107 protein-coding genes and 1 pseudogene (2 of these 108 running past the window's edge) are annotated in these 111,057 nt (G+C 72.9%); 23 read left to right on the top strand and 85 right to left on the bottom strand.

Going from position 1 to position 111,057, the window contains the following annotated elements; genetic code table 11:
• Positions 1-749: the 5' portion of a hypothetical protein gene (locus tag ABZW10_RS02555; protein WP_355358584.1), read on the bottom strand. 82 nt of this gene lie to the left of the window's left edge; the window shows 749 of its 831 coding nt (coding positions 1-749); it begins with the start codon at positions 747-749; the stop codon falls past the left edge of the window.
• 223 nt (positions 750-972) lie between these two features.
• On the opposite strand from ABZW10_RS02555, the gene sdhC reads away from it, so the two are divergent.
• From sdhC to ABZW10_RS02535, 4 genes are read left to right on the top strand one after another with little or no spacing between them, the layout of a single operon-like run.
• Positions 973-1,353: a succinate dehydrogenase, cytochrome b556 subunit gene (sdhC, locus tag ABZW10_RS02550; protein ID WP_093861779.1), complete on the top strand. Its 381-nt coding sequence runs from the start codon at positions 973-975 to the stop codon at positions 1,351-1,353.
• A gap of 8 nt (positions 1,354-1,361) precedes the next feature.
• A complete protein-coding gene (locus tag ABZW10_RS02545; protein WP_355358581.1) occupies positions 1,362-1,853 on the top strand; it encodes a succinate dehydrogenase hydrophobic membrane anchor subunit in 492 nt (163 codons plus the stop codon).
• A gap of 38 nt (positions 1,854-1,891) precedes the next feature.
• A complete protein-coding gene (gene sdhA / locus ABZW10_RS02540) occupies positions 1,892-3,634 on the top strand; it encodes a succinate dehydrogenase flavoprotein subunit (RefSeq protein ID WP_355358578.1) in 1,743 nt (580 codons plus the stop codon).
• Positions 3,634-4,407 carry a succinate dehydrogenase iron-sulfur subunit gene (locus ABZW10_RS02535; protein ID WP_344343381.1) on the top strand — a complete coding sequence of 258 codons (774 nt, stop codon included), beginning with the start codon at positions 3,634-3,636 and terminating at the stop codon, positions 4,405-4,407. Before sdhA ends, ABZW10_RS02535 begins: the two co-directional genes overlap by 1 nt.
• 94 nt (positions 4,408-4,501) lie before the next feature.
• On the opposite strand, the gene ABZW10_RS02530 is transcribed toward ABZW10_RS02535, so the two are convergent.
• Entirely contained in the window at positions 4,502-4,759 is a 258-nt protein-coding gene (locus ABZW10_RS02530; protein ID WP_355358575.1) for a hypothetical protein, read from the bottom strand.
• Positions 4,760-4,967: 208 nt separating this feature from the next.
• Here ABZW10_RS02530 and ABZW10_RS02525 point away from each other — a divergent pair, with 208 nt between their 5' ends.
• Positions 4,968-6,116 carry a D-alanyl-D-alanine carboxypeptidase gene (locus ABZW10_RS02525; protein WP_355358939.1) on the top strand — a complete coding sequence of 383 codons (1,149 nt, stop codon included), beginning with the start codon at positions 4,968-4,970 and terminating at the stop codon, positions 6,114-6,116.
• Positions 6,117-6,141: 25 nt separating this feature from the next.
• On the opposite strand, the gene ABZW10_RS02520 is transcribed toward ABZW10_RS02525, so the two are convergent.
• Together ABZW10_RS02520 and ABZW10_RS02515 are read right to left on the bottom strand one after the other, a co-directional pair.
• Positions 6,142-7,110, bottom strand: a complete 969-nt coding sequence (locus tag ABZW10_RS02520; protein WP_355358572.1) for a YihY/virulence factor BrkB family protein — start codon at positions 7,108-7,110, stop codon at positions 6,142-6,144.
• A gap of 204 nt (positions 7,111-7,314) precedes the next feature.
• A pseudogene (locus tag ABZW10_RS02515) lies at positions 7,315-8,169 on the bottom strand (glycosyltransferase); the annotation flags it as partial.
• Positions 8,170-8,319: 150 nt separating this feature from the next.
• On the opposite strand from ABZW10_RS02515, the gene ABZW10_RS02510 reads away from it, so the two are divergent.
• The gene (locus ABZW10_RS02510) at positions 8,320-11,895 is read left to right on the top strand and encodes a CDP-glycerol glycerophosphotransferase family protein (RefSeq protein ID WP_355358569.1); all 3,576 of its coding nucleotides are present in this window, start codon (positions 8,320-8,322) and stop codon (positions 11,893-11,895) included.
• 200 nt (positions 11,896-12,095) lie between these two features.
• Complete coding sequence (locus ABZW10_RS02505; protein WP_355358566.1) at positions 12,096-14,633, top strand: CDP-glycerol glycerophosphotransferase family protein; 2,538 nt, start codon at positions 12,096-12,098, stop codon at positions 14,631-14,633.
• On the opposite strand, the gene ABZW10_RS02500 is transcribed toward ABZW10_RS02505, so the two are convergent.
• The 6 genes from ABZW10_RS02500 to ABZW10_RS02475 form a co-directional block, all read right to left on the bottom strand.
• A complete protein-coding gene (locus ABZW10_RS02500; protein ID WP_355358563.1) occupies positions 14,621-15,112 on the bottom strand; it encodes a 2'-5' RNA ligase family protein in 492 nt (163 codons plus the stop codon). The two genes, ABZW10_RS02505 and ABZW10_RS02500, sit on opposite strands and share 13 nt — an antisense overlap.
• A 56-nt stretch (positions 15,113-15,168) precedes the next feature.
• The gene (gene trpS / locus ABZW10_RS02495; RefSeq protein WP_355358560.1) at positions 15,169-16,209 is read right to left on the bottom strand and encodes a tryptophan--tRNA ligase; all 1,041 of its coding nucleotides are present in this window, start codon (positions 16,207-16,209) and stop codon (positions 15,169-15,171) included.
• 30 nt (positions 16,210-16,239) lie between these two features.
• Positions 16,240-17,565: a hemolysin family protein gene (locus ABZW10_RS02490; RefSeq protein ID WP_355358557.1), complete on the bottom strand. Its 1,326-nt coding sequence runs from the start codon at positions 17,563-17,565 to the stop codon at positions 16,240-16,242.
• Between the two features lie 77 nt (positions 17,566-17,642).
• Positions 17,643-18,635, bottom strand: coding sequence for a malate dehydrogenase (locus tag ABZW10_RS02485; protein WP_355358554.1), 993 nt, complete (start codon positions 18,633-18,635; stop codon positions 17,643-17,645).
• 203 nt (positions 18,636-18,838) lie between these two features.
• Complete coding sequence (locus tag ABZW10_RS02480) at positions 18,839-19,258, bottom strand: DUF3017 domain-containing protein (protein ID WP_355358551.1); 420 nt, start codon at positions 19,256-19,258, stop codon at positions 18,839-18,841.
• Between the two features lie 43 nt (positions 19,259-19,301).
• Positions 19,302-20,156 carry a bifunctional methylenetetrahydrofolate dehydrogenase/methenyltetrahydrofolate cyclohydrolase gene (locus ABZW10_RS02475; RefSeq protein ID WP_355358548.1) on the bottom strand — a complete coding sequence of 285 codons (855 nt, stop codon included), beginning with the start codon at positions 20,154-20,156 and terminating at the stop codon, positions 19,302-19,304.
• A gap of 618 nt (positions 20,157-20,774) precedes the next feature.
• Between ABZW10_RS02475 and ABZW10_RS02470 the strand changes: the two genes are divergently transcribed.
• Positions 20,775-21,542 (top strand): RDD family protein, encoded by a 768-nt coding sequence (locus tag ABZW10_RS02470; protein ID WP_355358545.1) that lies wholly within the window; start codon positions 20,775-20,777, stop codon positions 21,540-21,542.
• 105 nt (positions 21,543-21,647) lie between these two features.
• Here ABZW10_RS02470 and purH read toward each other — a convergent pair whose 3' ends face one another.
• Positions 21,648-23,228, bottom strand: coding sequence for a bifunctional phosphoribosylaminoimidazolecarboxamide formyltransferase/IMP cyclohydrolase (gene purH / locus ABZW10_RS02465; protein WP_355358542.1), 1,581 nt, complete (start codon positions 23,226-23,228; stop codon positions 21,648-21,650).
• Positions 23,225-23,884, bottom strand: a complete 660-nt coding sequence (gene purN, locus ABZW10_RS02460) for a phosphoribosylglycinamide formyltransferase (RefSeq protein ID WP_355358539.1) — start codon at positions 23,882-23,884, stop codon at positions 23,225-23,227. Before purN ends, purH begins: the two co-directional genes overlap by 4 nt.
• Before the next feature lie 390 nt (positions 23,885-24,274).
• Here purN and ABZW10_RS02455 point away from each other — a divergent pair, with 390 nt between their 5' ends.
• The gene (locus tag ABZW10_RS02455; protein ID WP_355358536.1) at positions 24,275-24,937 is read left to right on the top strand and encodes a hypothetical protein; all 663 of its coding nucleotides are present in this window, start codon (positions 24,275-24,277) and stop codon (positions 24,935-24,937) included.
• Between the two features lie 6 nt (positions 24,938-24,943).
• Here ABZW10_RS02455 and ABZW10_RS02450 read toward each other — a convergent pair whose 3' ends face one another.
• Positions 24,944-26,413, bottom strand: coding sequence for a DUF6350 family protein (locus ABZW10_RS02450; protein ID WP_355358533.1), 1,470 nt, complete (start codon positions 26,411-26,413; stop codon positions 24,944-24,946).
• Between the two features lie 135 nt (positions 26,414-26,548).
• On the opposite strand from ABZW10_RS02450, the gene ABZW10_RS02445 reads away from it, so the two are divergent.
• Positions 26,549-28,735 carry a LuxR C-terminal-related transcriptional regulator gene (locus ABZW10_RS02445; protein ID WP_355358530.1) on the top strand — a complete coding sequence of 729 codons (2,187 nt, stop codon included), beginning with the start codon at positions 26,549-26,551 and terminating at the stop codon, positions 28,733-28,735.
• Positions 28,736-28,818: 83 nt separating this feature from the next.
• On the opposite strand, the gene sucD is transcribed toward ABZW10_RS02445, so the two are convergent.
• The 5 genes from sucD to ABZW10_RS02420 all read right to left on the bottom strand — a co-directional run bounded on the left by sucD (position 28,819) and on the right by ABZW10_RS02420 (position 36,011).
• Entirely contained in the window at positions 28,819-29,703 is an 885-nt protein-coding gene (sucD, locus tag ABZW10_RS02440) for a succinate--CoA ligase subunit alpha (protein WP_355358528.1), read from the bottom strand.
• A gap of 19 nt (positions 29,704-29,722) precedes the next feature.
• Positions 29,723-30,895 (bottom strand): ADP-forming succinate--CoA ligase subunit beta, encoded by a 1,173-nt coding sequence (sucC, locus tag ABZW10_RS02435; protein WP_355358525.1) that lies wholly within the window; start codon positions 30,893-30,895, stop codon positions 29,723-29,725.
• Positions 30,896-31,249: 354 nt separating this feature from the next.
• A complete protein-coding gene (locus ABZW10_RS02430) occupies positions 31,250-32,455 on the bottom strand; it encodes a VWA domain-containing protein (RefSeq protein WP_355358522.1) in 1,206 nt (401 codons plus the stop codon).
• A gap of 48 nt (positions 32,456-32,503) precedes the next feature.
• The gene (locus ABZW10_RS02425; RefSeq protein ID WP_355358519.1) at positions 32,504-34,843 is read right to left on the bottom strand and encodes a DUF5682 family protein; all 2,340 of its coding nucleotides are present in this window, start codon (positions 34,841-34,843) and stop codon (positions 32,504-32,506) included.
• Between the two features lie 73 nt (positions 34,844-34,916).
• Positions 34,917-36,011, bottom strand: a complete 1,095-nt coding sequence (locus tag ABZW10_RS02420) for an AAA family ATPase (protein WP_355358516.1) — start codon at positions 36,009-36,011, stop codon at positions 34,917-34,919.
• 189 nt (positions 36,012-36,200) lie between these two features.
• On the opposite strand from ABZW10_RS02420, the gene ABZW10_RS02415 reads away from it, so the two are divergent.
• Complete coding sequence (locus ABZW10_RS02415; protein WP_355358513.1) at positions 36,201-37,526, top strand: SWIM zinc finger family protein; 1,326 nt, start codon at positions 36,201-36,203, stop codon at positions 37,524-37,526.
• A 111-nt stretch (positions 37,527-37,637) separates the two neighbouring features.
• Complete coding sequence (locus ABZW10_RS02410; protein WP_355358510.1) at positions 37,638-39,254, top strand: DUF5691 domain-containing protein; 1,617 nt, start codon at positions 37,638-37,640, stop codon at positions 39,252-39,254.
• A gap of 114 nt (positions 39,255-39,368) precedes the next feature.
• Here ABZW10_RS02410 and ABZW10_RS02405 read toward each other — a convergent pair whose 3' ends face one another.
• A complete protein-coding gene (locus ABZW10_RS02405) occupies positions 39,369-39,776 on the bottom strand; it encodes a cobalamin B12-binding domain-containing protein (protein ID WP_355358936.1) in 408 nt (135 codons plus the stop codon).
• 302 nt (positions 39,777-40,078) lie between these two features.
• On the opposite strand from ABZW10_RS02405, the gene ABZW10_RS02400 reads away from it, so the two are divergent.
• The gene (locus tag ABZW10_RS02400) at positions 40,079-40,951 is read left to right on the top strand and encodes a M23 family metallopeptidase (RefSeq protein ID WP_355358507.1); all 873 of its coding nucleotides are present in this window, start codon (positions 40,079-40,081) and stop codon (positions 40,949-40,951) included.
• 34 nt (positions 40,952-40,985) lie between these two features.
• On the opposite strand, the gene pcrA is transcribed toward ABZW10_RS02400, so the two are convergent.
• The 3 genes from pcrA to ABZW10_RS02385 form a co-directional block, all read right to left on the bottom strand.
• On the bottom strand, positions 40,986-43,691 hold the full coding sequence (gene pcrA, locus ABZW10_RS02395; RefSeq protein ID WP_355358504.1) for a DNA helicase PcrA: 2,706 nt from the start codon (positions 43,689-43,691) through the stop codon (positions 40,986-40,988).
• An 81-nt stretch (positions 43,692-43,772) separates the two neighbouring features.
• On the bottom strand, positions 43,773-44,450 hold the full coding sequence (locus ABZW10_RS02390) for a response regulator transcription factor (RefSeq protein ID WP_355358501.1): 678 nt from the start codon (positions 44,448-44,450) through the stop codon (positions 43,773-43,775).
• Positions 44,443-45,807, bottom strand: coding sequence for a PspC domain-containing protein (locus ABZW10_RS02385; protein ID WP_355358933.1), 1,365 nt, complete (start codon positions 45,805-45,807; stop codon positions 44,443-44,445). The genes ABZW10_RS02390 and ABZW10_RS02385 overlap by 8 nt, the downstream gene beginning before the upstream one ends.
• A 249-nt stretch (positions 45,808-46,056) precedes the next feature.
• On the opposite strand from ABZW10_RS02385, the gene ABZW10_RS02380 reads away from it, so the two are divergent.
• Both ABZW10_RS02380 and ABZW10_RS02375 read left to right on the top strand, forming a co-directional pair.
• On the top strand, positions 46,057-47,601 hold the full coding sequence (locus ABZW10_RS02380) for a PspC domain-containing protein (protein WP_355358498.1): 1,545 nt from the start codon (positions 46,057-46,059) through the stop codon (positions 47,599-47,601).
• Positions 47,598-47,822 (top strand): hypothetical protein, encoded by a 225-nt coding sequence (locus ABZW10_RS02375; RefSeq protein ID WP_355358495.1) that lies wholly within the window; start codon positions 47,598-47,600, stop codon positions 47,820-47,822. The genes ABZW10_RS02380 and ABZW10_RS02375 overlap by 4 nt, the downstream gene beginning before the upstream one ends.
• On the opposite strand, the gene ABZW10_RS02370 is transcribed toward ABZW10_RS02375, so the two are convergent.
• The 7 genes from ABZW10_RS02370 to ABZW10_RS02340 form a co-directional block, all read right to left on the bottom strand.
• A complete protein-coding gene (locus ABZW10_RS02370) occupies positions 47,819-48,880 on the bottom strand; it encodes a Rieske 2Fe-2S domain-containing protein (protein WP_355358492.1) in 1,062 nt (353 codons plus the stop codon). The two genes, ABZW10_RS02375 and ABZW10_RS02370, sit on opposite strands and share 4 nt — an antisense overlap.
• Positions 48,881-49,088: 208 nt before the next feature.
• Positions 49,089-50,684: a glutamine-hydrolyzing GMP synthase gene (gene guaA / locus ABZW10_RS02365; protein WP_355358489.1), complete on the bottom strand. Its 1,596-nt coding sequence runs from the start codon at positions 50,682-50,684 to the stop codon at positions 49,089-49,091.
• Between the two features lie 1,030 nt (positions 50,685-51,714).
• Positions 51,715-53,148, bottom strand: coding sequence for a hypothetical protein (locus ABZW10_RS02360; protein WP_355358486.1), 1,434 nt, complete (start codon positions 53,146-53,148; stop codon positions 51,715-51,717).
• A 410-nt stretch (positions 53,149-53,558) separates the two neighbouring features.
• Positions 53,559-55,358: a GMC family oxidoreductase gene (locus tag ABZW10_RS02355; RefSeq protein WP_355358483.1), complete on the bottom strand. Its 1,800-nt coding sequence runs from the start codon at positions 55,356-55,358 to the stop codon at positions 53,559-53,561.
• A gap of 60 nt (positions 55,359-55,418) precedes the next feature.
• A complete protein-coding gene (locus tag ABZW10_RS02350; protein WP_355358480.1) occupies positions 55,419-57,062 on the bottom strand; it encodes a succinic semialdehyde dehydrogenase in 1,644 nt (547 codons plus the stop codon).
• Positions 57,063-57,157: 95 nt separating this feature from the next.
• Positions 57,158-58,960, bottom strand: a complete 1,803-nt coding sequence (locus tag ABZW10_RS02345) for a protein kinase (RefSeq protein ID WP_355358477.1) — start codon at positions 58,958-58,960, stop codon at positions 57,158-57,160.
• A gap of 173 nt (positions 58,961-59,133) precedes the next feature.
• Positions 59,134-60,237, bottom strand: a complete 1,104-nt coding sequence (locus tag ABZW10_RS02340; RefSeq protein ID WP_355358474.1) for a protein kinase — start codon at positions 60,235-60,237, stop codon at positions 59,134-59,136.
• Positions 60,238-60,323: 86 nt separating this feature from the next.
• Here ABZW10_RS02340 and ABZW10_RS02335 point away from each other — a divergent pair, with 86 nt between their 5' ends.
• On the top strand, positions 60,324-60,860 hold the full coding sequence (locus ABZW10_RS02335) for an SHOCT domain-containing protein (RefSeq protein ID WP_355358471.1): 537 nt from the start codon (positions 60,324-60,326) through the stop codon (positions 60,858-60,860).
• Positions 60,861-60,892: 32 nt separating this feature from the next.
• Here ABZW10_RS02335 and ABZW10_RS02330 read toward each other — a convergent pair whose 3' ends face one another.
• Positions 60,893-62,779 (bottom strand): serine/threonine-protein kinase, encoded by a 1,887-nt coding sequence (locus tag ABZW10_RS02330; RefSeq protein WP_355358468.1) that lies wholly within the window; start codon positions 62,777-62,779, stop codon positions 60,893-60,895.
• A gap of 253 nt (positions 62,780-63,032) precedes the next feature.
• Between ABZW10_RS02330 and ABZW10_RS02325 the strand changes: the two genes are divergently transcribed.
• Positions 63,033-63,644, top strand: a complete 612-nt coding sequence (locus ABZW10_RS02325) for a hypothetical protein (protein ID WP_355358466.1) — start codon at positions 63,033-63,035, stop codon at positions 63,642-63,644.
• A 64-nt stretch (positions 63,645-63,708) separates the two neighbouring features.
• Here ABZW10_RS02325 and ABZW10_RS02320 read toward each other — a convergent pair whose 3' ends face one another.
• The 4 genes from ABZW10_RS02320 to ABZW10_RS02305 form a co-directional block, all read right to left on the bottom strand.
• Positions 63,709-64,836 carry a GuaB3 family IMP dehydrogenase-related protein gene (locus ABZW10_RS02320; RefSeq protein WP_355358463.1) on the bottom strand — a complete coding sequence of 376 codons (1,128 nt, stop codon included), beginning with the start codon at positions 64,834-64,836 and terminating at the stop codon, positions 63,709-63,711.
• Between the two features lie 182 nt (positions 64,837-65,018).
• The gene (gene guaB / locus ABZW10_RS02315; RefSeq protein WP_355358460.1) at positions 65,019-66,524 is read right to left on the bottom strand and encodes an IMP dehydrogenase; all 1,506 of its coding nucleotides are present in this window, start codon (positions 66,522-66,524) and stop codon (positions 65,019-65,021) included.
• A 249-nt stretch (positions 66,525-66,773) separates the two neighbouring features.
• Positions 66,774-67,442: an RNA polymerase sigma factor ShbA gene (gene shbA / locus ABZW10_RS02310; protein ID WP_355358457.1), complete on the bottom strand. Its 669-nt coding sequence runs from the start codon at positions 67,440-67,442 to the stop codon at positions 66,774-66,776.
• Positions 67,443-67,759: 317 nt separating this feature from the next.
• Complete coding sequence (locus ABZW10_RS02305; protein WP_014136228.1) at positions 67,760-68,371, bottom strand: response regulator transcription factor; 612 nt, start codon at positions 68,369-68,371, stop codon at positions 67,760-67,762.
• 570 nt (positions 68,372-68,941) lie between these two features.
• Here ABZW10_RS02305 and ABZW10_RS02300 point away from each other — a divergent pair.
• Complete coding sequence (locus ABZW10_RS02300) at positions 68,942-69,268, top strand: WhiB family transcriptional regulator (protein ID WP_355358454.1); 327 nt, start codon at positions 68,942-68,944, stop codon at positions 69,266-69,268.
• A gap of 98 nt (positions 69,269-69,366) precedes the next feature.
• On the opposite strand, the gene ABZW10_RS02295 is transcribed toward ABZW10_RS02300, so the two are convergent.
• The 3 genes from ABZW10_RS02295 to groES form a co-directional block, all read right to left on the bottom strand.
• Positions 69,367-70,386, bottom strand: a complete 1,020-nt coding sequence (locus ABZW10_RS02295; RefSeq protein WP_355358451.1) for a LysR family transcriptional regulator — start codon at positions 70,384-70,386, stop codon at positions 69,367-69,369.
• 167 nt (positions 70,387-70,553) lie between these two features.
• On the bottom strand, positions 70,554-72,182 hold the full coding sequence (groL, locus tag ABZW10_RS02290; RefSeq protein ID WP_355358448.1) for a chaperonin GroEL: 1,629 nt from the start codon (positions 72,180-72,182) through the stop codon (positions 70,554-70,556).
• A 116-nt stretch (positions 72,183-72,298) separates the two neighbouring features.
• Positions 72,299-72,604, bottom strand: coding sequence for a co-chaperone GroES (gene groES, locus ABZW10_RS02285; protein ID WP_014136232.1), 306 nt, complete (start codon positions 72,602-72,604; stop codon positions 72,299-72,301).
• A gap of 259 nt (positions 72,605-72,863) precedes the next feature.
• Between groES and ABZW10_RS02280 the strand changes: the two genes are divergently transcribed.
• Together ABZW10_RS02280 and ABZW10_RS02275 are read left to right on the top strand one after the other, a co-directional pair.
• On the top strand, positions 72,864-73,181 hold the full coding sequence (locus ABZW10_RS02280; RefSeq protein ID WP_355358445.1) for a hypothetical protein: 318 nt from the start codon (positions 72,864-72,866) through the stop codon (positions 73,179-73,181).
• 17 nt (positions 73,182-73,198) lie between these two features.
• On the top strand, positions 73,199-74,407 hold the full coding sequence (locus ABZW10_RS02275; protein WP_355358442.1) for a class I SAM-dependent methyltransferase: 1,209 nt from the start codon (positions 73,199-73,201) through the stop codon (positions 74,405-74,407).
• On the opposite strand, the gene ABZW10_RS02270 is transcribed toward ABZW10_RS02275, so the two are convergent.
• The 5 genes from ABZW10_RS02270 to tsaB form a co-directional block, all read right to left on the bottom strand.
• The gene (locus ABZW10_RS02270) at positions 74,383-75,303 is read right to left on the bottom strand and encodes a polysaccharide deacetylase family protein (RefSeq protein ID WP_355358439.1); all 921 of its coding nucleotides are present in this window, start codon (positions 75,301-75,303) and stop codon (positions 74,383-74,385) included. The two genes, ABZW10_RS02275 and ABZW10_RS02270, sit on opposite strands and share 25 nt — an antisense overlap.
• A 106-nt stretch (positions 75,304-75,409) precedes the next feature.
• Complete coding sequence (locus tag ABZW10_RS02265; RefSeq protein WP_355358930.1) at positions 75,410-75,655, bottom strand: hypothetical protein; 246 nt, start codon at positions 75,653-75,655, stop codon at positions 75,410-75,412.
• Between the two features lie 14 nt (positions 75,656-75,669).
• Entirely contained in the window at positions 75,670-76,758 is a 1,089-nt protein-coding gene (gene tsaD, locus ABZW10_RS02260; RefSeq protein WP_355358436.1) for a tRNA (adenosine(37)-N6)-threonylcarbamoyltransferase complex transferase subunit TsaD, read from the bottom strand.
• Positions 76,751-77,284: a ribosomal protein S18-alanine N-acetyltransferase gene (gene rimI / locus ABZW10_RS02255; RefSeq protein WP_355358927.1), complete on the bottom strand. Its 534-nt coding sequence runs from the start codon at positions 77,282-77,284 to the stop codon at positions 76,751-76,753. Before rimI ends, tsaD begins: the two co-directional genes overlap by 8 nt.
• Positions 77,285-77,343: 59 nt before the next feature.
• Positions 77,344-78,000, bottom strand: coding sequence for a tRNA (adenosine(37)-N6)-threonylcarbamoyltransferase complex dimerization subunit type 1 TsaB (tsaB, locus tag ABZW10_RS02250; RefSeq protein WP_355358433.1), 657 nt, complete (start codon positions 77,998-78,000; stop codon positions 77,344-77,346).
• Positions 78,001-78,227: 227 nt separating this feature from the next.
• On the opposite strand from tsaB, the gene ABZW10_RS02245 reads away from it, so the two are divergent.
• On the top strand, positions 78,228-78,872 hold the full coding sequence (locus tag ABZW10_RS02245; protein ID WP_355358924.1) for a hypothetical protein: 645 nt from the start codon (positions 78,228-78,230) through the stop codon (positions 78,870-78,872).
• Between the two features lie 53 nt (positions 78,873-78,925).
• Here ABZW10_RS02245 and ABZW10_RS02240 read toward each other — a convergent pair whose 3' ends face one another.
• The 5 genes from ABZW10_RS02240 to ABZW10_RS02220 form a co-directional block, all read right to left on the bottom strand.
• Positions 78,926-79,144, bottom strand: coding sequence for a hypothetical protein (locus ABZW10_RS02240; protein WP_355358430.1), 219 nt, complete (start codon positions 79,142-79,144; stop codon positions 78,926-78,928).
• A 117-nt stretch (positions 79,145-79,261) separates the two neighbouring features.
• A complete protein-coding gene (gene tsaE / locus ABZW10_RS02235; protein WP_355358427.1) occupies positions 79,262-79,759 on the bottom strand; it encodes a tRNA (adenosine(37)-N6)-threonylcarbamoyltransferase complex ATPase subunit type 1 TsaE in 498 nt (165 codons plus the stop codon).
• 143 nt (positions 79,760-79,902) lie between these two features.
• The gene (locus ABZW10_RS02230) at positions 79,903-81,102 is read right to left on the bottom strand and encodes an alpha/beta hydrolase (RefSeq protein WP_355358424.1); all 1,200 of its coding nucleotides are present in this window, start codon (positions 81,100-81,102) and stop codon (positions 79,903-79,905) included.
• The gene (alr, locus tag ABZW10_RS02225; RefSeq protein WP_355358421.1) at positions 81,099-82,295 is read right to left on the bottom strand and encodes an alanine racemase; all 1,197 of its coding nucleotides are present in this window, start codon (positions 82,293-82,295) and stop codon (positions 81,099-81,101) included. The genes ABZW10_RS02230 and alr overlap by 4 nt, the downstream gene beginning before the upstream one ends.
• 151 nt (positions 82,296-82,446) lie before the next feature.
• Complete coding sequence (locus tag ABZW10_RS02220) at positions 82,447-84,021, bottom strand: NAD(P)H-hydrate dehydratase (protein WP_355358418.1); 1,575 nt, start codon at positions 84,019-84,021, stop codon at positions 82,447-82,449.
• A 172-nt stretch (positions 84,022-84,193) separates the two neighbouring features.
• On the opposite strand from ABZW10_RS02220, the gene ABZW10_RS02215 reads away from it, so the two are divergent.
• Positions 84,194-84,751, top strand: a complete 558-nt coding sequence (locus tag ABZW10_RS02215; RefSeq protein ID WP_355358415.1) for a Uma2 family endonuclease — start codon at positions 84,194-84,196, stop codon at positions 84,749-84,751.
• A 30-nt stretch (positions 84,752-84,781) separates the two neighbouring features.
• On the opposite strand, the gene glmS is transcribed toward ABZW10_RS02215, so the two are convergent.
• Entirely contained in the window at positions 84,782-86,638 is a 1,857-nt protein-coding gene (gene glmS / locus ABZW10_RS02210; protein ID WP_355358412.1) for a glutamine--fructose-6-phosphate transaminase (isomerizing), read from the bottom strand.
• Positions 86,639-86,737: 99 nt separating this feature from the next.
• On the opposite strand from glmS, the gene coaA reads away from it, so the two are divergent.
• Complete coding sequence (gene coaA / locus ABZW10_RS02205; protein ID WP_355358409.1) at positions 86,738-87,733, top strand: type I pantothenate kinase; 996 nt, start codon at positions 86,738-86,740, stop codon at positions 87,731-87,733.
• 72 nt (positions 87,734-87,805) lie between these two features.
• Here coaA and glmM read toward each other — a convergent pair whose 3' ends face one another.
• The 37 genes from glmM to ABZW10_RS02020 all read right to left on the bottom strand — a co-directional run.
• Positions 87,806-89,170, bottom strand: a complete 1,365-nt coding sequence (gene glmM / locus ABZW10_RS02200) for a phosphoglucosamine mutase (RefSeq protein ID WP_355358406.1) — start codon at positions 89,168-89,170, stop codon at positions 87,806-87,808.
• 173 nt (positions 89,171-89,343) lie between these two features.
• Entirely contained in the window at positions 89,344-89,847 is a 504-nt protein-coding gene (gene rpsI, locus ABZW10_RS02195) for a 30S ribosomal protein S9 (RefSeq protein WP_350542287.1), read from the bottom strand.
• Between the two features lie 46 nt (positions 89,848-89,893).
• Positions 89,894-90,337 carry a 50S ribosomal protein L13 gene (gene rplM / locus ABZW10_RS02190; protein ID WP_030055846.1) on the bottom strand — a complete coding sequence of 148 codons (444 nt, stop codon included), beginning with the start codon at positions 90,335-90,337 and terminating at the stop codon, positions 89,894-89,896.
• A 248-nt stretch (positions 90,338-90,585) separates the two neighbouring features.
• Positions 90,586-92,262: an ATP-binding cassette domain-containing protein gene (locus ABZW10_RS02185; RefSeq protein ID WP_355358401.1), complete on the bottom strand. Its 1,677-nt coding sequence runs from the start codon at positions 92,260-92,262 to the stop codon at positions 90,586-90,588.
• A gap of 41 nt (positions 92,263-92,303) precedes the next feature.
• Positions 92,304-93,239, bottom strand: a complete 936-nt coding sequence (truA, locus tag ABZW10_RS02180; protein ID WP_355358398.1) for a tRNA pseudouridine(38-40) synthase TruA — start codon at positions 93,237-93,239, stop codon at positions 92,304-92,306.
• Positions 93,240-93,320: 81 nt separating this feature from the next.
• Positions 93,321-93,803 carry a 50S ribosomal protein L17 gene (gene rplQ / locus ABZW10_RS02175; RefSeq protein ID WP_344338005.1) on the bottom strand — a complete coding sequence of 161 codons (483 nt, stop codon included), beginning with the start codon at positions 93,801-93,803 and terminating at the stop codon, positions 93,321-93,323.
• A 127-nt stretch (positions 93,804-93,930) separates the two neighbouring features.
• On the bottom strand, positions 93,931-94,953 hold the full coding sequence (locus ABZW10_RS02170; RefSeq protein ID WP_030055844.1) for a DNA-directed RNA polymerase subunit alpha: 1,023 nt from the start codon (positions 94,951-94,953) through the stop codon (positions 93,931-93,933).
• 152 nt (positions 94,954-95,105) lie between these two features.
• Entirely contained in the window at positions 95,106-95,513 is a 408-nt protein-coding gene (gene rpsK, locus ABZW10_RS02165; protein ID WP_014136257.1) for a 30S ribosomal protein S11, read from the bottom strand.
• Between the two features lie 72 nt (positions 95,514-95,585).
• Positions 95,586-95,966: a 30S ribosomal protein S13 gene (gene rpsM / locus ABZW10_RS02160; RefSeq protein ID WP_030393312.1), complete on the bottom strand. Its 381-nt coding sequence runs from the start codon at positions 95,964-95,966 to the stop codon at positions 95,586-95,588.
• Between the two features lie 173 nt (positions 95,967-96,139).
• A complete protein-coding gene (rpmJ, locus tag ABZW10_RS02155) occupies positions 96,140-96,253 on the bottom strand; it encodes a 50S ribosomal protein L36 (protein WP_003956441.1) in 114 nt (37 codons plus the stop codon).
• Positions 96,254-96,285: 32 nt separating this feature from the next.
• The gene (gene infA / locus ABZW10_RS02150) at positions 96,286-96,507 is read right to left on the bottom strand and encodes a translation initiation factor IF-1 (protein WP_003956442.1); all 222 of its coding nucleotides are present in this window, start codon (positions 96,505-96,507) and stop codon (positions 96,286-96,288) included.
• Between the two features lie 172 nt (positions 96,508-96,679).
• Entirely contained in the window at positions 96,680-97,105 is a 426-nt protein-coding gene (mscL, locus tag ABZW10_RS02145) for a large conductance mechanosensitive channel protein MscL (RefSeq protein ID WP_355358394.1), read from the bottom strand.
• A gap of 131 nt (positions 97,106-97,236) precedes the next feature.
• Entirely contained in the window at positions 97,237-98,076 is an 840-nt protein-coding gene (map, locus tag ABZW10_RS02140) for a type I methionyl aminopeptidase (protein ID WP_355358391.1), read from the bottom strand.
• Between the two features lie 130 nt (positions 98,077-98,206).
• Positions 98,207-98,860, bottom strand: a complete 654-nt coding sequence (locus tag ABZW10_RS02135) for an adenylate kinase (protein WP_355358388.1) — start codon at positions 98,858-98,860, stop codon at positions 98,207-98,209.
• The gene (gene secY / locus ABZW10_RS02130; RefSeq protein WP_355358385.1) at positions 98,860-100,170 is read right to left on the bottom strand and encodes a preprotein translocase subunit SecY; all 1,311 of its coding nucleotides are present in this window, start codon (positions 100,168-100,170) and stop codon (positions 98,860-98,862) included. The genes ABZW10_RS02135 and secY overlap by 1 nt, the downstream gene beginning before the upstream one ends.
• A gap of 325 nt (positions 100,171-100,495) precedes the next feature.
• A complete protein-coding gene (gene rplO, locus ABZW10_RS02125; protein ID WP_355358921.1) occupies positions 100,496-100,951 on the bottom strand; it encodes a 50S ribosomal protein L15 in 456 nt (151 codons plus the stop codon).
• Positions 100,951-101,133 carry a 50S ribosomal protein L30 gene (gene rpmD / locus ABZW10_RS02120; RefSeq protein ID WP_030251557.1) on the bottom strand — a complete coding sequence of 61 codons (183 nt, stop codon included), beginning with the start codon at positions 101,131-101,133 and terminating at the stop codon, positions 100,951-100,953. The genes rplO and rpmD overlap by 1 nt, the downstream gene beginning before the upstream one ends.
• Positions 101,133-101,756 (bottom strand): 30S ribosomal protein S5, encoded by a 624-nt coding sequence (gene rpsE / locus ABZW10_RS02115; protein ID WP_344338017.1) that lies wholly within the window; start codon positions 101,754-101,756, stop codon positions 101,133-101,135. The genes rpmD and rpsE overlap by 1 nt, the downstream gene beginning before the upstream one ends.
• A 48-nt stretch (positions 101,757-101,804) precedes the next feature.
• Positions 101,805-102,188: a 50S ribosomal protein L18 gene (gene rplR, locus ABZW10_RS02110; protein WP_344338019.1), complete on the bottom strand. Its 384-nt coding sequence runs from the start codon at positions 102,186-102,188 to the stop codon at positions 101,805-101,807.
• A gap of 3 nt (positions 102,189-102,191) precedes the next feature.
• Positions 102,192-102,731, bottom strand: coding sequence for a 50S ribosomal protein L6 (rplF, locus tag ABZW10_RS02105; protein WP_030393304.1), 540 nt, complete (start codon positions 102,729-102,731; stop codon positions 102,192-102,194).
• Between the two features lie 22 nt (positions 102,732-102,753).
• Positions 102,754-103,161: a 30S ribosomal protein S8 gene (gene rpsH, locus ABZW10_RS02100; RefSeq protein ID WP_355358379.1), complete on the bottom strand. Its 408-nt coding sequence runs from the start codon at positions 103,159-103,161 to the stop codon at positions 102,754-102,756.
• 268 nt (positions 103,162-103,429) lie between these two features.
• Positions 103,430-103,615 carry a type Z 30S ribosomal protein S14 gene (locus ABZW10_RS02095; RefSeq protein WP_030393303.1) on the bottom strand — a complete coding sequence of 62 codons (186 nt, stop codon included), beginning with the start codon at positions 103,613-103,615 and terminating at the stop codon, positions 103,430-103,432.
• 4 nt (positions 103,616-103,619) lie between these two features.
• On the bottom strand, positions 103,620-104,189 hold the full coding sequence (gene rplE / locus ABZW10_RS02090) for a 50S ribosomal protein L5 (RefSeq protein ID WP_030300393.1): 570 nt from the start codon (positions 104,187-104,189) through the stop codon (positions 103,620-103,622).
• Entirely contained in the window at positions 104,189-104,500 is a 312-nt protein-coding gene (rplX, locus tag ABZW10_RS02085; RefSeq protein ID WP_100892787.1) for a 50S ribosomal protein L24, read from the bottom strand. The genes rplE and rplX overlap by 1 nt, the downstream gene beginning before the upstream one ends.
• A 15-nt stretch (positions 104,501-104,515) precedes the next feature.
• Complete coding sequence (rplN, locus tag ABZW10_RS02080) at positions 104,516-104,887, bottom strand: 50S ribosomal protein L14 (protein ID WP_030393301.1); 372 nt, start codon at positions 104,885-104,887, stop codon at positions 104,516-104,518.
• A 102-nt stretch (positions 104,888-104,989) separates the two neighbouring features.
• Positions 104,990-105,262 (bottom strand): 30S ribosomal protein S17, encoded by a 273-nt coding sequence (gene rpsQ, locus ABZW10_RS02075; RefSeq protein ID WP_030055826.1) that lies wholly within the window; start codon positions 105,260-105,262, stop codon positions 104,990-104,992.
• Positions 105,262-105,486 (bottom strand): 50S ribosomal protein L29, encoded by a 225-nt coding sequence (gene rpmC, locus ABZW10_RS02070; RefSeq protein WP_030300387.1) that lies wholly within the window; start codon positions 105,484-105,486, stop codon positions 105,262-105,264. Before rpmC ends, rpsQ begins: the two co-directional genes overlap by 1 nt.
• Complete coding sequence (gene rplP / locus ABZW10_RS02065; RefSeq protein ID WP_030300385.1) at positions 105,486-105,905, bottom strand: 50S ribosomal protein L16; 420 nt, start codon at positions 105,903-105,905, stop codon at positions 105,486-105,488. The genes rpmC and rplP overlap by 1 nt, the downstream gene beginning before the upstream one ends.
• Before the next feature lie 5 nt (positions 105,906-105,910).
• On the bottom strand, positions 105,911-106,735 hold the full coding sequence (gene rpsC / locus ABZW10_RS02060) for a 30S ribosomal protein S3 (protein WP_030232473.1): 825 nt from the start codon (positions 106,733-106,735) through the stop codon (positions 105,911-105,913).
• Positions 106,735-107,082 (bottom strand): 50S ribosomal protein L22, encoded by a 348-nt coding sequence (rplV, locus tag ABZW10_RS02055; RefSeq protein WP_045304593.1) that lies wholly within the window; start codon positions 107,080-107,082, stop codon positions 106,735-106,737. Before rplV ends, rpsC begins: the two co-directional genes overlap by 1 nt.
• A 50-nt stretch (positions 107,083-107,132) precedes the next feature.
• On the bottom strand, positions 107,133-107,414 hold the full coding sequence (gene rpsS / locus ABZW10_RS02050; RefSeq protein WP_030055821.1) for a 30S ribosomal protein S19: 282 nt from the start codon (positions 107,412-107,414) through the stop codon (positions 107,133-107,135).
• Between the two features lie 11 nt (positions 107,415-107,425).
• The gene (gene rplB, locus ABZW10_RS02045; RefSeq protein WP_355358370.1) at positions 107,426-108,262 is read right to left on the bottom strand and encodes a 50S ribosomal protein L2; all 837 of its coding nucleotides are present in this window, start codon (positions 108,260-108,262) and stop codon (positions 107,426-107,428) included.
• Positions 108,263-108,298: 36 nt separating this feature from the next.
• The gene (gene rplW, locus ABZW10_RS02040; RefSeq protein WP_355358367.1) at positions 108,299-108,616 is read right to left on the bottom strand and encodes a 50S ribosomal protein L23; all 318 of its coding nucleotides are present in this window, start codon (positions 108,614-108,616) and stop codon (positions 108,299-108,301) included.
• Positions 108,616-109,293, bottom strand: coding sequence for a 50S ribosomal protein L4 (gene rplD / locus ABZW10_RS02035; RefSeq protein WP_344338031.1), 678 nt, complete (start codon positions 109,291-109,293; stop codon positions 108,616-108,618). The genes rplW and rplD overlap by 1 nt, the downstream gene beginning before the upstream one ends.
• Positions 109,294-109,298: 5 nt before the next feature.
• Positions 109,299-109,946 (bottom strand): 50S ribosomal protein L3, encoded by a 648-nt coding sequence (rplC, locus tag ABZW10_RS02030; protein ID WP_189916064.1) that lies wholly within the window; start codon positions 109,944-109,946, stop codon positions 109,299-109,301.
• Between the two features lie 14 nt (positions 109,947-109,960).
• Positions 109,961-110,269: a 30S ribosomal protein S10 gene (gene rpsJ, locus ABZW10_RS02025; protein WP_012785157.1), complete on the bottom strand. Its 309-nt coding sequence runs from the start codon at positions 110,267-110,269 to the stop codon at positions 109,961-109,963.
• Positions 110,270-110,658: 389 nt separating this feature from the next.
• A protein-coding gene (locus tag ABZW10_RS02020) for a hypothetical protein (protein ID WP_355358363.1) crosses the window boundary here: on the bottom strand, positions 110,659-111,057 show its final stretch. Its footprint extends 1,407 nt past the window's final position; the window shows 399 of its 1,806 coding nt (coding positions 1,408-1,806); its start codon lies beyond the right edge, outside the window — the gene reads right to left on this strand; its stop codon occupies positions 110,659-110,661.

The raw sequence follows: 111,057 nt of genomic DNA, 5'->3' as shown, positions 1-111,057 counted from the left end.
ACGCCCACCGTGCTGAACACCACCAGGGCCGGTCCGACCCTCGCCAGGACGGCACGCTGAGCGAGCACCACCGAGCCCGATTCATTCGTCAGGGTGAAACCCGTCGCCGCGTCGGCTCCCTCGGGCGTGGGCGTGTCGTTCCGGCTCAGCCGGTGCACGGTGCGGGTCGCGCCCCGGCCCTTCTCCGCCGGCGGCGGCGGCGCCGTCGAGGCGAACTCCGCGCACGGACCGAACAGCCCCTCCAGCTCCGCGTGCAGCCGGGCCGCCCGGTCGCCCGGGTAGCCGAGCAGCGCCCCGTAGAGGCTGCCCGCCGGATCGCCGGCCAGGGCCACGCTCAGATCGGTCTCGGCGGACGGCACCGCCGACACCGGCGGGGCAGAGGCCGACGCGCCCGCCCGGCCGGCGGCCGGCGCCGGGGCCACCGAGTCCAGCAGCGGCTGGCAGGCCGGCTTGTCGGCGGCCTCCCGGCCGCCGTCCGGGCCGGTCGCGCCACGGCCGGGGGTGATGACCGTCACGGTGAAGCCGGGACCGAGGTCCGCCTCGGTCACCGCGGCGGCGCGCAGCTCGGCGGCGGACAGCTCGCGGGGCGGGGCGGTGGAGGACGCCCGGTCGGCCGATTCGCCGGCGGGGGCGGCGCAGCCCGCCGCGAGCAGCAGGGCGGCGGCGAGGAACAGGGGGCGGGGCGGACGCGGAGCGGGGTGCGGCACGGGGGCCTCGTCGGGGGTGTCGGCGCGGACGGGGCCGCCCACCGTAGCGCGACCTTGTGCGACACATCGGTCACCCAGCGTCGCAAATCGCTCCTCGGTTCCCACCCAGCTAGGCCAGAAGTGCCTCTTTGATCACACCGAGGGCCCCCGGAGGCGGTTCCCGACAAGGCGTCGATAGGATGCTCGCGGCCGGTGGACCGTACCCGGCCGGGCTGACCGACACCGAAGCCGGCCGAGCCCCCAATCGCTTCCGGAGGGTTTTTCCGTGCCGGCTGGAACGCTGTACCGCGGCCGGGAAGGCATGTGGAGCTGGGTGGCTCATCGAGTCACCGGCGTCCTCATCTTCTTCTTCCTGTTCGCCCATGTCCTGGACACCGCCCTGGTGCGGGTGTCTCCCGAGGCGTACGACACCGTCATCCAGACGTACAAGACGCCGCTCGTGAACCTGATGGAGTACGGCCTGGTGGCCGCCATCCTGTTCCACGCCCTGAACGGCCTGCGCGTCGTCGCCGTCGACTTCTGGTCGAAGGGCCCGAAGTACCAGAAGCAGATGCTCTGGTCCGTGGTCGGAGTCTGGGTCGTCCTCATGGCCGGCGCCTTCTACCCGATCCTGCAGCACACGCTGACCTCCTGGTTCGGGAAGTGATCTGAGACATGTCCACGGAAATCTCCGACGCTGTGGTGGTCCCCTCCGCGCAGGCGCACACCGGCAAGGGTCTCGGCACGGGCAACCCCGCCGACGCCTTCGTGGTCGAGCCGGCCCGCCAGCGGACCAAGAAGACCCCGCGCCGCACCCGTACCAACTTCGAGATGCTGGCCTGGCTGTTCATGCGCCTGTCCGGCATCGTCCTCGTGGTGCTGATCCTCGGCCACCTGCTGATCATGCTGGTGCTCGACGGCGGCGTCTCCAAGATCGGCTTCGCCTTCGTGGCCGGCCGCTGGGCCTCGCCGTTCTGGCAGGTCTGGGACCTCACCATGCTCTGGCTGGCCATGCTGCACGGCGCCAACGGCATGCGCCAGGTCATCAACGACTACGCCGAGAAGGACTCCACCCGGCTCTGGCTGAAGGGCCTCATGGGTACCGCCACGGTCTTCACCGTGCTGCTCGGAACCCTGGTGATCTTCACCTTCGACCCGAACATCTAATCGGAAATCGGCAGAGGCCAGAGGCGAGTTAAACCCCCATGCAGATTCACCAGTACGACACCGTCATCGTCGGCGCCGGCGGCGCCGGCATGCGCGCCGCCATCGAGTCGACGCAGCGCAGCCGCACCGCCGTCCTGACCAAGCTCTACCCCACCCGGTCCCACACCGGCGCGGCCCAGGGCGGCATGTGCGCCGCCCTCGCCAACGTCGAGGAGGACAACTGGGAGTGGCACACCTTCGACACGGTCAAGGGTGGTGACTACCTGGTCGACCAGGACGCCGCCGAGATCATGTGCAAGGAGGCCATCGACGCCGTCCTCGACCTGGAGAAGATGGGCCTGCCCTTCTCCCGCACCGAGCAGGGCCGGATCGACCAGCGCCGCTTCGGCGGCCACTCCCGCAACCACGGCGAGGCCCCGGTCCGCCGTTCCTGCTACGCGGCCGACCGCACCGGCCACATGATCCTGCAGACGCTGTTCCAGAACTGCGTCAAGCACGGCGTCGAGTTCTTCAACGAGTTCTACGTCCTCGACCTGCTGATCAACGAGGGCCGCACGGCCGGCGTCGTCGCCTACGAGCTGGCCACCGGCGAGATCCACGTCTTCCAGGCCAAGGCGGTCGTGTTCGCCTCCGGCGGCACCGGCAAGATGTTCAAGGTCTCCTCGAACGCCCACACCCTCACCGGTGACGGCCAGGCGGTGGCCTACCGCCGCGGCCTGCCGCTGGAGGACATGGAGTTCTTCCAGTTCCACCCGACGGGCATCTGGCGCATGGGCATCCTGCTCACCGAGGGCGCCCGCGGCGAGGGCGGCATCCTGCGCAACAAGGACGGCGAGCGCTTCATGGAGCGCTACGCCCCCGTCATGAAGGACCTCGCGTCCCGTGACGTCTGCTCCCGCGCGATCTACACCGAGATCCGCGAGGGCCGCGGCTGCGGTCCGGACGGCGACCACGTCTACCTGGACCTGACCCACCTGCCGCCGGAGCAGCTGGACGCCAAGCTCCCGGACATCACCGAGTTCGCCCGCACCTACCTCGGCATCGAGCCCTACACGGACCCGATCCCGATCCAGCCCACCGCGCACTACGCCATGGGCGGCATCCCGACCAACGTCGAGGGTGAGGTGCTGCGCAACAACACCGAGGTCGTCCCGGGCCTGTACGCGGCCGGCGAGGTCGCCTGCGTGTCCGTGCACGGCGCCAACCGCCTGGGCACCAACTCGCTGCTGGACATCAACGTGTTCGGCCGCCGGGCCGGCATCGCCGCCGCCGAGTTCGCCGAGGCGAACGAGTTCGTGCCGCTGCCGGAGAACCCGGAGCAGCTGGTCCAGGACCTGGTCGACGGCCTGCGCGAGGCCACCGGCACCGAGTCCGTGGCGCAGATCCGCAAGGAGCTGCAGGAGTCCATGGACACCAACGCGATGGTGTACCGCACCGGTGCGACCCTGAAGCAGGCCGTCGAGGACATCGCCGCGCTGAAGGTCCGCTACAAGAACGTCGCCATCCAGGACAAGGGCTTCCGTTACAACACGGACCTGCTGGAGGCCATCGAGCTGGGCAACCTGCTCGACCTGGCCGAGGTCCTGGCGGTCTCCGCGCTCGCCCGCGAGGAGTCGCGCGGCGGTCACTACCGCGAGGACTTCCCGACCCGTGACGACGTGAAGTTCATGCAGCACACCATGGCGTACCAGGAGGTCGCCGAGGACGGCAGCACCTCCATCCGCCTTGACTACAAGCCGGTCGTGCAGACCCGCTACCAGCCGATGGAGCGTAAGTACTGATGAGCACTCCGACCGTGGAGAAGCACTCGGCCGCTCTGGACGCGGTCGAGGCCGGTGGCACCAAGCTGATCACCGTCACCTTCCGGATCCGCCGGTTCAACCCGGAGGAGCACCCGGAGCCGGTGTGGGTCGACTACCAGCTGGAGATGGACCCGAAGGAGCGCGTCCTGGACGCGCTCAACACGATCAAGTGGGAGCAGGACGGCACCCTCACCTACCGCCGTTCCTGCGCGCACGGCATCTGCGGCTCCGACGCGATGCGGATCAACGGCCGCAACCGGCTGGCGTGCAAGACCCTGATCAAGGACGTCAACCCGGAGAAGCCGATCACGATCGAGGCCATCAAGGGCCTGACGGTCCTCAAGGACCTGGTCGTGGACATGGACCCGTTCTTCCAGGCGTACAAGGACGTCATGCCGTTCCTCATCACCAAGGGGAACGACCCGACCCGCGAGCGCCTGCAGTCCGCCGAGGACCGCGAGCGGTTCGACGACACCACCAAGTGCATCCTGTGCGCCGCGTGCACGTCGTCCTGCCCGGTGTTCTGGAACGACGGCCAGTACTTCGGCCCGGCCGCGATCGTCAACGCGCACCGCTTCATCTTCGACTCGCGCGACGAGGGTGCGGAGCAGCGCCTGGAGATCCTGAACGACCGTGAGGGCGTCTGGCGCTGCCGGACCACCTTCAACTGCTCGGAGGCCTGCCCCCGTGGCATCGAGGTCACCAAGGCGATCCAGGAAGTGAAGCGGGCCCTGGTCACCCGCCGCTTCTGATCCCGGAGCACCCCGCAGCGCGCGAAGGCCCCCGTCCACGTGGACGGGGGCCTTCGCGCTGCCCCGGCCCGGCGCGGGACGCCGGGCTCGCGGGTCAGCCGGCGGCGGTTTCGCGCCGGGTGGCGCGCAGGCCGCGGACGCCGACGGCGCCGACGGCGATGCCGAGGGCGAAGGAGGTGACGGCGAGCAGGAGGTGGACCCAGAAGAAGGCGGTGGGCTGGGAGTGGTCGCCGTTGGTGAAGGCCTGGCCGCCGGAGTCCTTCCAGAGGTTCTTGACGAAGGTGGTCCAGATGATCATCGACCAGACGCCGAAGGCGGTCAGGAACCAGGAGGTGCGACGGCTGAGCTTCATGGGGGTGGTCCTCGGTGCGGCGGGGAGGTGAAGACGGTGTGCCCTCCCAGTATGCTCGGCGTCCGTTCGGCGTACGGTGGGGGCCTCCTTGCGGTCCGGAGGGGCAAGGGGGCGGACGGCGGGGGCCCGGACTGGGTACCGTCTGGTGGTGCCCACTCGCTCGAAGCTCGCACGCCTGCTCGCCGCGCCCGTCGCGGCGCTCCCGCTCCTGATCGCCGCCCCGCCGGCCGTCGCCGCCCCCGGTGAGCCGCCGCCCCCGCCGGTCGCGGTCGGCGGGGAGCGGCTGGGGCTCCCCGGGGTCCAGGTGAACCCGCTGCCCGGCGCCCCCGCGCTGCCCGGGGACCTCACCGGGCAGTCCTGGATCGTCGCCGACGCCTCCTCGGGGGAGGTCCTGGCGACCAGCAACCCGCATCTGCGCCTCGCCCCCGCGTCCACCCTGAAGATCCTCTTCGCCGACACCGTGCTGCCCAAGTTCGACCGCAACGCGGTGCACAAGGTGGAGGACGCGGAGATCCAGGGGATCGGGCCGGGCAGCAGCCTGGTCGGCATCAAGGAGGACCTGGAGTACAAGGTCGAGGACCTCTGGCGCGGGGTGTTCCTGAGCTCGGGGAACGACGCGGTGCACGTGCTCGCGCACATGAACGGCGGGGTGCAGCGCACCGTCGCCGAGATGCAGGCGCGAGCGGAGGCACTGCAGGCCCGGGACACCCGGGTGGTCTCGCCGGACGGCTACGACTCGGACGGCCAGGTCTCCTCGGCGTACGACCTCACGCTGTTCGCCCGGGCGGGGCTGCGCAACCCGGACTTCCGGGCGTACTGCGCGACCCGCGACGCGATGTTCCCGGGCGCGGTGGACAAGAACACCGGCCAGCGCGGCAGCTTCGGCATCGCCAACACCGACCGGCTGCTCGGCAAGTACCCGGGGCTGATCGGGGTGAAGAACGGTTTCACCACCAACGCCGGCTCCACCTTCGTCGGCGCCGCCGAACGCGGCGGGCGCACCCTGCTGGTGACGGTCATGCACCCCTCCAGCTACCAGAAGGTCTACGACGAGACGGCCGCCCTGCTGGACTGGGGCTTCGCGGCGGCCGGCAAGGTCACCCCGGTCGGGAAGCTGGTCGAGGAGGGCGAGTCCGTCGCGCCGACGCCGACCGGTCAGGCCGGCGGCGCGGCCGGGGCGCCCGCCCCGCCGCCGCACCCCACGCCGAGCGACTCCGCCCCGGCCGCCGCGGCGACCGCGCGGGTGGACGGGGGCGAGGGGCTCGGCGCGGCCGGCTGGGTCGCCGTCGGGCTGGCCCTGGCGGCCGGCGGCGGGGGTGTCCTGCTGCTGTTCCGGCGGCGCGCCGTCGGCGGGTGATCCACCGGCACGTCCGGGCCCGGTCTCAGTCCTCCTGGGGCCGGGCCCGCGCCGTGTCCCGGGCCGGCCCGCCGGTGCCCGCCCCGGCGGCCTGCTCGTCGGCGGCCTCGACCATCGCCCGGGCGCGCTCCCGGACCCGCTCGCGGGCGGCCGCCGGGTCCGCGGTGGCGGTCCAGGCCACGCAGAACATCAGCAGCCGGCAGACGAAGTTGATCCAGAGCAGCAGCGCCACCGGCACGCCGAAGGCGCCGTAGAGGCTCCGTCCGGCGACCGAGCCGAGGTACGAGGAGAGCAGGATCTTCAGCAGCTCGAAGCCCACCGCCCCGATCAGCGCGGCCTGCAGGACGTCCCGGCGGCGCTGGTCGCCGATCCGCGGGAACGGCGCCAGCAGGTAGGCGAAGAGCAGCATGTCCGAGGCCACCGCGATCAGCAGCCCGGCCGCGGTGAGCAGGTAGCCGCCGGCGCCCAGGCCGATCCAGTCGGCGATCCGGCCCGCCAGCGTGGTGCCGGCCGCCGAGGCGCCGAGCGAGACCAGCGAGACCAGGCCCAGACCGCCGAGCACCACGAAGTCCCAGGCCTTGCGCAGCAGCGGGTTGCCCTCCTCGGCGGGCAGCTGCCACAGGTCCCGGATCGAGGTCCGCATGGTGTCCACCCACCCGAGCCCGGACAGCACCAACAGCACCCCGCCGACCAGGCCGACCGCGCCCGCGTTGGCCACCAGCGAGGGCAGGTTCAGCGCGTCGGAGATGCCGGGCAGCTGGTCGGAGATGCGGTGTTCGAGATCCTCGACCCGGCTGTCGCTGAGGGTCGCGACGGCGATCGCCAGCGCGACCGTCAGCAGCGGGAAGAGGGCGAGGAAACCGAAGAAGGTGACCGCGCCGGCCAGCCGGTTGCCGCGCAGCTCCGTGAAGTGCTCGTAGGCGCGGTACGGGCGGCTGCGCAGCACCCGGGCGACGAGCGGGCCGATCACCGGAATACGGGTCAGGAAGTCCACCGTCCGGTTATACCCGGATGTCCCCCGAACGGCCGTCAGGCCCGGCCGCCCGTCCGGGCCTCAGCCGCGGACCATCCGCCGGGCCCGGGCCAGCGCCCGGACCGCCTGGTACGCGGTGTACCGGCCGTGGCCGAGCAGTTCGGTGCGCAGCCCGGCCACCCCGCCGGGCGCGCGGTAGCCGGCCGGGCGCAGCCGGGCGCAGTGCTCGGCTGCGCGGCGGAAGAACTCCCGGCGGTCGCCGGGCGGGACCCGGCCCGGGCGGGAGACCACGGTGTTGAGGTGGTGCAGCATCCGGCCGTAGACCACCGGGCGCCAGCGGTCCAGGTCGGGGCGGCCGTCCAGGAACGCGAAGACCAGGTCGTACTGGCCGAAGACGTCGAAGTGCTTGCGGCTGGCGGTGGCCAGGATGTTGCCGCCCTCCTGGCGCTGGCGGTAGTGCACGCCGATCCGGTCGAGCAGGGTGATGCTCCGGGCCGCGAGCAGCGCCGGGTAGGTCCAGGGGGTGTCCTCGTAGTAGCCGGCCGGGAAGGTCAGGCCCTGGGCGGTGACGAAGTCGCGGCGGTAGGCCTTGTTCCAGACCACCTGGAGCAGTTCGAGCAGCTCGGGGCGGTCGGCGAGGCCGAAGACGTCCCGGGAGGGGGCGCCGAAGACCTTGGCGGAGGCGGCCCGGACGACCCGGCCGTCGGCGTAGGTGCGGGCGTAGTCGTAGACCAGGACGTCCGGGTCTCCGCCGGAGGCGAGCCGGTCGTGCACCGCCTTGAGCAGACCGGGGGTCAGGGTGTCGTCGCTGTCCAGGAAGAGCACGTAGTCGCCGGTGGCGACCTCCAGGCCGGCGTTGCGGGCCCGGCCGAGGCCGACGTTCTCCGGCAGGTGGAGCACCCGCACCCGGGGGTCGCGGGCGGCGGCCTCGTCGAGCAGGGCGCCGCAGCCGTCCGGCGAGCGGTCGTCCACCGCGATCAGCTCGAAGTCCGGGCCGTCCTGGCCGAGCACCGAGGCGAGGCACTCGGGGAGGTACTCCTCGACCCTGTAGACCGGGACGATCACACTGAAGCGGGGCATGGCCCCAGGGTAGTGGGGGCGTTTGACCCGGGGCCCCGGGGGTCCGTGGGCCGGACGGTAGGATCGACGGGCACGTACGCACCGATCAAAGTGCGGTCAGACCCCGAACCGGGCTGCCACGCTCCTTCCCGAGAAAGGCCTGCGTAGCCGATGGCTCCCCGCCTCTCCATCGTCGTTCCGATCTACAACGTCGAGCGCTACCTCGTGGAGTGCCTCGACTCGATCGCCGCCCAGACGTTCACGGACTTCGAGTGCGTCATGGTCGACGACGGTTCGAAGGACACCAGTGCCGCGCTCGCCGAGGCGTACGCCGCCAAGGACTCCCGGTTCCGGCTGGTCCGCCAGGTCAACAAGGGCCTCGGCGCGGCCCGCAACACCGGTATCCGGCACATCGACCCGGACTCCGAGTTCCTCTGCTTCGTCGACAGCGACGACTCGATGCCGCCCAGCGCGTACGAGCTGATGATCAACACGCTGGACGAGACCGGCTCGGACTTCGCCACCGGCAACGTGCTGCGGTTCCGTGCGATCGGCTACTACCAGTCCGGCGGCCACAGCCGTCCGTTCGCCAAGACCGTGCTCAAGACGCACATCACCGAGATCCCCTCGCTGGTCACCGACCGCACCGCGTGGAACAAGGTGTACCGCCGCTCCTTCTTCGACGCGGCCGGCATCCTCTACCCCGAGGGCATCCTGTACGAGGACGCCCCGGTCAGCGTGCCGCACCACTACCTCGCCAAGAGCGTGGACGTGCTCTCCGAGCCGATCTACCACTGGCGCGAGCGCGAGGTCGGCGAGATGTCGATCACCCAGATGCGCACCAACCCGAAGGGCCTGATCGACCGCGTCACCTCGGTCGAGCTGGTCCGCGGCTGGCTGAAGAAGCAGACCGAGCCGCGCTTCGCCGAGTACCTGAAGTCCTACGACGAGAACACCCTCGTCGAGGAGATCCCGATGTTCTTCTGGTCCGTCGTGGACGGCGACAAGGAGTACCGGGAGGCCTACATCCGGTGCGTCAGCCGGCTGCTGCGCGCGATCGGCCCGGAGCAGGTCAAGAAGCTGCGCGCGCCGCTGCGCCTGAAGTACCACCTGACCCTGCAGGGCCGGATCGACGAGTTCGTCGAGCAGATCAAGTACGAGGGCGAGAGCAACGGCGGCGTCATCGCCAAGGGCCTGCTGCGCCCGTACGCCGACTACCCGTTCCTGCGCGGCGGCCGCAAGAGCGTGCCGTCGGGCCTGCTCAGCCTGCGCAACTCCACCGTCATCCGCAGCCGGCTCTACGACGCGCACTGGGAGGGCGGCCGGCTGCAGCTGACCGGCCACGCGTACCCGGAGCAGCTGGGCGCGGCCAACAAGCACGACATGGTCCGCACCCTGGTGCTGCGCGAGGCCAAGGGCCGCCGGGTCATCGCCGTGCCGATGAAGACCCAGTACAGCCCCGAGGCCACCGCCACCAACCACCACGACCTCTACAACTGCGACTGGGCCGGCTTCACCGTCTCGGTCGACCCGGAGAAGCTCAAGCACCGCGGCCAGTGGAAGGACGGCAACTGGCGCGTCCTGGTCGCCGGCGCGGGCAAGGGCGGCGTCTACAAGGGCCGGATCTGGGCCGGCTGGGCGGACACCGCGCTCTACCAGCCCTCGCACTGGGTCGAGCCGAACGTGCGGATCGTGCCGTTCGTCCGCGACGGCAGCGTCTACCTGCGGGTGGAGAACGTGCGGATCCGGGTGACCGGGATCGCCGCGCAGGGCGACACCGTCGAGGTCGCCGGTGCGGCCCGCTCCGGCGTCCGGCTGGCCGGGGCCCGGATGCGGCTCACCCACGTCGAGTCCGAGCGCGAGCTGTTCTTCCCGGTGTCCGCGGGCACCCCGGTCGGCGGCCTGCAGCCGTTCCGCGCCTCCTTCGGGATCCCCGAGCTGACCGAGGTCCGCGAGAGCTGGGCGGAGCTGGACCCGATCGCCGAGGAGCGCGCCCGCGACCGCTGGGACGCCCATCTGGTGCTGGCCGACGGCACCGCCGTGCCGCTCTCCTGGGACGACCGCAACCCGCCGGAGCAGCTCAACCTGGTGCTCAACGCGGACGCCGAGCCCGAGCAGCGCCGCGCCCTCTACAGCAAGCCCTCCCCCGGCGGCTACCTCCAGTTCCTGGACCAGCTGCTGCAGCCGATAGTGCACGAGGTCACCGCGCGCGGCGCGGACGGCTTCCTGCTCAGCGGCACCTTCCCGCTGCCCGGCACCCACCGCTGGGAGCTGGTGGTCCGCCACCACTGGGGCGAGGAGCAGCACATCTACCCGGTGGAGATCGCCGACGGCCGTTTCCGCACCGCGCTGCCGGCCGTGCCGACCGCGTCCTTCGCGGGCAACGTGCCGCTGGCCCAGGGCGGCTGGAACATCTCGTTCCGCCCGGTCGGGGCCACCTTCCACCCCGACATGGCCTCCTACGCGCTGATCTCGCCCGAGTGCTGGGGCTCGCTGCCGCTGGAGGTGGAGGCCCGCGGCAAGCGGATCGTGCTGGAGCGCCGCCACCACGACGGCCTGCAGCTGGAGTCGGAGAACATACTGCTTCCGGAGGAGCGCAGCGGCTGGCGCCAGCGCCAGCTGCGCACGGTCGACTACCCGGCCGCCCGCCGGCTGCCGCTGCGCGACACCGTGCTCTACAACGTCGCGCTCGGCGGCCTCTACGCGGACTCGCCGCGGGCGATCCACGAGGAGCTGGTGCGCCGCGGCCTGCCGCTGGAGCACCTGTGGGGCACCGACGACCTGCAGGCGGACCTGCCGCAGTCGGCGGGCTCCGTCCGGCTCTGGAGCCCGGAGTGGTTCGAGGCGCTGGCCACCGCCAAGTACGTCGTCACCAGTGCGCACCTGCCGGACTTCTTCGTCCGCCGGCCCGGCCAGATCGTGCTGCAGACCTGGCACGGCTCGCCGCTGAAGCAGGTCGGCCACGACTTCGAGAAGGTCTGGTTCACCGACGCGCACTACCTGAAGGGCCTCGCCCAGGAGGTTCCGAACTGGAGCATCCTGCTGGCCGGCAGCACCTGGGCGGCCCCGGTGCTGCGCCGCGCCTTCGACTTCAAGGGCGAGATCCTGGAGAGCGGCCTGCCGCGCAACGACCTGTTCTTCTCCGCCGACCGGGAGAAGACCGCGGAGCGGGTGCGCGAGCGGCTCGGCCTGCCCGAGGGCAAGAAGATCGTGCTGTACGCGCCGACCTGGCGCGAGGACCGGCGCCGCCACTACGGCGGCTACCAGCTGAACCTCCAGCTGGACCTGGACGCCGCGCGGGCGGCGCTGGCCGACGACCAGGTGCTGCTGGTCCGCCGGCACTCCAACGTCCGCGAGCAGATCCCCGGCGCCGGCAACGGCTACCTCTGGGACGTCAGCAGCTACCCGGACATGGCGGAGCTGCTGCTGGTCGCCGACGTGCTGGTGACCGACTACGCGGCATCGACGTTCGACTTCGCCGCGACCGGCAAGCCGGTGCTGTTCTTCACCTACGACCTGGCGCACTACCGCGACAACCTGCGCGGTTTCTCGCTGGACTTCGAGGCGGAGGCGCCCGGCCCGCTGCTGGCCACCTCCGAGGACGTGGTCGCGGCGCTCGGCCGGGTGGACGAGATCAGCACCGAGTACGCCGAGAAGTACGCGGCGTTCCGCGCGAAGTACTGCGACCTGGACGACGGCCGCGCCGCCGCCCGGGCCGTGGACGCCATGCTGAGCCGCGAGGCCTGACCGGCCCGACCGCCGGTACCGGAGGCGCCCGACGCGAACACCGCGCCGGGCGCCTCCGGCGTTTTACGGACCGCAATTCCGGAATTTCGAACTGGCGTTTCCGAATAGAACTCAACGGCTAATTAAAACGACATTCTAAAATTGACCTCGGGTGCTTTTCCGGGTGAGATGGAAATTCTCGCCGAGAAAGGTCCGTGGAAATGGCTGTCCTCACCCGGTTCGTCCTCCCGCACGCCGCGCCGCGCTTCGGCGACCCCCGCTTCGGCGCCCCGCTGCCGAGCGAGGAGGAGAACGCCGCCTTCGGACTGCTGCGCGCCCGCTGGACCGGTCGCGGCCTCGAACTCACCGGGTTCGCCCGCCCCGACGACCGGCCCACCGCCCACCCCGGCTCCGCCTGGACCTGGCTCACCCTGCGCGTCGGCCACCACCAGGAGCCGGTCCACGTCCCCACCCGGCCGCGTCGGCTCCCCGAGATCACCGACGACAGCGCCCAGCCCGAGCACAACCACGACTGGGCCGGCTTCACCGCCCTCGTCGAACCGCGCCGGCTGCGCGGCGCCGACGGCTGGCTGCTCGGCGACTGGAGCGTCGAGACCACCCTGTTCACCCTCGGCCGCCCCACCCGGCTGCGCCGCCAGTACGGCGGCCTCGCCCCGCACTGGTGCGGCTCCGGCGAGTACCCGCCCGCCCGCTGGGTGGACCACGACGTGCGCCTCCAGCCGCACTTCGCCGACGGCCTGCTCGTCCTGCGGCTCGAACGCCCCGCCGTCCGCCTCGACCGCGCCCTGCCCGCCCCCGACGGGATCGGCCTGCACCTCACCACCGCCGACCCCGGCCAGGCCCGCAATGTGCTGCGGCTGCGCCACCGCGAGAGCGGCACCGTCCTCACCGAGCCCGCCACCCGCACCGGACGCACCGTCACCGCGCACCTGCCGTACGCGCTGTTCACCGCCGACGGACGCGGCACCGACGAGCTGGAGCACTGGGACGTCGACCTGGTCGACCCCGACGGCGCCGTCGAACCGCTCGTGCTGGACGAACGCGGCGGGCCGGTCTCCGGCCAGCACCCGATGCCCGGCGCCGAGGACCGGGCGCTGCACCTCAAGCACCTCGCCGACGGCCGGCTCCAGCTGTGCGTGCGGCCCGCCGCCGGCTGGGTCGAACGGCTCGCCCCGCGGGCCGGCGGCTTCGAACTCGCCGGCCGCTGCCCCGCGCCCGGCCCGCTCCACCTCGTGCTGCGGCACAGCGGCAGCGGTACCGAGGTCCGCCACCCGGTCGAGCTCGGCCCCGGCGCGCGGTTCACCGTCCGGCTGCCCGCCACCCGCACCGGCTCCGACGGCACCCCGCTGCCGCTGCGCAAGGGCCTGTGGGAGGCCGCGCTGCACCCGGCCGACGGTCCGGGCCCGGCCCGCCCGCTGACCGTCGCGCCCGCCGCCCTGGCCGCGCTGCCCGCCGCCACCCAGACCGGCGGCAAGCGGATCGTGCTGGAGCGCCGCTGGCACGACACCCTGTTCCTGGACTCCACGCCCGTCCTCAGCGCCGCCGAGCGCAGCGCCTGGACACAGGCCCGCCAGCGCACCGCCGGCTACCCCGCGGCCCGCCGCGAGCCGCTGCGCGAGGCGGTGCTGTACGACGTGTTCGGCGGCCGCGGCTACGCCGACTCACCGCGTGCCGTGCACGCCGAACTCGCCCGCCGCCGCACGCCGTTGGAGCACCTGTGGGTGGTCGACGACGCGCAGGCCGAGCTGCCGCCCGGGGTCCGCGCGGTCCGGGTCTGGAGCCCCGAGTGGTACCGGGCGCTGGCCACCAGCCGCTACCTCGTCGGCAACACCCACTTCCCGGACTTCCTGCAGCGCCGCCCCGGCCAGGTCGTCGTCCAGACCTGGCACGGCGCCCTGCTCAAGCGGATCGCCCACGACGTCGACAACCCCTGGCTCGCCGACCACGGCTACCTCGCCGCCCTCGACCGGGAGACCCCGCACTGGAGCCTGCTGCTCTCCCCCAGCCCCTTCGCCACCCCGATCCTGCGCCGGGCCTTCCGCTACCGGGGCGAGATCCTGGAGTCCGGCTACCCGCGCAACGACGTGCTGGCCCGCCCCGACCCCGGGCGGGCGGCCGCCGTCCGCCGCCGGCTCGGCATTCCCGAGGGCCGGCGGGTGGTGCTCTACGCGCCGACCTGGCGCGAGGACCGGCCGCGCCCCGACGGCGACGGCTTCCAGCTCGACCTGCGGATCGACCTCGACCGCGCCCGGCGGGCGCTCGGCGAGGACCACGTCCTGCTGCTGCGGCCGCACGCGCACGTCCGCGAGCCGCTGACCGGCACCGGGGACGGCTTCGCCGTCGACTGCGCCGACTACCCGGACGTGCAGGAGCTGCTGCTGATCACCGACGTCCTGGTGACCGACTACTCGTCGATCCTGTTCGACTTCGCCATCACCGGCCGCCCGGTGCTCTTCTTCACCTACGACCTGGCGCACTACCGGGACAGCCTGCGCGGCTTCGCCTTCGACTTCGAGGCGCAGGCGCCCGGCCCGCTGGTCGACGACTCGGCCGCGCTGGTCGGCGCGCTGCGCGAACTCGCCGACACCGGGGGCGCGGTGCCCGCCGGGTTCGCCGAGCGCTACCGGCGCTTCCAGGACGTGCACAACGCACTGGACGACGGCGCCGCCGCCCGCCGGGTGGTCGACCGGATGCTCGAACTCGGCGGCCCGGCCGGGCGCACCGGTCAGAAGCCGTAGGTCCGCCAGGGGCGCCAGACCTCGTCCGCGTCGAACCGGGAGAGGCCGAACCCGGGCACCGGGAAGGCCGCGTGGAAGGACCGGGCCTGCTCGTGGGCCTGGTCCAGCACGTCGTCCGACAGCCCGTGCGCCACCGTCACGTGCGGGTGGTACGGGAAGGCCAGCTCCCGGGCCAGCGGGCCGGAGCGGATGTCCGCCTCCAGCAGCCGGCACTCCCGCTCGCCCTCCTCGACCCGGACGAACACCACCGGGGAGACCGGGCGGAAGCTGCCGCTGCCGCGCAGCACCATCCGGAACGGCCGGTGCGCGGCGGCCACCGCCGCCAGGTGCTCCTCGATCTTCGGCAGCGCCTCGGCCGGCACCTCGGTGGGCGGCAGCAGCGTGACGTGCGTGGGTATCGACCGGGCCAGCGGATCGCCGTGCCCGGCCCGGGCGTCCTGGATCGCCGCTCCGTACGGATCCGGGACGCTGACGGACACGCCGATGGTGAGGGTCTCCGGGAGACCCTCACCACCGGGCAGGCTCGTCGGCGGAGTCACCGCTTGGCGGCCGGGAGGAAGCCGATCCGGTCGTACACCTGGGCCAGCGTCTCGGACGCCACCGCGCGGGCCTTCTCGGCGCCCAGCGCGAGCACCCGGTCCAGCTCGGCCGGGTCGTCCAGGAAGCCCCGGGTGCGCTCCTGGAACGGCGTCACCCACTCGGTGAACAGGTCGGCCAGCTCGGTCTTCAGGGCCCCGTACATCTTGCCCTCGAAGTGCGCCACCAGCTGCTCGACGGACTGCCCGCTCAGGGCGGAGTGGATCCGCAGCAGGTTGGAGACGCCGGCCTTCTCCTCCTCGTCGTAGGAGACCACGGTGCCGGTGTCGGTGACGGCGCTCTTGAACTTCTTGGCGCTGACCTTCGGGTCGTCGAGCAGGCCCACCAGGCCCTTGGCGGAGGACGCGGACTTGCTCATCTTGATGGCCGGGTCCTGGAGGTCCTGGATCTTGGCCGTCTCCTTGAGGATGTACGGCTTGGGGACCGTGAAGGTCGGGCTGTAGCGGGTGTTGAAGCGCTCCGCGAGGTCACGGGTGAGCTCCACGTGCTGGCGCTGGTCCTCGCCGACCGGGACCGCGTCCGCCTGGTACAGCAGGATGTCGGCGACCTGGAGGATCGGGTAGGTGAACAGGCCCACCGAGGTCCCGGCGGCGCCCTGCTTGGCCGACTTGTCCTTGAACTGGGTCATCCGGGAGGCCTCGCCGAAGCCGGTGAGGCAGTTCATCACCCAGCCCAGCTGCGCGTGCTCGGGCACGTGCGACTGGACGAACAGGGTGCAGTGCTCCGGCTCCAGGCCCGCGCCGAGCAGCTGCGCGGCGGAGACCCGGGTGTTCTGGCGCAGCGTCGCCGGATCCTGCTCGATGGTGATCGCGTGCAGGTCGACGACCATGTAGAAGGCGTCGTTCTCCTTCTGCAGGTCGACCCACTGGCGCACCGCGCCCAGGTAGTTGCCGAGGTGGAACGAACCGGAAGTGGGCTGGATGCCGGAGAGCACCCGGGGACGGTCCTTGACCGGACCAGTGACCGCTGCGTTGACCATGCGGGCCATTGTTCCAGTTCCACCGACCGGTCAGGAAACCTCGGCCCCCGGCGGCCCGGCCAGTGTGACGGCACTCACCCCGACCCGGGCGATCCGCCGGCCCTCCAGCTTGGCCACCGTCAGCAGCACCTCCAGGCCCGGGCCGGCCGGGATCCGCACCCGGTCGCCGTCGGCGGGCAGCCGGCCGAGCGCGGCGACCAGACAGCCGGCCACCGTCTCGTACGGGCCCTCGGGGAGGGTGACGCCGGTCTCCTCGGCGAAGTCCCCCAGGTTGAGCAGGCCGTCGAGCTCCACGCCGCCGCCGGCCAGCCGCCGGGTGGGGGCGGGCTCGGGCGTGTCGTACTCGTCGCGGATCTCGCCGATCACCTCCTCCACCAGGTCCTCCAGGGTGACGATGCCGGCGGTGCCGCCGTACTCGTCGACCACGATCGCCAGGTGGTGGCCCTCGCGGCGCATCTCGCCCATCGCCTCCAGCACCTGCTTGGTGCCGGGCAGCAGCTTGACCGGGCGGGCCAGGTCGCGGACCTTGGCGGCCCGTTCGCCGCGCGCGCCGTACAGGTCGCGGACGTGCACGAAGCCGGTCACCGCGTCGTAGCTGCCCTCGACCACGGGGTAGCGGGAGTGCGGCGAGGAGTCCGCCTGGGCGCGGACCTCGGCGAGCGGGCGCTCGGCGTCCAGGAAGGTCACCTCGGTGCGCGGGACCATCACCTCGCGCAGCTGGCGCTCCCCGGCGGCGAACACATCGGCGATCAACGTCCGCTGGTCGCTGCCGAGTTCGGTGTTGGCGGCGACCAGGCCGCGGAGCTCCTCGGAGCTCATCGAGCCGCGCCCGGCGCTCGGGTCGCCGCCGAGCAGCCGGACCATCAGATCGGTGGAACGGCCGAGCAGCCAGATCGCCGGGCGCAGCGCCACCGACATGACGTCGACCACCGGGGCGGCCAGCACAGCGATGGCGTCGGCCCGCTGGAGGCCGATCCGCTTGGGGGTGAGCTCGCCGAGCACCAGGGAGACGTAGCTGATCACCAGGGTGAGGCCGACCAGGGCGGTGGCGTCGGCGACGCCCTCGGAGAGCCCGGCCCGCACGAACAGCGGGGCGACCTTGCCGGCCAGCGTGTCGGCGCCGAAGGCGGCGGAGAGGAAGCCCATGCAGGTGACGCCGACCTGGACGGCCGCCAGGAAGCGGTTCGGGTCGGCCGCGAGGTGCGCGGCCCGGGCCGCCCGCCGGGTGCCGCGTGCCTCCAGCGTCCGGATCTGGCCCTCGCGCAGCGAGATCAGCGAGATCTCGGCGACGTTGAACAGGCCGCCCAGGACGATGAAGACGAGGACGAGTGCGGCATCCTCGATGGTTTCGTTCACAGCGGGTCAGTGTAGGGCGACGGCCCGCCGTCCCCCGGGAAGGGACGACGGGCCGTCGTGGGGCGCTGGGGCGCGGCTCAGATGAGGCCGAGCTCCTGGACCGCGTCGCGCTCCTCGGTCAGCTCCTTGACCGAGGCGTCGATGCGGGTCCGCGAGAAGTCGGAGATCTCCAGGCCCTGGACGATCTCGAACTTGCCGTCCTTGGTGGTGACCGGGAAGGAGGAGATCAGGCCGGCCGGGACGCCGTAGGAGCCGTCGGAGACGACGCCCATGGAGGTCCAGTCGCCCTCGGCGGTGCCGTTGACCCAGGTGTGGACGTGGTCGATGGCGGCGTTGGCGGCCGAGGCGGCCGAGGAGGCGCCGCGGGCCTCGATGATGGCGGCACCGCGCTTGGCGACGGTCGGGATGAAGTCGTTCTCCAGCCAGGCCAGGTCGCTGCCGACGGCCTCGAAGGCCGGCTTGCCGGCGACCTCGGCCTGGAAGACGTCCGGGTACTGGGTGGCGGAGTGGTTGCCCCAGATGGTGACGCGCTTGATGTCGGAGACCAGGGCGCCGGTCTTGGCCGAGAGCTGGCCGACGGCGCGGTTGTGGTCCAGGCGGGTCATCGCGGTGAAGCGCTCGGCCGGCACGTCCGGGGCGTTGCGCTGGGCGATCAGGGCGTTGGTGTTGGCCGGGTTGCCGACGACCAGGACCTTGATGTCGTCCGCGGCGTGGGCGTTGATGGCCTTGCCCTGCGGGCCGAAGATGCCGCCGTTGGCCTGCAGCAGGTCGCCGCGCTCCATGCCGGCGGTGCGCGGACGGGCGCCGACCAGCAGCGCGACGTTGGCGCCGTCGAAGGCCACGTTCGGCTGGTCGGTGATGGTGATGTCACGCAGCAGCGGGAACGCGCAGTCGACGAGCTCCATGGCGGTGCCCTCGGCGGCCTTGAGGCCCTGCGGGATCTCCAGGAGGCGCAGGTTCACCGGGACGTCGGCGCCGAGCAGGTGGCCCGAGGCGATACGGAAGAGCAGCGCGTAGCCGATCTGGCCGGCGGCTCCGGTGATGGTGACGTTGACGGGGGTGCGGGTCATTTCTACCTTCTCCAGCAGATCGCCAGGTGCCCCAGGCACGTTCGGCGCGCCGGAGCCGCGGACGGTCTCTCGACATCGAGAGAACCGGCGTCAGGGTATCGCAAAGGGAAGCGTACGCCTCGGGCGAGGTCGTGACTGGTTGGTCACAGACGATGACGGCCCCCGCCCGGGACCCGGGCGGGGGCCGTGCACGACCGGCCGGACTACCGGCGGGGGCGCCCGATCAGCTGGCCGATGTTGTCCAGCACCGGGAACTCCACCCACGGGTTGGGCTGGGCCATCAGGGTCAGCAGCACGATCGACACGCCGAGGAAGGTCAGCACGATCACATCGGTGAACCGGCTGCGCACCGCCAGCATGCCGACCTCCGGCAGCACCAGCCGCAGCAGCGCGCCGAGCAGCACCCCGCCGCCGATGATCAGCAGCCCGTACTTGAAGCCGTCCTGGAAGTCGGCGAACCAGGTGACCGCGAGGCCGGCGCCGACCACCAGCAGGACCAGCGTTATCGGCCACTGCCGGACCGGCAGCGCGTGGTCGCGCCCGAGGGCCGCCGCCGAGCCCTCGGGGGGCAGCGTGCCGGTGGTCTTGACCGGCCTGCGCCGGGTCCGCCGCGGTTCGGTCATGGCTTCCCGTCCTTCGGGATCGTCGGTCGTCGGTCGGGGCGGGTCAGATGCCGGCGCGGCGCTCGGCCGCCACGACGATGTTGTTCAGCAGCATGGCGCGGGTCATCGGGCCGACGCCGCCGGGGTTCGGGGAGATCCAGCCGGCCACCTCGGCCACGCCCGGGTGGACGTCGCCGACGATCTTGCCCTCGCTGCGGCTGACGCCGACGTCCAGCACGGCCGCGCCCGGCTTGACGTCCTCCGGCTTGACCAGGTGCGGCACACCGGCGGCGGCCACGATGATGTCGGCCTGGCGCAGGTGGTGGGCGAGGTCACGGGTGCCGGTGTGGCAGAGCGTGACGGTGGCGTTCTCGCTGCGGCGGGTGAGCAGCAGGCCGATCGAGCGGCCGACGGTGACGCCGCGGCCGACCACGACCACCTCGGCGCCGTCGATCGGCACGTCGTGGCGGCGCAGCAGCTCGACGATGCCGAGCGGGGTGCAGGGCAGGGGGCCGTCGATGCCCAGCGCGAGGCGGCCGAGCGAGGTCGGGTGCAGGCCGTCCGCGTCCTTGTCCGGGTCCATCAGCTCCAGGACCGGGTTCTGGTCGAGGCCCTTGGGCAGCGGCAGCTGGACGATGTAGCCGGTGCAGGTCGGGTCGGCGTTGAGCTCGCGGACGACGTTCTCGACGTCCTCCTGGGTGGCGGTGGCGGGCAGCTCGCGCTGGATCGAGGCGATGCCGATCTCGGCGCAGTCCCGGTGCTTGCCGTTGACGTACCAGCGGCTGCCCGGGTCGTCGCCGACCAGGACGGTGCCGAGGCCGGGCACGACGCCCTTCGCCTGGAGGGCCGCCACGCGGGCGGCGAGTTCGGACTTGATCGCGGCCGCGGTGGCCTTGCCATCGAGAATCTGGGCAGTCATGACCCCATTCTCCCGGATCCGGGCAAGCGTCCGTGCCACCGGTCCCGGACCGGGGGGAGCCGGCGGCGGGACGGCCGCGGGAGGGCGGCCGCAGGGCGCCGGGACGGCGGCGGAACGGCGCCGGGACCTGGGCGGGACCGGGGCGGGGAGTGCGGCCCGGGCGGTGGCGGAGCAGTACGGGAGGTGGACGAACGGGTACGGAACGTTCGGGTCGTATTGCGGTTGCGCCACAGTCCGGCCCCACGCGCGAGCCCGGCTGGACAGGGCCCGGCCGCCCGGTCGACGATATGCGGGCATTCCCCGCCGCATCCGGCCCGGTGACGGGCCGACGGACAGACCCGGCGGGGGCGTACCCGGGGGAAGAACGAAGTGAGCCGACCAGACCGCACCGCGCCGACGACCGACCGCCGCCGCGGCACGCCCCTCACCGGCAGGCCGTCCAGGCTCCCGTTCGCCCGCTTCCCACGGCCCTGAGCGGGAGCGCACACCCGGTCCCGCACGCGCCCGGTGTCAGTGCGCTCCGCTAACGTCCCGTCCGACCGGCCACCCGACCCGCCGGTCCGTTCCGGGTCCTCCGCTGTCCCGTCCCCACTTGTCCCCATCTGCCCGGAGGCATCGATGAGCTATCCGCCCGACCCCAACAACCCGTACAACCAGCCCCAGCAGCCGCAGCAGCCCCCGCAGCCGCAGCCGCAGCCCGGCTACGGCTACCCGCAGCAGGCCCCGCCGGCCGCCGGGTACGGCTACCCGCAGCAGCAGCCGCCGGCCGCCGGGTACGGCTACCCCCAGCAGCAGCAGGCGTACGGGTACCAGCCGATGCCGGGCACCCTCCAGGCGAACAACGGCTACATCAACATCGCCCAGCTCGGCACGGTGAAGATCGCCTCCATGGGCCAGCGCTTCGTGGCCCGGCTGATCGACTTCCTGGCGGTCGGCGCGGTCATCGCCCTGGTCATGGCGCTCGGCCTGGCCGGCTCGCTCGGCATCGTCAAGGACACCGAGGACTGCAGCACGTACTCCTACGGGACCGTCAGCTACAACGACTGCATCCAGCAGCAGAACGACGCCGCGGCCGGCCTCGTCGGCACCATGCTGATCATGATCGTCGTGCTGTCGCTGTTCAACCTGCTCTACGAGTGGCTGATGGTCTCCTTCGTCGGCGCCACCCTGGGCAAGATGGCCATGGGCCTGCGCGTGGTCAAGGAGAACACCGGCCGGACCCCGGGCCTGGGCGGCGGCTTCATCCGCTTCATCATCCCGGTCGTCGGCGGGTTCCTCTGCTACATCGGCGCGGTGCTGGTCTACCTGTCGCCGTTCTTCGACAACTCCGGGAAGCTGCAGGGCTGGCACGACCGTGCCGCCGGCACCCTGGTGATCAAGAAGTAACAGCGCGCACGACGGAGCGGCCCGGCCCCCTCGGTGGAGGGAGCCGGGCCGCTCCGTCGTTCCGTCAGCCGGTCAGCCGGTCGGCGGACCGGCCGGATCAGCGGATCAGTGGAAGAAGTGCCGGGTGCCGGTGAAGTACATGGTCACCCCGGCCTCGGCGGCGGCCGCGATCACCTCTTCGTCGCGGATCGAGCCGCCCGGCTGGACGATCGCCCGGACCCCGGCGGCGATCAGGATCGCCGGGCCGTCGGCGAACGGGAAGAAGGCGTCGGAGGCCGCGTACGCGCCCTTGGCCCGCTCGCCGGCCCGCTCGACCGCGAGCTTGCAGGAGTCGACCCGGTTGACCTGGCCCATGCCGACGCCCACCGAGGCGCCGTCCTTGGCCAGCAGGATCGCGTTGGACTTGACGGCCCGGCAGGCCCGCCAGGCGAAGGCCAGCTCGGCCAGCTCGGCCTCGGACAGCGCCTCACCGGTCGCCAGCGTCCAGGTCGACGGGTCGTCGCCCTCGGCGTGCACCCGGTCGGCGTCCTGGAGCAGCACGCCGCCGGAGATCGGGCGCACCTCCTGGCGGTTGGCCGGCGCCTCGGGGGCGAGCAGCACCCGCAGGTTCTTCTTGCGGGCCAGCACCTCGACGGCGCCGTCCTCGTAACCGGGGGCCACCACGACCTCGGTGAAGATCGGGGCGATCTGCTCGGCCAGCGCCACGGTGACCGGGCGGTTGACGGCGATCACGCCGCCGTACGCGGAGACCGGGTCGCACTCGTGCGCCTTGCGGTGCGCCTCGGCGACGTCGGCGCCGGTCGCGATGCCGCACGGGTTGGCGTGCTTGATGATCGCCACGGCCGGGCCGGCGTGGTCGTAGGCGGCGCGGCGGGCGGCGTCGGTGTCGACGTAGTTGTTGTACGACATCTCCTTGCCGTGCAGCTGCCGCGCACCGGCCAGGCCGCCGCTGCCGTCGGTGTACAGCGCGGCGCCCTGGTGCGGGTTCTCGCCGTAGCGCAGCACGTTCTGGCGCTCGAAGGCGGAGCCGAGGAAGGCCGGGAAGGCGTCTTCGGTCTCGGTGTAGCCGGACTCCTCGAACCAGTTGGCCACCGCGACGTCGTAGGCGGCGGTGTGCGCGAAGGCCTGGGCGGCGAGCCGCTTGCGGGTCAGCAGGTCGAAGCCGCCGGCCTGGACGGCGGCGAGCACGTCCTGGTAGCGGGCCGGGTCGACCACGACGGCCACCGAGGGGTGGTTCTTGGCGGCGGCGCGGACCATGCTCGGGCCGCCGATGTCGATCTGCTCGACGCACTCGTCCGGGGTGGCGCCGGAGGCGACGGTGGCCTTGAACGGGTAGAGGTTCACCACGACCAGGTCGAAGGGCTCGACGCCCAGCTCGGCCAGCTGCGCGCGGTGCGACTCCAGGCGCAGGTCGGCGAGCACGCCGGCGTGCACGCGGGGGTGCAGCGTCTTGACGCGCCCGTCCAGGCACTCGGGGAAGCCGGTCAGCTCGGAGACCTCGGTCACCGGGACGCCCGCGGCGGCGATCCGGCCGGCGGTGGAACCGGTGGAGACGATCGCGACCCCGGCGGCGTGCAGGCCCTGGGCCAGCTCCTCCAGACCGGTCTTGTCGTACACGCTGATCAGGGCGCGCCGGATCGGCCGGACGTTCTCGGAGACGGGAGTGGTGGTGGGGGCGGCGCTCATGCCGGAATCCATACCTTTCGGTCCTCGATGCGGTGACCCTCGCGGGCCAGCCGGCCCACGACGTCGACGAGCAGCTTGCGCTCGACTGTCTTGATGCGCTCGTGCAGCGCCTCGCCGCCATCGGCGTGATCGGCGTCGAGGACCTCCACGACGCCCTGCGCGATGATCGGCCCGGTGTCGACGCCGGCGTCGACGAGGTGGACGGTGCAGCCGGTGACCCGCACCCCGTACGCCAGCGCGTCGGTGACGCCGTGGGCGCCGGGGAAGGAGGGCAGCAGCGCGGGGTGGGTGTTGACGATCCGTCCGGCGAAGGCCGCGATGAACTCGGGGCCGAGGATCTTCATGAAGCCGGCCGTGACGACCAGGTCCGGCCGGTACCCGGCCACGGAGGCGGTCAGCGCGCGGTCCCACTCCGCGCGGTCCGGGTGGTCCTTCACCCGGTGCACGAACACCGGCACACCGGCGCGCTCGGCGCGCTCCAGGCCGGCGATGCCGTCGCGGTCCGCGCCGACGGCCAGGATCTCCGCGCCGTACGCGGGGTCGGCGGCGGCGTCGAGCAGTGCCTGGAGGTTGGTGCCGGAGCCGGAGACCAGCACCACCAGACGGGCCGGTCCGGGCGTGCGGGGCGGGAAGAGCTGAGCGGGGGCGGCGGCCACTGCGCGATTCTCCGTAGGTCGGGCGCCGTGCGCTGGTACTTCCACCGGCGGTGGGGCCACTACGAACGGCAGGTCGAGCGAGGGGGAACTCCTGGAGAACCCGCCGCGACGCGGGCGCCCGGGGAACCCATGGGAGCTGCTGACCGTCACCACCATAACGGCTGGTCGGACGGCCCCCGAAACACCGTCGAGGGCTACGCGCGTAGCTGAGACGGGGATCTCGCCGGGCCGTCCCCACCGTCCCCACCGTCCCCACCGGACCCCGACCGGGCCGCGGTGCGACACCGGCGACCGGCTACCCCGGACGCGCCCGGAGCCCCCACCGGGGCCTGCGGGATCATAGGGTGGCGCGGGCACCCGCCCCACCGACCGAGAAGGAATGGCTGAACCATGAGCAGCGGTGACGACACCGGCGAGCGCAACCCCTTCGCGCCGCCGCCGGCGGATGCCCCCGACCAGCCGTGGCGGCCACGTGCTCCCCACTCCGGCGAGGGCTCCGAGCGCCCCGAGGGCCAGGACGGCGATCCGGACGAGCGCCCGCTCGTCCCCCCGCCGCACCCGTGGAGCCCCGGCTACCAGGGCGGCGGCTGGCACCCCCGCCCGCCCGCGCCGCAGCCGCCCCGGCTCGACCCGAGCGACCCCGCCCAGCGCAAGGCCCGCAACGCCGCGCTGGCCGGCATGGGCGCGCTGGTCTGCGCGTTCGCCACGCTGCACTACGTCGCCCTGTTCCTGGGCGCGCTCGCCATCGCCTGGGGCGTCTCCGCGATGCGCACCCCCAAGCCGGCTCCCGCCGACGCCCCGGCCGGCGCCCGGACCGGTCGCGCGGTGACCGCCGCCGGGCCCGTCGCCCCGAACCCGCTCACCCCGGCCGCCCTGGCGGGCATCCTCACCGGTGCCGTGACGGTGGTCTTCGTCTCCTCCGTCCTCGGCCTGGCCCTGCGCTACAACGACTACGTCACCTGTGTGCGGGACTCCCTCACGGCCAGCGCCGCCGACGGCTGCGAGCGGCTCGCGCCGCAGTGGTACGTGGACATCACCAAGCAGCGCGAGTAGCTCCGGTCACGGGGCCGGGTCGGCCGCGTCGGCGTCGGAGGCGCTGTCGGGGTCGCCGCTCCGGATACCCGACAGACGGGTGACCGCGGCGTGCGCGCGGGCGCGAAGGAGAAGTGCGCTCCGGCGTGCGGGCACGGTGAGCACCCCGGGCAGGAGCGGCGCGCGCCCGCCGGCCGCGCGCAGCGACCGGGCACGGGCCAGCACGGCGATCGGAGCGGCCACCGTCGCCACCCAGGCCGCCGCGGCCAGGCCCGTCCACCACGGCACCGGCCCCAGCCAGGCCATCCGGCCCGCTGCCAGCGCCCCGCCCGAGAGCCCGCCGAGCCCGGCCGCCGCCGACCCGACCAGCAGCCCGGTCGCCAGCGCCGCCACCGCGGTCGCCGGCGCCGACCACGGGACGCGCTCCCCGGTCCGGCCGTCGAGCCGGGCGTGGGCCCGCCCTCCGGTTCGTCCGCCGGTTCGTCCGCCGGTTCGCCCTCCGCCGACGGCCGCCGCCCGGCCCAGCAGCAGCCCCGGCACCACGCCCGCCAGCGCCGGCAGCACGCACACCGCCAGCCGCCAGCCGCCCGCCCCCGGCTCCGGGAACAGCGCGAACAACGGGAAGTCCGGCACCGGCCCCAGCACCGTCCGCACCGGCGACACCACCGTCCCCTCCCCCGCCGCGAACCCCGGCCCGAGCGCGTACGCCGCGCCCCACAGCACCGCGTTCGGCAGCAGCACCAGGCTCACCAGCAGCACCCCCGCCACCGCCGCCGGCCCGCCCGCGAGCACCTCCGACGAACCGCTCGTGGACACCGCGCCCAACAGCGCCGCCCCCGCCACCAGCAGCCCGCCCGCCGCCAGCAGCCCTCCCCCGGCCGCCAGCGCGGCCACCCGGACCGCCGCCGCCCCGCCCGTCGGCCGGACCGTCTCCGGCAGCCGGGCCAGCCACCGCTCCAGCACCCCCGTCACCAGCGGAACCGCCCCGCGCGGCCGGGCACCGACCGCCACCGCCGCCCCGGCCACCAGCGCGACCACCACGAGGTCCGGCAGCACCCTGGCCCGGAACTCCCCCGGCCCCGCACACTGCGCCACCACCCCGCACGCCACCGCGGTGTACCCCGCCCAGACCGCCGGCGCACCGCCGCGCCCCGGCCGCCCCGCACTCCGCGCCGTCACCCGGCCCGCCACCCGGACCAACTGGCCCACCGCCAGCAGACCGAGCAGCAGCGGGGTGACCGACAACGGCGCCTCCGCCGCCCCGCGCAGCACCGGCGCCCCGTGCCCGAGCAGCCACAACGCCGCCACCAGCCGCAACGTCCCGTCCGCACCCCCGTCGGCGTACGGCGTCACCACCCAGAGCCCGAGCACCGGGACGGTGACCACGCAAAGCCCGATCAGGGCCGTCCGGACCCCGGCCAACAGGGCGGACAGGACGGGCCTGGCCCCCAGTTCGCCCGGCGCTCCCAGAATCGGACGACCCGTCAGCTGCGTCATGGGCCACATCGTGCCAAGGCGACTCGCCATGCTCCGTGAAGCGGCAAACGGCCGGGGTGTCCCAGATTATTGGCTTATGCGCATTTTCAGACCATGCCTGCTCGCCACCGCGACCGACCCGGCCTGGAGCGTCTGATGACCAGGCCCCCGACCGCCGAGCACCCCGGCAACCAGCCCGCGTCCGCGACGCAGCGACGCAGCGGGAAGGGGCGCCGCGCCAAGGCCGCACCGACCGCACCGACCGCGCCGACCTCCGGGAACGGGGCCGGGAAGGACGAGGCCGCCGCCGGGCTGCTGCGCCGGCTGACGGCACGTGAGGCGCAGGCCTTCGCCCACCTCGCGGCCGGCCGGGACCTCGCCGAGACCGCCGCCGCCCTCGGCGTCACCCCCACCACCGCCCGCAGCTACCAGCACCGGGCCCTGCGCAAACTCGGCACCCGCACCCAGGAGGAGATCACCGCGCTCGCCGCCCTGCTCCCCACCCCGGACGCCGCCCCCGCCCCCGGCCGCGGCCCGAAGCCCGGCGGCGGAAAGCCACGACGCGGCCCGAAGCCCGACCGCACCAGGACCACCGCGACGACACCCCCCACGCCCCACCGGGCCGACGACCGGCCGCCACGGCCCGACTCGCCCGGTGGTGGCACGGGAAAGGGCGCCCCGGCCGACAGCACCGACCACGGGCGGAACACCACGGAGGCCACGTCGGCACGCCAGGCCGACAACCGGCAGACCCCTGCCGACCACGTCGATGCGTCCCCGGCCGACAGACAGCACACCAACCAGACACGGCACATCACGGAAACCCCGCCGCCCCTCCAAGGCGGCGACGGGCAAACCCCCACCGACCACGTCGATACGTCCCTGACCGACAGGCAGCAGCGCCCCACGCGCGCCGAAGCGGCAGCCCCGCTCGACACGCGTGCCCCCCACCCAGTGGCGGACGCCACCGACACGAACCGCCCGCAGGGCGTACGCGCCGGCCGAGCGGCCGCGCAGGCCGGGCGCAACGCCGGCCGGTCGGCGGCGGAGCAGGCTGTCGCAGCCGACGTCGACGACCCGCGGGCAGGAGAAGGACAGCCCGCGAGCAGCGCCGGTCCGCCGACAGCGGGGGGCCGAGCGGTCGAGGCCGGCGGCGGCTGGGCGGCGGACGCCGGGCAGGCCGGCAGCCGGGCGGCGGCGATGGAGGCGGCCGGACGCGGCGCCAGCCGGCCCGAGGCGGAAGCCGACCGGCGGCAGCCCGCACGGGGCCGGGCGGTGGGACCGGAGGGAGCCGGGGGGCCGGCGGCGGGGTTCGAGGAGGTGTACGCGGCGGCGCACACGCGGTTGGTGCAGCAGGTGTTCCTGCTCACCGCCTGCAAGTACCGGGCCGTGCGCTGTGTGGGGCGGGCGTTCGACGAGGCGCGGCGGCGGTGGGCGGAGGTGGTCGCGGGGGGTGAGCCGGAGGCGTGGGTGCGGGCGCGGGCGTTCGAGTCGGCGCTGTCGCCGTGGCACCGGGGTGGCCCGCGCCGTGCCCACGCGTGGCGGCTGCCGCACCGGCGGATCAAGGTGCGTCCGGCGGACGAGGCCCAGGCGGTGCTGCCGGACCACGACCGGCTGACCGACCGGGACCGCGCGCTGCTCAAGGCGCTCCGCCGGCTGTCACGGCCGCAGCGCCGGGCGCTGGTGCTGCACGACGGCCTGGGGATGCCGGCCACCGCGGTGGCGGTGGAGGTGGAGTCGACGGTGACGGCCGCCGAGGCGCGGGTGTGGGCGGCGCGGGTGGCGCTGGCGCACTGGGTGCCGGAGCTGGTCGGGCCGGATCCGGCGGCGGACGGGTTCGCCGATCGGCTGTGCGAACTGATGCACCGGGCGGCGGTGCGCGGGGCGCCGGAGCCGCCCCGGCCGCCGGTGCCGCTGCTGCGGGCCCGGCACGGGCTGGCGAACGCGGGCCGGACGGGGGCGGCGGCGCTGCTGACGGCGGCGGTCGGCGGTGCGGTGCTGGCGACGCTGGCGGGTGGCGGGCCGGGCGAGCTGTTCCGGCTGCCGGATCCGCCGCCGCCCTCGCTCTGCGCGGCGGTCCCGACCTCGGCGAGCGATCCGGACGCACCGCTGCCGCTGGTGCCGGACGGGCCGCCGTCGGGGATCCAGAGCCTCTGGTGCTCGACAACGCCGGGGCTGGAGCCGGTCGTGCTGGATCCGCCGCCGCCCCGCGAGGACGGGCCGTACCGCCCGCCGGCGGGCGGGCGGGCCGCCGAGGCACTGCCCCCGCCGGGCGTGGTGGCCGCCGAACCCCCGCGCGGCTGCGCCCCCTGGGCGCTGCACCAGTGCGCGCCGGTCCGCTGAACAGCGCGACGGCCGGGCCGCCGAACAGTACGGCGCCCCCGCCCGGAGGTCCGGGCGGGGGCGCCGTACTGCGAGCGGGGGCGTCAGCCCTTGAACAGCTCACGGGCCAGGCGGGCGGTCTCGGACGGCGTCTTGCCGACCTTGACACCGGCGGCCTCAAGGGCCTCCTTCTTGGCCTGCGCGGTGCCCGAGGAGCCGGAGACGATGGCGCCGGCGTGGCCCATGGTCTTGCCCTCGGGGGCGGTGAAGCCCGCGACGTAGCCGACGACCGGCTTGGTCACGTTCTCCTTGATGAAGGCCGCGGCCCGCTCCTCGGCGTCGCCACCGATCTCACCGATCATGACGATGAGCTCGGTCTCCGGGTCCTCCTGGAACGCCTTGAGGGCGTCGATGTGGGTGGTGCCGATGACCGGGTCACCGCCGATGCCCACGGCCGAGGTGAAGCCGATGTCCCGCAGCTCGTACATGAGCTGGTAGGTCAGGGTGCCGGACTTCGAGACCAGGCCGATCTTGCCGGCCTTGGTGATGTCGGCCGGGATGATGCCGGCGTTCGACTGTCCGGGGCTGATCAGACCGGGGCAGTTCGGGCCGATGATCCGGGTCTTGTTGCCCTTGGCGCCGGCGTGGGCCCAGAAGGCGGCGGTGTCGTGCACCGGGACGCCCTCGGTGATGACGACGGCCAGGCCGATCTCGGCGTCGATGGCCTCGACGACGGCGCTCTTGGTGTGCGCCGGCGGGACGAAGATGACGGTGACATCGGCACCGGTCTTCTCGATGGCCTCGGCGACGGTGCCGAAGACGGGCACCTCGGTGCCGTCGACGTCCACGGTGGTGCCGGCCTTGCGCGGGTTGACACCGCCGACGATCTGGGTGCCGGAGGCGAGCATGCGGCGGGTGTGCTTCATGCCCTCGGAGCCGGTCATGCCCTGGACGATGACCTTGCTGTCCTTGGTAAGGAAGATAGCCATGGTGTGAAAGTCCCCTTCCTTACTTGTTGGCCAGCTCGGCGGCGCGGTCGGCCGCACCGTCCATGGTGTCCACCTGCTCGACGAGCGGGTGGTTGGCGTCGGTCAGGATCTGACGACCCAGCTCGGCGTTGTTGCCGTCGAGGCGGACGACCAGCGGCTTGGTGACCGCCTCGCCCTTCTCCTCGAGCAGGGCGAGCGCCTGCACGATGCCGTTGGCGACCGCGTCGCACGCGGTGATGCCGCCGAAGACGTTGACGAAGACCGACTTGACGTCGGTGTCGCCGAGGATGATCTCCAGGCCGTTCGCCATGACCTCGGCGGAGGCGCCGCCACCGATGTCGAGGAAGTTGGCGGGCTTGACGTTGCCGTGCTTCTCACCGGCGTACGCGACCACGTCGAGGGTGCTCATGACGAGACCCGCGCCGTTGCCGATGATGCCGACCTCGCCGTCGAGCTTGACGTAGTTGAGGCCCTTGGCCTTGGCAGCGGCCTCCAGCGGGTTGGCGGCGGCCTTGTCCTCGAGGGCCTCGTGCTCCGGCTGGCGGAACTCGGCGTTCTCGTCCAGGGAGACCTTGCCGTCGAGCGCGATGATCTTGCCCTCGCCGGACTTGATCAGCGGGTTGACCTCGACGAGGAGGGCGTCCTCCTTGATGAAGACGGTCCACAGCTTCTGCAGGACCTCGGCGACCTGGTCGGCGACCTCGGCCGGGAACTTCGCGGCGGCGACGATCTCGGCGGCCTTCTCCGGGGTCACACCCTCGTTGGCGTCGACCGGGATCTTGGCGAGCGCGTCGGGGTTCTCCTCCGCGACGACCTCGATCTCCACACCGCCCTCGACGCTGGCCATGGCCAGGAAGGTGCGGTTGGTGCGGTCCAGCAGGAACGAGACGTAGTACTCGTCCTTGATGTCCGCGGTCTGGGCCAGCATCACCTTGTGCACGGTGTGGCCCTTGATGTCCATGCCGAGGATCTGCTCGGCCTTGGCGACGGCGTCCGCCGGGTCGGCGGCGAGCTTGACGCCGCCGGCCTTGCCTCGGCCGCCCACCTTCACCTGAGCCTTGACGACGGCGCGGCCGCCGAAGCGCTCCGCGATGGCGGCAGCGTCTGCGGCGGTCTCGATGACATCGCCGTCAAGCACGGGCACCCCGTGCTTGGCGAAGAGGTCCCTCGCCTGGTACTCGAACAGGTCCACGTGTTTGTCCTTGTTCGTGGTCGCGGATTGTGTCTCTACGAGCGTGCCACGGCAGGATCTTCGCTGCGGGTCGTCGGGGCGGTGCGGGTACGCAGAAGTACGGCCTTGCGGCCCACACAGCCACGGGCGCACACGTCAATCAACACGCGCGTCACGTCCGTCTGGCAGGTTATCCCCGGACGACGGGCGTGTTTCGCCCGGGGCCTGCCCGTCTTTGGTGAGAACCGTCACAGAAAAGCCCAGGGGGCGTACGCCGGGCGCCCGGACCGACAGCCCAGGTCGGACCCGCCACGGGTTCCGCCGTTCGAGTGAACCCCGGCGCCGACGCATTGACGACCGGGCCGACGGCTCCGCTCACACCCCCTGGTCCGGCACCGGTATCGGGCGCTTCTCGATCGCCGCCGCCATGATCTCCGGGAAGGCGTCGGGGGTGCAGGCGAAGGCCGGGGCACCGAGCGCGGCCAGCGCGGCGGCGTGCGCGTGGTCGTAGGCGGGCGCGCCCTCGTCGGAGAGCGCCAGCAGGGCGATGAACTGCACGCCGGCCGCCTTCATCGCGGCCACCCGCTTGAGCATCTCGTCACGGATGCCGCCCTCGTAGAGGTCGCTGATCAGGACGACGATCGTCTCGGCCGGCCGGGCGATCCGGGACTGGCAGTAGGCGAGCGCCCGGTTGATGTCGGTGCCGCCGCCGAGCTGGGTCGCGAAGAGCACGTCGACCGGATCGGTGAGCTGCTCGGTGAGGTCGACCACCGAGGTGTCGAAGACGACCAGCCGGGTGTCCAGGCTCTTCATCGAGGCGAGCACCGCGCCGAACACCGCCGAGTGCACCACCGACGGCGCCATCGAGCCGGACTGGTCGATGCAGAGGATGACGTCCTTCTTCACCGCGCGCTGGGCGCGGGCGTAGCCGACCAGCCGCTCGGGGACGACCGTGCCGTGCTCGGGCAGGAAGTTCTTCAGGTTGGCCCGGATGGTGCGGTCCCAGTCGATGTCGCGGTGGCGCGGGCGGTTGACCCGGGCACTGCGGTCCAGCGCGCCGCCCAGGGTGGCCCGGGTGCGGTCGGCGAGCCGGCGCTCCAGATCGGCGACCACCCGGCCGACGACCGCGCGGGCGCTCTCCCGGGTGGTCTCGGGCAGCGCGTGCTTGAGCGAGAGCAGGGTGGCGACCAGATGGACGTCCGGCTCGACGGCCTCCAGCATCTCCGGCTCCAGCAGCAGGTGCTCCAGCCCGAGCCGGGTGATGGCGTCCTGCTGCATCAGCTGGACGACGGTGGCCGGGAAGTAGCTGCGGATGTCGCCCAGCCAGCGGGCCACCTGCGGGGCCGAGCCGCCGAGGCCAGCGCTGCGGCGCCCGGAGCGCGGCTGCCCGGCCCGGCCGTCCTCGGCGGGGCCCCGGTAGAGCGCGGCGAGCGCGCCGTCCATCGCGGCGTCCCGGCCGTGCAGGGTGCGGCCGGTGCCGTCCGCCTCGCCGCCGAGGACCAGCCGCCAGCGGCGCAGCCGCTCGTCGGCGTGGGCGCCGGGGTCGGCGGCGGACGCGGTGCCGGGGGTGGTGACTGCCATCGGGGGCTCCTCTGCGGGTGGTCGGCGGTCTGGGGGACGGCGGGGCCGTCAGGTGTCGCGGCCCTCGGCCTGCCGGGGGATCCGCGGGTGCTCACCGGGCTCCTCGTCACCGGTCGGCAGTCCGAGCAGCAGGGCCACCACGGGCAGCGCGGCCTCGGCCCGGGCCCGGTCCAACGCGGCCTCCTCCCTGGTGGGTTCGGCGCTCCCGGAGCCCAGCGGACCGGCCGCCACCCGGCCGCCCACGGTGTGCCGGACCCCGGCCTCCAGGGTGGCGAAGGTCCGCCGCAGCAGCGGCAGCACGTCGGTGAAGACCTCCGCCGGGACGCCGGTCAGCCAGCCGTCGAGCAGACCGAGCAGCCGGGGGTCGTGGAGCAGCAGCGCACCGCCCCCGGTCAGGAAGCCCTCGATCCAGCCGGCCGCGTCCGCCGGGCTGTTGGTTGCGGACAGCACCAGACCGAGCCGCCGCCCGGCCTCCGCCGAGTCGAGCCGGCCGTCGTCCAGCAGCAGCCGCACGGCGCGCCCGCGCAGCAGGCCGGGCACGCCGGTGGCCGGGCCGCCGGACGGCTCGCGCCGGGCGAGCGCCCGCAGGGTGCCGGCCCAGCGGTCGGCGAGTCCGGCGGCGGGGCCGTCCGCCTGGTCCAGCAGGCCGATCGCGCCGTGCACCTCGTCGAGGTGACCGCGCATCACGGCGGCGCCGGCGGCGTCCAGGCCGGTGCAGGCGGGCGGCAGGCCGACGCAGATCCGGTCGGCGAGTCCCGCGGCGACCTCGCCGAGGGCGCCGTGGTCGGTGCCCCGGACGTCGCCGTAGCGCAGCGCGCGCACCAGGGCGGGCAGCGCGCCGGCCAGGTGGGCGACGTCGGTGTCCAGGGCGGCGCAGTCGGCGAGCACCCGCATCACGACGGGCAGCGCCTCGGCCAGCCCGGCCACCAGGCAGGTCTCCACCAGCCCGGTGAGCTCGGCGAGTTCGACGGCGGCCCGGGCGGTGCCGACCGCCTTGCCGACGGCGGCCCGTTCGACCGTGGTGCCCCACTGGGCGGCCTCGGCGATCCGGACGGCGAACTCGGGCTGCCAGCACAGCCGCCAGCTCTCCCGGAAGGTGCCGGTGGAGGCGACCGAGGAGCGGACCGGCACGCCCCAGTCGACGCCGAGCAGGCGCAGCCGGTGCAGCAGCCGGGAGCGGGCCGCGTCGGTGTCCTTGCGCAGGTCGAGGTCCAGCTCGCGCGGGGCCGGGTCGGGCTTGAGTCGCAGGGTGCGCTGGAGCCGGGCGAGGTCGCGCTGCAGCGGGACGGCGGGCGCGGCCTCGGGCACCTCGCCGAGCGCGTCGCCGATCACCAGCCGGTCCTGGACGAGCGCGAGGGCGACGTCCGAGCCGTCGCACATCACCGCGCGGACGGCGTCCAGCGTCTCGGTGAGTCCGGCCAGCGGGCGGCCGCGCACGACGGCGAGGGTGCGGGCGAGCCGGACGGCCTCGATGACGTGCGCGGAGGAGACCGGGTGGTCCTCCGCGCGCAGCAGGTCGGCGGCCCGGGTGAGCCAGCCGGGCAGCGGGTCGCCGTCCGTGCGGTGCAGGTGGTGGTACCAGCCCGGGGAGACGATCCCGGCGCCGTAACCGGTGAGCTGGGAGAGCCGGCGGTGCGTCCAGGGCACCCAGGTGATCTCGGTGCGCACCTTCCTGGGCAGCTCGGCGAGCAGCGCGCGGTCGTGCGCGACGGTCGGCATGGCGGCCAGGGCGGGGACGTGGAAGGCGCCGCAGACCACGGCGATCCGCCGGTGGCCGGCCCGGCGGGCGGCGCGGATCTGCTGGCGCATGTACGCCTCGCGCCGCTCGTCGCGCCGGCTGGCGGCGCCGTCCTCGCGCAGTGCCGTCATCGCCTCGGCGACGGCCGCGAAGGGCGCGAGCGCGTCCTCGTCGTCGCCGGGGCGGCGGTGCTCGACGACGTCCTCCCACCAGCGTTCCGGGTCGTCGTGGCCGGCGGCCTCGGCGAGCCGGGCGATCGGGTCGCGCGGCAGGTCCGCGTCCTCCTCGTCGCCGCCGTCACCGGCCGGCTCCTCCGCTTCCCCGGCGTCGGAGAAGGTGTAGCCGGCCGGCAGGTCGATGAAGCGGAGCGGGAGGCCGCGTCCGGTGGCGTAGCGGATCGCCACCCACTCCGGCGAGAACTCGGCGTACGGCCAGAACGCGGCGCGGGCCGGGTCGTCGGCCGCGTGGGCCAGCAGGGCGACCGGCGGCACCATGTCCTTCTCCGCCGCCAGTGCGAGGATCGGGTCCGCCTCCGGCGGACCCTCCACCAGGACGGCGTCCGGTCGCAGCTGCTCCAGCGCGGCGGCCACCGAGCGGGCCGAGCCGGGGCCGTGGTGCCGGACGCCGAGCAGCGTCACCTCTGCGCTCATCGCGCCCTCCCTCCCGAGTGTTGCGAGCTTGTGGTCATCTGGCGCGGTGTCGTGCGGCGCACGGCCGTGCCGTTCAGCGGGTGTTCTCACGGGCGGCGCGGTAGAAGTCCTTCCAGCCGTCGCGCTCGCGCACCACGCCCTCGACGTACTCGCGCCAGACCTGCTGGTCGGCGGCCGGGTCGCGGACCACCGCGCCGATCACGCCGGCCGCGACGTCGCCGGCCCGCAACACGCCGTCGCCGAAGTGGGCGGCGAGCGCCAGGCCGTTGGTGACCACCGAGATGGCCTCGGCGGTGGACAGGGTGCCGCTGGGGGTCTTCACCTTGGTCCGGCCGTCGGTGGTGATGCCGGCCCGAAGCTCCCGGAAGACGGTCACCACGCGCCTGATCTCCTCGGCGCCGCCGGGCAGTTCGGGCAGCTGGAGGGAGCGGCCGAGCTGCTCGACCCGGCGGCTGACGATCTCGACCTCCTCCTCCAGCGAGCCGGGCAGCGGCAGCACCACGGTGTTGAAACGGCGGCGCAGCGCGCTGGACAGCTCGTTGACGCCGCGGTCGCGGTCGTTGGCGGTGGCGATGAGGTTGAAGCCGCGCACGGCCTGGGTCTCGGTGCCCAGCTCCGGGATCGGGAGGGTCTTCTCGGACAGGATGGTGATCAGACTGTCCTGCACGTCCGCCGGAATGCGGGTCAGTTCCTCGACCCGGGCGATCCGGCCGTCCGCCATCGCCCGCATCAGCGGCGAGGGGACCAGCGCCTCCCGGCTCGGCCCGTTGGTGAGCAGCTGCGCATAGTTCCAGCCGTACCGGACGGCCTCCTCCGGGGTGCCGGCGGTGCCCTGCACCAGCAGCGTGGAGTCGCCGCTGATCGCCGCGGCGAGGTGCTCGGAGACCCAGGTCTTGGCGGTGCCGGGCACGCCGAGCAGCAGCAGCGCCCGGTCGGTGGCGAGCGTGGTGACGGCGACCTCCACCACCCGGCGCGGGCCGATGTACTTGGGGGTGATCACGGTGCCGTCGGGCAGCTCGCCGCCCAGCAGGTAGGTGGCGACGGCCCACGGGGAGAGCCTCCAGCGCTCCGGGCGGGGGCGGTCGTCCTGGGCGGCCAGCGCGGACAGCTCGGCGGCGAACGCCTCCTCGGCGTGCTGCCGCAGGACCTCGGTCGCGACGTCGGTCATCGGGGCTCCTTCGGGTCGGCCGCCGGGCACACGGATGCCCGGGCGACGGGGTGATCGGGGGGAGCCAGGTCGGCGTCCCGGCCTGCGGAAACCACCTTGCACCGGACCACTGACAATCCTGACCGGCGCTCAGTTCGGGCCGTCCGGGCGCCGGGTCGAATGTCAGTGCCGCCGCCTACCGTCGTGGTCATGGAGGAACGCTGGAGCACCGAACACATCCTGTCCCTGGCGCCCGACGCCGCCTCGCAGAAGGCCGCGGGCAAGCTCTCCGCGCCCGCTCCCTGGTCCGCCGCGGGCACCGACGGCGCGGCGGTCTGGGGCGAGTGCAGGGGCAGCGGCAGCACGCCGTACCGCACGGTCGTCGAGCTCGCCACGCCCGCCTACCAGTGCAGCTGCCCGAGCCGGAAGTTCCCCTGCAAGCACGCCCTGGGGCTGCTGCTGCTCTGGAGCGGCTCGCCCGCCTCGGTGCCCGACGGCGCCGAGCCCGTCGACTGGGCCGCCGAGTGGCTGAAGGGCCGCCAGGAGCGGGCCGAGCAGCGGGCGGTGCGGGCGGAGGCGCCGGCCGATCCGGCCGCCGCCCGCCGCCGTGCCGAGAAGCGCTCCGCCCGGGTCGCGGCCGGCGCCGCCGAGCTGCGGCTGCGGCTCGCCGACCGGGTCCGGCACGGCCTCGCCGACCAGTCCACCGCCGGCCCCTGGGAGGAGGTCGCGGCCCGCATGGTCGACGCCCAGGCCCCCGGTCTGGCCACCCGGGTCCGCGAGCTCGACGCGGTGCCGCAGCAGGGCCTGCTGGCGGAGTACGCGATGCTCCACCTGCTCGCCACCGCCGCGACCCGGCTCGACGAGCTGCCCGCGCCGCTCGCCGCGACCGTCCGCGCCCGGGTCGGCTACACCACCGAGACCGCCGAGCTGTTGGCCGGCCCGACCGTCCGGGACCGCTGGCAGGTCCTCGGCAGCCGGACCTCGCCGATGGACGGGGGCGGCGACGAGCGGCTGACCACCCGCCGGCTCTGGCTGCGCGGCGCCAAGACCGGCCGCCCGGCCCTGCTGATCGCCTTCGGCCGGCCCGGGCAGGCGCCCGAACTCGCCCTGCCCACCGGCCAGGTGGTCGAGGCCGAGCTGGCCTTCCACCCCGGCGCCCGCCCGCTGCGGGCCGTGCTCGGAACCCGCTACGGCGCCCCGGCGGCCGCGCCCGACGGCCCGCCGCCCGGCCTGGCCGTCGCCGAGGCGGTGGCCGGCTACGGCACCGCGGTGGCCGACGACCCGTGGCTGGACGCCTGGCCGACGGTGCTCACCGAGGTCGTCCCGGTGCTCTCCGAGGAGGGCTGGCACCTCACCGACGGCCGGCACACCGTCCCGGTGCACCGCACCGCCGTCCCGGAAGCCGCGCTCTGGCGGCTCGCCGCCGTCTCCACCGGCCGCCCGCTCACGGTCTTCGGCGAGTACGGCCACCGCGGCTTCGCGCCGGTCACCGCCTGGGGGCGGGACGGCCGCCCGATCGGCCTCACCACGGCCTGAGCGGGCCCGCCGGACCACGCCCCGAGCGGGCCGCGGCGAGCCCCTGACGAGCCCGCGCGCCCACCGCCCCGACATCCACCCGCACCCGTTCCACCGGAGGAGGAGGCCCCCGTGCCCGACCCCTGGGAGTCCCTGCAGACCACCGCCCTGCTGGGCACCGACCGCCGCCCGCTCCCCGCGCCCGGCCCGGCCGCCCCGTACGACGGCGCCGTCGACCGCGCCGACCCGGCCACCGCGCTGCTCGAACTCGCCGCCCTGGAGACGGTCCGCCGCCGGGCCGGCGCGCTGCCCGCCCCGGCCGCCTCGGCGGCCGACCGGCCGGCCGCCGAGGACCCCCGCCCCGAGCTGCCGGCCCCCGCCGCCCGCCGGCTCTCGCTGCTGCTCTCCACCCGCGGCGGCGGCAGCGGCACGCTCGCCAACATCGCCGAACTGCTCCCGCAGTGGCTCGCGACCGCCCGCGAGCGCGGCTACCGCGCACCCGCCGCCAGCGTCCCGGCCCTGCTGGACGCCGCCCGCGCCCGCAGCGAGCTGCGCCCCGACGCGGTCGCACTGGCCGGCCCGCTCGGCCGCTGGCTCGCCGAACGCAACGCGGACTGGCGGTTCGTGCAGCGCGCCGCCCCGGAGCCGTCGGCCGTGCCCGAGCCGCCGACCGCCCCGGAGCCACCGACCGCCCCGGGCACCGCGCCCGCCGAGGGCGACCACCTGTGGCACGAGGGCCTGTTCGCCGAGCGGGTCACCCATCTCACCCTGCTCCGCCGCCGCGACCCGGCGGCCGGCCTGGCCCTGCTGCGCGGCACCTGGCCCACCGAGCGCGCCGAGGACCGGCTGCTGTTCCTGGACGCCCTCCAGGAGGGCCTCTCGCTCGCCGACGAACCCTTCCTGGAGGCGGCGCTCGGCGACCGCAGCAAGAACGTCCGGACCACCGCCGCCGAACTGCTCTCCATCCTGCCCGGCTCCGCGCTGGCCACTCGGATGGCCGAGCGCGCCCGCGCGGCCGTACGCCTCTCCACCCATGGCACGCATCTGCTGGTCACCCCGCCCGCCGCCTGCGACCCGGCCATGCAACGCGACGGCATACCGCCCAAGTCGCCCACCGGGCGCGGCGAACGGGCCTGGTGGTTCGGCGAGGTGATCGCCGCCGCCCCGCTCCCGCTCTGGTCCGAGCACACCGGCCTGACGCCCGGACAGCTGCTCGCCCTGCGGGTCGGCGACGCCATCGACGAGACCAGCAGCACCTGGGCCGACGATCTGCGCGAGGCCTGGGCCCGGGCCGCCGTCCGCCAGCACGACGCCGCCTGGGCGCGCGCCCTGCTCGGCCCCGCGCCCGTCCCCGGCCCCGGGCGCGCCGCCCGCGCCACGGGCGCCCCCGCCAAACTGCTCGCGGTGCTCCCGCCCGCCGAACGGGCCGCCTGGACGGCCGCCTTCATCGAGGCGCACGGCCTCGGCGACGCCTTCCAACTGCTCGGCGCCTGCGCCACCCCGTGGACGCCGCCGCTGTCCACCGCGGTGGTCGAGGCCCTGGCCCGGGCCGCCGCCTCCGGCGCCTACCCGTGGAGCCACAGCGGGGTGCTCGGCATGACCGAACGCGCGCTCTCCCCGGACAGCGCCGGGGCGGTCGAGGAGCTGGCCGCCGGGGCCGCGACCGCCACCGCCTGGGGCGAGACCTTCACCCGGCTGGCCGGGACGCTGCGCTTCCGTGAGGCGATGCTCGCCGAACTGGCGGCCTGAGCGGCGGCCCGGAACGCCGACGGGGCCGGTGCCGGACACGTCGTCCGGCACCGGCCCCGTCGGCGACCGTGCGTTCGGCGGTCGCGTGTACGGCGACCGCGCGCACGGCAGCCGTCAGCCGGCGGCCCGCAGGTTGGCCTCGACCCAGGCGACCACCTCGGTGGTCGGCGTGCCCGGGGTGAAGATGTCGGCGACGCCCATCGCCTTCAGCTCGACGATGTCCTCGTCCGGGATGATCCCGCCGCAGAACACCTTGATGTCCTCGGCGTCACGCTCCTTCAGCAGCTCCAGTACCCGCGCGCACAGCGTCATGTGCGCCCCGGACAGGATCGACAGCCCGATGCCGTCCGCGTCCTCCTGGATCGCGGTGTCGACCACCTGCTCCGGCGTCTGGTGCAGGCCGGTGTAGATGACCTCCATGCCGGCGTCACGCAGGGCGCGCGCGATGACCTTGGCGCCGCGGTCGTGACCGTCCAGCCCCGGCTTGGCGACCACCACGCGGATCGGCCCTGACACACCCATCACTGCCTCCCGGACCTCGTCGTCCATCCCCCACCGGACCTTGTGGGCACGGGCGAGGTTAACGAGCAATAACCAATTGAGGGGAGGGTAGCGCCACCCGTCCTGGTTGGCGGCCCCGCCCCTCAAGACGAGGGCAAAATCACAGACCGCCCACCGCCCTCCCCTGTTCTACCCGGCAACCGCACACCCCCAGCCCCTTGACATACGGACTTTTGTCCGGATGTCCGGCTTCCGGCTACAGTCTCGGTCGTTTAGCCCCCCGCCCGACGACGCGCCCGAGGCCACCTGAGGAGGCAGCCGCGATGGCTCCCGAAGCAGCCGCCCGTCCGACCCGTGCGGAACTGCGCCTCGCCGCCCGCGAGCAGTCCCGGTCCCAGCGCCGCGACGCCGCCAAGGCCGCCACCCGCACGGCGCTGCTGCGGGTCGCGCTGCCCTCGGTGGCCGCGCTCGGCGTCGCCGCCGCGGCGGCCGTCACCGTCCAGGGCGAGGCCGACCAGCAGCGCGCCCAGGCCGCCGGCCGGGTCCCCGAGCAGGCCACCGCCGCCGACTCCCCCGACGCCGCGCACGGCGAGGCTGCCCGGGCCGCCCAGCAGGCACTGGCCGCCGGCGAGACCGCCCAGGCCTCCCGCGGCGACGCCCGTCAGCCGCTCGCCGGCACCCAGGGCACGCCCGACGCCGCCGGGCAGAACGGGCAGAACGGGCAGGGTGGCCAGACCGGCCAGCCGGTCGCGCAGGCGAACACCACGCCCCCCGACCAGGCCCCGGCACCGGAGCGCCCCGCGATCGCGATGCCGGTCGCCCAGCACGGCCTCGGCGAGGTGTTCGGCGCGGCCGGCACCCACTGGGCCAAGCGGCACACCGGCGTCGACTTCCCGGTGGACGGCGGCACCCAGGTGATGGCCGTGGCCGACGGCACCATCCGCACCCAGTGGAACCCGTCGTACGGCTACATGACCATCCTCAAGACCGCCGACGGCACCGAGGTCTGGTACTGCCACCTGCGCTCGTACAAGATCCGCAAGGGCACGGTGAAGGCCGGCGACCTCATCGCCTTCGTCGGCAGCAGCGGCAACAGCACCGGCCCGCACCTGCACCTGGAGATCCGCCCGGCCGACGGCGGCTCCCCCGTCGACCCGCTGCCCTGGTTCCTCGCCCAAGGGCTCGACCCGCGCTGACACCGCCGGCGCGGGCCGAACCACCTCCGGTCCGCTACAACTTCTCGACCGGCGCGTAGCGCAGCAGCAGCTGCTTGCGCCCCTCCGAGCCGAAGTCCACCGTGGCCTGCGCCTTGTCGCCGGCCCCGGTGGTGGCCACCACGGTGCCCAGCCCGAAGGTGTCGTGGGTGACCCGGTCGCCGACCGCCAGCGCGACCACCTCGCGCTCCACCGCCGCGCCCGAGCGCCGCGCCGACTGCCCCCAGCCCGCCTTCGGCGAGGCCGCGGCCGACGAACCGCGCGAGGACCCGCCCCGCGAGGACCCGCCGCCGAACGACGAGCCCCCGGAGCCACCCGAACCGCCCGAACCGCCCGAGGACCGTCCGCCCCAGGACGGCCCCGAGCCGAAGCCGCGCGAGGCCGGCGCCGACGCCGCCCCCGTGCGCTTCCACTCCACCAGCGGCTCCGGGATCTCCTCCAGGAACCGCGAGGCCGGGTTGTACGACGGCTGCCCCCAGGCGCTGCGCAGCACCGACCTGGTCAGGTAGAGCCGCTGCCGCGCCCGGGTCAGCCCGACGTACGCCAGGCGCCGCTCCTCCTCCAGCTCCTTGACCTGGTTGAGCGCCCGCATGTGCGGGAAGATGCCGTCCTCCATGCCGGTCAGGAAGACCACCGGGAACTCCAGGCCCTTGGCGGTGTGCAGGGTCATCATCGTGATGACGCCCTGCCCCTCCTCGTCCTCGTCCGGGCTTCCTCCCTCGGTCCCGTACTGCTTCGCATCCGGGAGCTGGTCGGAGTCGGCGACCAGCGCCACCCGCTCCAGGAAGTCGGCCAGCGAGCCGACCGGCGGCGCGCCGTCCTCGCCGGCGTCCGGCCGCTCGCCCGGGTCCTGCTCGTACTCCAGGGCGACCGAGGCCAGCTCCTGGAGGTTCTCCACCCGGGTCTCGTCCTGCGGGTCGGTCGACGCCTGGAGCTCGCCCAGGTAGCCGGTCTCCTCCAGCACCGCCTCCAGCACCGCGGCCGGGCCCGCGCCGGACTCGACGACCTGGCGCAGCCCGGCCATCAGCGCGTTGAACTTCTTCACCGCGTTCGCCGAGCGCGCGGCCATGCCGTACGCCTCGTCGACGCGCCGCAGCGCCTGTGCGAAGGAGATCCGCTCGCGCGCGGCCAGCGCGTCGATCATCGCCTCGGCCCGCTCGCCGATGCCGCGCTTGGGCACGTTGAGGATCCGGCGCAGCGGCACGGTGTCCTCCGGGTTGGACAGCACCCGCAGGTAGGCCAGGACGTCCTTGACCTCCTTGCGCTCGTAGAAGCGCACCCCGCCGACCACCTTGTACGGCAGGCCGACCCGGATGAACACCTCCTCGAAGACGCGGGACTGCGCGTTGGTGCGGTAGAAGATCGCGACGTCGCCGGGCCTGGCCGCGCCCGCGTCGGTGAGCCGGTCGATCTCGTCGGCGATGAACTGGGCCTCGCCGTGCTCGTCGTCCGCGACGTAGCCGACGACCTTCTCGCCGTCCTCGCCGGCCGTCCAGAGCTTCTTCTCGCGCCGGTTGGCGTTGCGCTCGATGACGGCGTTGGCCGCGCTCAGGATGGTCTGGGTGGAGCGGTAGTTCTGCTCCAGCAGGATCGTGGTGGCGTTCGGGTAGTCCTCCTCGAACTGGAGGATGTTGCGGATCGTCGCGCCGCGGAAGGCGTAGATCGACTGGTCCGCGTCACCGACCACGCACAGCTCGGCGGGCGGCACCTCGGCGAGCCGGCCGGCCGCCGGGTCGACGTAGTCGCCGTCGACGGTGCGCTTCGGGGCGTGCGCCGCCGCGCCGCCGCTCAGCTCGCGGACCAGCGTGTACTGGGCGTGGTTGGTGTCCTGGTACTCGTCGACCAGGATGTGCCGGAACCGCCGCCGGTAGTGCTCCGCGACGTCGGGGAAGGCCTGGAGCAGGTTCACCGTCGTCATGATGATGTCGTCGAAGTCGAGGGCGTTGGCCTCGCGCAGCCGCCGCTGGTAGAGGAAGTACGCCTCGGCGAGCTTCTTCTCCGTCGGGTTGGCGGCCTGGTCGGCGTAGGTCTCCTCGTCGATCAGCTCGTTCTTGAGGTTGCTGACCTTGGCGGTGAAGGACTTCGGCGGGAACTGCTTCGGGTCCAGGTCGAGGTCGCGGCAGACCAGCGCCATCAGCCGCTGCGAGTCGGCCGAGTCGTAGATCGAGAACGAGGAGGTGAAGCCGAGCAGCTTGGACTCGCGGCGCAGGATCCGCACGCAGGCGCTGTGGAACGTGGAGACCCACATCGCCCGGGCGCGCGGGCCGACCAGCTGCTCGACGCGCTCGCGCATCTCGCCGGCGGCCTTGTTGGTGAAGGTGATCGCCAGGATCTCGCCCGGCTGCACCCCGCGCGCGCCCAGCAGGTGGGCGATCCGGTGGGTCAGCACCCTGGTCTTGCCGGAGCCGGCGCCGGCCACGATCAGCAGCGGCGAGCCGGCGTGCAGCACGGCCTCGCGCTGCGGGTCGTTCATGCCCTCCAGCAGCGCGGCCGGGTCGATCACCGGGCGGGCGGCGCCGTTGCGGTACCAGGCGTCCCGCTCGGCCTCGGCCGCGTGGTCGGTCCGGAAGAGCCCGTCGGGGATCGCCTCCTCGTAGGCGTCGTACGGGGCGTCGTCCCCGTACGGCGGCGGCTCCTCGTCGATCGGCGGCGCGGGCTGCTTCGACCCGGCGGCGGGGGCCTCGAAACCGGGGAGCGGGAGGTCGTCAAAGAGGCTACTCATGGCACTGACGAGTCTATGGCCACCCGCCGACAAGCCCGCCCGGCCCTTGACAGGACCGGGCGGGCCCGAAGGACACCCGGGTCAGACCAGCCGGCGCGCGGTGGCCCACCTGGTCAGCTCGTGCCGGTTGCTCAGCTGGAGCTTGCGCAGCACCGCCGAGACGTGGCTCTCCACCGTCTTGACCGAGATGAACAGCTGCTTGGCGATCTCCTTGTACGCGTAGCCGCGGGCGATCAGCCGCAGCACCTCGCGCTCGCGCTGGGTGAGCCGGTCCAGGTCCTCGTCCACCGGCGGGGTGTCGGTGGCCGCGAAGGCGTCCAGCACGAAGCCGGCCAGCCGCGGCGAGAAGACGGCGTCCCCGTCGGAGATCCGGAAGATCGCGTCGACCAGGTCGGTCCCGGTGATCGTCTTGGTGACGTAGCCACGGGCACCGCCGCGGATCACGCCGATCACGTCCTCCGCCGCGTCGGACACCGAGAGCGCCAGGAAGCGCACTCCCCCGGGGTCGCCCATCAGCCCGGCCGAGCGGCGCAGCACCTCGACGCCACCGCCACCGGGCAGGTGGACGTCCAGCAACACCACGTCGGGCCGCGTCTCGGCGACCACCCGGACCGCCGACTCCACGTCGTCGGCCTCGCCGACCACGTCGATGCCGGTCGCCTCGGTGCGCCCGATCTCCGCCCGTACCCCCGTCCGGAACATCCGGTGGTCGTCGACCAGGACGACCCGCGCGCGGCGCTCCGGCGCTGCCTCAGTCATTCGCTCTCTCCATCTCCAGCTCGACCTCGGTCCCGCCGTCCGGCGCGGGCCGCACCCGTGCGGTGCCGCCGTTGCGCTTCATGCGGCCGAGGATCGACTCGCGTACGCCCATCCGGTCCTCGGGGACCGTGTCCGGGTCGAAGCCCGGGCCGTGGTCGCGGACGAACACCATCACGGTCCTCCCCTCGACCTCGGCGTAGACCTGGACCGGTCCCCCGCCACCGTACTTGGCCGCGTTGACGGTCGCCTCCCTCGCGGCCTGCATCTGGGCCGCGATCCGCTCGTCCATCGGGCAGTCGCCGACGATCACCACCTCGACCGGGACGCCGTGCCGGTCCTCGACCTCGGCGACCACCGCGCGCAGGCTCTCCGCCATGGTGTCCGGCGCCTGCTCGGCGACCGCCTCCGGGCGGTAGAGCCAGAGCCGCAGTTCGCGCTCCTGGGCCCGGGCGAGGCGCAGCACCTCCTTGGGGTCCTCGGCGCGGCGCTGAATGAGGGTCAGCGTGTGCAGCACCGAGTCGTGCACGTGGGCGGCGATCTCGGCGCGCTCCTGGGCGCGGATGCGGGCGGTGCGCTCGGCGCCGAGGTCCTGCCACATCCGCAGCGCGTACGGGCCGACCAGCACCAGCACACCGGCGAGCACCGCGAGCGAGGCCTCGATCACCGAGCCGATCGTCGAGCCGCCGCCCTGGGTGGCGAGGAAGGCGATGATGCCCGCCACCACCAGCAGCACGCCCGCGCCGACCCGGGTGTAGGCGCCGCGCCGCTTCTCGCCCTCCTCCAGGCCGAACCAGCGCTGCCAGCGCGAGTCGTCGGCCTGCCGCCAGACCAGCGCCACGCCGACGCCGATCGCCAGCAGCGGCCAGCTGTACGGCTTGGCGGTCTGCACGTTGAGGGCGTTGAGCAGGGCGATCACGCCGATCACCAGCATCACCAGCGCGGCCAGCTGGCCCAGCCCGCCCGGCCGCTGGCCGGAGGCCCCGGCGCCGGACGCGCCGGCCCCCTCGCCGGCCTCGACCGGCTCGCCCCGCAGGGTGTGCTGCAGCACCTCGCGCAGCCGGCCGATCCATCCGCCGCGCCGGCCGGCGCCCTTGCTCAGCTCCCCGCCGCCGCCCACCTGCCAGGAACCGACCGGGACGAAGGAGCCGTTGACGTACACCCAGTGCGCGCCGACCCGCGGCTCGCCGATGCCGATCGGCACCACGAACCAGAACGCCGCGTAGAGCAGCCCGCCGAGCCCCTGGGCGAAGAACAGCACCACGAAGGCGATCCGCACCCAGCTGACGGGCAGTCCGAGGTGCACGGCGAGCCCGTGCGCCACACCGCCGAGCATCCGCCCCTGCGGGCTGCGGTACAGCCGGCGGTAGGGCGGCTTCGCGTCGCCGGGCGCGGACGGGTCGCCGCCCCCGGGCGGTGCGGGCTCGGGGGCGAGGGGACGGGAGTCGGAACCGGGTGCTGCCACGGCACCGATGGTTCCACGCGGGCGGACCCGGACGCATCAGGGTGTGGCCCCGCAGGGACCCTGACGCTTATCAGGGACAAGTCAGGGTCCGAGCAGGGGCGGGACCGGTTGGGCGGGGGTCCGGCACCCAGCAGGATGGTGGGCATGACCGAAGACCACCGTGCAGAGGAGCTCCACGAGGCCGGGACGAGCGCCCCGCCGGCGCCGGACCGACCGCCGCTGACCCGGGCCGAGCGCCACCGTGTGGTGGCTGGCGTCTGCGGCGGCCTCGGCCGGCACCTGGACATCGACCCGGTGGTGTTCCGCGTCGTGACGGTGGTGCTCTGCCTCTCCGGCGGCCTCGGCCTGTTCCTGTACGGCCTCGCCTGGCTGATCGTGCCGACCGAGCCGGGCGCGGACGGCAAGGGCGGCACCCGCTCCGGCCGCACCGAGCTCCAGCGGGTGCTCACCGGCCGGGTGGACGGCCAGTCGGTCGGCGCGGTGCTGCTGACCGTGATCGGCACCGGCGTCTTCTTCTCCTCGATGGGCGACGGCGGCCAGCTGTTCCCGCTGCTGCTGCTCGCCGGGCTGGTCTTCCTGGCCGTCCGCTACGACCCGGAGCGCCGCCGCGGCGGCCGGATCCGCGGCCGCCGCCGGCACCACGGCCACAGCCACGGTTACGGGGACGGCGGGCGGCCGGGCGGCCCGTACGACCGCTACTTCCCGGAGGCCGGACCCGCCGCCGACCCCGCCGCGGCCGCCACGAGCGGCTACCGCTGGCCGCCCGAGGAGCCGGCCGCGGCCGAGGAGGCCCGCGCCCGGCACGCCGCGGCGCGCGAGGCCGGCACCGTCCCCGCCGACACCCCGCACGCCGGCCCGTCCGGCTACCTGTGGGACCCGCGCCACCCCGAGCGCAACCCGTACGGCGGCACCGCGCCGACCCCGCCCTACGGCACCCCGCCCCCGCCGCCCGGCGCCCCGGCCCAGCCGTGGTGGCAGCGGACCGACCTGCCGCAGGGCGACCCGCTGCGCAAGGAGGCCGGACCGGTCCCGCCGGCCCCGCCGACCGCGCCGCGCCCGCCCGTGGTGGTGCACCGGCGCGAGCGCTCCCCGCTCGGCCTGATCGGCCTGCTGCTGGCGGTGGGCGCGGCCAGCGCCGTCTGGTCGGCCTCGAACAACGGCGGCGCCACCGTCCGGGCCGGCACCGTGCTGGCCACCGCGCTGCTGGTGATCGGGCTGACCCTGGTGCTCGGCGCCAAGTTCGGCCGGGCCCGCCGGCTGGTCGTCCCCGGTCTGCTGCTCACCGTCGCGCTGACCGCGATCGGCGGCTCCTCGGTCACCACCCGGAACGTGGCCGGCGACCGCACCTGGACCGTCGCCACGGCCGCCGAGCTGCAGCCGAAGTACACGCTGGGGGTCGGCTCGCTGCGACTGGACCTCAGCCGGATCGACCCGGCCGGCGCGACCCTGGCCACCTCGGCCGAGCTGGGCGCCGGCGACCTGACCGTGACGGTGCCGACGGACGTGACGGTCAACGTGCGCAGCGAGATCGGCCTGGTGGAGGTCCGCATCACGGGCCGCGAGGGCTACGACGACGGCCCGGGGAACCGCACCTACCAGCTGCTCCCGGTGAACGGACAGGAATCCAAGGGCACGCTCGACCTCACGCTGAGGGTCGGGCTCGGCAACATCAAGGTGGTCCAGCAGTGAGGAAGCACCAACTCGACCTGTTCTCGCTGATCGCCGGGGGGCTGTTCACCGCGATCGCGGTGCTCTACCTGGTGGCGGCGGTGAACGACGTCTCGGTCAACGGCCGGATCATCATCCCGGTGACCTTCATCGTGCTCGGCCTGGGCGGCCTGGCCGGGGCGGTGGCGGCGGCGGTACGCCGCTCCCGGCCGGAGGAACCCGGGCAGGATTCAGGACACTAGCTCTCCAGCGGGCCCAGGTGCAGCTTGTCGCCCTCCTTGGTGACCCGGTACTTCGGCAGCGGCTTGGTGGCCGGGCCGTTCACCACGGCGCCGGTGGCCGCGTCGAACCGGGAACCGTGGCAGGGGCAGTACAGCTGGCCGTTCTTCGGCGCGTCGACCGCGCAGCCGGAGTGCGTGCAGACCGAGGAGAACGCGCAGTACTGGCCGGCCTTGGGCTGCACCAGGTAGACCGCGTCGCCGCTGGCCGGGTCCTTGACCTGGGCCGAGCCGCCGACCGGGACGCTCGCCGCGTCCACCGTGACCGGCGCGCCGGCCGGTGCCGGGGCGGTCGGCTGCTCGGCCTTCGCGGTGGGCTTGTCCCGCCCGAAGGTGGCGGTCAGCGAGCCGGTGAGCAGCCCGGCTCCGCCCAGCGCGACGGCCGCGAGGCCGCCGTCCATCAGGGCCCGGCGCCGGACGTGGTCCTCGTGCAGGCCGCGCAGGCGGTCCCGGGCGGAGCGCCGGGCGAGGTAGCCGTCCACCGAGAGGTACGGGGTGCCGGCCAGCACCAGCGGCGTCCAGGCCATCAGGTAGGCGAGGTCGTTGCCGAGGTAGTACGGCGAGACGGTCCAGCTGATGGTGAGCCAGAGGCTGAGGCTGATCAGCGCGCCGCCGGCGGCGGCGAGCCGGCCCCAGAGGCCGATCAGGGTGCCCAGGCCCACCGCGAGTTCGCCGAAGGCGACCAGCAGGGCGAACGGGGTGGGGTGGGACAGCGCCGGGCCGAGCAGGAAGTCGATCGGGCTGGAACCCTTGACGGCCCGGGTCTGCGAGACGAACGAGGCCGGGTCGCCGGCCCCGGCCAGGTAGTGGCTGTCGGAGAGCTTGTCGAGCGAGGCGTAGACGAAGGTGACGCCGAGGAAGATCCGCAGCGGCAGCAGCGCCAGCCGCGAGCCGGCCGCCTTCCACCCGGCGGTCCGTCCGGTGGCGCCCGCCGGGCCCGGTCCGTCCTGGGTGCCCGGGGGCGGCCCTGCCGTGCCGTCGCCGACGGTCCCGGCCGCCACAGAGCTGCTGGCCTCCGCCATTCCCCACACCTTCCCTCACCGGCCCGCCACCGCCTGACAGGTCCGGACGCATTCTGCCCGCTCGTGGCTGCTTTCGGTGGGAGGGCCCACCCGGGGGCGCGGAGTCGGCGAGCGGGCCGGCGACGAACACCCGCGCCGCCGACCCCGGGTACGGGGGCGGCGGCGCGGGTGTTCGGAACCGGTCAGGGCCGGCCGGGGCGGGGAGCGCTCACTCCCACTCGATGGTGCCCGGCGGCTTGCTGGTGCAGTCGAGCACCACGCGGTTGACGTCGCGGACCTCGTTGGTGATGCGGGTGGAGATGCGGGCCAGCACGTCGTACGGCAGGCGCGACCAGTCGGCGGTCATGGCGTCCTCGGAGGACACCGGACGCAGCACGATCGGGTGACCGTAGGTGCGGCCGTCGCCCTGGACGCCGACGCTGCGGACGTCCGCGAGCAGGACCACCGGGCACTGCCAGATCTCACGGTCCAGGCCGGCCGCGGTCAGCTCCTCGCGGGCGATCGCGTCGGCGTCGCGCAGCAGGTCCAGGCGCTCCTTGGTGACCTCGCCGACGATCCGGATGCCCAGGCCCGGGCCCGGGAACGGCTGGCGCTGGACGATCTCCTCCGGCAGGCCGAGCTCCTGGCCGACCATCCGGACCTCGTCCTTGAACAGCTTGCGCAGCGGCTCGACCAGCGCGAACTGGAGGTCCTCGGGCAGGCCGCCGACGTTGTGGTGGGACTTGATGTTGGCGGTGCCCTCACCGCCGCCGGACTCCACCACGTCCGGGTACAGGGTGCCCTGGACGAGGAAGTCGACCGACTCGCCGTGCTCGCCGGCCTCGGCGATGATCTCGGCCTGCGCCTGCTCGAAGACCCGGATGAACTCCCGGCCGATGATCTTGCGCTTCTCCTCCGGGTCGCTGACGCCCTTCAGCGCGTCGAGGAAGCGCTCCTGCGCGTCGACGACCTTCAGCTGCACGCCGGTGGCGGCCACGAAGTCCTTCTCGACCTGCTCGGTCTCGCCCTTGCGCATCAGGCCGTGGTCGACGTAGACGCAGGTCAGCCGGTCGCCGATGGCCTTGTTGACCAGGGCGGCGGCGACCGCCGAGTCCACGCCGCCGGACAGGCCGCAGATGGCGCGCTTGTTGCCGACCTGGGCGCGGATCGCCGCGACCTGCTCCTCGACCACGCTGCCGGTGGTCCAGGTGGGGGCCAGGCCGGCGCCGCGGTAGAGGAAGTGCTCCAGGACCTGCTGGCCGTGGTCGGAGTGCAGCACCTCGGGGTGGTACTGGACGCCGTAGAGGCGGGCCTCGTCGTTCTCGAAGGCCGCGACCGGCACCACGTCGGTGGAGGCGGTGACGGTGAAGCCCTCGGGGGCCGCGGAGCAGGCGTCACCGTGCGACATCCACACCGAGTGCTGCGCCGGGACGCCCTCGAACAGGGTCGAGCCGGTGCGCGAGACGGTCAGCGGGGTGCGGCCGTACTCCCGGGCGCCGGTGTTGTCGACGGTGCCGCCGAGCACGGTGGCCATCAGCTGGAAGCCGTAGCACATGCCGAAGACCGGCACGCCGGCCTCGAAGATCGCACGGTCGAGCTGCGGCGCGCCCTCCTCGTAGACCGACGAGGGACCGCCGGAGAGGATGATCGCCTTCGGGTTCTTGGCGAGCATCTCGGCGACCGGCATGCTGCTCGGCACGATCTCGCTGTAGACCCGGGCCTCACGCACCCGACGGGCGATGAGCTGGGCGTACTGGGCACCGAAGTCGACGACCAGGACGGTGTCGGTCTCAGGTACGGACTGGACGGGAGTAGCAGAGGACACAGACGGCCTTCCGGCAGCGGTACGAAAGGTGTCGCGCGTGGCACGCCCTACGGAGGGTGCGCGGAGTGCGACGGGCGGGGGTCTGCCATCGAGTCTACCGGGCTGGCCGGTTTCACTCGTCTGCCCGCCCCGGGGACCGTGACCGGCACGGGCGCCGGTTCGTTGCTCCGGGCGGACCGTACGACCGCGCCGCGCCCACCAGACGCGTCGCCCCTGCCCCGGCCAGGGCGCCTCCGTACGGGCACTGCAGGACCACGCGTGGAGCTCACCCCCAGTCCACCGGCGCGCGTGGCGCCGTCGCGGAGAACCGGCCCCGGCCGGGGAGCGGCGCGCCGTGGGACCGCGCGCGGGTGCTGCGGCCGGCCAGCAGGGGACAGCGACCCCGGCCGCGACCGGGGCAGGAGGTGGGGCGGCCGGCCGCCGGGGACGCCCGGGGCCGGCCGCCGCACCCGCCGCAGGACCGGCGCACCCCGCCCACCGTCCCCGCGCCGCTGTGCACGTCCCTGTGCGCTCCGGCCAGCATCATTACGCACCGTGATCATCGCCGCCGTCCCCGCGCCGACCCTCGCGACACCCCCGCACGGCGGGCCCGCCCCGGGCCGGCCATCGGCCCGGCCGGAAACGGCCTGTACCGAATCATGCCGAATCGGTTGCAGAGCAAGCCCTTCGTCCAGGACGATGCTGCGTGGAAGGGGTTCTCCCGGTGGCCGACGGGCTACCTGCGGTCCCGTCCCGGTGCCGCCGCGACCCACGGTGGCAACGATTATCACCTCACGCTCCGTGAGCGATGGTCCGATGCCGGCCTGCGCGCCGGACCGCCGCCACGGCACTGTGCGCCCGCGCTCGCCGGCCCATCCCCGCCGGAGCGGTGGCGTACGGCCCGTCAAGCCAACCGTCCGGACGGCGCTCCTCCCCCGGCGCCGTCACCCAGCACCGGCGCGGCCCTGACGCCGAGTGCTGAGCGACAAAGGGCCCCGTTCCCCCGCGGGGCCCTTTGCCCTGTCCGGGACCGGACGGCTGCCCCGGCCGGCTACTCCGGCCGGCGGCTCCAGACGCCGGGGTCCACCGGCCCGTCGTCCTCCGGGCGCCGCGCGGCGGACCACTGCGTGTCGCCCGATCCGATCACCTCCGAGACGACCGGTGTGCCGTCGGGGAAGTCGGGCAGGTCCCGCCCGGACTGCGCCGGCACCTTCGCCGACGGAGCCTGCGTCCGGCCGTCGCGGGCCGCCAGCAACGGCGGCACCACCAGCGCGCCGACCGCCGCCCAGACGAGGTTGGCCACCAGCAGCGTCCACGGCACCAGGGAGAGCGCGGTCTCGAACTCGGCGTCCTCGCCGAGGCCGAGGTTGCGGGCGGTGGCCCTCGACGAGCTCAGCATCCCCGACACCACCGTCAGCAGGCTGAGCCCCACCCCGTACACCAGCGCCAGCCGGAACCGGTCCGCGGCGTCCAGCCGCCGCCGGTACGCCGTCCAGCCGAGCACCGCGGCGGCGGCCAGCGCGAGCAGCCCGGTCCAGCGCCAGTCGCCGCTCGCACCGTGCAGGTCGAAGAAGGAGTACTCGTCGATGTCACCGCGGTCCGGGTACCAGTCCGACTCGCCGACGTCCGGCACCACGCTGCTGGTCCGGAAGGTCGCCCCGGAGCCCAGCCCGAGCAGCATCAGGCCGACGTTGGGCAGGAAGGCCGTCGCGGTGGCGGTCGGTTCGCCGCCGACGCCCTCGTCCCCGCTCAGCACCGCGACCACCACGAGACCGACCACCGACGCCAGGCCGACCGAGACCGCCAGCGCGCGGCCGGCCGCCAGCCCGGCGACCGCCCAGCCGCGCACCGCCCGGTTGCGCCAGGCCGCCCAGCGCAGCGCGTCCGTGCCGTACACCGCGAAGGCGAGCAGCCCGGCGAGCAGCGCCGTCCAGCCGGCCGCCTCGACCCAGCCGGCCGAGGACTCGTAGGTGACCCGCCCGAGCGTCCCGGAGTCCACGTCCACGTCGAAACGGCCGCCCGGTTGCCAGGTGGCGCCGCCGACCAGGCCGAGCAGCGCCGTCACCGCGGCCGCGACCACGGCCGTGCGCACGGCCTCGCCGGTCGCCTGCCGGCGGGTCTGCTGCTCGCCGGTGCGCTCCTGCCCGCGGCGCGCTCCGATCCGCAGGCCGAGCCAGAGCGCGAGCAGCCACAGCCCGGTGACGGTCAGCGGGACCGCGCGCACCAGCACCGCGCTGCCCCGCACGAGTCCGACCGGGCCGCCGGGGCTCGCGTCCAGGCGGAACGGTGCGCCGAGCGCGCCGAGGACGATCGCCAGCGCGGTGCCGAAGCGCGTGCCGTAGGAGGGGTGGTCGAGGACGGCCGTGTAGGGGAAGAACTCCCCCGGGATCGCGACCACCAGCGCGGCCAGCAGCAGCACGGCGGTGGGCGCGACGACCGCGCGCAGCGCCGGGCGCCAGTCGGCACCGGCCAGCCAGAGGAGCACGGCGGGCCGGGTCGCGGCCGGGTCGTACCGCCGGCCTGCGCCCCAGGGCCCCCCGGCTCCCGCCCCCGGCGTCCCCGGGAACGGCGGCACGGCGGGCGGCACGGGCGACGCAGGCGACGCGGACGGCGGCGCTGACGACGGAGGCGGGGGCGGCGGCAGGGCGGGTGGCGGCACCAACGGCCGCCCGCAGGACGCGCAGGCGAGCGCTCCCTGTGCCGACGCCGCGCCGCAGGATGCGCAGATGGCCATGGACCGCGTCCCCCCGTCCGAACGAACGATCTCCTGGTCCCCCAGGGCGCCCCTTTCTCCCATCGGGTACGGACGGCTGTCAACCGCTCACGCGCCGCCGGGCGCTCTCGGGACACACCCGGGACATTCCCGGATCCGGGCGGCGCCCCGGCGGCGCGGGGTCAGGCCTGCTTCTTCGGCACCTCCGGCACCTCCGGCACCGCCAGCAGCGGCAGCCGCAGCGCGCCGAACGCGTCGGCCGGCACCGCCGGGGCGGCGGGCGGGACCGGGGCGACCCGCCGGTACTGCTCGCCGGGCGCCGGGCGGGTGTCCGGCTCGCCCTTGTTGGGCCACATCGACATGGCCCGCTCGGCCTGCGCCGTGATGGTCAGCGAGGGGTTGACGCCGAGGTTGGCGGAGACCGCCGCACCGTCCACCACACTGATCCCGGGGTGTCCGTGGAGCCGGTGGTAGGGGTCGACCACGCCGGTCAGCGGGGAGTCACCGATCGGGCAGCCGCCCAGGAAGTGCGCGGTCATCGGGATGTCGAAGATCTCGCCGACGCTGCCGCCGGGGAAGCCGTTGATCTCGTCGGCGAGCGCCCGGGCGCCGCGCTCGGCGGCCGGGATCCAGGTCGGGTTGGGGGCGCCGTGGCCCTGGCTGGAGGTCAGCGCTCCCTTGCCGAGGCCCTTCTCCTTCAGCGAGACGGTGATCGAGTTGTCCAGCGACTGCATCACCAGGCCGATGATCGTCTTCTCGGACCAGCGGTACTGGTTCATCGAGCGGGCGAAGGTCACCGGGTGCTTGACCGAGTTGCCGAGGTAGCGCAGCCAGCGCGGGACCCGTCCGCCGCCCCGTACCTGGGCGATCGACAGCGCGCCCATCGCGTTGGAGCCCTTGCCGTAGCGGACCGGCTCGATGTGGGTGTTCCCGTCCGGGTGGATCGAGGAGGTGATCGCCACGCCCTTGGTGAAGTCCGCGCGGGCGCCGTACCGCCGGTCGGTGGTCTGCGCGCCCACCAGCGCCTCGGAGTTGGTCCGGGTCAGCTCACCGAGCCGGGCGGAGATCCGGGGCAGGTGGCCGGCCGCGCGCATCCGGTGCAGCAGCGTCTGGGTGCCGTAGGTGCCGGCCGCGACCACCACCCGGGCGGCGGTGATGGTCCGCGCCCCGGCCTTGACCGGGTCGGTGGCGGAGCGGCCGTCGGTGCGCCGGACGTCCACCGCGAAGCCGCCGTCCCGCTCGCGGATCCGGGCCACCGTGGTCAGCGGGTGGATCTCGGCGCCGCCCCGCTCGGCCAGGTACAGGTAGTTCTCGGTGAGCATGTTCTTGGCGCCGTGCCGGCAGCCGGTCATGCACTCGCCGCACTCGACGCAGGCCCGGCGGGCCGGGCCGGCGCCGCCGAAGTACGGGTCCGCCACCTCGGCGCCGGGCGCCGCCTTCGCCGTGCCGTCGCCGTCCTCGCCGTCGCCGAAGAAGACCCCGACCGGCGCCATGTGGAAGGTGTCGCCGACGCCCATCCGCTCGGCGGCGGCCCGCAGGTGGACGTCGGACGGGGTGACGGTCGGGTTGAGCCGCACCCCGAGCATCCGCCGCGCCTGGTCGTAGAACGGAGCCAGCTCCTCCTGCCAGTCGGTGATGTGGCTCCACTGGCGGTCCTCGAAGAACGCCTTCGGCGGCACGTACAGGGTGTTGGCGTAGTTCAGCGAGCCGCCGCCGACCCCCGCGCCGGCCAGGATCATCACATTGGCCAGCAGGTGGATGCGCTGGATGCCGTAGAGGCCGAGCTTCGGCGCCCACAGGTAGTTGGCCACGTCCCACGAGTTCCTGGGCAGTTCGTCGCGGTCGAAGCGGCGCCCGGCCTCCAGGACGGCGACCCGGTAGCCCTTCTCGGTCAGCCGCAGCGCCGAGACCGAACCGCCGAAACCGGAGCCGACCACCACCACGTCGTAGTCGAACTCCCGGTCCTCAGCCGAACCCACCATCTGCCACTGCTCCTTCGGAAGTCGTCCACGAAACGGGGGTACCGGCTGCCGCCGGGCGGGCTACCTGACGCGCAGGGCCTTCAGCATCCGCAGCCCGGCGGTCATCATCGCCGCGTACTGCCGGTCGTCCTGGCCGAGCGCCGGCGCGAGCGGCAGCAGCCGCTGGCTCGCGATCGTCTGCGCCTCGGTGAACCGCAGGATGCCCTCGGCGCCGTGCCGCCGGCCGAGCCCGGAGTCGCCCATGCCGCCCATCGGCGAGCCGGCCGAGCCGTACGCCGCGCCGTAGGCCTCGTTGACGTTGACCGTGCCGGTGCGCAGCCGCGCCGCGACCGCCCGGCCGCGCCGGACGTCCCCGGTCCAGACGCTGGAGTTGAGGCCGTACGGGGTGGAGTTGGCGGCGGCGACCGCCTCCTCCTCGGTGTCGAAGCGGTAGACCGAGACCACCGGTCCGAAGGTCTCCTCGCCGCACACCGCCATGTCCGGGGTGACGCCGTCCAGGATGGTCGGCTCGAAGAAGAACGGGCCGAGGTCCGGCCGGGCCCTGCCGCCGGCCAGCACGGTGGCACCGGCCTTGACCGCCTCCTCGACGTGCCGGGTGGTGGCCTCCAACTGCCGGGAGGAGACCAGCGAGCCCATGTCGGCCCCGTACGCGAGGCCGCCGCCGAGCCGCAGCGCGCGGGTGCGGGCGGCGAACTTCGCGAGGAACTCGTCGGCCACCGAGCGGTGCACCAGCAGCCGCTCGATCGAGATGCAGAGCTGGCCGGCCGAGGAGAAGCAGGCCCGGACGGCGCCCTCGGCGGCCCGGTCGAGGTCGGCGTCGGCGAGCACCAGCATGGCGTTCTTGCCGCCGAGTTCGAGCGAGGCTCCGACCAGCCGCCCGGCGGCGCGCCGGGCGACGTCGCGGCCGGTGCGGGTGGAGCCGGTGAACGAGACGTAGTCGCCGTGCTCGACCACGGCGGGGCCGATCACCGGGCCGTCGCCGATCACGATCTGCCACAGGTCGGCCGGCAGCCCGGCCTCGATCAGCAGCTCACGGGCCCAGAGCGCGGTCAGCGCGGTCTGCGTGTCCGGCTTGTTGACCACCGCGTTGCCGGCCACGAAGGCCGGCAGGGCGTCGCCGACCGACAGCTCCAGCGGGTAGTTCCACGGCGAGATGTGGCCGACCACGCCCTTGGGGCGGCGGGCCTCGACGGCCTGGGTGAGCAGCGGCACCGCGCCGAGGTGCCGCTTGTCGCGCAGGTAGGCGGGGGCGCAGCGGCCGTAGTGACGGGCGGCGATGGCGACGGCCATGACCTCCTCGAAGGCGTGCAGCCGGGCCTTGCCGGTCTCCGCCTGGACGAGGTCGAGCACCTCCTCCTGCCGCTTGAGCAGCAGGTCGTGGAAGCGCAGCAGGACGGCGGCGCGACGGCGGACCGGCAGCGCGGCCCAGGCCGGCTGGGCGCGCCGGGCCAGCTCGAAGGCGACCTCGACGTCCGCCGGGGTGGACTGCGGCAGGCCGGCCAGCCGCTCGCCGGTCAGCGGGGCGACCGTCTCCACCACGCTGGGCTCGCCGGTCGCGGTGATCCCGGCGGCGAGGCGGGCGACCAGGGACGACGGCACGGCCGAGGCGACGGTGCGCCCGCCGCCGGGTGCGGCGGGATTGCGGCCCGGCGCGCCGGTGCCGGCGGGGTCGTTGGCCGTGGCAGCTGCTGTGAGGTCCGTCATAAGGCGCAGCCTAGGCGCTCGGCGCCCGGTTCGGTACCCGTCGGTAACAACAAACCGGACGGCCGGCGGCCCCGAGGGACGGGCTGGTCAGCCGGTCAGCGGGTCGGCGTGAAGTAGTGCAGCACCGCGTTGAAGCGCTGCTCGGCCTCGTTCCACTCGGTGCCCCGCTCCGGGCTGGACGAGTAGATCGCGTAGCTGGTGCCGTCCTTGTCGATGAACTCGGCCTCGATCGCCCGCCGGCGGCCGCCCTCCTTCGCCAGGTAGCTGAACTCCCAGACCGCCGCCTCGTGGCCGTTCACCGCGACGCTGGTCAGCTTGTGCTGCTTGTAGTCCTTGAGCGAGGAGACGGTGCTCTCCATCTGCCGCATGTGCTCCAGCGGCCGGACCGACTGGCCCACGGTGACCGCGAACTGCAGGTAGTGCACCTTGTTGTCGGGGCTGTAGTAGATCTGGTTGTCGGACGTGCTGCTGCGCTGCCAGACCGGGGTGGTCGCGGGCAGCGGGAAGCGGAAGCCGGCTGGGTCGTCCACCCAGCGGTAGCCGACGGGCGGCGCGGGCATGCCGTCGCCGGGTCCGCTCGGCTGCGGCTCGGCCACGGTCGGGGTCGGCTTGACCACGTCCTCGTCCGGCCCGCCGTGCCGTCCTCTCAGGTAGAACACCCCGGCGACGGCCCCGGTGGCCAGCACCGCCAGCGCGACCGCCAGGACCAGCAGCACGCGCCGGCGCCCGGCCGGCCCGCGTACCGGCGCATCGGCGGACACCGCCGGCGCGACCGGTCCGGCGGGCGCCCCTTCGACGGGCTCCCGCGCCGGGTCCGCCCCGACGGACGGCTCCGCGGACGGCACCACCGGCGGCTCCTCGGCCACGGCCGCCGCCGCCCGCGGCACGGTGACCGCCTCCGGCCCCTCGGCGGGCCGGCCGGCCACCTCGCCCGACCCGTCCGGCCGCTCCGGCTCGCCCGGCTGACCTTGCTGACCCGCGTCGCCCGACCGGTCCACCACCGGCACCGACTGGGTCGGTATCCGCACCGGCGTGACCGGCTTGAACCCGAGGGTGTGCCCGGCCTGCACCTCGGCCAGCATCCGCGCCGCCTCGTCCGCGGTCGGCCGGTCCTCCGGGTCCTTGGCCATCAGCGCGGCCAGCACCGGCCCCAGCGGCCCGGCCCGGCGCGGCTCCGGCAGCGGATCCCCGACCACCGCGGCCAGCGTGGTCAGCGGCGAGGTGCGGCGGAACGGCGAGTCGCCCTCCACCGCCGCGTACAGCGTCGCGCCGAGTCCCCACAGGTCGGAGGCCGGGCCCGGCCGCTCGCCCTGCGCCCGCTCCGGCGCCAGGTAGTCCGGCGAACCGACCAGGTCGCCCGGCCGGGTCAGCTCGGCCGAGCCCTCGTAGGTCGCGATGCCGAAGTCCAGCAGCACCGCCCGCCCGGTCCCGTGCTCCAGCAGCACATTGGCCGGCTTCACGTCCCGGTGCAGCACGCCCAGCTGGTGGCCCCGGTGCAGCGCGGCCAGCACCTGGCCGCCCACCTCGGCGGCGGCGCGCGGCGGCAGCGTGCCGTCCTGGCTGATCACATCGGCCAGCGAGCGGCCGTCGACCAGCTCCATGACGATCCACGGCCGGCCGTCCTGCTCCAGCACGTCGTGCACGGTGATCACGCCGGGGTGCTTGATCCGGGCGGCCGCGGCGGCCTCCCGCTTCATCCGGGCGTGCAGGATCTGCAGCTCCTCCTCGGGGAGGTGGTTGACGGTCAGCTCCTTGACCGCGACCTCACGGTCCAGCATCCGGTCCCGGGCCCGCCACACGGTGCCCATCCCGCCGCGGCCCAGCCGCTCGCCCAACTCGTAGCGCCCGGCCAGCAGCCGCTCCGCCTCGGCCGACTCCGGCCGGTCCTGCGCGCCCATCCGCGACCGCTCCCCCTCATCCACCTGCCGTCACCGCGACGGAGGGCCCGGCGCAGACCACTCGGTGCAGACCGCTGAATCGAACAAATCCCACGGACACATTAGGCGCCCCGGTCCTCCCCCGGTAATCTCCCCCACCCGCCACCTCGGCGACCACGTTCCCACCGGCCCCGTCAGCCTGCGAACAGCACCACGGCCACCACGCCGAGCAGCAGCAGCAGGAACACCCCGCCCACCAGGACCGGGCCCAGCAGCGCCGGCGGGATCCGCGGCGGCCGGTCCGGTCCGGACGCCTCCGCCCGCGGCCGCTCGGCACCCGCCGCACCGTCACGCTTCGCCGCACTGTCGCGCTTCACCCCACCGCGCCGCCCGGGCGCGCGACGCTGCTCCGGCAGCGGCGGCGCCACCCGCTCGCCGGCCGCCGGCTCCGGCGCGCCCGCCAGCAGCTCCGCCAGCTCCAGCCGGACCTCCGCGGCCGTCGGCCGCCGCGCCGGATCGGGCTGCAGCAGCCGCTCCACCAGCGGCCCCAGCGGCCCGCACGCCTCCGACGGCACCCGCCGGCCCTCCCGCACCGCCGTCACCAGCTCCGGCACCCCGCTCTCCGGGTACGGCGCGCGACCGGTCACCATCCGGTGCAGCAGCACCCCGAGCGCCCAGCAGTCGCCGGCCGGACCACCGTCCAACGGCCAGCGCTCCGCCACCGACCCGACCAGCTCGGCCCGCACCTCGTAGCGGCGCCGCCCGCCCGGGCCGCCCAGCTCCTCGGCCAGCACCTCCTCGGCCACCCCCGGGAGCAGTCCGCCCAGCAGCGCCGCGCCGTCCTCGCAGACCAGCACCGAACCGGCGGTCAGGTTCCCGTGCGCCAGGCCCGCGTCGTGCAGCGCCCGCAGCGCCGCGGCGAGGTCCGCGGCGACCTCCGCCGCCCGGTACGGCGGCAGCGGCCCGTCCGCGAGCAGCGCGGCCAGCGGCCGACCGGCCTGCCGCTCCTCGACGGTCCAGAGCCGGTCGCCCTCGACGAACGCCCCGACGCCCTGCAGCAGCCGCGGATGCCGCGGCGCGGCGGCACCGACCGCCGCCACCCGGCGGACCAGCCGCTCGCCCTCGACCGGCCCGGAGCCGTCCGGCTCCTGATCGCCGATCAGCGACGCGGGAAGCTCCCACGCACGCAGCCGGACGACGTCGCCGCTCCGCTCGTCCACGGCGAACGCGCTCAGCGCCTCCGGCCGGTCCGTCAGCCGGTAACGCCCCGCCAGCACCTGCCCCGGGCCCGCTCGCATGCGTGTTCCTCTCCGCTCACCGCCAAGCCTAGGCCCAGTCCGGCCACGGAAGGCACCGCGCGGGCACCCCGGATTACCCTCGGTCCATGGACTGGACCGATCTGATCGACGCGGCCTTCGACGCGGCCGGCAGCAGCAACAACGGCACCCGGGCCGAGGCCCTGCGCACCGTCGAGGCGAACGTCGCCCCCGACGAGAAGCCGGTCGCCTCCACGGCCGGGCGCCACCCCGACCACTTCCGCAAGGGCGTCCTGGTCCTGACCACCCACCGGCTGCTCTTCCTCAAGGACGGCAAGCCCCCGGTCCCGGTTCCGCTGGAGGCGGTCACCGACGCGACCGTCACCAGGACCCGGATCAACGGCGAGGTGCTGCTGGTGGTCGCGCTGACCGGCTCGCACCGCTTCGAGGACGTGGTCAAGGCGGAGATGTTCGCCGAGCGGATCCGCACCACCGCCCTGAACGCCCGCCAGGCCTCCCGGAAGGCCCTCGACGCCCCGGCCCCCGCAGCCGCCGCCTCCGGCGCCGAGCTGCTGGAACAGCTGGAGCGACTGGCCGCCCTGCGCACCGCCGGCGCCCTCACCGAGGAGGAGTTCACCCGCGCGAAGCACCGCCTGATCGGCTGACCCGCAGCCGCACGGCCATCAGCGCGGACCGATCACGACGCCGGCTGGAAGGTGTCGAAGGCGGCCTGGCGGGCCTGCACGTTCTGCGGGGCGGCCCAGTCCGCGTCCGGCGTCGTCCAGTAGATCGCGTAGCCGTACTTGGCCGGGGAGCCGGTGACGAAGCCGCGGTTCAGCGAGTGCGTGCGCGGGCTGCCGCTGGTCCACTCCCAGTCGGCCGCGTTGGTCCACTCCCGGTAGGCGACGGACTGCAGCTGCACCCGCTGGTAGTTGGTCACCTGGCCGCGCAGCCCCGGCTCGGCGTCCTGCCAGTCGGCGAGCGCGCTCGGCCCCGGGCCGGTCGTCCACTCGATCCGCAGGGTGCTGCCGTTGCCCTTGAAGGTGCGGCGGGTCGGCTCCGAGCCCGACGGCTGCAGCCAGTCGGGCAGCACGACGGAGAAGCCGGACGGGTCCTTGTACTCGTGGTACCCGGCCGGCACCGCCGCCCCGGTCGCCGTCGGCGTGGGCGTCGGGGTCGGGGTCGGGGTCGGCGTGGGCGTCGGCGTGTCGCTCGGCGTCGGGTCCGCACTCGGCGTGGGGGCGGGCTCGGGCGCCGCGTCCTGCGTCGGACCGGAGCTCTCCGAAACCGTCACCGGCGCCGCGCCGCCCGGCGTGACGTCCGCCGCCACGGTGCCGCGCGCGCCGTTCGCCGAGCCCTCGTCGGAGCCGCCGAGCGCCTGCACCAGCGCGACCACGCCCGCGATCAGCAGCAGCACCACCACGACCGTCGCCACGGCCAGCCGCCGCCGGCCGGTGCGCGGGTCGGCCCCGGCCGCCTGGGTCGCGCCCAGCGTCCACTCACTGGTGACCGGCCGGACCGCATCCGTGTCCGAACCCGAAGGATCCGACGGACCCGACGGACCCGACCCGCCCGCAGCACCCGCCGCACCCGAAGGCTCGCCGGGCACCACCGGCGCCGCCGGCTCCCCCTTCCCGGCGTCCCCGGCCCGGCTGCCCACCCGCACCGTCCCCAGCAGCCCGCCGATCGGCCGCTTCGCGCCGCCGTCCGCGACCGGCACCGCCTGCTCGGTGGTCGACTCGGCCCGCGCGGTCGCCTCGGCGACCACCCGCTTGAGCATCGCCCGGGTCTGCGAGGCGGTCAGCCGCTTCGCCGGGTCCTTGGCCAGCAGCCCCTCGATCACCGGCAGCAGCGGCCCCGCGTTCGCCGGGGCGGACAGCTCCTCCGTCATCACCGCGGTCAGGGTCGCCAGCGCCGAGCCCCGGTCGTACGGGGGCCGGCCCTCGACCATCGCGTACAGCGTGCCGCCCAGCGACCACAGGTCGGCCGGCGGTCCGGGCTTCTGCCCCTGGGCCCGCTCCGGGGATATGTACGAGGGCGCGCCGACCAGCATCCCGGTGGAGGTCACCGAGCTGTCGCCCTCCACGCTGGCGATGCCGAAGTCGGTGAGCACCACCCGGCCGTCCTCGCCGATCAGCACGTTGGACGGCTTGACGTCCCGGTGCAGGATGCCGAGCGCGTGGGCGGCGCTCAGCACGCCGAGCACGTCCAGCGCGATCTCCGCCGCCCGGGCCGGCGCCAGCGGGCCGTCCTCGCGGACCACGTCCGCCAGCGAGCGGGACTCGACCAGCTCCATGACGATCCACGGCCGGTCGTCCTCCTCGACCACGTCGAAGACGGTGACCGCCGAGTTGTGCCGGATCCGCGCCGTCGCCTTGGCCTCGCGCAGGGTGCGGACGATCAGCCGGTGCTTCTCGTCCTCGTCCACGCTGGCGTTCATCCGCAGTTCCTTGACCGCGACCGTCCGGCCCAGCATTTCGTCCTCGGCGCGCCAGACGGTGCCCATGCCGCCGCGTCCGAGGACGTCGTTCAGCCGGTAGCGTCCGGCCAGGAGGCGGCCGTTGGAACCCTGCGCCTGGGTCATTCGGAACGTTCCCCCATGTGCTGCTGGCGGTCGTGGTGACGGCGTGTCGGACCGGCGTCGGGCCCGAGCGCCCAAGCCTCCATCATCCCCTGTCACGCGCGCCCCCGACCACCCGGCCCCCGGCCACCCTGGCGCGCGCCCGGGTCGGCGCGGCGCTCCGTGCCCGATCCGTGATCGAAAACTCTGTCGACCCCGGTCCGGGCCCTGCTACCGTTCGGCAGCTCACCGTCTTTCCGGGGGGAACACGACGTCCATGACCGCATCCGAACCGGGCGCTGACGGCCAGTCGGTCCGGCCGCCCACGGCCCCGCACTTCTCGGTCGCACCGGAACCGGAGACCCCCGAGGGCTACGTGGCCCCCGGGATGCCCGGCGCCCCGGTGGCCGGTTACCGCCCCGTCGAACCGGCCGACCCGGCCGGGACCGGTGCGGCCGACGGCACCGGCGGCGCCCCGGAACGCCGTCGCCGCCGGCACCGGACGGGCCCGGCCGTCGCGCTGGCCGTCCTCGCGATGCTGGCCGGCGCCGCGGCGTTCGGCTGCGCCCCGGCCCACGCGGAGGCCACCGTCGGCTGGCTGGCCATCGCCCCGGCGGCGGCGGTCGCCTGGCCGCTGGGCCGGCTCGGCGGCCAGGGCCGGATGCTGCCGCCGCTGGGCGCGCTGCTGGCGTCCGGCGCGCTGTTCCTCGGCCAGTTACTCGGGCAGACCCGCCGGCTGCACGAGCTGGCGGGCACCGGCTACGGCGAGCTGCTGCGCGACGCCCTCCCGCTCTGGCGCGACGGCCGCCGCCCGCTGGACCTGGTCTTCTTCGGCATCGCCGTGATCGGCGGCTTCCTGCTCACCCGCCGCGCCGCCACCCGCCAGTGAACCCGCGCCGACACGGCGCGGGGCCCCCGGCGCGGTGCGCGACGGGGGCCCCGGGAGAACGGGCTCAGCGGTGGTTGAGCGCCGGGTTGACGGTCACCTCGACCCGCTGGAACTCCTTGAGCTCGGTGTACCCGGTGGTCGCCATCGCCCGGCGCAGCGCGCCGAACAGGTTCATGGTGCCGTCCGGGGTGTGCGACGGGCCGGTGAGGATCTCCTCGGTGCTGCCGACGGTGCCGAGGTCGACCCGCTTGCCGCGCGGCAGCTCCTCGTGGACGGCCTCCATGCCCCAGTGGTAGCCCTTGCCGGGCGCGTCGGTGGCGCGGGCCAGCGCGGCACCGATCATCACCGCGTCGGCGCCGCAGGCGACCGCCTTCGGGATGTCGCCGCTGTAGCCGACGCCACCGTCCGCGATGACGTGCACGTAGCGGCCGCCGGACTCGTCCATGTAGTCGCGGCGCGCGGCGGCGACGTCGGCGACGGCGGTGGCCATCGGCACCTGGATGCCGAGCACGTTGCGGGTGGTGTGCGCGGCGCCGCCGCCGAAGCCGACCAGCACGCCGGCCGCGCCGGTGCGCATCAGGTGCAGCGCGGCGGTGTAGGTCGCGCAGCCGCCGACGATGACCGGGACGTCCAGCTCGTAGATGAACTGCTTCAGGTTGAGCGGCTCGGCCGCGCCGGAGACGTGCTCGGCGGAGACGGTGGTGCCGCGGATGACGAAGACGTCGACCCCGGCGTCCACGACGGCCTTGGAGAACTCGGCGGTGCGCTGCGGCGAGAGCGCGGCGGCGGTGACCACGCCGGAGTCGCGGACCTCCTGGATCCGCTGCTTGATCAGCTCGGCCTTGATCGGCTCGGCGTAGATCTCCTGCAGGCGGCGGGTCGCGGCGGACTCGTCGGTGATCGCGGCGATCTCGTCGAGCAGCGGCTGCGGGTCCTCGTAGCGGGTCCAGAGGCCTTCCAGGTTCAGCACGCCGAGGCCGCCGAGGCGGCCGATGGCGATGGCCTGCTGCGGGGAGACCACGCTGTCCATGGGCGCGGCCAGGAACGGCAGCTCGAACCGGTAGGCGTCGATCTGCCAGGCGATCGAGACCTCCTTCGGGTCACGCGTACGGCGGCTGGGGACGACGGCGATGTCGTCGAAGGAGTACGCCCGACGGCCGCGCTTGCCTCGCCCGATCTCGATCTCAGTCACTTCGAGCCCTTCTGGTGGTGTTGCTCATGCCCGCCGGGTCACCCCGGCCGCCCCCCAGTATCCCGCACCCGTCCGCCCTCGCACGGCCCCGCCCCGGCCCCCGGTCCCCCGGCAGACGGTCCCCGGACAGCCCGCGGGGCCCGCCACCCCTCGGTGGCGGGCCCCGCGGCCGGGTGCCCCGCTCAGCGGCGGGCGCTGTAGTTCGGCGCCTCGACGGTCATCTGGATGTCGTGCGGGTGGCTCTCCTTGAGGCCCGCCGAGGTGATCCGGACGAACCGGCCCTTGCTCTCCATCTCGGCGACGTTGGCGGCGCCCACGTAGCCCATGGTCTGGCGCAGACCGCCGACCAGCTGGTGCAGCACCGCGCCGAGCGGGCCGCGGTAGGGCACCTGGCCCTCGATGCCCTCGGGGACGAGCTTGTCGTCCGAGGCCACCTCGGCCTGGAAGTAGCGGTCCTTGGAGTAGGAGCGGCCCTGGCCGCGGGACTGCATCGCGCCCAGCGAACCCATGCCGCGGTAGGACTTGTACTGCTTGCCGTTGATGAACAGCAGCTCGCCCGGGGACTCCTCGCAGCCGGCCAGCAGCGAGCCCAGCATCACGGTGTCGGCGCCGGCGGCCAGCGCCTTGCCGATGTCGCCGGAGTACTGCAGGCCGCCGTCGCCGATGACCGGCACGCCGGCCGCCTGGCAGGCCAGCGCGGCCTCGTAGATCGCGGTGACCTGCGGGACGCCGATGCCGGCGACCACGCGGGTGGTGCAGATGGAGCCCGGGCCGACGCCGACCTTGACGCCGTCCACGCCGGCGTCGATCAGCGCCTGGGCGCCGTCGCGGGTGGCGACGTTGCCGCCGACCACGTCGACCTTGACGGCCGACTTGATCTTCGCGATCCAGGCCAGCGCGTTGTGGCTGTGGCCGTGCGAGGTGTCGACGACCAGGAAGTCCACGCCCGCCTCGACCAGGGCCTGGGCCCGGTCGAAGGCCTCGGCGCTGGCGCCGACGGCGGCACCGACCAGCAGCCGGCCCTCGGAGTCCTTGGCGGCGTTGGGGTACTGCTCGGCCTTGACGAAGTCCTTGACCGTGATGAGGCCCTTGATCCGGCCGTCGTCGTCGACCAGCGGCAGCTTCTCGATCTTGTGGCGGCGCAGCAGCGCCATCGCGTCGACGCCGGAGATGCCGACCTTGCCGGTGATCAGCGGCATCGGGGTCATGATCTCGCGGACCTGGCGGGTGCGGTCGGTCTCGAAGGCCATGTCGCGGTTGGTGACGATGCCGAGCAGCTTGCCGCTCTCGTCGGCGATCGGCACACCGGAGATCCGGAACTTGGCACAGAGCGCGTCGGCCTCGCCCAGCGTGGTCTCCGGGCCGACCGTGATCGGGTCGGTGACCATGCCCGACTCGGAGCGCTTCACCAGGTCGACCTGGTTGGCCTGGTCCTCGACCGACAGGTTGCGGTGCAGGACGCCGACGCCGCCCTGACGGGCCATCGCGATCGCCATCCGCGACTCGGTGACCTTGTCCATCGCCGCGGAGAGCAGCGGAATGTTGACGCGCACGTTGCGGGAGACCCGCGAGGAGGTGTCGACCTCGTTCGGCAGCACCTCGGACGCCCCCGGCAGCAGCAGGACGTCGTCGTACGTGAGTCCGAGCATCGCGAACTTCTCGGGTACGCCTGCGGCGTTGTAAGACATTTCGGGGGTACCTTCCGTGGCCGGCTCGATCAGCTCGCGCCCTGCAGGTGGGGGCGCTGTCATCAGCTCACTCGCTCGGACGCCGAAAGCCCGGTGGCCGTGACCGTTGGAGGATCCTCCAGGGAAACCCCGTGCACACCGTCGAAACTTTGGCGACCCGCCCAGGCGCCGATACCCCATGGTACTGGCACCGCGAATGCGCTCTCGTGTGCCCTTGACAACACAGCCCGGCCGTGGGCCATTCCGCCCCTACGAGGACTCCTCCGCGAGCGCCCGCAGCCGGCTGAGCGCACGGTGCTGGGCGACCCGGACGGCCCCCGGGGACATGCCGAGCACCTCGCCGGTCTCCTCCGCCGAGAGCCCGGCGGCCACCCGCAGCAGCACCAGCTCGCGCTGGCGGGCCGGCAGGTTGGAGAGCAGTTCCTTCGCCCAGGCCGCGTCGCTGCTGAGCAGCGCCCGCTCCTCCGGGCCGAGCGCGTCGTCCGGCACCTCCGGCAGGTCGTCCTGCGGGATCACCGTCGAGCCGGGCCCGCGCATCGCGGCCCGCTGCAGATCGGCGATCTTGTGCGCGGCGATCCCGTAGACGAAGGCCTCGAACGGGCGCCCCTGGTCCCGGTACCGGGGCAGCGCGCAGAGCACCGCGACGCAGACCTCCTGCGCGATGTCGTCCACGTGGTGCCGGGCGCCGCCGGGCAGCCGCACCAGCCGGCCCCGGCAGTACCGCAGGGCCAGCGGGTGGACGTGGGCGAGTAGCGCGTCGATCGCCGGACCCTCGCCGCGGACGGCGGCCGCGACCAGTGCGGGCAGCGCACCGGGCCCGTCGCCCGGTTCCGCGTACCCCGGGCCGGGCCCGGGCGCGGAGGGCTCGGCCTCCACCGGGTCCGCCTCACCGGGAGCCCCGGTCACGTCGTCACGCATCGGTCCATGGTGCCTGGTCGCGCGGGAAAACGCGGCACCGCGTCCGGAGTTGTGCACCGGAACGTTATGCGGTGCCGCACCGGTCCGCACCACCGGCCCCTCCTGCACCGTCCCGCCTCCCGCCCCGCCGCCCCGGGCGCTCCCGTCCGCGGCGCCGTCCGCCGAGTCTCCCGCGGCCGTGTGGTTCGCCGCAGTTCCTGCCCGCTGGTCCCCGAGGTGCTCCACTCCTCCATGGTGCAACCTCGGGACCGTAACGTCACACGCCCCCGCACGGACAATCGTGCGGAGCGTGCCGGAACCGGCGGCGCCGGCGGCGGTCAGCGGACCAGGCCCCAGCGGAAGCCCAGCGCCACCGCGTGCGCGCGGTCCGAGGCACCGAGCTTCTTGAACAGCCGCCGGGCATGGGTCTTGACGGTGTCCTCGGAGAGGAACAGCTCGCGGCCGATCTCGGCGTTGCTGCGCCCGTGGCTCATGCCTTCGAGCACCTGGATCTCACGCGCCGTCAGGGTCGGCGCCGCGCCCATGTCCGGGCTGCGCAGCCGGCGGGGGGCGAGCCGCCAGGTCGGGTCGGCGAGCGCCTGGGTGACGGTGGCCCGCAGTTCGGCGCGCGAGGCGTCCTTGTGCAGGTACCCGCGGGCGCCGGCGGCGACCGCGAGGGCGACCCCGTCGAGGTCCTCGGCGACGGTGAGCATGATGATCCGGGCGCCCGGGTCGGCGGACAGCAGCCGCCGGACCGTCTCCACCCCGCCGAGGCCGGGCATCCGGACGTCCATCAGGACGAGGTCGGAGCGGTCGGCCACCCAGCGGCGGAGGACCTCCTCCCCGTTCGTCGCGGTGGTGACCCGGTCGACACCGGGTACGGTCGCGACCGCGCGGCGAAGCGCCTCGCGGGCGAGCGGGGAATCGTCGCAAACGAGAACGGAAGTCATGACCGTCGTCCTCCGCAGCTGATCCGCGTCACGTTGAGCCTCCTGGCTGGTACGAACCTCTTCGACACGGCCGATCGGCGTCAGACTCCGTGCTGATCGCCTGAGATTCCCCGCGATCGTTCCCGACGTCCGGCGTCCGCTAACCGCCTCCGCACTTCCAACGACCATCACTCGAATGAGTTACGGCCTTCGGGGCCATCTCCACCACTGTACGTGGCCGACCCGTTACCGATCAGCCGCATCGCGGTGCACACGCCGCACTTTTGCGCAGCTCGCGCGCGGTCGGCGTACAACCCGCACACCCGCGCGGGTCCGTGTGCGCCCGTCGGCCACCCGATTGCCACATCCGCGCCCGGCGGCCGCCGGCCCGGCAGGCATGCCCACTTTGCCCGGTTTCAGAGCTTTCGTATGGTCATTGACTGTTGTGCCACTCTGTGGGTGACTTGTCCATGGAGTTGCCGTAAGTCATATTTCCAGGTGTCCACACCGCGCCGGACGCCCGCCGTGCCGTCGCCGACGCAAGCCGCCGGCGACCGGCCCGCGGTCGACGACCTCTGAAGGGAATGAGCCATGGCAGATTTCTCCCGACTCCCCGGCCCCAACGCGGACCTCTGGGACTGGCAGCTCTCCGCGGCCTGCCGCGGCGTGGACAGCTCGCTCTTCTTCCACCCCGAGGGGGAGCGCGGCGCGGCCCGCAGCTCGCGCGAGGCGAGCGCCAAGGAGGTCTGCATGCGCTGCCCGGTGCGCACCGAGTGCGCCGCGCACGCGCTGGCGGTGCGCGAGCCGTACGGCGTCTGGGGAGGCCTGACCGAGGACGAGCGCGAGGAGATGATGGGCCGCTCGCGCAACCGGCTGGTGGAGGTGCCGCTCGCCGCGCCGAGTGCGGCCCAGCAGTAGAAGCGCCAGGCTCCGCCCGCCCGGGAAGAAACGTTACTTCCCGAAGTCACACCTGTTCGGGGCCCGCCCGGTCGACCCGGGCCCGGCACACCGGCGGGTCAGCGCGCCGCCGCCCCCGCCGCCGCCCCCGCCAGCCGCTCCAGCATCAGCGCCACCGCCGGCACCTCCGCGAGGTCCGGCAGGGTCAGCGCGACCACCTGCCGCACCGCCGGCGCCCCCGAGACGGCGTGCACCGCCACCGGCACCACCCCGTCCGGCCGCACCGACTCCAGCGCCAGCCCGGGCAGCACCGCCACCCCGAGTCCGGCCGCCACCAGCCCGACCACCGCCGGGTAGTCGTCGGTCGCGAAGTCGATCCGCGGCTCGAAGCCGGCGCCCGCGCACAGCTCCACCAGGTGCCCCCGGCACTGCGGGCAGCCGGCGATCCACTGCTCCCCCGCCAGTTCGGCCAGCCCCACCGGCCCGCCGCGCCCGGCCAGCCGGTGCCCCGCGGGCAGCAGCCCGACCAGCGGGTCGTCCAGCAGCGGGGTGACCACCAGATCGGACCAGTCGGCCCCGGCGCTCAGCTGCTGGGCCTCCAGATTGGCCTCGGCGCGCGCCTCCCGGGGCGTTCCGTGCGCGGGCGCGGGCGCGGGCGCCGGCGCGAGAGTGGATCCGGGGGCCTGCGGGTAGCGGAAGGCGAGCGCGACCTCGCACTCACCGCCGCGCAGCATCGCCAGCGACTCCGGCGGCTCCGCCTCGACCAGCGACACGCGCACGCCCGGATGGCTGTCCCGCAGCCGGGCGACGGCGGGCGGCACCAGGGTCGAGCTGGCGGTCGGGAAGGACACCAGCCGGACCCGTCCGGCCCGCAGCCCGGCGATCGCGGCGACCTCCTCCTCCGCGGCGGAGAGCCCGGCGAGGATCCCGGTGGCATGCTTGAGCAGGACCCGCCCGGCCTCGCTCAGCTGCATCCCGCGGCCCGAGCGGACCACCAGCGGGGTGTCCACGGACTTCTCCAGGGCCTTCATCTGCTGGCTGATGGCGGGCTGGGTGCAGCCCAGCTCGCGGGCGGCGGCGGAGAAGGAGCCGGTGCGGGCTACGGCACGCAGGACGCGCAGGTGGCGGGCCTCGATCATGCCACCAAGATATAAGAGATTCTTTGCATTACGCAAAATTCAACTGATAGTTGAAGGCTGAAACAGCCTTGAACGGCCGCAGGCCCGGCCCGCCACCCCTCTCGGGGCGCGGACCGGGCCTGCGTCAGTGGCTGCGCTCAGCGGCTGCGGCCTCGGTGGCTACGGCCTCAGTGCGAGTGGCCGTGACCGCCGTGCGAGTGACCGTTGTCGGCCTCCTCCTCCTTCTTCTCCACCACGAGGGTCTCGGTGGTGAGCAGCAGGGAGGCGATCGAGGCGGCGTTCTCCAGGGCGGAGCGGGTGACCTTGACCGGGTCGATGACGCCGGCCTTGACCAGGTCGCCGTACTCGCCGGTGGCGGCGTTGTAGCCCTGGCCCTGCTCCAGCTCGGAGACCTTGGAGGTGATGACGTAGCCCTCCAGGCCGGCGTTCTGGGCGATCCAGCGCAGCGGCTCGTGCAGCGCCTTGCGGACGACCGCGACACCGGTGGCCTCGTCGCCGGACAGGCCCAGGCCGTCGTTCAGCACCTTGGCGGCGTGGACCAGGGAGGCGCCACCACCGGCGACGATGCCCTCCTCGACCGCGGCGCGGGTCGCCGAGATGGCGTCCTCCAGGCGGTGCTTGCGCTCCTTGAGCTCCACCTCGGTGGCGGCACCGACGCGGATGACGCAGACGCCGCCGGCCAGCTTGGCCAGGCGCTCCTGCAGCTTCTCGCGGTCCCAGTCGGAGTCGGTGTTGGCGATCTCGCCCTTGATCTGGGCGACGCGGCCGGCCACGGCCTCGCTCTCGCCGGCACCGTCGACGACGATCGTCTCGTCCTTGGTGACGGTCACGCGGCGGGCCGAGCCCAGCACGTCCAGACCGGCCTGGTCGAGCTTGAGGCCGACCTCCTCGGAGATCACGGTGCCGCCGGTCAGGACGGCCAGGTCGCCGAGGATCGCCTTGCGGCGGTCGCCGAAGCCCGGGGCCTTGACGGCCACCGCGTTGAAGGTGCCGCGGATCTTGTTCACCACGAGGGTGGACAGCGCCTCGCCGTCGACGTCCTCGGCGATGATCAGCAGCGGGCGGGACGAGCCGCCCTGCAGGATCTTCTCCAGCAGCGGCAGCAGCTCCTGGATGGAGGAGATCTTGCCCTGGTTGATCAGGATGTACGGGTCCTCCAGGACCGCCTCCTGCCGCTCCGCGTCGGTGACGAAGTACGGCGACAGGTAGCCCTTGTCGAACTGCATGCCCTCGGTGAAGTCCAGCTCCACGCCGAAGGTGTTCGACTCCTCGACGGTGATGACACCGTCCTTGCCGACCTTGTCGATCGCCTCGGCGATCAGCTCGCCGACCTGGGCGTCCTGGGCGGACAGGGTGGCGACCGCAGCGACGTCGTCCTTGCCCTCGATCTCACGGGCGACCGACAGCAGGTGCTCGGAGACGGCGGCGACGGCCTTGTCGATGCCCTTCTTCAGGGCGGCCGGGCCGGCGCCGGCGGCGACGTTGCGCAGGCCCTCGTTGACCAGGGCCTGGGCCAGCACGGTGGCGGTGGTGGTGCCGTCACCCGCGACGTCGTTGGTCTTGGTGGCGACCTCCTTGACGAGCTGCGCGCCAAGGTTCTCGTACGGGTCGTCGAGCTCGACCTCACGGGCGATGGTGACGCCGTCGTTGGTGATGGTCGGGGCGCCGAACTTCTTGTCGATGACGACGTTGCGGCCCTTGGGGCCGATGGTCACCTTGACGGTGTCGGCCAGCTTGTTGACACCGCGCTCCAGCGAGCGGCGGGCGTCCTCGTCGAACTGCAGGATCTTCGCCATGTTCCCTATTCCCTCGGGGGTGCGGCCTTCGCGGCGGCCGCTCGACTACGTGAACCAACAGCCACGCCCCGGTCCCCTGTCACTAGGGACACGGATCCGGGGCGTGGCTGGACGTCTTACTTCTCGATGATGGCGAGAACGTCGCGGGCGGAGAGCACCAGGTACTCCTCGCCCTGGTACTTCACCTCGGTGCCGCCGTACTTCGAGTACAGGACGATGTCACCGACGGCGACGTCGAGCGGCAGACGCTGGCCATCCTCGAAGCGGCCCGGGCCGACGGCCAGGACGACGCCCTCCTGGGGCTTCTCCTTGGCGGTGTCCGGGATAACCAGGCCGGAGGCCGTGGTGGTCTCGGCGTCGAGCGGCTGGACCACGATGCGGTCCTCGAGCGGCTTGATGGCAACCTTGCTGCTGGTGGTCACGTCCGAGCTCCCCTTCGGAGATTACGGGGTTTTCTAACGGGTAGGGGCGAACTCGCGCATCTGCCGTCGCGGGGGTCAGACACGCACTGTCGCGTTAGCACTCCCCCGGTGGGGAGTGCTAGTGATGACCATAGGCGGCGGTTAGCACTCAGTCAACCAGAGTGCCAACGACGCGCCCGGCGGTCCCGCGATCCGGATGAGTGACCGATGAGTAGCCGTACTCATGTGCGGGGGCGGCCCCGGCCCGCACACTCGGTCCATGACCACGACACCGATCGCCACCCGGCCTCCCCGGTGGAAAGACCTGCTGTTCGCGGTGATCCTCCTGCCGCTGTTCCTCGCCCTGCCGTTCGCGGTCCTCCAGGTGACGTCGGCGTTCGTCTGGAGCGTGGCCCCGCACTTCTCCGCGGCCCGCTCGACCGCCTTGCTGGTGGTGGCCGGGCTGCTCGTGCTCGCCTCGGCCGGCCTGGTCGCCCGGTTCTCCTGGCGCGCCGGCTACCCGGTCGTCGCGGTCGCCGCCGTGCTGTCCCCGTTCGTCTGCCCGGCGGTCCTCCTGGTGGCCTTCAGCCAGGTCTGACCGGCGAGAATGGCGGGGTGGAGAACGACGACCTGCGGCCCCTGCTGACCGACCGGGGCCAGGCCCTGCTCGCCGAACTGCGCGACTTCGCGCCCGGGGAGGAGCTGGCGCTGGCCACCCGACTGCGCAAGGAGCACCCCGCCGAGCTGGTCTCGGCCGCCCTCGGGCAGGCCCGGCTGCGGCAGCGGGCCCGGGCCAAGTTCGGCGCCGACGCCGACCTCATGTACTTCACGCCCAACGGCGTCGAGCAGTCCACCCGGCGCGAGGTCGCCGAGTGGCGGGCGCGCCGCTTCGCGGACCTCGGGGTGAAGCGGCTGGCCGACCTCTGCTGCGGGATCGGCGGCGACGTGCTGGCGCTGGCCCGGGCCGGTGTCGAGGTGCTCGCCGTCGACAAGGACCCGGCCGCCTGCGCCGCCACCGCCGCCAACGCGGCCGCGCTGGGCCTGGCCGACCGGGTCGAGGTGCGCTGCGCGGACGTCGCCGACGTCGACGTCACCGGCTTCGACGCGGTCTTCACCGACCCGGCCCGGCGCACCTCGCGCGGCCGGGTCTTCGACCCCGAGGCGTACGCGCCGCCGCTGTCCTGGGCGATCGAGGCCGGCCGGCGCACCCCGGTCGGGGCGCTCAAGGTGGCCCCCGGCATCCCGCACGAGGCGGTGCCGGCCGACGCGGAGGCCGAGTGGGTCTCCGACCACGGCGACGTCAAGGAGGCGGTGCTCTGGTTCGGCACCCGCGCCGAGCGCCCGCACCGCGCCACCCTGCTGCCGCAGCGGGTCAGCCTCACCGGCGGCGACCTGCCCGACCCGCCGGCCGGCCCGGTCGGCCGCTACCTCTACGAGCCGGACGGCGCGGTGATCCGGGCCCACCTGGTCGCGGAGGTGGCGCAGCGGGTGAACGGGCGGCTGATCGACCCGAAGATCGCCTACGTCACCTCGGACGAACTGGTCGACACCCCGTACGCGCACGGCTTCGAGCTGACCGACGTGCTGCCGTTCCACATCAAGAAGCTCAAGGCGCTGCTGCGCGAGCGGGGCGTCGGCACCGTGGTGATCAAGAAGCGCGGCATGGCGATCACCCCGGAGGAGCTGCGCCGCCAACTGAAGCCCGCCGGCCCGAACGAGGTCACGGTGATCCTCAGCCGCACCGACCACGGCCCGCTGATGATGCTCGGCCGGCCGGTGACCGGCCCGGCCGCGGCCGTTCAGCCGGCCGGCGCCGCGATGTAGTCCTCGAGACGGGCCACCGCGAAGCCCTGCTCCTGGATCCGGGCCAGCAGCTCCCCGAACATCTGCGTCATCGTCTCGCCCTTGAGGTCCTTCGGGCCCCGGAAGTGGGCGAGCACGATGTCGCCGGGCCGCAGCTTCTTGTCCGCCGCCTGGTACTGCATGTCGTGGATCTGCATCGACTCCCGCCACAGCACGATCGCCCGCGGCCCGCACTGCTGCACCGCGGTGTTGAGCGTCGGCGTGTTGGCGCCGTCGCCGTAGGGCGGGCGGAACAGCAGCGGCGGGGTCCCGTACTGCTGGGTGAGCGCGGCCTGGGCGTCGCAGACCTCGGACTTCTGCTTCTCCGGCGTCACCTTGCTCAGCTGCGCGTGGTCCACGGTGTGGTTGTGCACGTGGTTGCCGAGCGCCTGGAGCCGCTTGAAGTAGCCGTAGTCGTCCTTGACGATGTCGCGGGTCAGGAACATCGAGACCGGCACCTTGAGGTCGGTCAGCATCTCGACGAACTTCGGGTCCTTCTCGGCGCCGTCGTCGATGGTGACGAAGACGACCTTGTCGGTGGTCCGCACCTCGCTGAACACCGGGACCTGGCCGGTTCGCTGGAGCTTCACCGGCTTGTCGGCGGGGGCCGGGGGCGCGGGCGGCAGCGGAGTCAGGTGCCATTTCGCCCAGGCGGCGGCGTCCCCCTCGGCCGGGGCGGGGGAAGCGCTCGGCGGCGGGGTGGCCGCGCCCTGCTGCGGCGCGCCGGACCCGGCCGGGGCGGTGGTGCCGCCCGGCGCCACCAGCGCGGCGGACGCGGCGCCGCTGTCGCCCCCGCCCGAACACCCGGTGGCGGTGGCCAGCAGGGCCATGGCCCCCACCGCGTACACCGTCGTCCTGCTCCACCCGTGCCTGTTCACCGCGCCGTGCTCCCCGCTCCCGTTCAGCGATCCCACTCGCTAGCACGGTAACGCCACGGCGTTCGGTTCCCGATCGGACGTGCGAACGGGATCAGCAGTACACGGCCTACTCCACGTGCTCACTGGTGAAGGACCAGCGGTGCACCGGGCGGCCCAGCAGGCCGGCGGGCGGCTCGGCCACCGGCACCGGCTCGCCGGACCACCAGGTGATCAGCAGCACGCGCTCGCCGGGGGCGGCGAACAGCTCGGCGCGCTGCAGCCCGGCGCGACCGCGCAGCGCGGGCAGCGCGCTGTCCCGGACCCAGGCGGAGAGCTCGGCACCGCGCCCGTCGGCGGCCCGGGCCTCCCACATCGCGGCGGTGGTGCTCACGCCTGCCCGCCCAGGGCCTGATAGGCCTGGCCGTGGAAGTCGGTGTGCGGGACGTGGACCTCGGTGACGGGCAGCGAGGAGTCCGCCGACAGGTCGAAGGAGGACGGCGCGCGGTCCCGCCAGACCATCTCGGAGCCCAGCGCGGCGACCATCGCGCCGTTGTCGGTGCACAGGCCCGGGCGGGGCACCCGCAGCCGGATGCCGGCCTTGTCGCAGCGCTGCTGGGCCATCTCGCGCAGCCGCGAGTTGGCCGCGACGCCGCCGCCGATCATCAGGTGGTCGACGCCGTTGTCCTTGCAGGCCCTGACCGCCTTGCGGGTCAGCACGTCGGTGACCGCCTCCTGGAAGGACGCCGCGACGTCGGCGACCGGCACCTCCTCGCCGGCCCGGCGCCGGGCCTCCACCCAGCGGGCGACGGCGGTCTTCAGGCCGGAGAAGGAGAAGTCGTACTCCGGGTCCCTGGGGCCGGTCAGTCCGCGCGGGAAGGCGATCGCCTTCCGGTCGCCCTCGCGGGCCCTGCGGTCCACCACCGGGCCGCCGGGGAAGCCGAGCCCGAGCACCCGGGCCACCTTGTCGAAGGCCTCGCCGGCCGCGTCGTCGATGGTCGCGCCGAGCGGGCGCACATCGCTGGTGATGTCCTCGCTGAGCAGCAGCGAGGAGTGCCCGCCGGAGACCAGCAGGGCCATCGTCGGGGACGGCAGGCGGCCGTGCTCCAGCTGGTCCACGCAGATGTGCGAGGCGAGGTGGTTGACGCCGTACAGCGGCTTGTCCAGGGCCCACGCGTACGCCTTGGCGGCGCTCACGCCGACCAGCAGCGCGCCGGCCAGGCCCGGGCCCGCGGTGACGGCGATGCCGTCCAGGTCGCTCGCCTTGACGCCCGCGGTGTCCAGGGCGCGCTGGATGGTGGGGACCATCGCCTCCAGGTGCGCGCGGCTGGCGATCTCGGGGACGACGCCGCCGAACCGGGCGTGGTCGTTGACGCTGGAGGCCACCGCGTCGGCGAGCAGGGTGGTGCCGCGCACGATGCCGACGCCGGTCTCGTCGCAGGAGGTCTCGATGCCGAGGACGAGCGGTTCGTCAGCCATGGGGGGTGTCCTTCTTCACGTCCGGTCGCGGGTGGTCCGCGGGTTCGTCGAGGTCTTCGGGGCCGGCGGCGTCGTCGGCGGCGGCGGCCGCGAGGTCGAGGCGCATCACCAGCGCGTCGACGTTGGCGGGCTGGTAGTAGCCGCGCCGGATGCCGACCGGCTCGAAACCCGAGCGCTCGTAGAGCCGCTGCGCCCGGGTGTTGTCCACCCGCACCTCCAGCAGCAGGTCCGCGCAGCCGCGCCGGGCGGCCTCCCGGACCAGGTCGGTGAGCAGCGCCGCGCCGAGGCCGGCGCCCTGGTGGCGGCCGTCGACGGCGATGGTCTGCACGTCGCCCTCCTCGGCCACCGCCATCAGCCCGGCGTAGCCGACGATCGTGCCGTCCGGGGCCTCGGCGACGGTGTAGTGGCGGGTGCCGCCGGGGCGGGCCTCGGCCAGCTCGGACCAGAACATGCCGGCGGACCAGGCGTCCTCGGGGAACAGCTCCAGCTCCAGCGCCAGCACCGGGGCGATGTCCCACCAGCGCATCGGGCGCAGCGTGGCGACGGGGGCGGCGGTGCGCACGGCCCCGTCGGTGCTCGGGCCGGTCACGCCGGGAGCACCGCCTTGTAGCCGGCCGGCACCTGGGCGTCCGGGCGGCGCAGGTAGAGCGGGGCGTTGGGCAGCAGGGCCCGGCCGGCGGCCAGCTCGGCGGCGGCGAACTCGGCGAGCGCGCCGGCCGAGACGTGCTCGGGGCCGTGCGCACCGGGGAAGGCGTCCGGGTAGAGCAACGCGCCGGCGCCGACCGAGCGCGCGGGCGGCGTCAGCTCGCCGGGGCGGTCCACCGACGGGCCCTCGGTCCGGCGGCCCTCGGCGTCGTAGGAGGCCCAGTAGACCTCCTTGCGGCGGGCGTCGGTGGCCACCGTGAACGGCTCGCCGGCCAGGCCCTGCGCGCGGGCCCGGTGGGCGATGGCGTCCAGGGTGCAGACGCCGTGCACCGGCAGGCCCAGGGCGTGCCCCAGTGCGGCGGCGGTCACCAGGCCGACCCGCAGGCCGGTGTACGGGCCCGGGCCGACGCCCACGGCGATGTCGGTCAGCCGGTGCTTGTCGACACCGGCCGCCCGCAGCACCTGGTCGATCGCGGGCAGCAGGAGTTCGCCGTGGCGCCTGGCGTCGACCTGGTCGGTCTCGGCGAGGACGGCCGAACCGTCGTGGACGGCGGCGGTGACGGCGGGGGTAGCGGTGTCGAACGCGAGCAGCAGCACGGGTCAAGGTTAGACCGGTCGGGCGGTGACCCGTCGGGCCCCGGCCCCGGCCCGCCGCCAGGGGCGTGCGCCGCACCGGCGGGAGTGCGTCCGGCGGGAGTGCGCCGCACGATCGAAAACCCGCTGCACGGCGGAACACACGTCCGACGCGATGCGGACCGGACGGACGGACCTGGCACGATGGGGCCGACGGTTTTGGGACGGCGGTGGGAGCACACGTGGCGAAGATGGGTCCTGGAGTGGTGGTCACGGGGCTGACCCTGGGGGCCCTGGCGGTGGTGAGCCTGCTGGCCTTCCAGGCCAACGGCGCGCAGGACCGCGCGGTCGCCGCCAATCCCGGCACGAGCACCACCGCGGCGTCCAGCGGGCCGGCCGCCTCGGCCACCCCGAGCGCCACCCCGACGCCGACCGTCCCGGCGCTGCCCACCGCGGGCACCGGCACCGGTCTGCGGGTCGTCTACTCGGTCGGCACGCACTACGTCTGGCTGATCGACCCGAAGAAGACCCCGCAGGTGGTCGCCGCGTTCCCGGTCACCCCGGGCACCGTCGAGCCGGCCCCCGGCAGCTACCCGGTCTACAGCCGCACCCAGTCCGGCACGGGCACCGACGGCAAGGCGATCGAGCACGTGGTGCGGTTCGCCCAGCAGAACGGCGTGGTGTTCGGCTTCAGCGCGGCCGTCGACGGCGCCACCGGCACGCCGGCCGCCGCCCCGACGACCTCCGCGTCCGGGACGCCCTCCTCGATCGGGGCCGGCACCGGCGGTACGAGCAGCGCGAGCGGCAAGACCGGCGGCATCCGCAGCAGCCGGGCCGACGGCCAGCTGCTGTGGGACTTCGCGCCGAAGGACACCAAGGTGGTCGTGATCGCCTGACCCGGACGGGGCCGGACAGGACCCACCCGGCGCTGGAGGTGCGCGGCGCCGGACTACGCGGCGCGGCGGGTCTCGTGCGCGCCGCCGTCCGCCGGCGGCTCCCCGGCCCGCGGTTCCTCCGCCGGACGGCGTCCGGGCGGGGTGGAGACCGCTTCCGCCGCCGCGCAGGCGGCCAGCAGGGCCCGCATCGGCTCCCCCGCGGCACGGCGGTCGGGCCCCTCGGCCCCGGTCCCGCGCGGTGCGCGCTCCGGGGCGGGCGTGGTGCTCGGCATGGCGCCTCCTAGTTAGGCAGACCTAACCTCAAAACCCATCCCACCACGCCCGGGACCCCGACCGCAACATCTTCCCGACAGTCTGTCGGCAAACCGTGACGGGGGCGGACGGCGAGGTCAGGCCAGCACGGACAGGTCGACGCCGTCCCAGCGGGAGCCGATCCCGGTCAGCTCCACCCGGCGCGGGTCCAGGTCGTCGCCCGCCGCCTCGTCGCCGACGGCCCGCTCGATCCGGACCTCCAGGCGGTCCTCCGACAGCCGCTCGACCTTGCCCTCGCCCCACTCGACCACCACCACCGACTCGGGCAGCGAGACGTCCAGGTCGAGGTCCTCCATCTCGTCGAGGTCCCCGCCCAGCCGGTACGCGTCGACGTGCACCAGCGCCGGGCCGCCGCTCAGCGACGGGTGCACCCGGGCGATCACGAAGGTCGGCGAGGTGACGGCGCCGCGCACCCCGAGCCCCTCGCCGAGGCCGCGGGTCAGCGTGGTCTTCCCCGCCCCCAGCTCGCCGGAGAGCAGCACCAGGTCCCCCGGCCGCAGCAGCGCGGCCAGCTCCCGGCCGAGCCGGCCCATCCGGTCGGGGGTGGCGGCGGTGAGAGTGGCGTGCGAGCCCATGCGCGAATCAAGCCCTTCGGTCCGTACGGCGGCGCACCGGCTCTCGGGCGCCCCCGCTACCGTGCCACATCCCCGGTGCCGCCCGCGCCGGGCGTCCGCAGGGCCCGGTCCGACGCGGTCCGGGCCGGCACGGTCCGGGCTCGCTACACGGGCCGGCCGACCGGCGGCGCCGGCGGGGCGGCGCCGCGGAAGCGGGCGGCCCGCTCGAACAGCGCGGCCAGCCGGCGGTCGACCACGTCGGGCCGCTCCAGCATCACCAGGTGCCCGGCGTCCTCGACCAGGGCCAGCTCGGCGCCCGGCAGCTGTTCGGCCATCACCTCGCCGTGGCCCGGCGGGGTCATCAGATCCTTGGTGCCGGTCAGCACCAGGACGGGCATGCCGCGCAGGGCGGCGAGCGCCTCGGTCTTGTCGTGCGCGGAGAACACCGGGTAGAACTCGGCCACCACGTCGATCGGGGTGGCGTCCAGCATCTGCTCGGCGAACCGGGCCACACCCGGGTCGACGTCCTTCCCGCCGAAGGAGAACCGCCGGTAGAGGACGGCGCTGACGTCCGCACCCAGCCGGCGGGTCGCCTCCACCAGGTCCACCTGACGGCCGAGCAGCCTCATCATGCCCGGCGCGACCCGGCGGAACAGCTTGGCGCCCGCCTGCGGCAGACCGAAGGTGACGGCGTCCCAGTTCCCGGCCAGGGTGCCGATCAGCGCCACGCCGGCGACCCGCTCGCGGAACAGCTCGGGGTGCTGGTCGGCCAGCGCCATCACCGTCATGCCGCCCATCGAGTGGCCGACCAGGACCAGCGGGCCGGTCGGCGCGACGGCGTCGATCACGGCCTTGAGGTCGCCGCCCAGCTGGTCGATGCTGGCGGGCTCGCCGGCCAGGTAGGAGCGGGAGCGCTCGGAGCGGCCGTGGCTGCGCTGGTCCCAGAAGACCAGGCGCAGGCTGTCGCGGAAGGCGGCGCGCTGGAAGTGCCAGCTGTCCTGGTTGAGGCAGTAGCCGTGGCAGAAGACCACGGTCAGCGGCTCGCGCGACCCGTCCGGCTCGACGGTGCCGTCCAGCTCGACGTACAGCTCGGTGCCGTCGGTGGCGGCCACCGTGCGGGGGCGACCGCGCAGCGAACCGTACGGGGCCTTGGCGTCCAGTTCGGCACGGGCCCGGCGGCGCATCGTCCGGCCGACCGTCAGCCGCTCGATCGCCACGCCCGCGGCGGCGCCGGCCGCGAGCACGCCGACCGAGATGCCGATCAGCCCGGCCCGGCTCACCCCGGTGGCCGCCTCGGCCGCCTTGACGGCGCGGGCCACGCCGCTGACCGCCTCGACCGGGTCGGCGCCGGCCTGCTCGCTCATCCGCGCAGGTCCTCGTCCAGGCCGCCGACGTAGCGGCGCGGCACCCGGGAGCCGATCCGGGTCACGATCTCGTAGGAGATGGTGCCGCAGGCGCGGCCCCAGTCCTCGGCGGTCGGCTCGCCGCGCTCGCCGTTGCCGAAGAGCAGCACCTCGTCGCCGATCGGCGGGGTGTCGCCGCCGAGGTCGACGACGAACTGGTCCATCGCCACCCGGCCAGCCACGGTGCGCCACTTGCCGTCGATCTGCACCGGGGCGATGCCGCTGGCGTGCCGGGGGATGCCGTCGCCGTAGCCGAGCGGGACCAGGCCCAGCGTGGTCGGGCCGGGCGTGGTGTAGTGGTGGCCGTAGCTGACGCCGTGTCCGCCGGGGACGTGCTTGACCAGGGCCAGCCGGGCGGTCAGCGACATCACCGGGCGCAGGCCGAAGTCGGCCGGCGAGCCGACGTCCGGGACCGGCGAGAGCCCGTACATCGCGAGGCCCGTGCGGACCATGTCGAAGTGCGACTGCGGGAGCAGCAGGGCGGCCGGAGAGTTGGCCAGGTGCCGCACCTCGGGGCGCAGGCCGGCCGCCTCGGCGGTGGCCAGGGCGGCGCGGTAGGCGTCCAGCTGGGCCTGGATGGAGGGGTGGCCGGGCTCGTCGGCGGCGGCGAAGTGCGACCAGACGCCGACCACGGTCAGCAGGCCGTCCAGCTCGGCCCGGCGGGCGGCGGCGACCAGCTCGGGCCAGTCGTGCGGCTGGCAGCCGTTGCGGCCGAGGCCGGTGTCGGCCTTGAGGTGGACCCGGGCCGGGATACCGGTGGCGCGGACGGCGGCGAGCAGTTCGGTGAGCGCCCACTGGCCGCTCACCGAGACGTCGAGGTCGGCGAAGAGGGCCTCGCGCCACGGGCCGCCCGGCGTCCACAGCCAGCAGAGGATGCGGGCCTGGTCCGGCCGGACGCCGGCGGCGCGCAGCGCGAGCGCCTCGTCGGGCGTCGCGGTGCCCAGCCAGCGGACCCCTGCGGCGACCGCTTCCCGGGCGCACCGGACGGCGCCGTGCCCGTAGGCGTCCGCCTTGACCGCGACCATCACGGCGGCCCCGCCGATCCGCTCGCGCAGCGCGTCGAGGTTGCCGCGCAGGGCGGCGAGATCGATGGTCGCCTCGGCTCGCGCGCCTTCGGTGAGAGTGGCCGTACCGGTCGTCTTCGCAGTTGTCATCAGGGTCAGTCTCCCAGACATCCCGGGGTCCTCGCCGAACGGCCCTCGGCACGCCGCCCCGGCGCAACCCGCCATCCGGTCCGGACGCGCACGAATCGCCCCCCGGTTCCCTCCCGCCCCCGCACGGGCCGAAATCGGCGGACCGGTCTCCTCAGCGCGCCCTCCCGGCCGCGCTCCGGAGTGGAGAGTCGGCCGGGCCGACCTCCTGCTCCCGCGGCGGCCGGCCGGTCGACCGGTCCGCCCCTTCCGTCGAGCGGACGTCGTTCCAGGCGGCGGAGAGGGCCCCGGCCACCTCCAGGGCGGTGACCGGGGCGCCGGGGGCCGCGGCGGCGTGGCGGGCGGCGAGGCCGTGCAGGTAGGCGGCCGCCGAGGCGGCGTCCAGCGGGGAGAGGCCCGCGGCGAGCAGCGAGCCGGCCAGGCCGGCCAGGACGTCCCCGCTGCCGGCGGTCGCCAGCCATGAGGTGCCGGTCGGGTTCACCCGCACGGCGCCGCCCGGATCGGCGACCACCGTGGTCGAGCCCTTCAGCAGCACCGTCGCCCGGTACGCCGCCGCGAGCCGCCGCGCCGTGGCCAGCCGGGTGGCCGCCAGCCCGTCGGCGGCCGGCGGCCGGGCGGCCGGGTCGCCCGCCCCGGCGAGCAGCCGGGCCGCCTCCCCCGTGTGCGGGGTCAGCAGCGTCGGCGCCGTCCGCCCGGCCAGCGCGTCCGGCCCGAGCCGGGCCAACTCCGTCAGCCCGTCCGCGTCGACCAGCACCGGCACGTCGGCGGCCAGCGCCTCCGCGAGCGCCCGCTCCGCCCCCTCGCCTCCGCCCGGCCCGACCACCCAGGCCTGCACCCGCCCGGCGCCGGCCGGCCCGCCCTCGGTGACCAGCGCCTCCGGGAACCGCCGCACCACCTCCTCGGCCGCCGTCCCCACGTACCGCACCGCCCCCGCGCCGCCGCGCAGCGCCCCGGCGACCGCGAGCAGCGCCGCCCCCGGGTACCGGGCCGACCCGGCCGCCACCCCGACCACCCCGCGCCGGTACTTGTCGCTCTCCGCTCCCGGCACCGGCAGCAGCCCGGCCACGTCCGCGTGCTGCAACGCCGTCACCCCGGCCGGCGGCAGATCGAGACCGATCCCCACCAACTGCACCGCCCCGGCGTACGAGGCACCCGGGTCGATCAGCAGCCCGGGCTTGTACGTGCCGAAGCAGACCGTCACATCCGCCCGCAGCGCCACGCCCGCGACCTCGCCGGTGTCCGCGTCCACCCCGCTGGGCACGTCGACGGCCACCACCACGCCCGCCCGCCCGGCGCGCGCGTACGGCTGCGCCTCCGGCCGCAGTCCGCCCCTGCCGCCGATCCCGACGATGCCGTCCAGCACCAGGTCCGCGCGCGAGAAGTCGGCCAGGCCGACTTCCTGATCCGGCACCACCCGCCCGCCGGCCGCCCGCAGCGCCGCGAGCCCCGCGGCGTGTGCCCGCGCGGGGGTGAGCAGCACCGCCGACACCCGCGCCCCGCGCCGTGCCAGCGCCGCACCGGCGTACAGCGCGTCGCCCCCGTTGTCCCCACTGCCCGCCAGCACCACCACCCGGCCGCCGTACACCCGCCCCCGCCGGCGGACCAGCAGCCGCGCGCACGTCGCGGCGAGCCCGGCGGCGGCCCGCTGCATCAGCGTCCCCTCCGGGAGCCGGGCCATCAGCTCCCCCTCGGCGGCACGGACGACTTCGACGCGATGGGCGTGGCGCATGCAAGGGCTCCTTCAGCGGTCGGCGCTACCGGCGACGCTAGCCCGCGTCACCGCCCCGCGGCAGCCCGGCCTGCGGCACACTTTCGAGTGACACCCACTTCGATCCCCCGCCGGTGTCGGTCCGGATGCCTACCGTGTGGCTCGGTACGGACCCACAGGAGGGGGAAGGGCCATGGTCGCCATGCCGGCAGTCGAGCACCCGCTGGGTCAGGACGACGTCCTCCAGGCATTCCTGGAGCTGGACACGCCGCCGGGGTTCAAGGCCGAACTGATCGAAGGGGAGATCGTCGTGACGCCGCCGCCGGACGGGGACCACGAGGACGCCATCGCCCGGTTCGCCCGAGCCGTCGCGCGCGAGGCCGCCGAGGAGTTGTACGTCAGCGGCGGGAAAGGACTGATCACCCCGAACGGCCGGTTCGTCCCCGATGCCACGGTCGCCCCCGTCGGCCACTTCCGCGCCCAGGAATCGTGGTCGTCCGCGGTGGGCGTCGAACTCGTCCTCGCAGTGACGTCGACCGACCCGGTCAAGGACCGTGAGCCCAAGCGCCTGGGCTACGCCGCCGCGGGGATCCCGTGCTACCTCCTCATCGACCGCAGCGAGGGCAGGGCGACCCTCTTCTCCGATCCCGAGGGCGGCGACTACACCACCATCCACGAGACGGAGTCCGGCCGGCGGATCAAGCTGCCCGCGCCGTTCTCGTTCACGCTCGACACGGCGCCCCTGCGGTAGGACGCAGCCACCGCAGGGGCGCCGGCCGGACTACTCGACGGTGACCGACTTCGCGAGGTTGCGGGGCTGGTCGACCTCGTGGCCCTTGGCCGTGGCGAGCTCGCAGGCGAAGACCTGCAGCGGCACGGTGGAGACCAGCGGCTGGAGCAGGGTCGGGGTGACCGGGATCCGGATCAGGTGGTCGGCGTACGGGACGACCGCCTCGTCGCCCTCCTCCGCGATCACGATGGTGCGCGCGCCGCGGGCCCGGATCTCCTGGATGTTGGAGACGATCTTGTCGTGCAGGATCGAGCGCCCGCGCGGCGACGGCACGACCACCACGACCGGCAGCCCCTCCTCGATCAGCGCGATCGGCCCGTGCTTCAGCTCGCCGGCCGCGAAGCCCTCGGCGTGCATGTAGGCGAGCTCCTTGAGCTTGAGCGCGCCCTCCAGGGCCACCGGGAAGCCGACGTGCCGACCCAGGAACAGCACCGAGCGCGCGCCCGCCAGGGAGCGGGCCAGCTCGCGCACCGGCTCCATGGTCTCCAGCACCTGCTCGACCTGCTTCGGCGCGTCGCCGAGCTCCTTGATGACGGCGAGGATCTCGTCGCCCCACTTGGTGCCGCGCACCTGGCCCAGGTACAGCGCCACCAGGTAGCAGGCGACCAGCTGGGTCAGGAACGCCTTGGTGGAGGCGACGGCCACCTCGGGACCGGCGTGGGTGTACAGCACCGCGTCCGACTCGCGCGGGATGGTCGAGCCGTTGGTGTTGCAGATCGCCAGCACCTTGGCGCCCTGCTCGCGCGCGTGCCGCAGGGCCATCAGGGTGTCCATGGTCTCGCCGGACTGCGAGATGGCGATGACCAGCGTGCCCGGCCCCATGATCGGGTCGCGGTAGCGGAACTCGGAGGCGACCTCGACCTCGCACGGGATCCGGGTCCAGTGCTCGATCGCGTACTTGGCGATCATGCCCGCGTGGAAGGCGGTGCCGCAGGCGACGATGACGACCTTGTCGACCGCGCGCAGGTCGGCGTCGGACATCCGCAGCTCGTCGAGGGTGAGCCGGCCGTCGGTGCCGATCCGGCCGAGCAGGGTGTCGGCGACGGCCTTCGGCTGCTCGGCGATCTCCTTCAGCATGAAGTAGTCGTAGCCGCCCTTCTCGGCGGCCGAGGCGTCCCAGTCGACGTGGTACTCGCGCACGTCGGCGGGGGTGCCGTCGAAGTTCGTCACCGTCACGCCGCCCCGGCGCAGCTCGACGACCTGGTCCTGGCCCAGCTCGATCGCCTCGCGGGTGTGCGCGATGAACGCGGCCACGTCGGAGGCGAGGAAGTTCTCGCCCTCGCCGCGCCCGACCACCAGCGGCGAGTTGCGGCGGGCGCCGACCACCACGTCCGGGGCGTCGGCGTGCACCGCCACCAGGGTGAAGGCGCCCTCCAGCCGGCGGCAGACCGCCCGCATGGCCTCCGCCAGGTCCCCCTGGTACTCCTCGCCGAGCAGGTGCGCGACGACCTCGGTGTCGGTCTCGGAGCGCAGCGTGTGGCCGCGCTCGGCCAGCTCCGCCCGGAGCTGGGCGAAGTTCTCGATGATGCCGTTGTGGACGACCGCCACCCGGGCGGCGTCGTCCAGATGGGGGTGGGCGTTGGCGTCCGTCGGGCCGCCGTGGGTGGCCCAGCGGGTGTGGCCGATGCCGGTGGTGCCGCCGGGAAGAGGGGTCTCGGCGAGCGACTTCTCCAGGTTCGCGAGCTTTCCGGCCCGCTTGTCGGTGGCGAGGCTCCACTGCCCGTCGGAGCCCTGCACCTGCACGGCGACACCGGCCGAGTCGTAACCCCGGTACTCCAGTCGCTGCAGGCCTGCGATTACTACGTCAAGGGCGGGCTGGGAGCCCACGTATCCAACAATTCCGCACATGCGTGCCAGCATAAGGGCGCTCCGAACGCCCCATTCGCACGGTTCGCCCACGGGCCGTGACCGACACCACAACCACCCCGAACGGCGCTACGGCTCACAATGGAGCATGTGCTGACCGAACTCTGTACGCGGGGCGACGCCACGCCCGGCCCGTCACCGTCCCCCTACGTTGACCTCAGCCGGGCCGAATGGAGCGCGCTGCGCGAGCGTACGCCGCTTCCGCTGACCGCCGAGGAGGTGGAACGGCTGCGCGGTCTCGGCACCGCCCTCGACCTGGACGAGGTCCGGGACGTCTACCTGCCGCTGTCCCGGCTGCTGAACCTCTACATCCACGCCACGCACGAGCTGCGCGGCACCCTGGGCACCTTCCTGGACACCCCGGACACCGAGCGCACCCGCACCCCGTTCATCATCGGCGTGGCCGGCTCGGTCGCGGTCGGCAAGTCCACCACGGCCCGGCTGCTGCAGGCCCTGCTGGCCCGCTGGCCGGAGCACCCCCGGGTCGAACTGGTCACCACCGACGGCTTCCTGCTGCCCAACGCCGAGCTGCGCCGACGCGGCCTGATGGCCCGCAAGGGCTTCCCGGAGTCGTACGACCGCCGGGCGCTGACGCGCTTCGTCGCGGACGTGAAGGCCGGCAAGGAGCGGGTCACCGCGCCGGTCTACTCGCACCTGGTGTACGACATCGTGCCGGAGCAGCGCCTCACCGTGGAGCGCCCGGACATCCTCATCGTCGAGGGCCTGAACGTGCTCCAGCCGGCCCTGCCCGGCACCGACGGCCGCACCCGGCTGGCGGTGGCGGACTACTTCGACTTCTCCATCTACGTCGACGCCCGCACCGACGACATCGAGAGCTGGTACCTGGACCGGTTCCGCAAGCTGCGGCAGACCGCCTTCCAGGACCCGAACTCCTACTTCCGCCGCTTCACCGAGGTGCCGGAGGAGGAGGCGATGGAGTACGGCCGCCAGGTCTGGCGCACCATCAACCGGCCCAACCTGCTGGAGAACGTGCTGCCGACCCGCGGCCGGGCCACCCTGATCCTGCAGAAGGGCGCGGACCACAAGGTCCGCCGGGCCCTGCTGCGCAAGCTCTGACGCGGGTTCCGACGCACGGACAGGCCCCCGCCGCGCCACGCGCGACGGGGGCCTCGGCGTCTCCGGGGGCGGTCAGCCCAGGTAGCTGCGGACCGCGCCCGCCAGCGTCTCGGCGACGGCGTGCGCCTGCACCTCGTCGGCCGCCTCCACCATCACCCGGACCAGCGGCTCGGTGCCCGACGGGCGCAGCAGCACCCGGCCGGTGGCGCCCAGCTCGGCCTCGGCCGCGGCGACCGCCGCGGTCAGCTCCTCGCAGGTGCCGACCCGGGCCTTGTCCACGCCCTTGACGTTGATCAGCACCTGCGGCAGCCGGGTCATCACGGCGGCCAGGTCGGCCAGCGGCTGCTTGGTGGCCGCCAGCCGGGCGCCCAGCATCAGACCGGTCAGCGTGCCGTCACCGGTGGTCGCGTGGTCCAGCAGGATGACGTGGCCGGACTGCTCACCGCCCAGCGCGTAGCCCCGCTCCTTCATCGCCTCCAGCACGTACCGGTCGCCGACGGCGGTCTCGACGAGGTCGACGCCCTCGCGCTGCATGGCCAGCTTGAAGCCCAGGTTGGACATCACGGTGGCGACCGTGGTGTTGCGGCGCAGCGTGCCGGCCTCCTTCATGGCGACGGCCAGGATCGCGATGATCTGGTCGCCGTCGACCTCGTTGCCGTCCGCGTCGGCGGCCAGGCAGCGGTCGGCGTCGCCGTCGAGGGCGATGCCGAGGTCGGCGGAGTGCTCGCGCATGGCGGCGCGCAGCCGGTCCAGGTGGGTGGAGCCGACGCCGTCGTTGATGTTGAGGCCGGTGGGCTCGGCGCCCAGGGTGTGCACGACCTCGGCGCCGGCCCGGGCGAAGGCCTCGGGGGCGACGTACGCAGCCGCGCCGTGCGCGCCGTCGATGACGACCCGGATGCCGTCCAGGCGGTTGGGCAGCACGCCGATGAGGTGGGCGACGTACTTGTCGAAGCCCTCGGTGTACTCGCGGACCCGGCCGACCGCCGCGCCGGTCGGGCGGTTCCACTCCTCGCCGCCCGCCGCGTGCTTGCTGTAGTGGGCCTCGATGGCGTCCTCGATGCGGTCGTCCAGCTTGTGACCGCCGCGGGCGAGGAACTTGATGCCGTTGTCCGGCATGGCGTTGTGGCTGGCGGAGAGCATCACGCCGAAGTCGGCGCCGAGCGCGCCGGTGAGGTACGCCACCGCCGGGGTGGGCAGCACGCCGACCCGCAGGACGTCGACGCCCGCGCTGGCCAGGCCGGCGATGACCGCGGCCTCCAGGAACTCGCCCGAGGCACGCGGATCGCGGCCGACCACCGCGACCGGCCGGTGGCCCTCGAAGGCCCCCGCCTCGCCGAGCACGTGCGCCGCCGCGACGGACAGGCCGAGCGCCAGCTCCGCCGTCAGTGCCCCGTTGGCCACACCGCGTACGCCGTCCGTACCGAAGAGTCGTCCCACTGTCCCGTCCTCCATCGCCGCAATGCCTTCTGCAGTGAATCCGATCGAATCCCCGGGCTCCGCACAATGGCCGGGGAACACGACGCCCCGGAGTACGCGAGGTACTCCGGGGCGTGTAGAGCGCATCCAGGGGCGTGCACCACCAGGGCGGTACGCACCCCCGGAGGGCGCAATTAGCGCTTGCTGTACTGCGGCGCCTTGCGGGCCTTCTTCAGACCGGCCTTCTTGCGCTCGACGGCGCGGGCGTCACGGGTCAGGAAGCCGGCCTTCTTGAGGGCGCCGCGGTTGTTGTCCACGTCGGCCTCGTTCAGGGCACGGGCCACGCCGAGGCGCAGCGCGTAGGCCTGGCCGGACACGCCGCCGCCGGAGATGCGGGCGACGACGTCGTAACGGCCGTCGAGCTCCAGGAGCTTGAAGGGCTCGTTGACGGTCTGCTGGTGCACCTTGTTGGGGAAGTAGTTCTCCAGGGTGCGACCGTTGATCTTCCACTGCCCGGTGCCCGGGACGATGCGCACGCGGGCGATCGCCTCCTTGCGACGGCCCAGGCCGGCGCCGGGGACGGCCTCGCCGAAGCGGCCGGCCAGGGACTCGGAGGTGTAGCTCTCCTCGGAGGTGTACTCGCCCTCGACGACGGTCTCGTCGAAGTCGACCTCAAGGGTTTCGGTGGTCTCGGCCACGGTGTTCCTCAGCTCTTTTCAGTGATGGGGGGCTTGGTGGCCGGAATTACTGCGCGACCTGGGTGATCTCGAACGGCACCGGCTGCTGGGCAGCGTGCGGGTGCTGGTCGCCCGAGTAGACCTTCAGCTTGGAGAGCATCTGGCGGCCCAGGCTGTTCTTGGGGATCATGCCCTTGATGGCCTTCTCGACGGCCTTCTCCGGGTTGTTGGCCAGGAGGTCGTCGTAGCGGACCGAGCGGAGACCGCCCGGGAAACCGCTGTGGCGGTACGCCAGCTTCTGGGTCTTCTTGTTACCCGACAGGTGCACCTTGTCCGCGTTGATGATGATGACGAAGTCACCAGTGTCAACGTGCGGCGCGTAGATCGCCTTGTGCTTGCCCCGGAGGAGGTTGGCGGCCTGGGAGGCCAGGCGGCCGAGCACGACGTCGGTCGCGTCGATGACGTGCCACTGACGCTGGACGTCGCCGGGCTTGGGGCTGTACGTACGCACGGTCGTAGCCTTCGCTTTTCAGTGAGTGAGTCCTGACAGGAGCACCTGGAGGAGGGATCAGCCTGGCCGCCTTGGACGCAATTCAAGGGGGAGCCGCTGGTCGTCGACCTGATGTCTCCGGCGTACCGACCTCTCACGTGAGATAGAGCGAGCCAATACGCACATCAAGCGCCCAGGTTACCGGCAGGCGAGGGGAGGGTCAAAATTGCCCGGAGATCCGGTCCCCGGCCCCTCCCCCGCCCCGGTCCTCAGCGGTCCCGCTCGACCCGGGTGACGTCCCAGACCGGCTCGGCCGACTCGTAGACCCGCCCGTCGGCGCCGAACACCAGGAAGCGGTCGAAGGTCTTCGCGAACCAGCGGTCGTGCGTCACGCACATCACCGTGCCGTCGAAGGCCTCCAGACCGGCCTGCAGCGCCTCGGCGCTCTCCAGGTCCAGGTTGTCGGTCGGCTCGTCGAGCAGCAGCGCGGTGACGCCGGACAGCTCCAGTTTGAGGATCATCAGCCGGGCCTGCTGCCCGCCGGAGAGCGACTCGAACTTCTGCTCCTCCTGGCGGTCCAGCTCGTAGCGGCGCAGCGCGCCCATCGCGGCGCCGCGGCTGAGCGCGTGCTCCTCCTCGACGATCGAGCGGACGGTGCGGCCGAGCAGCTCCGGATGGGCGTGGGTCTGCCGGAAGTGGCCGGGCACCACCCGGGCGCCGAGCTTCCAGCCGCCGGTGTGGGCGACCGTCCCGTCGCCCGCGAGCAGCCGCAGCAGGTGCGACTTGCCGGCGCCGTTGGCACCGAGCACACCGATCCGCTCGCCGTAGAAGACCTCCAGGTCGAAGGGCTGCATGAGGCCGGTGAGCTCCAGCCGCTCCATGGTGAAGGCGCGGACACCGGTGCGCCCGCCCTTGAGCCGCATGGTGATGCTCTGCTCGCGCGGCGGCGCCTCCGGCGGGCCGGCGTCCTCGAACTTCTTGAGCCTGGTCTGCGCGGCCGCGTACCGGGAGGCCATCTCGTGGCTGACCGCGGCGGCCTGGCGCAGGGTGACGACCAGCTTCTTGAGCTTGGCGTGCTCCTCGTCCCAGCGGCGGCGCAGCTCCTCGAACCGCTCGAAGCGCGCCTTGCGGGCCTCGTGGAAGGTGTCGAAGCCGCCACCGTGCACCCAGACGCTGGAACCGGCCGCGCCGGACTCCACGCTGATGATCTTCTCGGCGGTCCGGGAGAGCAGTTCGCGGTCGTGCGAGATGAACAGCACGGTCTTCGGGGTGGCCTTGATGGCCTCCTCCAGCCAGCGCTTGCCCGGGACGTCCAGGTAGTTGTCGGGCTCGTCGAGGAGCAGCACCTCCTCCGGGCCGCGCAGCAGCGCCTCCAGGACGAGCCGCTTCTGCTCGCCGCCGGAGAGCGTGTTCAGACCGCGCCACTGGGCCTTGTCGAAGGGCACGCCGAGGGCGGCCATGGTGCAGACGTCCCAGTCGGTCTCGTAGTCGTAGCCGCCGACGTCGGCCCAGTCGGAGAGCGCCTGGGCGTAGGCCATCTGGGTCTTCTCGTCGTCCTGGGCGATCATCGCCAGCTCGGCGGCGTCGACCGCGCGGGCGGCCCTGGCGATCCGCTCGGGGGCGACCGAGACCAGCAGGTCGCGCACCGAGGCGTCGGCGGGCAGCGGGCCGGGGCCGACCTGCTCGTCGCCGGGCTTGCGCTGCTCCTCACGGCCGGTGGTGCCGACGAACTGGCGCATCACGCCGAGCCCGCCGCTGATCGTCACCGAGCCGCCGTGCGGCTGGAGGTCGCCGGCGATCATGCGCAGCAGCGTGGTCTTGCCGGCCCCGTTGGCGCCGACCAGCGCGACGGCCGCGCCCTCCCCCACCCGGAAGGACGCGTCGTCGAACAGCACCCGCCCGTCCGGCAGGTAGTACTCCAGGTGCGAAATCTCGACGTGTCCCATGGGGCCGATTGTCCCAAGCCACCGCCCCGGACCAAAACCGATTAACCGGCCGCCTGCTCCGCGCTCCCGGCGGGGACGGCGGCGCCCGGGAGGGTGCGCATCCGGCGGGCGGCCCGGCTGCGCTCGGCGAGCAGGTCGTCCGCCGGGTAGCCGACCTCCTCCAGGGTCAGGCCGTACGGCCGGATCACGTTGACGGCCGAGTTGCGCACGCCGCCGGCCAGCACCTCGCCGGGGAACTCCACCGGCCGGTGCCCGTCGCCGACCAGCAGCATCGCGCCGACCAGCGCCCGCACCATGTTGTGGCAGAAGGCGTCGGCCCGGACGGTGGCGACCGCCAGCGAGCCCTCCTGGGAGGCGTAGGCGTCGACCGGGACGCGGTCCCAGCGCAGCTCCAACAGGGTGCGGATGGTGGTCGCGCCCTCGCGCTTCTTGCAGTACGCGGCGAAGTCGTGCTCGCCGAGCAGCAGCCGGGCGGCGGCGTTCATCCTCTCCAGGTCGAGCGGCCGGTCGTGCCAGAGCACATGGCCGCGCAGCAGCGGGTCCACGCCACCGGGGTGGTCGGCGACCCGGTAGGCGTACCGGCGCCAGATCGCCGAGAAGCGGGCGTCGAAGCCCGCCGGGGCCTCGGCCGCGCGGTAGATCCGGACGTCGCCGGGCAGCCGCCCGGCCAGCCGGCGCAGCAGCTTCTCGCCGTGCTGGGCCCACAGCCCCTCCGGCAGGTCGACGTGGGCGACCTGGCCGCGGGCGTGCACACCGGCGTCGGTGCGGCCGGCGACGGTGAGCGGGAAGAGCTCGGAGCTGCGGGTCACGACCTGCAGGGCGGTCTCGATCTCCTCCTGGACCGTCCGGCGGCCGCCCTTCTGGCGGGCCCAGCCCGAGAAGTCGGCGCCGTGGTAGGCGAGGTCGAGCCGGATCCGGACGTACCCGTCCGCCGGGCCGTCCTTGACCGGAGGCCGCTCGGCGCAATCGTTGAGCACTGCTCTTCACTCCCTGGACATGAGGAACGGGCCCGCTCCCCCACGGATGGGGAAGCGGGCCCGCGACAACACCTGAAGGTGTCAGGCCTGCTCGGCGGCCTCGGCCTCGTCGGCCTTGGTCTCGGTGGCCTCGACCTTGGCGTCGGCCTCCTTGACGGCACGCTTGGTGGCGGCCTCGGCCTCGCCGACGGCGGTCTGCGCGACGGTCAGCGCCTCGACCAGCTCGATCACGGCCATCGGGGCGTTGTCGCCACGACGGGGACCGATCTTGGTGATGCGGGTGTAGCCACCCGGGCGGTTCTCGTAGCGCGGCGCGATCTCGGTGAAGAGGGTGTGCAGCACCGAGATGTCGGTGATGGTCTTGCGCACCAGGCGACGGTTGTGGATGTCGCCCTTCTTCGCCTTGGTGATCAGCTTCTCCGCCAGCGGGCGCAGGCGGCGGGCCTTGGCCTCGGTGGTGGTGATGCGGCCGTACTGGAACAGCTCACGGGCCAGACCGGCGAGCAGCAGGGGCTCGTGGTGCGGGCCGCCGCCGAGGCGGGCACCCTTGGTGGGACGCGGCATGGAATTACTCCTCGAATCTCCGACTGCGGCCGTACCAGGTACCGCAGCGGGCGTACGGGCACTGTGCCCGCACGGCTTTCACGACGACGGGGGCGGTTCCGGGGAACCGCCCCCGCGGTCAAGTCTCTCAGTACTGCTCGGTCTCCGCGTAACCCGCGTCGTCCAGGTCGTCGGCGCCGAAGGCGTCGGCGGCGGCGGTCGGGTCGAACCCGGGCGGGCTGTCCTTGAGGGCCAGGCCCATGCCGGCCAGCTTCGCCTTGACCTCGTCGATCGACTTCGCGCCGAAGTTGCGGATGTCGAGCAGGTCGGCCTCGGAGCGGGCGACGAGCTCACCCACGGTGTGGATGCCCTCGCGCTTGAGGCAGTTGTAGGAGCGGACGGTGAGCTCCAGCTCCTCGATCGGCAGCGCCAGGTCGGCGGCCAGGGCGGCGTCCGTCGGGGACGGGCCCATGTCGATGCCCTCGGCGTCGATGTTCAGCTCGCGGGCGAGGCCGAACAGCTCCACCAGGGTCTTGCCGGCCGAGGCCATGGCGTCACGCGGACGCATGGCGGGCTTGGTCTCGACGTCGACGATCAGCTTGTCGAAGTCGGTCCGCTGCTCGACACGGGTGGCCTCGACCTTGTAGGTGACCTTCAGCACGGGGCTGTAGATCGAGTCGACCGGGATGCGGCCGATCTCCTGGCCGGAGGCCTTGTTCTGCACGGCGGAGACGTAGCCGCGACCGCGCTCGACGGTCAGCTCCATCTCCAGCTTGCCCTTGCCGTTCAGGGTGGCGAGGACCAGCTCGGGGTTGTGCACCTCGACACCGGCCGGCGGCGCGATGTCGGCGGCGGTGACCACACCCGGGCCCTGCTTGCGCAGGTACATCACGACCGGCTCGTCGTGCTCCGAGGAGACGACCAGCTGCTTGATGTTGAGGATGAGGTCGGTGACGTCCTCCTTGACGCCCGGCACGGTGGTGAACTCGTGCAGGACGCCGTCGATGCGGATGCTGGTGACAGCGGCACCCGGGATCGACGACAGGAGCGTGCGACGCAGAGAGTTGCCGAGGGTGTAGCCGAAGCCCGGCTCGAGCGGCTCGATCACGAACCGCGAGCGGAACTCGTCGACGACCTCTTCGGTCAGCGAGGGACGCTGAGCGATCAGCATGTTTTCAGATCCTCCAGTGATCTTCGGCACCCACTATTTGATGCCGAACAGAACCAGCGTACGGGGTCCCGCAGGAAACGGGACCCCGTACGAGGTTTAAAGCAGTACCCAGCGTGCCCGAAGCCTCCCCGAGACGAGGGGGAGGTCACGGGTCAGACGCGGCGGCGCTTCGGCGGACGGCAGCCGTTGTGCGGGGTGGGGGTGACGTCCTGGATCGAGCCGACCTCCAGGCCGGTGGCCTGGAGCGAACGGATCGCGGTCTCGCGGCCGGAGCCCGGACCCTTCACGAAGACGTCGACCTTGCGCATGCCGTGCTCCTGCGCGCGACGGGCAGCGGCCTCGGCGGCCATCTGCGCGGCGAACGGGGTGGACTTGCGCGAGCCCTTGAAGCCGACGTGGCCGGCGGAGGCCCAGGAGATCACGTTGCCCGACGGGTCGGTGATCGAAACGATGGTGTTGTTGAACGTGCTCTTGATGTGCGCGTGGCCGTGAGCGACGTTCTTCTTTTCCTTGCGGCGGATCTTCTTCGCGCCGGCAGCCTGACGACCCTTGGGGGGCATAAGTCTGTTCTCCTACTGAGGTGGTCGGTCCGCTGACCCGCGGGCCGGAGGGATGTCCGGTTACGGGACGGACTACTTCTTGCCCGGCTTCTTCTTACCGGCGATCGCGCGACGCGGGCCCTTGCGGGTACGCGCGTTGGTGTGGGTGCGCTGGCCGCGGACCGGCAGGCCGCGGCGGTGACGCAGACCCTCGTAGCAGCCGATCTCGACCTTGCGGCGGATGTCGGCGGCCACCTCGCGGCGGAGGTCACCCTCGACCGTGAAGTTGGCGTCGATGTACTGGCTCAGCTTGACCAGGTCGTCCTCGGCGATGTCGCGAACGCGGACATCGGGGCTGACACCGGTCTCGGCGAGGGTCTGCTGGGCGCGGGTACGGCCGATGCCGTACACGTAGGTGAGGGCGATCTCGATCCGCTTCTCACGGGGGAGATCAACGCCGGCGAGGCGTGCCATTCAAGGCTCCTGTGGTTCTTCAGAGGTCTGGCGTGCCACCTACTCCGACACCTCACGGTGAGGGAGCCCCGGCCTCTGACCGGGGGCGGCAGTCCGTCCCTGGGACGGATCGGGTGGCCCACTGATGACGATTTCGCGTCGCGCGAAGTACTACGAGAAATGCTGGGGAGAGATCAGCCCTGGCGCTGCTTGTGGCGCAGGTTGTCGCAGATCACCATGACCCGGCCGTGACGGCGGATCACCTTGCACTTGTCGCAGATCTTCTTGACGCTCGGCTTGACCTTCATGTTCAGGTTCTCCGGGTCTAGATCTGACGTTCTTACTTGTAGCGGTAGACGATCCGGCCGCGCGTGAGGTCGTAGGGGCTGAGCTCCACCACGACCCGGTCGTCCGGCAGGATGCGGATGTAGTGCATGCGCATCTTGCCACTGATGTGCGCGAGGACCTTGTGACCGTTCTGCAGCTCGACCTTGAACATCGCGTTCGGAAGAGACTCGATCACGGTGCCCTCGATCTCAATGGCGCCTTGCTTCTTAGCCATGAACTGCGAGATCCACCTTCCGGGACCGGCTACCGTATGCGGAACGCTCGTGCGAACCTGGGTCCACCCCGACCCCGAGGAGGGGGAAGAGGGCGTGCTGGAGCACGCTACGAGTGAGCCGACGGTCCATCCTACGCCAGCGCGCAGGATGGACCAAAACGGGGGTGCCCGATCAGCGGGCCGCCGGAGCGGCCAGCGGCTCGACGTGGGCGGTGCAGGCCGAGCAGCGGCGGGCGGCCTCGGGGATCTCGGTCAGGCACTCGGGGCAGGGGCGCTTCGGGGTCTTCGGCTTCTTCGGCATGTAGCGCGCGGTGGCCTTGGTCACCGGCAGGACGACGCAGAAGTACAGCACGGCCGCGGTCATCAGGAACGCGATCAGCACATTGAGGAACTGCCCGTACGGGAAGGTCACCCCGGCGATCGTCGCCTTGTAGGAGCCGAAGTCGCCCGCGGCACCGACCACCACGCCCACCAGCGGGGTGAGGAAGGCGGAGACGAAGCCGGTGACCACCGCGGTGAACGCGGCGCCGATCACCACACCGACCGCCATGTCGACCACGTTGCCGCGCATCATGAAGTCGCGGAATCCCTTGAGCACTGCTCTCTCCTGCTACTCGAAGCCACTACCGGCGCATAAAAATAGGACAAAAGCCCTGGAAGTCCAAACCTCCAGGGCCCTGATCCCTTGTCAGCAGCGGAAGTTGGCTGCTCCGAGCGGTTGTGGCGGGATTACGCCAGCGGGTCCGGCGCGGCCGTCACACCCAGCTTGGCGAGCATCTCGCGGCCGCCGTCGAAGGCGGTCAGCACCACCGGGCCCTGCTCGGTGACGGCCACCGAGTGCTCCCAGTGCGAGGCCCAGGTGCCGTCGTTGGTGACGACGGTCCAGTCGTCCTCCAGCACGGTGGTGTGCGGGGTGCCGAGCGAGACCATCGGCTCGATCGCCAGCACGGTGCCGGGGACCAGCTTCGGGCCCTTGCCCCGGCCGCGCTCGACGTAGTTCAGCACGTGCGGCTCCATGTGCATCGCGGTGCCGATGCCGTGGCCGCCGTAGCCCTCGGTGATGCCCCACTTGCCCTTGGGCGGCAGCGGCTGGCGCCGGATGAAGCCCTCGATCGCCTTGGAGACGTCGACCAGGCGGTTGCTCTTCTTCATCTGGGCGATGCCGGCCCACATCGAGCCCTCGGTGACCCGGCTCAGCATCTCCACCTCGGGGGCGACCTCGCCGACCGCGACGGTGATCGCCGCGTCGCCGTGCCAGCCGTCCAGGATCGCGCCGCAGTCGATCGAGATGAGGTCGCCCTCCTGCAGCACCCGCTCACCGGGGATGCCGTGCACGACCTCGTTGTTCACCGAGGCGCAGATCACGCCCGGGAACCAGAGGCCGCCGTGGTGGGCCCGGAAGTTCGAGGTGGCGCCGTGGTCGGTGATGACCTTGTCGGCGATGTCGTTGAGCTCCTGGGTGGTGATTCCCGGGACGACCGCCTCGCGGGCCGCCTTGAGCGCCTCGGCGACGACCAGCCCGGCCGCTCGCATCTTCGCGATCTGCTCGGGGGTCTTGATCTCCACCATCTGGTCACGCCTTCCTTGGGTTCCCGCCCGGTCCTTGCCGCGCGGCCGTGCACTCGTTCCACCGTACGACGCCGTACGGCCGCGCTGCCCCGGGTCGGGCAGCGCGGCCGTAGGTACGTCGCTCGAAAACTCAGCTGTCCTGCTTCAGCGCCTCGATCGCGCGCCGGGTGACCTCGTCGACCTTGCCGAGGGCCGGGATCGTGGCGATCAGGCCCTGCTGGCGGTAGTAGTCGATGATCGGCTCGGTCTCCGTGTGGTAGACCTCCAGCCGGGTCCGCACGGCGTCCTCGGTGTCGTCCGAGCGCTGGTACAGCTCGCCGCCGCACTCGTCGCAGACGCCCTCGACCTTCGGCGCGTTGTAGTCCACGTGGAACACGTGGCCGCCGTCGTTGCGGCACAGCCGGCGGCCGGCGATCCGGCGGACGACCTCGTCCTCGGGGACCTCCAGGTCGAGCACACCGTCGAGCTTGATGCCCTGCTCGGCGAGGAACTCGTCCAGCGCCTTGGCCTGGCCCAGGTTCCGCGGGAAGCCGTCCAGCAGGAAGCCGTTCGCGGCGTCCTCCTGGAGCATGCGGTCCTTGGCCATCCCGATCGTGACCTCGTCGGGCACCAGGCGGCCCGCGTCCATGTAGCTCTTGGCCTCGACACCCAGCGGGGTGCCCTGACCGATGTTGGCGCGGAACAGGTCGCCGGTGGAGATGTGGGGGATGGACAGGGTCTTGGCGAGGAGGTGCGCCTGAGTACCCTTCCCGGCCCCGGGGGGTCCGACGAGGACAATACGCATCAGCGGAGGAACCCTTCGTAATTGCGCTGCTGGAGCTGGCTCTCGATCTGCTTCACAGTTTCGAGTCCGACGCCGACGACGATGAGCACGCTGGTGCCGCCGAACGGGAAGTTGGTCTGCTGTCCGAAGGCGACCAGGGCGATCATCGGGATCAACGCGATCAGGCCCAGGTAGAGCGAACCCGGCCACGTGATGCGGGTGAGCACGTAGTTCAGGTACTCGGCCGTCGGGCGGCCGGCCCGGATACCCGGGATGAACCCACCATACTTCTTCATGTTGTCGGCAACTTCTTCGGGGTTGAAGGAGATGGCGACGTAGAAGAAGGCGAAGAAGACGATCAGCAGGAAGTACGTGGCCATGTAGATCGGGTGGTCACCGCGCACGAAGTGCTGGTTGATCCACACCGCCCAGCCGGCCTGGCTGTTGGTCAGCTGGACCACGAGGGCCGGGATGTACAGCAGCGACGAGGCGAAGATGACCGGGATGACACCGGCCTGGTTCACCTTGAGCGGGATGTACGTCGAGGTTCCGCCGAAGGCCCGGCGACCGATCATCCGCTTCGCGTACTGGACCGGGATCCGGCGCTGGGCCTGCTCGACGAAGATGACGAGCATCACAACGATGACGCCGATCGCGATGACCGAGAAGAACTCGACCCAGCCGCCGCCGATGGTGCCGGACTGCTTGATCGCCCACATCGAGGTGGGGAACTGGGCGGCGATCGAGGTGAAGATCAGCAGCGACATGCCGTTGCCGATGCCGCGGTCGGTGATCAGCTCACCGAGCCACATGATCACCGTGGTGCCGGCGGTCATGGTCAGGACCATGACGGCGATCCGGAACACGCCGGTGTCCGGCACGATCTGGTTGGCGTAGACGCAGCCCGAGAACAGGGCGCCGCTGGACGCGGTCGCCACGATGCCGGTGCCCTGGAGCACCGCCAGCGCGATGGTCAGGTACCGGGTGTACTGGGTGATCTTCGCCTGGCCGGCCTGGCCCTCCTTCTTCAGCGCCTCCAGTCGTGGAATCACGACGGTGAGGAGCTGGAGGATGATGCTCGCCGTGATGTACGGCATGATGCCGAGGGCGAAGATCGTCAGCTGTAGCAGCGCCCCGCCGGAGAACAAGTTGACCAGGCCGAAGAGGCCGTTGTTCTTGGTCTCCTTGATGCAGGCGTGAACCGCCTCGAAGTCGACCCCTGGTACGGGAACGTGCGAGCCCAGCCGGAACAGCACCATGATGCCCAGCGTGAACAGCAGCTTCTTGCGCAGGTCGGGCGTCTGGAACGCCCGCGCGAACGCACTGAGCACGGTGCCTCCTGCGCCTCCCGCGCGTCGTCGGCGGGAGGGTCGGTCCTGAATGGGAGTTTGCGGTTCGGGCTCCGTTACAGACGGCACAGGCGAGCCTATGCGCAGCCTACAAGGGAACTCCACGGACTCTAACAGTGCACGGCCGCTCGAAAGAAGCGCGTACGGCCCCTCCCCCACTCATGGGGTACGGGATGCCCGGTTTTGCCACACAAAAGAACGAGGGCCAGAAGCTGCCGCGTCGACATCCGGGCGCGGAATGGGCCGGGAAAGGCGCGAGCCCCGCACCTCCCGAAGGGAAGTGCGGGGCTCGCGGAAGTCAGCGGGCTCAGACGAGCTCGGTGACGGTACCGCCGGCGGCGGTGATCTTCTCGGCGGCCGAGCCGGAGACGGCGTCCACCGTCACCTGCAGCGCGACCGAGATCTCGCCGGTGCCGAGCACCTTGACGAGGGAGTTCTTGCGAACCGCGCCCTTGGCGACCAGGTCCTCGACCGTGACCTCGCCACCCTGCGGGTAGAGCTCGGCCAGCTTGTCGAGGTTGACGACCTGGAACGTGATCTTGAACGGGTTCTTGAAGCCCTTCAGCTTCGGCAGACGCATGTGGAGCGGCATCTGGCCACCCTCGAAGCGCTGCGGAACCTGGTAGCGGGCCTTGGTGCCCTTGGTACCACGACCAGCGGTCTTACCCTTGGACGCCTCACCACGACCCACACGGATCTTGTCGGTCTTGGCACCCGGGGCGGGACGCAGGTTGTGGATCTTGATCGGGTTGTCGCCCATGATCAGTCCACCTCCTCAACCGTCACCAGGTGACGGACCGTCTGGGCCATCCCGCGGATCTCGGGACGGTCCTCCTTCACCACGACGTCGTGCATGCGCTTGAGGCCAAGCGAGCGCAGGGTGTCGCGGTGGTTCTGCTTGCTGCCGATGTACGACTTGGTCTGCGTGATCTTCAGGCGAGCCATCAGGCACTCACCCCGGCAGCAGCCCGAGCCCGCAGCAGACCGGCCGGAGCCACGTCCTCGAGCGGCAGGCCACGGCGGGCCGCGACCTCCTCGGGACGCTGGATCTGCTTCAGCGCGGCAACCGTGGCGTGCACGATGTTGATCGCGTTGTCCGAGCCGAGCGACTTCGACAGGATGTCGTGAACGCCGGCGCACTCCAGGACGGCGCGCACCGGGCCACCGGCGATAACACCGGTACCGGGGGCGGCGGGCTTCAGCAGCACGACGCCGGCGGCCTTCTCGCCCTGAACGGGGTGCGCGATGGTGCCCTGGATACGGGGGACCTTGAAGAAGTTCTTCTTGGCCTCCTCAACGCCCTTGGCGATGGCGGCCGGAACCTCCTTCGCCTTCCCGTAACCGACACCCACGGTGCCGTCACCGTCGCCCACCACGACCAGCGCGGTGAAGCTGAAGCGACGACCACCCTTGACAACCTTGGCGACGCGGTTGATCGCGACGACGCGCTCGACGTAAGCGGTCTTCTCGACGGCGGGGGCGTTGCCCCGGTCGTCACGCTTACGGTCGCGCCGCTCGCCACCGGTGCCGCCGCCGGCGCCGCTACCGCGGCGCTGGGGTCCAGCCATTGGAATTACCTCTCTCGATTACGTCCGCCGACAGAGTCGACGAGCGGCTTAGAAGTCGAGCCCGGCCTCGCGGGCCGCGTCCGCCAGGGCGGCGATGCGGCCGGCGTACCGGTTGCCCGCGCGGTCGAAGACGACCGACTCGATGCCGGCGGCCTTGGCGCGCTCGGCGACCAGGCTCCCGACCTTCTTGGCCAGCTCGGTCTTGTCGCCCTCGGCGCCCTTGATGGACACGTCGAGGGTGGACGCCGACGCCAGGGTGTGACCCTTGGCGTCGTCGATGACCTGGGCGACCATGTGACGGTTCGAGCGCGTCACGACGAGGCGCGGACGCACCTCGCTGCCGACGATGCGCTTGCGAACGCGGATCGCGCGGCGCTTGCGAGCGGCGCTCTTGTAGGCGTTGCCCTTGCCGATCTTGACAGAGACACTCATCGCTTACTTACCACTCTTTCCGACCTTGCGGCGGATAACCTCGCCCGCGTACTTGACGCCCTTGGCCTTGTACGGGTCGGGCTTGCGCAGCTTGCGGATCTTCGCGGCGACCTCGCCGACCTTCTGCTTGTCGATGCCGTCCACGTGGAACTTGGTGGCCGACTCGACGACGAAGGAGATGCCCTCCGGCGCCTCGACGAGGATCGGGTGGCTGTAGCCCAGCTGGAACTCCATGTCGGAGCCCTTCGCCAGAACTCGGTAGCCGACACCGCTGATCTCCAGCGACTTGCGGTAGCCCGCGGTCACACCGGTGATCATGTTCGCCACCAGCGTGCGGGTCAGGCCGTGCAGGGCCTTCGACTGACGCTCGTCGTTGGGGCGGGTGACAGCCAGAATACCGTCCTCGCCCTTGCCGATCTCGATCGGCGCGGCGACGACGTGGGTGAGGGAACCCTTCGGGCCCTTCACCGAGACCGTCTGGCCATCGATGGTGACGTCCACGCCAGCGGGGACCTGGATGGGCAGCCGTCCAATGCGCGACATTGCTGTACCTCCGTTTCCCGAATTACCAGACGTAGGCGAGAACTTCTCCGCCTACGCCCTTCTTGGCAGCCTGCTTGTCGGTCAGGAGGCCGGAGGACGTGGAGATGATCGCCACGCCCAGGCCGCCGAGAACCTTCGGCAGGTTGGTGGACTTTGCGTAAACGCGCAGACCCGGCTTGCTGATGCGCTTGATGCCGGCGATGGAGCGCTCACGGTTGGGGCCGAACTTGAGCTCGATGGTCAGCTTCTTGCCGACCTCGCCCTCGACGGGCTCCTCAACCTTGTAGGAGGTGATGTAACCCTCCTGCTGCAGGATCTCGGCGACGTGCGCCTTGATCTTGCTGGCCGGCATCGCCACGGAGTCGTGGTACGCCGAGTTCGCGTTACGCAGACGCGTGAGCATGTCTGCGATGGGGTCGGTCATGGTCATGATGGCCTCAGGCCTCTCTCGCCGCGGTTTCTCCGCGCCAGGTCCCCCTTCCGCACTCTTTCGAGTTCGTCAGGGGCACAAGCGCAGGGGACCTGCGACGTCGTAAGACTGGGTGCGAGCCCTCTCGCAAGAGGGCCACGGGCATCCATGGGGAGGCCGTGGCAGGGGGCCCGACCCCACTACCTTACGGGAACCCGTACGGCAGGCCCAAAACGGGCCGGTGTGGGATCGGGCACCTCTGCGTCGCTGTGTGCCTAAAACGCCTGGACTACCAGGAGCTCTTGGTCACGCCCGGCAGCTCGCCACGGTGCGCCATCTCACGGAGGCACACACGGCACAGGCCGAACTTGCGGTACACCGAGTGCGGACGGCCGCACCGCTGGCACCGGGTGTAGGCCCGGACGCCGAACTTCGGCTTCCGCTCGGCCTTCGCGATGAGGGACTTCTTCGCCATTGGCTCACGCCTCCTTGAACGGGAAGCCCAGAGCGCGCAGGAGCGCCCGGCCCTCGTCGTCGGTCTGAGCGGTGGTCACGACGGTGATGTCCATACCGCGCTGACGGTCGACCTTGTCCTGGTCGATCTCGTGGAACATAACCTGCTCGGTCAGACCGAAGGTGTAGTTGCCACGGCCGTCGAACTGCTTGGGGGAGAGACCGCGGAAGTCACGGATACGCGGCAGGGCCAGCGACACCAGACGGTCCAGGAACTCCCACATGCGGTCACCACGGAGGGTGACGTGGGTGCCGATCGGCTGGCCCTCGCGCAGCTTGAACTGCGCGATGGACTTGCGGGCCTTGGTCACGGCCGGCTTCTGACCGGTGATCGCGGTCAGGTCGCGGATCGCGCCCTCGATCAGCTTGCTGTCACGGGCGGCCTCGCCGACACCCATGTTGACGACGACCTTGACCAGGCCCGGCGTCAGCATGACGTTCTCGTACGAGAACTGCTCCTGCAGCTGCCCCTTGATCTCGGAGTTGTAACGCTCCTTGAGGCGGGGGGTCACCTTCTCAACAGACGTCTCAGACATCAGATGTCCTCACCGGTTCGCTTGGCAACGCGGATCTTGTTGCCCTCGTCGTCGAAGCGGTAGCCAACGCGGGTGACGACCTTCTTGCCGTCCTTCTCCACGACCAGCTGGACGTTGGAGACGTGCACCGGGGCCTCGACGGTGACAATGCCACCCTGAGTGCCCGGACCCGGCTTGGTGTGCTTCTTGACCCGGTTCACACCCTCGACCAGGACCTTGTTCTCAGCCGGCAGGGCCTGGATGACCTTGCCCTGCTTGCCCTTGTCCTTGCCGGTGATGACCTGAACCAGGTCACCCTTCTTGATCTTCATGCTGTTCGCCATGGGTCAGAGCACCTCCGGCGCCAGCGAGATGATCTTCATGAACTTCTTGTCACGCAGCTCGCGGCCCACCGGGCCGAAGATGCGGGTGCCACGGGGGTCACCGTCGGTGTTCTTGAGAACGACAGCGGCGTTCTCGTCGAACCGGATGTACGAGCCGTCGGGACGACGGCGCGACTTCACGGTACGGACGACGACGCACTTGACGACGTCACCCTTCTTCACCGAACCACCGGGGATCGCGTCCTTGACGGTGGCGACGATGACGTCCCCGATACCGGCGTAGCGGCGACCGGAACCACCGAGAACGCGGATGCAAAGGATTTCCTTCGCGCCCGTGTTGTCGGCGACACGCAGTCGCGACTCCTGCTGGATCACAGCTTTCTCCTGATCGTCAACGAGAGCTGACGGGCCGGCCGCTGCTCACACCAGCGCCCGCGAGGGGCCTGGTGCACATACGGCCGTACCGCATCAACTTCGTTACTTGGCCTTCTCGAGGATCTCGACGACGCGCCAGCGCTTCGTCGCGGACAGCGGGCGGGTCTCCGCGAGGAGAACCCGGTCGCCGATGCCGCAGGCGTTCGCCTCGTCGTGCGCCTTCAGCTTGTTCGTACGGCGGATGACCTTGCCGTACAGCGCGTGCTTGACGCGGTCCTCGACGGCGACGACGACGGTCTTGTCCATCTTGTCGCTGACGACGAGACCCTCACGGGTCTTGCGGAAACCGCGCGTCTCGTTGGTGTTCTCAGTCATCAGGCGTTCTCCACCGTCTCGATGCCCAGCTCGCGCTCGCGCATCAGGGTGTAGATCCGCGCGATGTCCTTACGGACGAGCTTGAGCCGTCCGTGGTTGTCGAGCTGCCCGGTCGCCGCCTGGAAGCGGAGGTTGAACAGCTCCTCCTTGGCCTCGCGCAGCTTGGCAACGAGACCCTCGTTGTCCAGCTGGCGGAGGTCAGCAGCCTTGGTAGCGGCCGACATCAGCTCTCACCGTCCTCGCGCCGGACGATCCGGCACTTCATCGGCAGCTTGTGAGCAGCGCGGGTGAGCGCCTCACGAGCAACCTTCTCGTTCGGGTACGACAGCTCGAACATGACCCGACCCGGGTGCACGTTCGCGATCCACCACTCCGGCGAACCCTTACCGGAACCCATGCGGGTCTCGGCCGGCTTCTTGGTCAGCGGACGGTCCGGGTAGATGTTGATCCAGACCTTGCCGCCACGGCGGATGTGACGGGTGATCGCGATACGAGCGGACTCGATCTGACGGTTCGTCACGTAGGCCGGGGTCACGGCCTGGATGCCGAACTGGCCGAACGCCAGCTCGGTGCCACCCTTGGAAGCGCCACGGCGCTTGGGGTGGTGCTGCTTGCGGTGCTTGACCCGACGGGGGATCAGCATTGCGGTCAGGCCTCCGTTCCGGTGTTCTCGGCAGCCGGAGCCTCGGCGGCGACCGGGGCCTGAGCCTCGGCAGCGGCGGGACGACGGCCGCGGCCACCGCGCTCGCCACCACGGCGCTCGCCACCGCGGGCGGGACGACCACCCTCGGGACGGGCCGGGCGGTTGCCCGAGCGGGCAGCGGCGTTCTCAGCGCGGACCTCGGCGATGTTCTTGACGTCGCCCTTGTAGATCCAGACCTTCACGCCGATGCGGCCGAAGGTCGTCTTGGCCTCGAAGAAGCCGTAGTCGACGTTCGCGCGCAGGGTGTGCAGCGGCACACGGCCCTCGCGGTAGAACTCCGAACGGCTCATCTCGGCGCCGCCGAGACGACCGGAGCACTGGACCTTGATGCCCTTGGCGCCGGACTTCATGGTGCCCTGCATCGACTTGCGCATGGCACGGCGGAAGGAGACGCGGGAGGACAGCTGCTCCGCGACGCCCTGAGCCACGAGCTGGGCGTCCAGCTCGGGGTTCTTGACCTCGAGGATGTTCAGCTGGACCTGCTTGCCGGTCAGCTTCTCGAGGTCGCCGCGGATGCGGTCGGCCTCGGTGCCGCGCCGGCCGATCACGATGCCGGGGCGAGCGGTGTGGATGTCCACACGGACGCGGTCGCGGGTGCGCTCGATCTCGACCTTGGAGATGCCGGCGCGCTCCATGCCCTTCGTCATCATGCGACGAATGGCAACGTCTTCCTTGACGTAGTCCTTGTACAGCTTGTCGGCGTACCAGCGGGACTTGAAGTCCGTGCTGATGCCGAGGCGGAACCCGTGCGGGTTAACCTTCTGGCCCATTACCGGGTCCCTTCCTTGCTGCTGACGACCACGGTGATGTGGCTGGTCCGCTTGCGGATCCGGTAGGCACGACCCTGGGCGCGCGGACGGAACCGCTTCAGGGTCGGACCCTCGTCAACGTACGCCTCGCTGATGACGAGGTCGTCCACGTTGGAGTGGTTGTAGTTGTGCGCGGCGTTGGCAATGGCGCTGTCGAGCACCTTGCCGACCGGCACGGTCGCGGCCTGCGGAGCGAAACGCAGGACCGCCTGGGCCTCCGTGGCGTTCAGGCCACGGATGAGGTCCACCACGCGGCGGGCCTTCATGGGCGTGACGCGGATGTACCGCGCCTGGGCCCTGGCTTCCATGGTTGTCCCCTTGCTGGTGTAAGTCATTGAGTCGGTAATCTCGCTGGCGACTAGCGACGCTTCGACTTGCGGTCGTCCTTGACGTGACCGCGGAAGGTACGCGTCGGCGCGAACTCGCCGAGCTTGTGGCCGACCATCGACTCGGTGACGAACACCGGGACGTGCTTGCGGCCATCGTGCACCGCGATCGTGTGGCCGAGCATGGCCGGGAAGATCACGGAGCGACGGGACCAGGTCTTGATGACGTTCTGGGTACCCGCCTCGTTCTGCGCGTCCACCTTCTTGAGAAGGTGGCCGTCAATGAAGGGGCCCTTCTTGAGACTGCGCGGCATCTGACCTGCTCCTAGCGCTTCTTGTTGGTCTTGCGGCGGCGCACGATGAGGGCGTTCGAAGCCTTCTTCGGGCTACGAGTGCGACCCTCCTTCTGGCCCCACGGCGAAACCGGGTGGCGACCACCGGAGGTCTTACCCTCACCACCACCGTGCGGGTGGTCGATCGGGTTCATGGCCACACCACGCACGGTCGGGCGGACGCCCTTCCAGCGCATACGGCCGGCCTTGCCCCAGTTGATGTTCGACTGCTCGGCGTTGCCGACCTCGCCGACGGTCGCGCGGCAGCGCGCGTCCACCAGGCGGATCTCACCGGAGGGCATGCGCAGGTGCGCCATCTTGCCCTCACGCGCCAGCAGCTGGATGCCGGAGCCGGCCGAGCGGGCCAGCTTGGCACCGCCACCGGGACGCAGCTCCACCGCGTGGATGGTGGTACCGACCGGGATGTTGCGCAGCGGCAGGTTGTTGCCGGGCTTGATGTCGGCGCCAGGGCCGTTCTCCACCCGGTCGCCCTGCGCGATGCCGCGCGGCGCGATGATGTAGCGCTTCTCGCCGTCCACGTAGTGCAGGAGCGCGATGCGCGCGGTGCGGTTCGGGTCGTACTCGATGTGCGCGACCTTGGCCGGCACGCCGTCCTTGTCGTGACGACGGAAGTCGATCACGCGGTAGGCGCGCTTGTGCCCGCCACCCTGGTGGCGAACGGTGATCCGACCGGCGTTGTTACGGCCGCCCTTGCTGTGCAGGGGGCGAACCAGCGACTTCTCCGGCGTGGACCGCGTGATTTCGACGAAGTCGGCCACGCTGGAGCCACGACGGCCCGGCGTAGTCGGCTTGTACTTGCGGATACCCATTTTCGTCCTCGTCTTGATCGACGATCACGGCCTCCGTCAGGAGGTCGGACCACCGAAGATGTCGATGCGGTTGCCCTCGGCCAGCTTCACGATGGCGCGCTTGGTGTCCTTGCGCTTGCCAAAGCCCGTCTTGGAGCGCTTGCGCTTGCCCTGACGGTTGATCGTGTTGACAGCCTCGACCTTGACCGAGAAGACGGCCTCGACGGCCTGCTTGATCTGGGTCTTGTTGGCGCCCGGCGACACGATGAACGTGTACTTGTTCTCGTCGAGAAGGCTGTAGCTCTTCTCGGAGATAACCGGCTTCACCAGGACGTCACGGGGGTCCGTGAACGTCTTGCTCGTAACGTCGCTCATCAGGCGGCGCTCCCTTCGAGCTCGCCCTCAGCGGCAACGGCCTTGGCGGACGCGGCCGGACCGGCCACGAAACGCTCGAAGGCGGCCTGGGTGAAGACCACATCGTCGGAGACGAGCACGTCGTAGGTGTTCAGCTGACCGGCGTCCAGGATGTGGACGTTCGGCAGGTTGCGAGCGGACTTGAGGCCCAGCTCGTCCGCACGCTCGACGACCAGGAGGACGTTCTTGCGCTCGGTGATCTTGCCGAACAGGCTCTTGGCGGCCTTGGTCGACGGCGCCTCGGTCGCGGTCACGTCGGTGACGACGTGAATGCGGTTGTGGCGGGCCCGGTCGGTGAGCGCACCGCGCAGGGCGGCGGCGATCATCTTCTTCGGGGTGCGCTGCGAGTAGTCGCGCGGCACGGGACCGTGCACGACGCCACCACCGGCGAACTGCGGCGCGCGGGTCGAGCCCTGACGGGCGCGGCCGGTGCCCTTCTGGCGGTACGGCTTCTTGCCGCCACCACGGACCTCGCCGCGAGTCTTGGTCTTGTGGGTGCCCTGACGGGCCGCAGCGAGCTGCGCCACGACGACCTGGTGCATCAGCGGAACGCTGACCTTCGCGTCGAAGATCTCGGCCGGCAGCTCGAGGCTGCCGGTCTTGTCACCCGAGGGCGACAGGATGTCAATGGTGCTCATATCCTTCACAGCCCCTTCGCCGCGGTGCGGACGAGGACGAGGCCGCCGTTCGGGCCCGGGATCGCGCCCTTGATCAGGAGCAGACCCTTCTCCGCGTCAACCGCGTGCACGGTCAGGTTCTGGGTGGTCACACGCTCGTGACCCATCCGGCCGGCCATCTTCAGGCCCTTGAACACGCGGCCCGGGGTGGCGCAGCCACCGATGGAACCGGGCGAACGGTGCTTGCGCTGCACGCCGTGACCGGCGCCGAGGCCCCGGAAGTTGTGGCGCTTCATGACACCGGCGAAGCCCTTGCCCTTGGAGGTGCCGGTCACGTCGACCTTGACACCCGCCTCGAACAGCTCGGCGGTGATCTCCTGGCCCAGGGTGTACTCGGACGCGTCCGAGGTCCGGAGCTCGACCAGGTGGCGGCGCGGGGTGACACCGGCCTTGGCGAAGTGGCCCGCGAGGGGCTTGTTCACCTTGCGGGGGTCGATCTCGCCGAAGCCGATCTGGACGGCGTCGTAGCCGGCCGGGCTGTCAGCGGTGTGGACCTGGGTCACGACATTCGGCCCAGCCTTGACGACGGTCACCGGAACGACCCGGTTGTTCTCGTCCCAGACCTGGGTCATGCCGAGCTTCTCGCCCAGGATGCCCTTAATCTGCTTAGCCATCTTCGGTGCGCCTCTCAGAGCTTGATCTCGATGTCGACGCCCGCCGGCAGGTCGAGACGCATCAGCGAGTCAACCGTCTTCGGCGTGGGGTCGAGGATGTCGATCAGACGCTTGTGAGTGCGCATCTCGAAGTGCTCGCGCGAGTCCTTGTACTTGTGCGGCGAGCGGATGACGCAGTACACGTTCTTCTCAGTGGGCAGCGGCACCGGGCCCGCGACCTGCGCACCAGTACGGATCACCGTCTCGACGATCTTCTTCGCCGAGGAGTCGATGACCTCGTGGTCGTAGGCCTTGAGCCGGATGCGGATCTTCTGTCCCGCCATGGCTACCTTGTAGTCCTTTGTCCTAGTCACTGCACGACCCCCGCTCCGACCCCCGCGCTCGGGCGTGTCGCACTCGCGCTTGCAAAAAACCGGCGATGGACTCGTCGGTTTCGAACTTTCGGGGTAGGGGGAGCCGGGCCGAGGCCCCGCATACGCTTCCCGGAAGATTCCCGTACGTCCGCCCCGCAGCTGCCGTGGCGTAACACTCACGCTTGACGGCCATCACGGGAACGACGAGTACATGGGACTCGCTTCCAGTCCTCCCGGCGGGAGGCGCGCAGCATCGGCAACTCAACCGAGCAACTTGGACATACTGCCACAGGCGTGCGCCGGAAAGCCAATCGGGGCCGGTGAGGAGCACCTCACCGACCCCGACGCGTTCCGCCCGGCTACTTCGCCGGGCCGTTGTCCCACGGGGCCCGGCGGCCGCAGACCGCCTGCCAGTCCTCGGTCTCGACGCCCGCGCACCAGACGAACTTCTTGTCGTCCTTGTCCGGCGTCCAGTCCTTGACGATGATGTCCGCGCAGGTGGAGACCGGCGCGAATCTCGGGCAGCTGCCATCGGCCTTCTTGATGGTGTGCGCGCGCCAGGCGTCGAGCCCCATCGTCCCGGCCTTCTCGTGCTCCGGCATGTACCGGTTGACCGACCAGGAGGCGCCCATGGTGCCGAACAGCGCGAGGGCGCAGACCAGGCCGGCGGCGAGCTGGCGCAGCATCCGGCCGGAGAGCACCGAGGTGCCGGCCGGCGCGTCGTCCTTGCGCAGCACCCGCTCCAGCCAGCCGCTGCC

The sequence above is a fragment of the Kitasatospora sp. NPDC004723 genome, from assembly GCF_040609255.1.
Classification (GTDB): domain Bacteria; phylum Actinomycetota; class Actinomycetes; order Streptomycetales; family Streptomycetaceae; genus Kitasatospora.
Note: the sequence above shows the minus strand (reverse complement) of the source record. Positions and strands in the feature narration are given on the sequence as shown.

Excerpts from the sequence above, each read along its gene's own strand:
- ABZW10_RS02545 (WP_355358581.1), top strand. The coding sequence starts at position 1,362 with ATGTCCACGGAAATCTCCGACGCTGTGGTGGTCCCCTCCGCGCAGGCG.
- sdhA (WP_355358578.1), top strand. The coding sequence starts at position 1,892 with ATGCAGATTCACCAGTACGACACCGTCATCGTCGGCGCCGGCGGCGCC.
- ABZW10_RS02535 (WP_344343381.1), top strand. The coding sequence starts at position 3,634 with ATGAGCACTCCGACCGTGGAGAAGCACTCGGCCGCTCTGGACGCGGTC.
- ABZW10_RS02530 (WP_355358575.1), bottom strand. The coding sequence starts at position 4,759 with ATGAAGCTCAGCCGTCGCACCTCCTGGTTCCTGACCGCCTTCGGCGTC.
- ABZW10_RS02510 (WP_355358569.1), top strand. The coding sequence starts at position 8,320 with ATGGCTCCCCGCCTCTCCATCGTCGTTCCGATCTACAACGTCGAGCGC.
- ABZW10_RS02505 (WP_355358566.1), top strand. The coding sequence starts at position 12,096 with ATGGCTGTCCTCACCCGGTTCGTCCTCCCGCACGCCGCGCCGCGCTTC.
- trpS (WP_355358560.1), bottom strand. The coding sequence starts at position 16,209 with ATGGTCAACGCAGCGGTCACTGGTCCGGTCAAGGACCGTCCCCGGGTG.
- ABZW10_RS02485 (WP_355358554.1), bottom strand. The coding sequence starts at position 18,635 with ATGACCCGCACCCCCGTCAACGTCACCATCACCGGAGCCGCCGGCCAG.
- ABZW10_RS02480 (WP_355358551.1), bottom strand. The coding sequence starts at position 19,258 with ATGACCGAACCGCGGCGGACCCGGCGCAGGCCGGTCAAGACCACCGGC.
- ABZW10_RS02475 (WP_355358548.1), bottom strand. The coding sequence starts at position 20,156 with ATGACTGCCCAGATTCTCGATGGCAAGGCCACCGCGGCCGCGATCAAG.
- ABZW10_RS02470 (WP_355358545.1), top strand. The coding sequence starts at position 20,775 with ATGAGCTATCCGCCCGACCCCAACAACCCGTACAACCAGCCCCAGCAG.
- purH (WP_355358542.1), bottom strand. The coding sequence starts at position 23,228 with ATGAGCGCCGCCCCCACCACCACTCCCGTCTCCGAGAACGTCCGGCCG.
- ABZW10_RS02455 (WP_355358536.1), top strand. The coding sequence starts at position 24,275 with ATGAGCAGCGGTGACGACACCGGCGAGCGCAACCCCTTCGCGCCGCCG.
- ABZW10_RS02450 (WP_355358533.1), bottom strand. The coding sequence starts at position 26,413 with ATGACGCAGCTGACGGGTCGTCCGATTCTGGGAGCGCCGGGCGAACTG.
- ABZW10_RS02445 (WP_355358530.1), top strand. The coding sequence starts at position 26,549 with ATGACCAGGCCCCCGACCGCCGAGCACCCCGGCAACCAGCCCGCGTCC.
- sucD (WP_355358528.1), bottom strand. The coding sequence starts at position 29,703 with ATGGCTATCTTCCTTACCAAGGACAGCAAGGTCATCGTCCAGGGCATG.
- ABZW10_RS02430 (WP_355358522.1), bottom strand. The coding sequence starts at position 32,455 with ATGGCAGTCACCACCCCCGGCACCGCGTCCGCCGCCGACCCCGGCGCC.
- ABZW10_RS02425 (WP_355358519.1), bottom strand. The coding sequence starts at position 34,843 with ATGAGCGCAGAGGTGACGCTGCTCGGCGTCCGGCACCACGGCCCCGGC.
- ABZW10_RS02420 (WP_355358516.1), bottom strand. The coding sequence starts at position 36,011 with ATGACCGACGTCGCGACCGAGGTCCTGCGGCAGCACGCCGAGGAGGCG.
- ABZW10_RS02415 (WP_355358513.1), top strand. The coding sequence starts at position 36,201 with ATGGAGGAACGCTGGAGCACCGAACACATCCTGTCCCTGGCGCCCGAC.
- ABZW10_RS02405 (WP_355358936.1), bottom strand. The coding sequence starts at position 39,776 with ATGGGTGTGTCAGGGCCGATCCGCGTGGTGGTCGCCAAGCCGGGGCTG.
- ABZW10_RS02400 (WP_355358507.1), top strand. The coding sequence starts at position 40,079 with ATGGCTCCCGAAGCAGCCGCCCGTCCGACCCGTGCGGAACTGCGCCTC.
- pcrA (WP_355358504.1), bottom strand. The coding sequence starts at position 43,691 with ATGAGTAGCCTCTTTGACGACCTCCCGCTCCCCGGTTTCGAGGCCCCC.
- ABZW10_RS02390 (WP_355358501.1), bottom strand. The coding sequence starts at position 44,450 with ATGACTGAGGCAGCGCCGGAGCGCCGCGCGCGGGTCGTCCTGGTCGAC.
- ABZW10_RS02380 (WP_355358498.1), top strand. The coding sequence starts at position 46,057 with ATGACCGAAGACCACCGTGCAGAGGAGCTCCACGAGGCCGGGACGAGC.
- ABZW10_RS02370 (WP_355358492.1), bottom strand. The coding sequence starts at position 48,880 with ATGGCGGAGGCCAGCAGCTCTGTGGCGGCCGGGACCGTCGGCGACGGC.
- ABZW10_RS02355 (WP_355358483.1), bottom strand. The coding sequence starts at position 55,358 with ATGGTGGGTTCGGCTGAGGACCGGGAGTTCGACTACGACGTGGTGGTG.
- ABZW10_RS02350 (WP_355358480.1), bottom strand. The coding sequence starts at position 57,062 with ATGACGGACCTCACAGCAGCTGCCACGGCCAACGACCCCGCCGGCACC.
- ABZW10_RS02345 (WP_355358477.1), bottom strand. The coding sequence starts at position 58,960 with ATGGGCGCGCAGGACCGGCCGGAGTCGGCCGAGGCGGAGCGGCTGCTG.
- ABZW10_RS02340 (WP_355358474.1), bottom strand. The coding sequence starts at position 60,237 with ATGCGAGCGGGCCCGGGGCAGGTGCTGGCGGGGCGTTACCGGCTGACG.
- ABZW10_RS02335 (WP_355358471.1), top strand. The coding sequence starts at position 60,324 with ATGGACTGGACCGATCTGATCGACGCGGCCTTCGACGCGGCCGGCAGC.
- ABZW10_RS02330 (WP_355358468.1), bottom strand. The coding sequence starts at position 62,779 with ATGACCCAGGCGCAGGGTTCCAACGGCCGCCTCCTGGCCGGACGCTAC.
- ABZW10_RS02325 (WP_355358466.1), top strand. The coding sequence starts at position 63,033 with ATGACCGCATCCGAACCGGGCGCTGACGGCCAGTCGGTCCGGCCGCCC.
- guaB (WP_355358460.1), bottom strand. The coding sequence starts at position 66,524 with ATGTCTTACAACGCCGCAGGCGTACCCGAGAAGTTCGCGATGCTCGGA.
- shbA (WP_355358457.1), bottom strand. The coding sequence starts at position 67,442 with ATGCGTGACGACGTGACCGGGGCTCCCGGTGAGGCGGACCCGGTGGAG.
- ABZW10_RS02305 (WP_014136228.1), bottom strand. The coding sequence starts at position 68,371 with ATGACTTCCGTTCTCGTTTGCGACGATTCCCCGCTCGCCCGCGAGGCG.
- ABZW10_RS02300 (WP_355358454.1), top strand. The coding sequence starts at position 68,942 with ATGGCAGATTTCTCCCGACTCCCCGGCCCCAACGCGGACCTCTGGGAC.
- ABZW10_RS02295 (WP_355358451.1), bottom strand. The coding sequence starts at position 70,386 with ATGATCGAGGCCCGCCACCTGCGCGTCCTGCGTGCCGTAGCCCGCACC.
- groL (WP_355358448.1), bottom strand. The coding sequence starts at position 72,182 with ATGGCGAAGATCCTGCAGTTCGACGAGGACGCCCGCCGCTCGCTGGAG.
- ABZW10_RS02280 (WP_355358445.1), top strand. The coding sequence starts at position 72,864 with ATGACCACGACACCGATCGCCACCCGGCCTCCCCGGTGGAAAGACCTG.
- ABZW10_RS02265 (WP_355358930.1), bottom strand. The coding sequence starts at position 75,655 with ATGTGGGAGGCCCGGGCCGCCGACGGGCGCGGTGCCGAGCTCTCCGCC.
- tsaD (WP_355358436.1), bottom strand. The coding sequence starts at position 76,758 with ATGGCTGACGAACCGCTCGTCCTCGGCATCGAGACCTCCTGCGACGAG.
- rimI (WP_355358927.1), bottom strand. The coding sequence starts at position 77,284 with ATGCGCTGGTGGGACATCGCCCCGGTGCTGGCGCTGGAGCTGGAGCTG.
- ABZW10_RS02245 (WP_355358924.1), top strand. The coding sequence starts at position 78,228 with ATGGGTCCTGGAGTGGTGGTCACGGGGCTGACCCTGGGGGCCCTGGCG.
- ABZW10_RS02240 (WP_355358430.1), bottom strand. The coding sequence starts at position 79,144 with ATGCCGAGCACCACGCCCGCCCCGGAGCGCGCACCGCGCGGGACCGGG.
- tsaE (WP_355358427.1), bottom strand. The coding sequence starts at position 79,759 with ATGGGCTCGCACGCCACTCTCACCGCCGCCACCCCCGACCGGATGGGC.
- ABZW10_RS02230 (WP_355358424.1), bottom strand. The coding sequence starts at position 81,102 with ATGAGCGAGCAGGCCGGCGCCGACCCGGTCGAGGCGGTCAGCGGCGTG.
- alr (WP_355358421.1), bottom strand. The coding sequence starts at position 82,295 with ATGACAACTGCGAAGACGACCGGTACGGCCACTCTCACCGAAGGCGCG.
- ABZW10_RS02220 (WP_355358418.1), bottom strand. The coding sequence starts at position 84,021 with ATGCGCCACGCCCATCGCGTCGAAGTCGTCCGTGCCGCCGAGGGGGAG.
- ABZW10_RS02215 (WP_355358415.1), top strand. The coding sequence starts at position 84,194 with ATGGTCGCCATGCCGGCAGTCGAGCACCCGCTGGGTCAGGACGACGTC.
- glmS (WP_355358412.1), bottom strand. The coding sequence starts at position 86,638 with ATGTGCGGAATTGTTGGATACGTGGGCTCCCAGCCCGCCCTTGACGTA.
- coaA (WP_355358409.1), top strand. The coding sequence starts at position 86,738 with ATGGAGCATGTGCTGACCGAACTCTGTACGCGGGGCGACGCCACGCCC.
- ABZW10_RS02185 (WP_355358401.1), bottom strand. The coding sequence starts at position 92,262 with ATGGGACACGTCGAGATTTCGCACCTGGAGTACTACCTGCCGGACGGG.
- rplQ (WP_344338005.1), bottom strand. The coding sequence starts at position 93,803 with ATGCCGCGTCCCACCAAGGGTGCCCGCCTCGGCGGCGGCCCGCACCAC.
- ABZW10_RS02170 (WP_030055844.1), bottom strand. The coding sequence starts at position 94,953 with ATGCTGATCGCTCAGCGTCCCTCGCTGACCGAAGAGGTCGTCGACGAG.
- rpsK (WP_014136257.1), bottom strand. The coding sequence starts at position 95,513 with ATGCCCCCCAAGGGTCGTCAGGCTGCCGGCGCGAAGAAGATCCGCCGC.
- rpsM (WP_030393312.1), bottom strand. The coding sequence starts at position 95,966 with ATGGCACGCCTCGCCGGCGTTGATCTCCCCCGTGAGAAGCGGATCGAG.
- rpmJ (WP_003956441.1), bottom strand. The coding sequence starts at position 96,253 with ATGAAGGTCAAGCCGAGCGTCAAGAAGATCTGCGACAAGTGCAAGGTG.
- infA (WP_003956442.1), bottom strand. The coding sequence starts at position 96,507 with ATGGCTAAGAAGCAAGGCGCCATTGAGATCGAGGGCACCGTGATCGAG.
- map (WP_355358391.1), bottom strand. The coding sequence starts at position 98,076 with ATGGTGGAGATCAAGACCCCCGAGCAGATCGCGAAGATGCGAGCGGCC.
- ABZW10_RS02135 (WP_355358388.1), bottom strand. The coding sequence starts at position 98,860 with ATGCGTATTGTCCTCGTCGGACCCCCCGGGGCCGGGAAGGGTACTCAG.
- rpmD (WP_030251557.1), bottom strand. The coding sequence starts at position 101,133 with ATGGCTCGCCTGAAGATCACGCAGACCAAGTCGTACATCGGCAGCAAG.
- rpsE (WP_344338017.1), bottom strand. The coding sequence starts at position 101,756 with ATGGCTGGACCCCAGCGCCGCGGTAGCGGCGCCGGCGGCGGCACCGGT.
- rplR (WP_344338019.1), bottom strand. The coding sequence starts at position 102,188 with ATGAGTGTCTCTGTCAAGATCGGCAAGGGCAACGCCTACAAGAGCGCC.
- rplF (WP_030393304.1), bottom strand. The coding sequence starts at position 102,731 with ATGTCGCGCATTGGACGGCTGCCCATCCAGGTCCCCGCTGGCGTGGAC.
- rpsH (WP_355358379.1), bottom strand. The coding sequence starts at position 103,161 with ATGACCATGACCGACCCCATCGCAGACATGCTCACGCGTCTGCGTAAC.
- ABZW10_RS02095 (WP_030393303.1), bottom strand. The coding sequence starts at position 103,615 with ATGGCGAAGAAGTCCCTCATCGCGAAGGCCGAGCGGAAGCCGAAGTTC.
- rplE (WP_030300393.1), bottom strand. The coding sequence starts at position 104,189 with ATGTCTGAGACGTCTGTTGAGAAGGTGACCCCCCGCCTCAAGGAGCGT.
- rplX (WP_100892787.1), bottom strand. The coding sequence starts at position 104,500 with ATGAAGATCAAGAAGGGTGACCTGGTTCAGGTCATCACCGGCAAGGAC.
- rpsQ (WP_030055826.1), bottom strand. The coding sequence starts at position 105,262 with ATGACTGAGAACACCAACGAGACGCGCGGTTTCCGCAAGACCCGTGAG.
- rpmC (WP_030300387.1), bottom strand. The coding sequence starts at position 105,486 with ATGTCGGCCGCTACCAAGGCTGCTGACCTCCGCCAGCTGGACAACGAG.
- rplP (WP_030300385.1), bottom strand. The coding sequence starts at position 105,905 with ATGCTGATCCCCCGTCGGGTCAAGCACCGCAAGCAGCACCACCCCAAG.
- rpsC (WP_030232473.1), bottom strand. The coding sequence starts at position 106,735 with ATGGGCCAGAAGGTTAACCCGCACGGGTTCCGCCTCGGCATCAGCACG.
- rplV (WP_045304593.1), bottom strand. The coding sequence starts at position 107,082 with ATGGAAGCCAGGGCCCAGGCGCGGTACATCCGCGTCACGCCCATGAAG.
- rpsS (WP_030055821.1), bottom strand. The coding sequence starts at position 107,414 with ATGCCGCGCAGTCTCAAGAAGGGCCCCTTCATTGACGGCCACCTTCTC.
- rplB (WP_355358370.1), bottom strand. The coding sequence starts at position 108,262 with ATGGGTATCCGCAAGTACAAGCCGACTACGCCGGGCCGTCGTGGCTCC.
- rplW (WP_355358367.1), bottom strand. The coding sequence starts at position 108,616 with ATGAGCGACGTTACGAGCAAGACGTTCACGGACCCCCGTGACGTCCTG.
- rplD (WP_344338031.1), bottom strand. The coding sequence starts at position 109,293 with ATGAGCACCATTGACATCCTGTCGCCCTCGGGTGACAAGACCGGCAGC.
- rplC (WP_189916064.1), bottom strand. The coding sequence starts at position 109,946 with ATGGCTAAGCAGATTAAGGGCATCCTGGGCGAGAAGCTCGGCATGACC.
- rpsJ (WP_012785157.1), bottom strand. The coding sequence starts at position 110,269 with ATGGCGGGACAGAAGATCCGCATCCGGCTCAAGGCCTACGACCACGAG.